The 112,942-nt window shown below is 69.8% G+C and carries 108 protein-coding genes and 1 pseudogene (2 of these 109 cut by a window edge); 65 read left to right on the top strand and 44 right to left on the bottom strand.

The genetic code is table 11. The annotated features are described in order from the left end of the window. Positions 1–544: the 5' portion of a hypothetical protein gene (locus H4Q84_RS09385; RefSeq protein WP_248583127.1), read on the bottom strand. Its footprint begins 35 nt before the window's first position; the window shows 544 of its 579 coding nt (coding positions 1–544); the start codon lies at positions 542–544; the stop codon falls past the left edge of the window. 86 nt (positions 545–630) lie between these two features. On the opposite strand from H4Q84_RS09385, the gene H4Q84_RS09380 reads away from it, so the two are divergent. After that, on the top strand, positions 631–2,211 hold the full coding sequence (locus H4Q84_RS09380) for a long-chain-fatty-acid--CoA ligase (RefSeq protein WP_248583126.1): 1,581 nt from the start codon (positions 631–633) through the stop codon (positions 2,209–2,211). Between the two features lie 2 nt (positions 2,212–2,213). Here H4Q84_RS09380 and H4Q84_RS09375 read toward each other — a convergent pair whose 3' ends face one another. Next, complete coding sequence (locus H4Q84_RS09375) at positions 2,214–2,987, bottom strand: cyclase family protein (protein ID WP_248583125.1); 774 nt, start codon at positions 2,985–2,987, stop codon at positions 2,214–2,216. A 62-nt stretch (positions 2,988–3,049) separates the two neighbouring features. Here H4Q84_RS09375 and H4Q84_RS09370 point away from each other — a divergent pair, with 62 nt between their 5' ends. After that, complete coding sequence (locus H4Q84_RS09370) at positions 3,050–4,021, top strand: YihY/virulence factor BrkB family protein (RefSeq protein ID WP_248583124.1); 972 nt, start codon at positions 3,050–3,052, stop codon at positions 4,019–4,021. A 1-nt stretch (position 4,022) separates the two neighbouring features. Here H4Q84_RS09370 and H4Q84_RS09365 read toward each other — a convergent pair whose 3' ends face one another. After that, complete coding sequence (locus H4Q84_RS09365) at positions 4,023–4,523, bottom strand: MarR family transcriptional regulator (RefSeq protein WP_248583123.1); 501 nt, start codon at positions 4,521–4,523, stop codon at positions 4,023–4,025. 64 nt (positions 4,524–4,587) lie between these two features. Here H4Q84_RS09365 and H4Q84_RS09360 point away from each other — a divergent pair, with 64 nt between their 5' ends. From H4Q84_RS09360 to H4Q84_RS09350, 3 genes are all read left to right on the top strand, one after another. Then, positions 4,588–5,817 (top strand): MFS transporter, encoded by a 1,230-nt coding sequence (locus H4Q84_RS09360; RefSeq protein WP_248583122.1) that lies wholly within the window; start codon positions 4,588–4,590, stop codon positions 5,815–5,817. Between the two features lie 9 nt (positions 5,818–5,826). After that, positions 5,827–6,405: a hypothetical protein gene (locus H4Q84_RS09355; RefSeq protein WP_248583121.1), complete on the top strand. Its 579-nt coding sequence runs from the start codon at positions 5,827–5,829 to the stop codon at positions 6,403–6,405. Positions 6,406–6,534: 129 nt separating this feature from the next. Continuing rightward, positions 6,535–7,809: an HNH endonuclease signature motif containing protein gene (locus H4Q84_RS09350; protein WP_248583120.1), complete on the top strand. Its 1,275-nt coding sequence runs from the start codon at positions 6,535–6,537 to the stop codon at positions 7,807–7,809. 53 nt (positions 7,810–7,862) lie between these two features. Here the strand turns inward: H4Q84_RS09350 and H4Q84_RS09345 are convergent, their stop codons facing one another. Together H4Q84_RS09345 and H4Q84_RS09340 are read right to left on the bottom strand one after the other, a co-directional pair. After that, positions 7,863–9,098 carry a HEAT repeat domain-containing protein gene (locus tag H4Q84_RS09345; RefSeq protein ID WP_248583119.1) on the bottom strand — a complete coding sequence of 412 codons (1,236 nt, stop codon included), beginning with the start codon at positions 9,096–9,098 and terminating at the stop codon, positions 7,863–7,865. A 547-nt stretch (positions 9,099–9,645) separates the two neighbouring features. Next, positions 9,646–10,980 (bottom strand): citrate synthase, encoded by a 1,335-nt coding sequence (locus tag H4Q84_RS09340; protein ID WP_248583118.1) that lies wholly within the window; start codon positions 10,978–10,980, stop codon positions 9,646–9,648. Between the two features lie 310 nt (positions 10,981–11,290). Here H4Q84_RS09340 and rplM point away from each other — a divergent pair, with 310 nt between their 5' ends. From rplM to H4Q84_RS09320, 4 genes are all read left to right on the top strand, one after another. After that, on the top strand, positions 11,291–11,734 hold the full coding sequence (rplM, locus tag H4Q84_RS09335; protein WP_248583117.1) for a 50S ribosomal protein L13: 444 nt from the start codon (positions 11,291–11,293) through the stop codon (positions 11,732–11,734). A 26-nt stretch (positions 11,735–11,760) separates the two neighbouring features. Beyond that, positions 11,761–12,294 carry a 30S ribosomal protein S9 gene (gene rpsI / locus H4Q84_RS09330; protein ID WP_248583116.1) on the top strand — a complete coding sequence of 178 codons (534 nt, stop codon included), beginning with the start codon at positions 11,761–11,763 and terminating at the stop codon, positions 12,292–12,294. Between the two features lie 17 nt (positions 12,295–12,311). Next, positions 12,312–13,658, top strand: a complete 1,347-nt coding sequence (gene glmM, locus H4Q84_RS09325) for a phosphoglucosamine mutase (RefSeq protein ID WP_248583115.1) — start codon at positions 12,312–12,314, stop codon at positions 13,656–13,658. A gap of 468 nt (positions 13,659–14,126) precedes the next feature. Continuing rightward, positions 14,127–14,315, top strand: a complete 189-nt coding sequence (locus tag H4Q84_RS09320) for a hypothetical protein (RefSeq protein WP_248583114.1) — start codon at positions 14,127–14,129, stop codon at positions 14,313–14,315. A 46-nt stretch (positions 14,316–14,361) separates the two neighbouring features. On the opposite strand, the gene coaA is transcribed toward H4Q84_RS09320, so the two are convergent. Beyond that, a complete protein-coding gene (coaA, locus tag H4Q84_RS09315; protein WP_248583113.1) occupies positions 14,362–15,339 on the bottom strand; it encodes a type I pantothenate kinase in 978 nt (325 codons plus the stop codon). A 91-nt stretch (positions 15,340–15,430) separates the two neighbouring features. Between coaA and glmS the strand changes: the two genes are divergently transcribed. The 9 genes from glmS to H4Q84_RS09270 all read left to right on the top strand — a co-directional run bounded on the left by glmS (position 15,431) and on the right by H4Q84_RS09270 (position 23,561). After that, complete coding sequence (gene glmS / locus H4Q84_RS09310) at positions 15,431–17,275, top strand: glutamine--fructose-6-phosphate transaminase (isomerizing) (protein ID WP_248583112.1); 1,845 nt, start codon at positions 15,431–15,433, stop codon at positions 17,273–17,275. Next, positions 17,275–17,628: a holo-ACP synthase gene (locus H4Q84_RS09305; protein WP_248583111.1), complete on the top strand. Its 354-nt coding sequence runs from the start codon at positions 17,275–17,277 to the stop codon at positions 17,626–17,628. Before glmS ends, H4Q84_RS09305 begins: the two co-directional genes overlap by 1 nt. A gap of 71 nt (positions 17,629–17,699) precedes the next feature. Then, positions 17,700–17,975, top strand: coding sequence for a LysM domain-containing protein (locus H4Q84_RS09300; protein ID WP_248583110.1), 276 nt, complete (start codon positions 17,700–17,702; stop codon positions 17,973–17,975). Between the two features lie 9 nt (positions 17,976–17,984). Further along, entirely contained in the window at positions 17,985–19,361 is a 1,377-nt protein-coding gene (locus H4Q84_RS09295; RefSeq protein ID WP_248583109.1) for an NAD(P)H-hydrate dehydratase, read from the top strand. Positions 19,362–19,378: 17 nt separating this feature from the next. Further along, the gene (gene alr, locus H4Q84_RS09290; protein WP_248583108.1) at positions 19,379–20,515 is read left to right on the top strand and encodes an alanine racemase; all 1,137 of its coding nucleotides are present in this window, start codon (positions 19,379–19,381) and stop codon (positions 20,513–20,515) included. Continuing rightward, positions 20,512–21,600 carry an alpha/beta hydrolase gene (locus tag H4Q84_RS09285; RefSeq protein WP_248583107.1) on the top strand — a complete coding sequence of 363 codons (1,089 nt, stop codon included), beginning with the start codon at positions 20,512–20,514 and terminating at the stop codon, positions 21,598–21,600. The genes alr and H4Q84_RS09285 overlap by 4 nt, the downstream gene beginning before the upstream one ends. Next, the gene (gene tsaE, locus H4Q84_RS09280; RefSeq protein WP_248583106.1) at positions 21,597–22,478 is read left to right on the top strand and encodes a tRNA (adenosine(37)-N6)-threonylcarbamoyltransferase complex ATPase subunit type 1 TsaE; all 882 of its coding nucleotides are present in this window, start codon (positions 21,597–21,599) and stop codon (positions 22,476–22,478) included. The genes H4Q84_RS09285 and tsaE overlap by 4 nt, the downstream gene beginning before the upstream one ends. Positions 22,479–22,500: 22 nt before the next feature. Beyond that, positions 22,501–23,139 carry a tRNA (adenosine(37)-N6)-threonylcarbamoyltransferase complex dimerization subunit type 1 TsaB gene (gene tsaB / locus H4Q84_RS09275; protein WP_248583105.1) on the top strand — a complete coding sequence of 213 codons (639 nt, stop codon included), beginning with the start codon at positions 22,501–22,503 and terminating at the stop codon, positions 23,137–23,139. Next, positions 23,136–23,561, top strand: a complete 426-nt coding sequence (locus tag H4Q84_RS09270; protein WP_248583104.1) for a GNAT family N-acetyltransferase — start codon at positions 23,136–23,138, stop codon at positions 23,559–23,561. The genes tsaB and H4Q84_RS09270 overlap by 4 nt, the downstream gene beginning before the upstream one ends. Here H4Q84_RS09270 and H4Q84_RS09265 read toward each other — a convergent pair. After that, a complete protein-coding gene (locus H4Q84_RS09265) occupies positions 23,542–24,273 on the bottom strand; it encodes a GNAT family N-acetyltransferase (protein WP_248583103.1) in 732 nt (243 codons plus the stop codon). The genes H4Q84_RS09270 and H4Q84_RS09265 overlap by 20 nt on opposite strands. 33 nt (positions 24,274–24,306) lie before the next feature. Between H4Q84_RS09265 and tsaD the strand changes: the two genes are divergently transcribed. Then, positions 24,307–25,353 (top strand): tRNA (adenosine(37)-N6)-threonylcarbamoyltransferase complex transferase subunit TsaD, encoded by a 1,047-nt coding sequence (gene tsaD, locus H4Q84_RS09260; RefSeq protein WP_248583102.1) that lies wholly within the window; start codon positions 24,307–24,309, stop codon positions 25,351–25,353. Positions 25,354–25,401: 48 nt separating this feature from the next. On the opposite strand, the gene H4Q84_RS09255 is transcribed toward tsaD, so the two are convergent. Further along, positions 25,402–26,772: a hypothetical protein gene (locus H4Q84_RS09255; protein ID WP_248583101.1), complete on the bottom strand. Its 1,371-nt coding sequence runs from the start codon at positions 26,770–26,772 to the stop codon at positions 25,402–25,404. Next, entirely contained in the window at positions 26,772–27,164 is a 393-nt protein-coding gene (locus H4Q84_RS09250) for a hypothetical protein (RefSeq protein ID WP_248583100.1), read from the bottom strand. The genes H4Q84_RS09255 and H4Q84_RS09250 overlap by 1 nt, the downstream gene beginning before the upstream one ends. A gap of 148 nt (positions 27,165–27,312) precedes the next feature. Here H4Q84_RS09250 and H4Q84_RS09245 point away from each other — a divergent pair, with 148 nt between their 5' ends. Next, complete coding sequence (locus H4Q84_RS09245) at positions 27,313–27,912, top strand: hypothetical protein (RefSeq protein ID WP_248583099.1); 600 nt, start codon at positions 27,313–27,315, stop codon at positions 27,910–27,912. Positions 27,913–27,961: 49 nt separating this feature from the next. Further along, positions 27,962–28,126, top strand: coding sequence for a hypothetical protein (locus H4Q84_RS09240; protein WP_248583098.1), 165 nt, complete (start codon positions 27,962–27,964; stop codon positions 28,124–28,126). Between the two features lie 3 nt (positions 28,127–28,129). On the opposite strand, the gene H4Q84_RS09235 is transcribed toward H4Q84_RS09240, so the two are convergent. Genes H4Q84_RS09235 through H4Q84_RS09225 form a run of 3 tightly spaced genes read right to left on the bottom strand, consistent with a single transcriptional unit; the run spans position 28,130 to position 30,932 of the window. Beyond that, positions 28,130–29,215 carry a hypothetical protein gene (locus H4Q84_RS09235; RefSeq protein ID WP_248583097.1) on the bottom strand — a complete coding sequence of 362 codons (1,086 nt, stop codon included), beginning with the start codon at positions 29,213–29,215 and terminating at the stop codon, positions 28,130–28,132. Positions 29,216–29,232: 17 nt separating this feature from the next. Further along, a complete protein-coding gene (locus tag H4Q84_RS09230; RefSeq protein WP_248583096.1) occupies positions 29,233–30,384 on the bottom strand; it encodes a hypothetical protein in 1,152 nt (383 codons plus the stop codon). Beyond that, entirely contained in the window at positions 30,381–30,932 is a 552-nt protein-coding gene (locus H4Q84_RS09225; protein WP_248583095.1) for a SigE family RNA polymerase sigma factor, read from the bottom strand. The genes H4Q84_RS09230 and H4Q84_RS09225 overlap by 4 nt, the downstream gene beginning before the upstream one ends. Before the next feature lie 102 nt (positions 30,933–31,034). Here H4Q84_RS09225 and H4Q84_RS09220 point away from each other — a divergent pair, with 102 nt between their 5' ends. Genes H4Q84_RS09220 through H4Q84_RS09210 form a run of 3 tightly spaced genes read left to right on the top strand, consistent with a single transcriptional unit; the run spans position 31,035 to position 34,489 of the window. After that, positions 31,035–32,132, top strand: coding sequence for an S-(hydroxymethyl)mycothiol dehydrogenase (locus H4Q84_RS09220; protein ID WP_248583094.1), 1,098 nt, complete (start codon positions 31,035–31,037; stop codon positions 32,130–32,132). Beyond that, complete coding sequence (locus H4Q84_RS09215) at positions 32,129–32,767, top strand: MBL fold metallo-hydrolase (protein WP_248583093.1); 639 nt, start codon at positions 32,129–32,131, stop codon at positions 32,765–32,767. Before H4Q84_RS09220 ends, H4Q84_RS09215 begins: the two co-directional genes overlap by 4 nt. A 21-nt stretch (positions 32,768–32,788) precedes the next feature. Then, complete coding sequence (locus H4Q84_RS09210; protein WP_248583092.1) at positions 32,789–34,489, top strand: glycoside hydrolase family 3 N-terminal domain-containing protein; 1,701 nt, start codon at positions 32,789–32,791, stop codon at positions 34,487–34,489. 1 nt (position 34,490) lies between these two features. On the opposite strand, the gene H4Q84_RS09205 is transcribed toward H4Q84_RS09210, so the two are convergent. Both H4Q84_RS09205 and H4Q84_RS09200 read right to left on the bottom strand, forming a co-directional pair. After that, the gene (locus H4Q84_RS09205) at positions 34,491–35,684 is read right to left on the bottom strand and encodes a glycoside hydrolase family 6 protein (RefSeq protein WP_248583091.1); all 1,194 of its coding nucleotides are present in this window, start codon (positions 35,682–35,684) and stop codon (positions 34,491–34,493) included. A gap of 53 nt (positions 35,685–35,737) precedes the next feature. Next, positions 35,738–36,922, bottom strand: a complete 1,185-nt coding sequence (locus H4Q84_RS09200) for a class I SAM-dependent methyltransferase (protein WP_248583090.1) — start codon at positions 36,920–36,922, stop codon at positions 35,738–35,740. A gap of 209 nt (positions 36,923–37,131) precedes the next feature. On the opposite strand from H4Q84_RS09200, the gene groES reads away from it, so the two are divergent. Together groES and groL are read left to right on the top strand one after the other, a co-directional pair. Then, positions 37,132–37,425, top strand: a complete 294-nt coding sequence (gene groES / locus H4Q84_RS09195) for a co-chaperone GroES (protein WP_166317299.1) — start codon at positions 37,132–37,134, stop codon at positions 37,423–37,425. A gap of 91 nt (positions 37,426–37,516) precedes the next feature. Continuing rightward, entirely contained in the window at positions 37,517–39,145 is a 1,629-nt protein-coding gene (gene groL / locus H4Q84_RS09190; RefSeq protein ID WP_282580326.1) for a chaperonin GroEL, read from the top strand. A gap of 303 nt (positions 39,146–39,448) precedes the next feature. Here groL and H4Q84_RS09185 read toward each other — a convergent pair whose 3' ends face one another. Next, complete coding sequence (locus H4Q84_RS09185) at positions 39,449–40,483, bottom strand: YihY/virulence factor BrkB family protein (protein ID WP_248583087.1); 1,035 nt, start codon at positions 40,481–40,483, stop codon at positions 39,449–39,451. A gap of 460 nt (positions 40,484–40,943) precedes the next feature. Here H4Q84_RS09185 and H4Q84_RS09180 point away from each other — a divergent pair, with 460 nt between their 5' ends. The 3 genes from H4Q84_RS09180 to guaB all read left to right on the top strand — a co-directional run bounded on the left by H4Q84_RS09180 (position 40,944) and on the right by guaB (position 44,387). After that, positions 40,944–41,489, top strand: coding sequence for a GNAT family N-acetyltransferase (locus H4Q84_RS09180; protein WP_248583086.1), 546 nt, complete (start codon positions 40,944–40,946; stop codon positions 41,487–41,489). A gap of 28 nt (positions 41,490–41,517) precedes the next feature. Then, positions 41,518–42,801: a multidrug effflux MFS transporter gene (locus H4Q84_RS09175; protein WP_248583085.1), complete on the top strand. Its 1,284-nt coding sequence runs from the start codon at positions 41,518–41,520 to the stop codon at positions 42,799–42,801. A 62-nt stretch (positions 42,802–42,863) separates the two neighbouring features. Then, positions 42,864–44,387, top strand: a complete 1,524-nt coding sequence (guaB, locus tag H4Q84_RS09170) for an IMP dehydrogenase (RefSeq protein ID WP_248583084.1) — start codon at positions 42,864–42,866, stop codon at positions 44,385–44,387. 10 nt (positions 44,388–44,397) lie between these two features. On the opposite strand, the gene H4Q84_RS09165 is transcribed toward guaB, so the two are convergent. Next, entirely contained in the window at positions 44,398–44,889 is a 492-nt protein-coding gene (locus H4Q84_RS09165; RefSeq protein ID WP_248583083.1) for a cupin domain-containing protein, read from the bottom strand. 71 nt (positions 44,890–44,960) lie between these two features. Between H4Q84_RS09165 and H4Q84_RS09160 the strand changes: the two genes are divergently transcribed. Together H4Q84_RS09160 and H4Q84_RS09155 are read left to right on the top strand one after the other, a co-directional pair. Then, entirely contained in the window at positions 44,961–45,599 is a 639-nt protein-coding gene (locus tag H4Q84_RS09160; protein WP_248583082.1) for a TetR/AcrR family transcriptional regulator, read from the top strand. Continuing rightward, positions 45,596–46,702 (top strand): GuaB3 family IMP dehydrogenase-related protein, encoded by a 1,107-nt coding sequence (locus H4Q84_RS09155; protein WP_248583081.1) that lies wholly within the window; start codon positions 45,596–45,598, stop codon positions 46,700–46,702. The genes H4Q84_RS09160 and H4Q84_RS09155 overlap by 4 nt, the downstream gene beginning before the upstream one ends. 9 nt (positions 46,703–46,711) lie before the next feature. Here the strand turns inward: H4Q84_RS09155 and lhgO are convergent, their stop codons facing one another. Beyond that, positions 46,712–47,938, bottom strand: a complete 1,227-nt coding sequence (lhgO, locus tag H4Q84_RS09150; RefSeq protein WP_248583080.1) for an L-2-hydroxyglutarate oxidase — start codon at positions 47,936–47,938, stop codon at positions 46,712–46,714. Positions 47,939–48,179: 241 nt separating this feature from the next. Here lhgO and H4Q84_RS09145 point away from each other — a divergent pair, with 241 nt between their 5' ends. The 4 genes from H4Q84_RS09145 to H4Q84_RS09130 all read left to right on the top strand — a co-directional run bounded on the left by H4Q84_RS09145 (position 48,180) and on the right by H4Q84_RS09130 (position 53,679). Beyond that, the gene (locus tag H4Q84_RS09145) at positions 48,180–49,799 is read left to right on the top strand and encodes a succinic semialdehyde dehydrogenase (RefSeq protein ID WP_248583079.1); all 1,620 of its coding nucleotides are present in this window, start codon (positions 48,180–48,182) and stop codon (positions 49,797–49,799) included. Further along, the gene (locus tag H4Q84_RS09140; RefSeq protein WP_248583078.1) at positions 49,796–51,499 is read left to right on the top strand and encodes a GMC family oxidoreductase; all 1,704 of its coding nucleotides are present in this window, start codon (positions 49,796–49,798) and stop codon (positions 51,497–51,499) included. Before H4Q84_RS09145 ends, H4Q84_RS09140 begins: the two co-directional genes overlap by 4 nt. A 204-nt stretch (positions 51,500–51,703) precedes the next feature. Beyond that, positions 51,704–53,296 carry a glutamine-hydrolyzing GMP synthase gene (gene guaA / locus H4Q84_RS09135; protein ID WP_248583077.1) on the top strand — a complete coding sequence of 531 codons (1,593 nt, stop codon included), beginning with the start codon at positions 51,704–51,706 and terminating at the stop codon, positions 53,294–53,296. Then, on the top strand, positions 53,293–53,679 hold the full coding sequence (locus H4Q84_RS09130) for a VOC family protein (RefSeq protein ID WP_248583076.1): 387 nt from the start codon (positions 53,293–53,295) through the stop codon (positions 53,677–53,679). The genes guaA and H4Q84_RS09130 overlap by 4 nt, the downstream gene beginning before the upstream one ends. 75 nt (positions 53,680–53,754) lie before the next feature. Here the strand turns inward: H4Q84_RS09130 and H4Q84_RS09125 are convergent, their stop codons facing one another. Beyond that, positions 53,755–54,939 carry an ROK family transcriptional regulator gene (locus H4Q84_RS09125; RefSeq protein WP_248583075.1) on the bottom strand — a complete coding sequence of 395 codons (1,185 nt, stop codon included), beginning with the start codon at positions 54,937–54,939 and terminating at the stop codon, positions 53,755–53,757. A 178-nt stretch (positions 54,940–55,117) separates the two neighbouring features. Between H4Q84_RS09125 and H4Q84_RS09120 the strand changes: the two genes are divergently transcribed. The 4 genes from H4Q84_RS09120 (at position 55,118) to H4Q84_RS09105 (ending at position 58,544) form a co-directional block, all read left to right on the top strand. Beyond that, the gene (locus H4Q84_RS09120) at positions 55,118–56,203 is read left to right on the top strand and encodes a substrate-binding domain-containing protein (protein WP_248583074.1); all 1,086 of its coding nucleotides are present in this window, start codon (positions 55,118–55,120) and stop codon (positions 56,201–56,203) included. Next, on the top strand, positions 56,203–57,024 hold the full coding sequence (locus H4Q84_RS09115) for an ATP-binding cassette domain-containing protein (RefSeq protein WP_248583073.1): 822 nt from the start codon (positions 56,203–56,205) through the stop codon (positions 57,022–57,024). The genes H4Q84_RS09120 and H4Q84_RS09115 overlap by 1 nt, the downstream gene beginning before the upstream one ends. Then, positions 57,021–58,286 carry a sugar ABC transporter permease gene (locus H4Q84_RS09110; RefSeq protein WP_248583072.1) on the top strand — a complete coding sequence of 422 codons (1,266 nt, stop codon included), beginning with the start codon at positions 57,021–57,023 and terminating at the stop codon, positions 58,284–58,286. Before H4Q84_RS09115 ends, H4Q84_RS09110 begins: the two co-directional genes overlap by 4 nt. A 63-nt stretch (positions 58,287–58,349) precedes the next feature. Continuing rightward, entirely contained in the window at positions 58,350–58,544 is a 195-nt protein-coding gene (locus H4Q84_RS09105) for a hypothetical protein (protein WP_248583071.1), read from the top strand. Positions 58,545–58,552: 8 nt separating this feature from the next. Here the strand turns inward: H4Q84_RS09105 and H4Q84_RS09100 are convergent, their stop codons facing one another. The 6 genes from H4Q84_RS09100 to H4Q84_RS09075 all read right to left on the bottom strand — a co-directional run bounded on the left by H4Q84_RS09100 (position 58,553) and on the right by H4Q84_RS09075 (position 67,439). Then, positions 58,553–60,697, bottom strand: coding sequence for an MMPL family transporter (locus H4Q84_RS09100; RefSeq protein ID WP_248583070.1), 2,145 nt, complete (start codon positions 60,695–60,697; stop codon positions 58,553–58,555). A gap of 64 nt (positions 60,698–60,761) precedes the next feature. Continuing rightward, positions 60,762–61,691 carry a glycerophosphodiester phosphodiesterase family protein gene (locus tag H4Q84_RS09095; protein ID WP_248583069.1) on the bottom strand — a complete coding sequence of 310 codons (930 nt, stop codon included), beginning with the start codon at positions 61,689–61,691 and terminating at the stop codon, positions 60,762–60,764. Between the two features lie 29 nt (positions 61,692–61,720). Then, positions 61,721–62,863, bottom strand: coding sequence for an acyl-CoA dehydrogenase family protein (locus tag H4Q84_RS09090; RefSeq protein WP_248583068.1), 1,143 nt, complete (start codon positions 62,861–62,863; stop codon positions 61,721–61,723). Continuing rightward, the gene (locus H4Q84_RS09085) at positions 62,860–63,894 is read right to left on the bottom strand and encodes an LLM class F420-dependent oxidoreductase (protein ID WP_248583067.1); all 1,035 of its coding nucleotides are present in this window, start codon (positions 63,892–63,894) and stop codon (positions 62,860–62,862) included. Before H4Q84_RS09085 ends, H4Q84_RS09090 begins: the two co-directional genes overlap by 4 nt. A gap of 69 nt (positions 63,895–63,963) precedes the next feature. Next, complete coding sequence (locus tag H4Q84_RS09080; RefSeq protein WP_248583066.1) at positions 63,964–65,709, bottom strand: ABC transporter ATP-binding protein; 1,746 nt, start codon at positions 65,707–65,709, stop codon at positions 63,964–63,966. Further along, entirely contained in the window at positions 65,706–67,439 is a 1,734-nt protein-coding gene (locus tag H4Q84_RS09075; protein WP_248583065.1) for an ABC transporter ATP-binding protein, read from the bottom strand. Before H4Q84_RS09075 ends, H4Q84_RS09080 begins: the two co-directional genes overlap by 4 nt. 125 nt (positions 67,440–67,564) lie before the next feature. Between H4Q84_RS09075 and H4Q84_RS09070 the strand changes: the two genes are divergently transcribed. Further along, positions 67,565–67,756, top strand: a complete 192-nt coding sequence (locus H4Q84_RS09070; RefSeq protein WP_248583064.1) for a hypothetical protein — start codon at positions 67,565–67,567, stop codon at positions 67,754–67,756. Between the two features lie 18 nt (positions 67,757–67,774). Here H4Q84_RS09070 and galK read toward each other — a convergent pair whose 3' ends face one another. After that, positions 67,775–68,872: a galactokinase gene (gene galK / locus H4Q84_RS09065; protein WP_248583063.1), complete on the bottom strand. Its 1,098-nt coding sequence runs from the start codon at positions 68,870–68,872 to the stop codon at positions 67,775–67,777. 36 nt (positions 68,873–68,908) lie between these two features. On the opposite strand from galK, the gene H4Q84_RS09060 reads away from it, so the two are divergent. After that, on the top strand, positions 68,909–69,808 hold the full coding sequence (locus tag H4Q84_RS09060) for a phosphotransferase (protein ID WP_248583062.1): 900 nt from the start codon (positions 68,909–68,911) through the stop codon (positions 69,806–69,808). Here H4Q84_RS09060 and H4Q84_RS09055 read toward each other — a convergent pair. Continuing rightward, on the bottom strand, positions 69,805–70,353 hold the full coding sequence (locus H4Q84_RS09055; RefSeq protein ID WP_248583061.1) for a YbaK/EbsC family protein: 549 nt from the start codon (positions 70,351–70,353) through the stop codon (positions 69,805–69,807). The genes H4Q84_RS09060 and H4Q84_RS09055 overlap by 4 nt on opposite strands. Before the next feature lie 66 nt (positions 70,354–70,419). Here H4Q84_RS09055 and H4Q84_RS09050 point away from each other — a divergent pair, with 66 nt between their 5' ends. After that, positions 70,420–71,469, top strand: a complete 1,050-nt coding sequence (locus tag H4Q84_RS09050) for a glycerophosphodiester phosphodiesterase family protein (RefSeq protein ID WP_248583060.1) — start codon at positions 70,420–70,422, stop codon at positions 71,467–71,469. Positions 71,470–71,544: 75 nt separating this feature from the next. After that, a complete protein-coding gene (locus H4Q84_RS09045) occupies positions 71,545–72,645 on the top strand; it encodes a glycerophosphodiester phosphodiesterase (protein ID WP_248583059.1) in 1,101 nt (366 codons plus the stop codon). 91 nt (positions 72,646–72,736) lie between these two features. Here H4Q84_RS09045 and H4Q84_RS09040 read toward each other — a convergent pair whose 3' ends face one another. The 3 genes from H4Q84_RS09040 to H4Q84_RS09030 are packed head-to-tail and all read right to left on the bottom strand — an operon-like array spanning position 72,737 to position 74,531. Further along, entirely contained in the window at positions 72,737–72,946 is a 210-nt protein-coding gene (locus H4Q84_RS09040) for a PspC domain-containing protein (RefSeq protein WP_248583058.1), read from the bottom strand. Continuing rightward, on the bottom strand, positions 72,943–73,278 hold the full coding sequence (locus H4Q84_RS09035; RefSeq protein ID WP_248583057.1) for a hypothetical protein: 336 nt from the start codon (positions 73,276–73,278) through the stop codon (positions 72,943–72,945). Before H4Q84_RS09035 ends, H4Q84_RS09040 begins: the two co-directional genes overlap by 4 nt. 11 nt (positions 73,279–73,289) lie before the next feature. Then, on the bottom strand, positions 73,290–74,531 hold the full coding sequence (locus H4Q84_RS09030; RefSeq protein WP_248583056.1) for a PspC domain-containing protein: 1,242 nt from the start codon (positions 74,529–74,531) through the stop codon (positions 73,290–73,292). 144 nt (positions 74,532–74,675) lie between these two features. On the opposite strand from H4Q84_RS09030, the gene H4Q84_RS09025 reads away from it, so the two are divergent. Both H4Q84_RS09025 and H4Q84_RS09020 read left to right on the top strand, forming a co-directional pair. Continuing rightward, complete coding sequence (locus H4Q84_RS09025; RefSeq protein ID WP_248583055.1) at positions 74,676–75,956, top strand: ATP-binding protein; 1,281 nt, start codon at positions 74,676–74,678, stop codon at positions 75,954–75,956. Continuing rightward, complete coding sequence (locus H4Q84_RS09020; RefSeq protein WP_248583054.1) at positions 75,949–76,608, top strand: response regulator transcription factor; 660 nt, start codon at positions 75,949–75,951, stop codon at positions 76,606–76,608. The genes H4Q84_RS09025 and H4Q84_RS09020 overlap by 8 nt, the downstream gene beginning before the upstream one ends. Positions 76,609–76,785: 177 nt before the next feature. Here H4Q84_RS09020 and H4Q84_RS09015 read toward each other — a convergent pair. After that, a pseudogene (locus tag H4Q84_RS09015) lies at positions 76,786–78,195 on the bottom strand (IS1380 family transposase); the annotation flags it as partial. A gap of 158 nt (positions 78,196–78,353) precedes the next feature. Between H4Q84_RS09015 and H4Q84_RS09010 the strand changes: the two are divergent. Further along, positions 78,354–79,226, top strand: coding sequence for a hypothetical protein (locus H4Q84_RS09010; RefSeq protein WP_248583053.1), 873 nt, complete (start codon positions 78,354–78,356; stop codon positions 79,224–79,226). Between the two features lie 69 nt (positions 79,227–79,295). Here H4Q84_RS09010 and H4Q84_RS09005 read toward each other — a convergent pair whose 3' ends face one another. The 5 genes from H4Q84_RS09005 to H4Q84_RS08985 form a co-directional block, all read right to left on the bottom strand. Next, the gene (locus tag H4Q84_RS09005; protein ID WP_248583052.1) at positions 79,296–80,006 is read right to left on the bottom strand and encodes a hypothetical protein; all 711 of its coding nucleotides are present in this window, start codon (positions 80,004–80,006) and stop codon (positions 79,296–79,298) included. A gap of 208 nt (positions 80,007–80,214) precedes the next feature. Then, on the bottom strand, positions 80,215–80,928 hold the full coding sequence (locus H4Q84_RS09000) for an ABC transporter permease (protein WP_248583051.1): 714 nt from the start codon (positions 80,926–80,928) through the stop codon (positions 80,215–80,217). 10 nt (positions 80,929–80,938) lie between these two features. Next, positions 80,939–81,853 (bottom strand): ABC transporter ATP-binding protein, encoded by a 915-nt coding sequence (locus tag H4Q84_RS08995; RefSeq protein ID WP_248583050.1) that lies wholly within the window; start codon positions 81,851–81,853, stop codon positions 80,939–80,941. Continuing rightward, on the bottom strand, positions 81,850–82,752 hold the full coding sequence (locus H4Q84_RS08990; RefSeq protein WP_248583049.1) for a hypothetical protein: 903 nt from the start codon (positions 82,750–82,752) through the stop codon (positions 81,850–81,852). The genes H4Q84_RS08995 and H4Q84_RS08990 overlap by 4 nt, the downstream gene beginning before the upstream one ends. Further along, entirely contained in the window at positions 82,733–83,701 is a 969-nt protein-coding gene (locus H4Q84_RS08985) for an ABC transporter ATP-binding protein (RefSeq protein ID WP_248583048.1), read from the bottom strand. Before H4Q84_RS08985 ends, H4Q84_RS08990 begins: the two co-directional genes overlap by 20 nt. A 403-nt stretch (positions 83,702–84,104) precedes the next feature. On the opposite strand from H4Q84_RS08985, the gene H4Q84_RS08980 reads away from it, so the two are divergent. The 3 genes from H4Q84_RS08980 (at position 84,105) to H4Q84_RS08970 (ending at position 86,008) form a co-directional block, all read left to right on the top strand. Then, complete coding sequence (locus H4Q84_RS08980) at positions 84,105–85,166, top strand: HNH endonuclease (RefSeq protein WP_349238424.1); 1,062 nt, start codon at positions 84,105–84,107, stop codon at positions 85,164–85,166. A 79-nt stretch (positions 85,167–85,245) separates the two neighbouring features. Further along, positions 85,246–85,578, top strand: a complete 333-nt coding sequence (locus H4Q84_RS08975) for a phosphotransferase (protein WP_248583046.1) — start codon at positions 85,246–85,248, stop codon at positions 85,576–85,578. 73 nt (positions 85,579–85,651) lie between these two features. Next, positions 85,652–86,008: a hypothetical protein gene (locus H4Q84_RS08970; RefSeq protein WP_248583045.1), complete on the top strand. Its 357-nt coding sequence runs from the start codon at positions 85,652–85,654 to the stop codon at positions 86,006–86,008. A 13-nt stretch (positions 86,009–86,021) separates the two neighbouring features. Here the strand turns inward: H4Q84_RS08970 and H4Q84_RS08965 are convergent, their stop codons facing one another. Both H4Q84_RS08965 and H4Q84_RS08960 read right to left on the bottom strand, forming a co-directional pair. Continuing rightward, positions 86,022–86,702 carry a hypothetical protein gene (locus H4Q84_RS08965; protein ID WP_248583044.1) on the bottom strand — a complete coding sequence of 227 codons (681 nt, stop codon included), beginning with the start codon at positions 86,700–86,702 and terminating at the stop codon, positions 86,022–86,024. Positions 86,703–86,854: 152 nt separating this feature from the next. Then, on the bottom strand, positions 86,855–87,388 hold the full coding sequence (locus H4Q84_RS08960; RefSeq protein WP_248583043.1) for a DUF6318 family protein: 534 nt from the start codon (positions 87,386–87,388) through the stop codon (positions 86,855–86,857). A gap of 141 nt (positions 87,389–87,529) precedes the next feature. Here H4Q84_RS08960 and pcrA point away from each other — a divergent pair, with 141 nt between their 5' ends. Together pcrA and H4Q84_RS08950 are read left to right on the top strand one after the other, a co-directional pair. Then, positions 87,530–89,935, top strand: coding sequence for a DNA helicase PcrA (pcrA, locus tag H4Q84_RS08955; RefSeq protein WP_248583042.1), 2,406 nt, complete (start codon positions 87,530–87,532; stop codon positions 89,933–89,935). A gap of 60 nt (positions 89,936–89,995) precedes the next feature. Then, positions 89,996–90,628, top strand: coding sequence for a LysE family translocator (locus H4Q84_RS08950; RefSeq protein ID WP_248583041.1), 633 nt, complete (start codon positions 89,996–89,998; stop codon positions 90,626–90,628). Positions 90,629–90,633: 5 nt separating this feature from the next. Here the strand turns inward: H4Q84_RS08950 and H4Q84_RS08945 are convergent, their stop codons facing one another. Further along, positions 90,634–91,422 carry a M23 family metallopeptidase gene (locus H4Q84_RS08945; protein WP_248583040.1) on the bottom strand — a complete coding sequence of 263 codons (789 nt, stop codon included), beginning with the start codon at positions 91,420–91,422 and terminating at the stop codon, positions 90,634–90,636. Positions 91,423–91,825: 403 nt separating this feature from the next. Here H4Q84_RS08945 and H4Q84_RS08940 point away from each other — a divergent pair, with 403 nt between their 5' ends. Beyond that, entirely contained in the window at positions 91,826–92,242 is a 417-nt protein-coding gene (locus tag H4Q84_RS08940; protein ID WP_248583039.1) for a cobalamin B12-binding domain-containing protein, read from the top strand. On the opposite strand, the gene H4Q84_RS08935 is transcribed toward H4Q84_RS08940, so the two are convergent. Further along, positions 92,239–92,820 carry a dihydrofolate reductase family protein gene (locus H4Q84_RS08935; protein ID WP_248583038.1) on the bottom strand — a complete coding sequence of 194 codons (582 nt, stop codon included), beginning with the start codon at positions 92,818–92,820 and terminating at the stop codon, positions 92,239–92,241. The two genes, H4Q84_RS08940 and H4Q84_RS08935, sit on opposite strands and share 4 nt — an antisense overlap. 174 nt (positions 92,821–92,994) lie before the next feature. On the opposite strand from H4Q84_RS08935, the gene sucC reads away from it, so the two are divergent. The 4 genes from sucC to H4Q84_RS08915 all read left to right on the top strand — a co-directional run bounded on the left by sucC (position 92,995) and on the right by H4Q84_RS08915 (position 98,205). Beyond that, positions 92,995–94,164 (top strand): ADP-forming succinate--CoA ligase subunit beta, encoded by a 1,170-nt coding sequence (sucC, locus tag H4Q84_RS08930; RefSeq protein WP_248583037.1) that lies wholly within the window; start codon positions 92,995–92,997, stop codon positions 94,162–94,164. Between the two features lies 1 nt (position 94,165). Beyond that, a complete protein-coding gene (gene sucD, locus H4Q84_RS08925; RefSeq protein WP_248583036.1) occupies positions 94,166–95,059 on the top strand; it encodes a succinate--CoA ligase subunit alpha in 894 nt (297 codons plus the stop codon). A 194-nt stretch (positions 95,060–95,253) separates the two neighbouring features. Then, positions 95,254–95,505: a hypothetical protein gene (locus H4Q84_RS08920; RefSeq protein WP_248583035.1), complete on the top strand. Its 252-nt coding sequence runs from the start codon at positions 95,254–95,256 to the stop codon at positions 95,503–95,505. 6 nt (positions 95,506–95,511) lie between these two features. Then, positions 95,512–98,205: a DNA methyltransferase gene (locus H4Q84_RS08915; protein WP_248583034.1), complete on the top strand. Its 2,694-nt coding sequence runs from the start codon at positions 95,512–95,514 to the stop codon at positions 98,203–98,205. On the opposite strand, the gene H4Q84_RS08910 is transcribed toward H4Q84_RS08915, so the two are convergent. Next, complete coding sequence (locus H4Q84_RS08910) at positions 98,206–98,868, bottom strand: hypothetical protein (RefSeq protein WP_248583033.1); 663 nt, start codon at positions 98,866–98,868, stop codon at positions 98,206–98,208. Positions 98,869–98,930: 62 nt separating this feature from the next. Further along, complete coding sequence (locus tag H4Q84_RS08905) at positions 98,931–100,802, bottom strand: sigma-70 family RNA polymerase sigma factor (protein ID WP_248583032.1); 1,872 nt, start codon at positions 100,800–100,802, stop codon at positions 98,931–98,933. Positions 100,803–100,935: 133 nt separating this feature from the next. On the opposite strand from H4Q84_RS08905, the gene H4Q84_RS08900 reads away from it, so the two are divergent. From H4Q84_RS08900 to H4Q84_RS08880, 5 genes are all read left to right on the top strand, one after another. Next, entirely contained in the window at positions 100,936–102,189 is a 1,254-nt protein-coding gene (locus H4Q84_RS08900) for a DUF6350 family protein (RefSeq protein ID WP_248583031.1), read from the top strand. Between the two features lie 26 nt (positions 102,190–102,215). Beyond that, entirely contained in the window at positions 102,216–102,827 is a 612-nt protein-coding gene (purN, locus tag H4Q84_RS08895) for a phosphoribosylglycinamide formyltransferase (RefSeq protein ID WP_248583030.1), read from the top strand. Between the two features lie 99 nt (positions 102,828–102,926). Then, a complete protein-coding gene (purH, locus tag H4Q84_RS08890; RefSeq protein WP_248583029.1) occupies positions 102,927–104,495 on the top strand; it encodes a bifunctional phosphoribosylaminoimidazolecarboxamide formyltransferase/IMP cyclohydrolase in 1,569 nt (522 codons plus the stop codon). Positions 104,496–104,548: 53 nt separating this feature from the next. Continuing rightward, the gene (locus H4Q84_RS08885; RefSeq protein ID WP_248583028.1) at positions 104,549–105,397 is read left to right on the top strand and encodes a bifunctional methylenetetrahydrofolate dehydrogenase/methenyltetrahydrofolate cyclohydrolase; all 849 of its coding nucleotides are present in this window, start codon (positions 104,549–104,551) and stop codon (positions 105,395–105,397) included. Next, positions 105,394–105,768 (top strand): DUF3017 domain-containing protein, encoded by a 375-nt coding sequence (locus H4Q84_RS08880; protein ID WP_248583027.1) that lies wholly within the window; start codon positions 105,394–105,396, stop codon positions 105,766–105,768. Before H4Q84_RS08885 ends, H4Q84_RS08880 begins: the two co-directional genes overlap by 4 nt. 65 nt (positions 105,769–105,833) lie before the next feature. Here H4Q84_RS08880 and H4Q84_RS08875 read toward each other — a convergent pair whose 3' ends face one another. Further along, positions 105,834–106,823 carry a malate dehydrogenase gene (locus H4Q84_RS08875; RefSeq protein ID WP_248583026.1) on the bottom strand — a complete coding sequence of 330 codons (990 nt, stop codon included), beginning with the start codon at positions 106,821–106,823 and terminating at the stop codon, positions 105,834–105,836. Between the two features lie 96 nt (positions 106,824–106,919). On the opposite strand from H4Q84_RS08875, the gene H4Q84_RS08870 reads away from it, so the two are divergent. Continuing rightward, positions 106,920–107,636 (top strand): hypothetical protein, encoded by a 717-nt coding sequence (locus H4Q84_RS08870; RefSeq protein WP_248583025.1) that lies wholly within the window; start codon positions 106,920–106,922, stop codon positions 107,634–107,636. A 15-nt stretch (positions 107,637–107,651) separates the two neighbouring features. Here H4Q84_RS08870 and H4Q84_RS08865 read toward each other — a convergent pair whose 3' ends face one another. Beyond that, the gene (locus H4Q84_RS08865; RefSeq protein WP_248583024.1) at positions 107,652–108,746 is read right to left on the bottom strand and encodes an MIP family channel protein; all 1,095 of its coding nucleotides are present in this window, start codon (positions 108,744–108,746) and stop codon (positions 107,652–107,654) included. Positions 108,747–108,916: 170 nt separating this feature from the next. Here H4Q84_RS08865 and H4Q84_RS08860 point away from each other — a divergent pair, with 170 nt between their 5' ends. Together H4Q84_RS08860 and H4Q84_RS08855 are read left to right on the top strand one after the other, a co-directional pair. Beyond that, positions 108,917–111,145 carry an NADP-dependent isocitrate dehydrogenase gene (locus H4Q84_RS08860; RefSeq protein ID WP_248583023.1) on the top strand — a complete coding sequence of 743 codons (2,229 nt, stop codon included), beginning with the start codon at positions 108,917–108,919 and terminating at the stop codon, positions 111,143–111,145. Between the two features lie 110 nt (positions 111,146–111,255). Beyond that, a complete protein-coding gene (locus tag H4Q84_RS08855) occupies positions 111,256–111,510 on the top strand; it encodes a hypothetical protein (protein ID WP_248583022.1) in 255 nt (84 codons plus the stop codon). Between the two features lie 108 nt (positions 111,511–111,618). On the opposite strand, the gene H4Q84_RS08850 is transcribed toward H4Q84_RS08855, so the two are convergent. Next, on the bottom strand, positions 111,619–111,855 hold the full coding sequence (locus H4Q84_RS08850; protein ID WP_248583021.1) for a hypothetical protein: 237 nt from the start codon (positions 111,853–111,855) through the stop codon (positions 111,619–111,621). Positions 111,856–112,195: 340 nt separating this feature from the next. Here H4Q84_RS08850 and H4Q84_RS08845 point away from each other — a divergent pair, with 340 nt between their 5' ends. Continuing rightward, a protein-coding gene (locus H4Q84_RS08845) for an MFS transporter (protein ID WP_248583020.1) crosses the window boundary here: on the top strand, positions 112,196–112,942 show its 5' portion. Its footprint extends 468 nt past the window's final position; the window shows 747 of its 1,215 coding nt (coding positions 1–747); its start codon is at positions 112,196–112,198; its stop codon lies off the right edge, out of view.

The following is a 112,942-nucleotide window of genomic DNA, read 5'->3' as shown; positions in this document are numbered from 1 at the left end:
CGCCGCGGCGTACGACGCCCGCCGAGACGACGCGCGCGTTGAAGCCACGTAGCCGCAGCTCCTTGCCCTCAGCGGAGTTGACGAAGCGCTCCGCCTCCCGCCCGAAGTAGCGCACGAACTTCTTGCAGCCGTTGTGCGGCTTGGCCGTCACCTCGATGATCGCGCCGCCGTCTTCGGGGTCGCCGATGGCCAGTCGCGAGCCGACCGGAAGGTTGGCGTGTGAGATGTCGAGGTCGACGTACAGCTGGTCGCCGGCCATCGCTCGCGTGTCGTCGTCGGCGGCGAGCAGGCCGACCATGCGCGAGCTCGTCACGTTGACCTGGGCATCGAGGTGGCGGCCGGTCGCGATGGCGCGAGAGGTCGCCCGCTCGAGCCAGTTGTCGCCGACCATGCCCAGCTCGAGGTCGAGGATGCCTTCCGGCATCACCTCGCGCTTCCCGTTCGCAGGCCGGCGGGCCACCATGTCGAGCGTGCCGATGCCGCTAGGCGCAGCCCTGAGATGCGCCATCTGTTCGGCGAGCCGAGCGGTGGACGGGAGCGGCATGGGCAGATTCTCGCATCCGGGCCGACGCCCTTGTCCGGGTGTGTGCGCTGGGCCACAATCAGCGCACGCCAATCTGGGAGGACCCCGTGTCTGCACCGTCCGTACCCGCACCCACGTTCATGAACGATGGCCTTGCCTTCTGGGCCGAGACCAACCCCGACGGCGAGTGCATGACCTACGGCGGGCGCACCTGGACCTGGTCGCAGTGGGATGAGCGCGTACGTCGGCTCACCGGCGGACTGTCCGCCCTGGGCATCGGCCGCGGCGACGTGGTCGCCTTCCTCGACAAGAACCACCCGGCGTGCGTCGAGCTGAGCATGGCCGCCGGCTCGCTGGGAGCCGCCAACGCCATCGTCAACTGGCGTTCCGCCGGTGACGAGGTCGACTACGCCGTCAACGACTCGGGTGCGCGGCTGCTGATCGTCGGCACCGAGCTGATGCCGGTGATCGACAAGATCCGCGACCGGCTCCCGAAGGTCGAGAAGATCATCGAGGTGACGGCAGACGGAGCCGAGGGTGACGAGTACGAAGCGTTCCTCGCAGCGCACGAGCCGATGTCACGCGCCCCCGACGCGAGCCCCGAGGACCCGTGCCTGGTGATGTACTCCTCCGGGACGACGGGCCGCCCCAAGGGCATCATGCTGACGCACACCAACATGGTGGCCCACACCGTGAACTCGCTCGACGGCATGGAGTTCGACGACGGCGACAAGATCATGGTGGCGATGCCGCTCTTCCACGTCGGCGGCTCGTCGTACGTCCTGAGCGGACTGCACTTCGGCCTCCCGTCGATCATGACGCGCGACCCCGACGGCGCCTCGCTCGCCGGCGCGATCATGCAGGGCGCCAACCGCACGTTCCTCGTGCCCGCCGTGCTCGCGCAGGTGCTGCAGTCCGGGCCCGAGGCGGTCGCGGTCTTCGGCAAGCTGAAGAGCTACACGTACGGCGCGGCGCCGATGCCGCTTCCCCTGCTGCGCGCGGCGATGGCTGCCTGGCCCGACACCGACTTCATCCAGGTCTACGGGCTGACCGAGGTCGGGGGCGTCGCCACGCACCTGATGCCGGAGGCGCACCGCGACGAGTCGCACCCCGAGCGGCTCGTGTCGGCCGGCCAGCCCATCCCTGGGTGCGAGGTCCGGATCGTCGACCCGGCGACGCTGGAGGACCTGCCGGTTGGTGAGCACGGCGAGATCTGGCTGCGCACGCCGCAGCTGATGAAGGGGTTCCTCGGTCGTGAGAAGGAGACCCGCGAGGTGGTCACCGACGACGGCTGGTTCCGCACGGGTGACATGGGCCGCGTCGACGACGAGAACTTCGTGTTCGTGCAGGACCGGCTCAAGGACATGATCATCAGCGGCGGCGAGAACATCTACTCGCCCGAGGTCGAGCGGGTGCTCGCCGAGCACCCGTCGGTGATGGAGGTCGCCGTGATCGGCGTACCCGACGACCGCTGGGGAGAGACCGTGAAGGCGGTGGTGTCGCTCAAGCCAGAGACGACGGCCACCGAGGACGAGCTGATCGCCTGGTGTCGCGAGCGGATCGCGACGTTCAAGTGCCCGAAGTCGGTCGACCTCATCGAGCTGCTGCCGCGCAACCCGACCGGCAAGATCCTCAAGCGCGAGCTGCGCAAGCCCTACTGGGCGGACCGCGACTCGGCCATCGGCTGAGGTCAGTCCCGGTCGACCAGAGCGAAGACGCGTGCCGGGAAGCCCGATCCCTCGCGGGGCTTGGGCCAGGCGGCGACGACCAGCGCGCCGGTCGGGGGCACCCGGTCGAGGCCGGTGAGCAGCTCGATCTGCCACTTGTCGGCGGACAGGATGTAGGTCTCCGCGGGTGCCGAACCGCCCGCGACGACGGTGCCGGGGTCGGTGTCCGTGGTGTCGTGACCGACGGCAATGACGCCGCGCTGCTCGACGAGGAACGTCAGGGCCCCGACTCCCCAGCCGGGGTAGTGCGCGGTGCCGTCGGCGTCACGGTTGGCCATGGCGTCGTTGTCGGGCCAGCGCTCGGACCACCCGGTCAGCAGGGCGACGAAGGCGCCTTCAGGGATCCGGCCGTGCTGCTGCTCGTGGGCCTCGATGTCGGCAGTGGTGACAGCGTGGTCGACGTCCGCGGCGACCTGTTCGCGTACGTCGACCACCACCAACGGCAGCATCATGTCGGTCACCGGGATCTCGTCCAGGAAGCGACCGCCGCGCGCGAAGTGCGCTGGCGGGTCGACGTGCGTGCCCCACTGTCCGATGTGGCTGTAGCGGTGGGCGAGGAAACCCGTGCCCGCCGAGCCGACGCCTTCGTCGAAGTGGAAGAGGGTCTCGCGCTCCTCGTCGGGGAACGCGAAGTAGTGCGGGATGCCGGGCCCGAACGCGTGCGTCAGGTCGATCCACTCGCACGTGCGGAGGCGAGCGAGGACGTCGGCAAGGGGTGCGCGTGCGTTGTCGGCCATCCGTCGGATGTTAGCCGGGCGGCCGACATCGAGTGCCTGCTGGCCGCGCATAGGGTGCGCTCATGACCACGGCCCGCACCGTACCGGTGACCACCGAGATGGACGGTGACGAGCTCGATGCCGAGGACGCCTGGCACCTCGCCCGGCGACACGGACTGCGCACGATCCTGGTCGGTTCCTTCGTGCGCTTCCGCTACGGAGACGGCTTCACCAACAGTCGCGCCCTCGCGTTGCAGGCGTGCCTCGCGGTGGTGCCGTTCATGCTCGCCGCCACCGGTCTGGCCGCCGACATCGACGACGACCGACCAGCCCGCGTGGTGGCGGCCACCATCAACGCCGTGTCGCCCGCCTCCGGTGATGACGACGCAATCGTCGATGCACTCACGACCGGCTCCGAAGGTGCGGGTGAGCTGGCGCTGGCACTCGGCCTGCTCTTCGCGATCGTCTCGATGACGACCGCGATGGCCCAGATCGAGCGCGGGGCCAACCGCATCTACGGGATCCGGCGCGACCGGCGGGCGCCGTACAAGTACGGGCGGGCGGCGATCTTCACCGCGCTGCTGGCCGTGCCAGTCGGGTTGGGCTTCTTGATGCTGGTCGCCGGTGGTGCGTTCGGCGACGCGATGGTGAGCGAGTACGGCTGGTCCAGCGGGTTGCGCACCGCCTGGAACTTCGTGCGCTGGCCGGTTGGTCTGCTGATGCTCGTGGTCACGATCGCGGTGATCTTCGACCACGCGCCGCGACGACGTCAGCCCGCCCTGTCGTGGTTGGCGCTGGGGGCCGCGATCTCTGTGGTGCTGAGCATGGGCGCAGCGGCCGGACTGGCGGCGTACGTCAATCTCAGTGCGTCCTTCAGCAGCACGTACGGACCGCTTGCGGGCGTCTTCGCGCTGCTGGTGTGGAGCCTGCTCTCGTCGATCGCGGTGTTCTACGGCATTGCGGTGTGCGCACAGCTCGAAGCCCTGCGCGTGGGCGAGCCCGAGCCGGCGTACGACGACCCGGGGCGCCCGCACCGGCAGCAGATCGCCGGCTGAGTCACTCGGGTTCGAGGGTCAGGGTCAGCTTCTTCAGCAGCCGGTTGAGCTGGGCCTGCTCCTTCGCCGTGAGTACGCCGACCAGCGCGTTCTCCGCGTCGCCCCGGCGGCCCATTGCGCGGCGCCAGGTGTCGGCTCCGGAGCGGGTGACCTCGACCCCGATGCGGCGGCGGTCCTCCGCGGACGCGCGGCGCTGGATCCAGCCGGCCTTCTCCAGGCCGTCGAGACGGCCGGTGATGCCGGCGGGGGAGACCCCGAGGTCGTGGGCCAGGGCGGTCGGGCTGGCGTGGCCGGGGGTGTCGCGGATCATCAGCATGTGCAGGGTGTCGTACTCGAAGTCCTGCAGGCCGGTGTCGGCCAGCGCGGCCTTCTTCGTCGACTTGAGATAGCGCGCGATGGCGCCGATGCGTTCGACGACGCCCTCGACCTCGTCGTCGAAGTGGATGTCGATCCAGTGGTCGCGCCAGCGCGCGACGTGGCGGTCCACGCAGTCCTCTGCCATGCGACGAGAATATCCGAAAGAACTTCATTGACGAATAATTCGCTGGCGAAGTAATCTCTCGCGCATGTCTGTCTCGACCCCTATTCGTCCGTCTCGGCTGCGCGGTCCGCTGGCGTTCGCGCCGTACCGCTTCCTGGTCGCGGGCACGACCATCAACTCGCTGGGCAACTCCATCACTCCGGTGGCGCTGGCCTTCGGTGTGCTCGAGCTGGGCGGCACTGCCTCGGAGCTGGGCCTCGTGGTTGCGGCGTACGCGCTGGCCGAGGTCGTGACGCTGATGTTCGGCGGTGTGCTGGGCGACCGGCTGCCGCGCCAGGTGCTCATGCAAGGTGCGGCCGCCGGCGCCGCGGTGACCCAGGCCGTCATCGCGGCCGCGCTGATCGGCGGGTGGGCGACGGTGACGCTGCTCGGGGTCATCGGGCTCGCCAACGGCTGCTTGTCGGCTCTGAGCGGGCCGTCGTCACAGGCGATGACCCGGCAGACCGTCCCGGTCGAGCACCTCTCCACCGCCGTGGCGCTGCGCCGGCTCGCGCAGAACACCGCCGGCGTCATCGGCTTCGCTAGCGCGGGCGTGCTGGTCGCCGTGTTCGGGTCGGGCTGGGCCATTGCGATCGACGCGCTCACCTTTGCCCTTGCTGCCGGCTGCTTCGCGCTGATCAAGGTGCCGGCGGTGGTCGCTTCGGGAGACCGGCAGAGTCTGATCGGTGACCTGTGGGCCGGCGCGGCGGAGGTCTTCAGGCACACCTGGCTGTGGCTGCTGATCGGGCAGGCGCTGCTCTACCACCTGTTCTACGGCGGTGTGCAGGGCGTGCTCGGCCCGATCGTGGTCGGTGACGCCTACGGCACCGCAGCGTGGGGCTGGGCGCTGGCGCTGCTGATGGCCGGGTTCATGGCCGGGGCGCTGGTGTGCCTGCGTTGGAAGCCGCGCAAGGGCCTCGCGATCGGCACCGTGTTCCTCGCGATGACCGCCTGCTTCCCGGCGGCGATGGCGCTCACCGATGCGCTGCCGCTGCTGCTGCTCGGCGCCTTCCTGCACGGCTTCGGTCTCGAGATCTTCAGCGTCAACTGGGACCTCTCGATCCAGACCGAGATCCCTGAGGACAAGCTCGCCCGGGTCTACGCCTTCGACGTCGTCGGCTCGTTCGTGGCCCGTCCGCTCGGCCTGGTGCTCGTCGGCCCGGTCACCGCCCTCACCGGCATCGGGCCCTGGCTGGTCGTCGTCGCCATGATCATGGCCGGCAGCTCGCTGCTGGCGGCCGCCGTACCTTCCGTGCGGAGGCTTGAGCGGCAGTAGGATCCGACGATGGGACGCTCCGGGATCGAGGAAGCGAACGAGCACGACGATGCCAGCGCGAGCATGGACACCGGCATCCACGGCCAGAGCCTGAACATCAGCGGCTGGTTCGCGAGCCACGCCGACACCGGCCGGCCCGGTCCGCACGTGCGCCTGGGTGCCTACCGCAGCACGATGAGGGACGCGGTCCTCAAGACCAGCCAGATCCCCGAGCTGATCGATTGTCTCAACCTCGTCGCCGAGCGCATCGACCGGCAGTGGGAGCGGGACCGGGACGAGTTTCTCAAGACGTTCCCGTCGGACGCCCCGGATCCCAACGACCCGGCCGTAATCCGTCGGCGGCGCATCGAGCACCTGGAGCTCAACGAGCTGGTGGCAGCGCACATCACCGAGGTCGTCGAGCTCGTCGTCGGGGCTGCAGACATCCACGAGGCCTCCGACTCCGTCGCCGCACTGCTCGACGTCGACCCGATGGCCATCCAGGTGCACCTGCTCAACCACTCGCTCTTCGGCCTCACCCGTGACTCTCGCGCAGCGCAGGACAGGAAGCTGGGGGAGCTGCGGGACGAGGGCCCCATCGCTGGGTGAGGTGCGAGGAGCGCCAGCGACGAGCCTCGAAACCGAGACCAGTCGGTGGACGACGAGTGTTTCGATCAGTTGTCCACAATCTGGCCGATCGGGCCCTGAAGTGTCGGTGGTCACTGATTGGCTTCTCGTATGGCGATCACGACGAGCGAGCTCCCCGACACCGCATCCGCGGTGCTCGCGTTCGCGCGTTCTTCGCGTGCCACAGCCGATCGTGCCGAGGCCGAGTTGCTGGTGGCGGCGTGTGAGTGGGCCGATCTGCACCCGGCTTCGTCGGTGCTTGATGCGGCGGCGTTCCTGCTCGGCGGTGGCTCGGAGCATGAGGAGCCGGTCGCTGGTCCGGGTGCGCCGTTGGTGGCGGAGTTCTGCATCGCGGAGTTCGGTGCCGTGCTCGGCATCTCCACGGTGTCGGCGAAGCACCTGATCGGTCAGGCGATCGAGCTGCGGCACCGGCTCCCACGGTTGTGGCGACTGGTCCAAGCCGGCGACCTGCCCGCCTGGCGAGCCAGGCGGATCGCCGAGACCACCATCCACGCCGGGCTCTCCCGTGAAGCAGCGTCGTACGTCGACGCCCAGCTCGCCCCGTTCGCGCACCGCACCTCGACCTCGGCGGTGGACCGGTTGGTGGATGCGGCGATCGCCCGGTTCGACCCCGCCCGCGCCGCCGCGGAAGCCCGGCTCGCGGCCGACGGGCGGCATGTGACGATCGAGGAGGAGCAGGTGTCGTTCGCCGGCACCATGCGCGTGACCGCGGAGCTCGACCTGGCCGACGCCCTCGACTTCGGCGCCGCCGTCGCCCACGGTGCAGACGTCTTGAAGAGCCTGGGGTCCGAGGAGTCGCTGGATGCGCGTCGGGCGTCCGCGGTGGGGCAGATGGCGCGGTCCCAGCTCGCCCTGCCGTTGGTTGGTGAGGTTGCGCAGCAACCGTCTCGAAACCAAGGCTCACCGGGACGGCAGCTCGTCCTGCACGTCCACCTGACCGACGGCGACCCGATCGCCCGCCTCGAACGCGGCAACCTCGCCACGATTGAGCAGATCCAGCAGTGGTGCGGCCAGTCCTCCACCGAGGTGGTGGTGAAGCCGGTCATCGACCTCAACGAGCACATCGTCTGCGACGGCTACCACCCCTCGGCCCGGCTCCGCGAGCAAGTCATCCTCCGCGACCGGACCTGCGTCTTCCCGTGGTGCAACAGACCATCACGGGCTTGCGACCTCGACCACATCATCCCGTGGGAGTCCGGCGGCGAGACCTCGTCGCACAACCTCGCCGCGCTCTGTCGGCGACATCATCGCCTGAAGACCCACGGCGCCTGGTCCTACCGGCGCACCGGCCCCGCGACGTACACCTGGACCAGCCCCCACGGCCACACCTTCGTCAGGGACGACGCCGGGACCAAGCCCGGTTGACCACCACGCCCCACACCCCGCCGACACCACCGCCGGCGGGGCTTCACGGCTGCCTAACGACGGCGCAGGATGCTGAACCACCGACGTGCCTTGCCGACGGAGGGCGGCCGGTCATTGGGCTCGGGCGCTGTCAGCCGAGGAGTGCTTGGCAGCGGACGGATGCCGGCGTGGAAGGCGACGGCCCGACGTTCCTGGTCTGGGCTCGACCAGCCCGAGAGCAGCACACCGATCCTGTCGCGCTGGTCTCCGGCCAGGGGTTGCCAGGTGGTAGCAGCTGCTGACGCTAGCCAGCTTCGGATGCCTTCACTGCCCTCTCCAGCCAGATGCGGGTCACCGTCGGCTGCCGCCCGGAGGTCAGCCTCGACCCGGTCCCAGCCCCCGCATCCGCGCATCAGCCGCCATCCGGCGCGGCGCGACCATGCCTGCCGAGAAGCCCAGGCTTCTCGTGAGTGATCGGCTCCCACGCCCGCACGAGACAGCACCCGGGCGGCTCGGGAGGCGACCCGGGGACTGGGGTCGAGAAGCAATGGCAGGAGCGCGGCGGGCGCCTCGTCTGGCGACGTGGCGGCGAGGCCACCCACAGCCGCGGCGCGCACACGGGGCGCGGGGTCGGAGATGCCCTCGAGGAACAAGCCGAGGTCGTCGACGCCACCCAAGCTCGCAAGGCCGTCCAGGCAGGCCGCCCGCATGATCACGGAGCCATCGCCTGCTGAGAGCTCGCCGCGATACCAGGCGGCGACATCGAGGTTGCGCCGGCGAGCGCGCCATCGGGCTGCCTCGCGTAGCCGGGGCGCGCGGTCGGCGGTCAGGGCGAGCAATGCGTCATCCGGCAGGTCAGCGTCGGGGACCTTGGTGATCGCCGTCAGCCGGACGTTGACTGACCGGGCCGTGAGCAGCTCGGCGAAGTCCTCAGGTCGAGCCACGTCCATCAGCCATTCAGCACACCAGGCCAGGAGCAGTTGGTCCTTCTCGGACGCCACCGCGGTCAGGAGATTCTCGCGGGTGAGCAGGTCGCGACCGTGCGCGAACTCGAACGCCCAGCGCCGCACGTCGCGATCGCTGCTGGTCATCAGGTGACCAGCGACGGCCGAAGGGGAACCGCACTCCAGCAGCATCGTGGTCACCGCAGTCAGAGCGGCCGGACCGAAGTGCCGATGTCGGCCCGCCAGGATCACCTTGAGTGCGTCCGGTGCTACCTCCACATCCATGACGTTCCGCAGGCCGTCCAGAGCCGCATCCCTCACCTCGGGCACGTGGTCCAGCGCGCGAACGGCGAGGGCAGCAGTCACCAGAGGACCGGAGCCCAGCCCTAGAACACGCACGGATCGTTGCCGAATCCGGCCGTCGACATGAAAGGCCGTTACGGCGGCGACAAACCAGCTCGTTTCCTTGAGCGCGGGACCGAGCCAGCCGCGCACTCCGCTGCCGGGCATGCCGTGCGCCGTCCGGCACCGACGCGCCGCGGCGTCCACAAGGAGCCACTCTCGTCCCGACAGGGACTCCAACCGCTGAGCTCCCTGGACCCAATCCGCCGAGGCGCCCTCCACAGCCGCTCGCGACAGTGACAAGGCAAGGTCATGGGCCTCGACAGCAGTCAGCACGCCAACATGATGTCCCGAAAGCCCCGACCGGGCGACCGCAATCCGCGAAGGTTGCGCACGCACGACGCCCCGGCAACCAACGGGCTGCCGGGGCGTCGTACGCGATCAGGTGGGGCTCAGGCTCAGCGCCCCTTGGTCTCGACACGCCGGTCGCGAGCTCGCGGGCTCGGTCGCGCGGCTCGCTCGACCACCATTGAGCGATCCCCGCGCCGGAGCCGCTCGCTGCGCTCGCGACTCAGGCCCAGCGCTCGCTCGCCGGCACGAAGTCGAGCGTGCGGTCGCCGGTGTAGATCTGCTTGGGGCGAGCGATCTTCTGGTCCTTGTCCTGCACGAGCTCGAGCCACTGGGCGAGCCAGCCGGGGGTGCGGCCGATCGCGAAGAGCACGGTGAACATCTCGGGCGGGAACGCGAAGGCCTCGTAGATCAGGCCGGAGTAGAAGTCGACGTTGGGGTAGAGCTTGCGCTTGATGAAGTACTCGTCCTCGAGCGCGATCTTCTCCAGCTCCTTGGCGATCTCGAGGAGCGGGTTGACCCCGGTGACCTCGAAGACGTCGTCGCAGGCCTTCTTGATGATCGTCGCGCGTGGGTCGAAGTTCTTGTAGACGCGGTGCCCGAAGCCCATCAGCTTCTCGTTGCCGTTCTTGACGCCCTCGATGAAGGCGGGGATGTTCTCCTTCGAACCGATCCGTCGCAGCATCCGCAGCACGGCCTCGTTGGCGCCACCGTGGAGCGGGCCGTAGAGAGCAGCGACACCCGCGGCGACCGCGGAGTAGGGGTCGACCTGAGACGAGCCGACGGAGCGGACCGCGTTGGTCGAACAGTTCTGCTCATGGTCGGCGTGCAGGATGAACAGCACGTCGAGGGCCTTGACCAGGCGCTCGTCGGCCTCGAACCTCTGCTCGCTCATCTTGAAGAGCATCGAGAGGAAGTTGGCGGTGTAGCTCAGGTCGTTGTCGGGGTAGACGAACGGCTTGCCCTGCGCGTGCCGGAACGACCAGGCGCCGAGCGTCGGCATCTTGGCGATCATCCGCACGATCTGGAGGTGCCGGTTCTCGTCGTCGTGGATGTTGCGGGCGTCGGGATAGAACGTCGACAGCGCGCCGACCGAGGCCATCAGCATGCCCATCGGGTGGGCGTCGTAGCGGAAGCCCTCCATGAAGGACTTGACGTTCTCGTGGACGAACGTGTGGTAGGTGATCTCGTGCACCCAGGCGTCGTACTCGGCCTTGGTCGGCAGCTTGCCGTGGATGAGCAGGTAGTTGACCTCGAGGAAGTTCGACTTCTCCGCGAGCTGCTCGATCGGGTAGCCGCGGTACTCGAGGATGCCCTTGTCGCCGTCGATGTAGGTGACGGCACTGCGGCACGAGGCGGTGTTGACGAAGCCGGGGTCGTACGTCGCGAGACCCGGGGTCTCGTCACCGAGCCTGATCTGGCCGAGGTCGGCGGCCTTGATCGTGTTGTCGGTGATGGCCAGGTCGTAGGACTGACCCGTGCGGTTGTCGCGGACGGTCAGCGAATCGGTGGATGCGGCGGCGGTGGCCGGGGCATCGGTGGCCGTTACGTCGGTCACGTCGGCTCCTGTCGTGAAAGTCGTCATTGACTCAGATGGGTGAACCCCCAACGTATTCCTTCACCCGCGACGACCTCAAAGCAGGTACCCACCCACCGGACGCCCACGACCGCCGTACCGCGTTTTGACCGGTGGGCCGGCGCCCGCGTATCTTTGCTGGTCGCGACTCCTGCCGCGCCTCGACCCCGCACGGTCGAGGTGCAGACCCGGACGATCTGGAACCGGGCAGTGTTCGTCAGAAGCCGCGCACATCGCATCACCCGGCGTGAGCTCCTCTCGCCGGGACCGACGAACAAGAAGGTAATCAGCCGTGCGCACGTACAGCCCCAAGCCCGCTGACATCCAGCGTGAGTGGCTCGTCATCGACGCCACCGACGTGGTCCTCGGACGTCTCGCCGTCCAGGCCGCCAACCTCCTGCGTGGCAAGCACAAGCCGACGTTCGCCCCACACATGGACATGGGCGACTTCGTCATCATCATCAACGCGGAGAAGGTTGCCCTGTCGGGCAACAAGAAGGTGACCAAGCTGGCCTACCGCCACTCGGGTTACCCCGGTGGTCTCTCCGCCACGCCGTACGGCGAGCTGCTGGAGAAGGACGCCCGCAAGGCGATCGAGAACTCGGTGTGGGGCATGCTCCCCAAGAACCGCCTCGGCCGTCAGATCATCAAGAAGCTCAAGGTCTACACCGGCCCGGAGCACCCGCACGCGGCACAGAAGGCCACGGCGTTCGAGATCACCCAGGTCTCCCAGTAACTTCCCAAGGACGAGTGAGGATTACCGTGGCTGAGACCACCGAGAACACCGAGACCGAGACCAAGGCCCCCGAGGCCGAGGTCGAAGAGACCTTCACGACCGACGAGTCGGGCGTTGCCTACTCTTCCGAGAGCGCCCCGTCGGCCGACGCCCCGCTGCGTCCCGCGACGATCGCTCCCGCAGCGGCCACCGGCCGTCGCAAGGAGGCCGTCGCCCGCGTGCGGATCGTGCCAGGCACCGGAGTGTGGACCGTCAACGGCCGCACCCTTGACTCCTACTTCCCGAACAAGCTGCACCAGCAGGTCGTCAACGAGCCGTTCGCCGAGCTTCAGCTCGTCGACCGCTTCGACGTCATCGCCCGCATCCACGGTGGCGGCATCACCGGTCAGGCCGGCGCGCTGCGCCTCGGCGTGGCCCGGTGCCTCAACTCCATCGATGAGGACGCCAACCGCCCCTCGCTCAAGAAGGCCGGTCTGCTGACCCGCGACGCTCGTGTCATCGAGCGCAAGAAGGCTGGTCTCAAGAAGGCCCGCAAGGCGCCGCAGTTCAGCAAGCGCTGATCGCGGCTGCCGCACAGATGGCGCGTATTTTCGGCACGGACGGGGTCCGGGGCCTGGCCAACGGTCAACTGACCGCTGAGCTGGCCCTGGACCTTTCCGTTTCCGCCGCCCACGTGCTGGCCGACCTGGGGGAGTTCTCCGGGCACCGGCCGCTCGCGGTCGTCGGCCGCGACACCCGCATCTCCGGGCAGTTCCTGGAGGCCGCGGTGGTCTCCGGGCTCGCCTCCGCGGGGGTCGACGTACTCCTGTTGGGAGTGCTGCCGACGCCCGGCGTCGCGTTCCTGACCGGTTCGCTCGGCGCCGACCTGGGCGTCATGCTGTCTGCCTCGCACAACCCGATGCCCGACAACGGCATCAAGTTCTTGGCCCGTGGCGGCGTCAAGCTCGACGACGCCATCGAGGTCGCCATCGAGAAGCGGATGGGCGAGCCCTGGCAGCGCCCCACCGGTGGTGCCGTCGGCCGCGTCTCGGTGCACCCGACCGCCGTCGACGAGTACGCCGCCCACCTCGTCAGCACGATCGGCCATCCTCTCGACGGACTCACGATCGTGCTCGACTGCGCCGAGGGTGCCGCCCACGCCGCCGGCCCGCAGGCACTGCGCGGCGCCGGCGCGGAGGTCATCGCCATCCATGCCGACCCCGACGGCCTCAACATCAACGACGGCTGCGGCTCCACGCACCTCGAGCCGCTGCGCGCCGCCGTGCTCCAGCACGGTGCCGACGCCGGTTTCGCCCTCGACGGCGACTCCGACCGCTGCCTGGCCGTCGATCACGAGGGCAACGTCGTCGACGGCGACCAGATCCTGGCCGTGCTCTCGCTCTCGCTGCGCGACCAGGGCCGGCTCGCCAAGGACACCGTCGTGGTCACCGTCATGAGCAACCTCGGCTTCGTGCAGGCGATGAAGGCCCATCAGGTCGGCGTGCGCCAGACCAAGGTCGGCGACCGCTACGTGCTCGAGGCCATGCGCGTCGGCGGCTACACGCTCGGTGGCGAGCAGTCCGGCCACGTGATCATGAGCGAGTACGCCACCACCGGTGACGGCATCCTCACAGCGCTGCACGTCATGCAGCGGATGGCTGCGACCGGCAAGAGCCTTCAGGCCCTCGCCGGCGTCGTGGTCCGGCTGCCGCAGGTGCTCGTCAACGTGCGTGACGTCGACAAGGCGCGCGCCGACGAGGACGCCGTACTCGCTGCCGCCGTCGCGGAAGAAGAGGCCGCTCTCGACGATCGTGGCCGAGTGCTGCTGCGCCCGTCCGGCACCGAGGAGATGGTGCGCGTGATGGTTGAGGCGCCCACCCTCGACGAGGCCGAGGCGGTCGCCGGCCGGCTCGCCGACGTGGTCAAGGCCCAGCTCTCCCTCTAGGTCGAAACCGGTCGCTTTCGCCGCGCTCCGCCCCTAGTTCGCTCCTCGTGGGCATCGAACCAGGCACATCGACCCCCACGACGAGTCCGCGCCGCGGGCGTGGTGGGAAGTGGGCGCCGCGACCAACGCGGACCGGCCGTTGGACGCGTGGCCGACGTGGGAGATGTCCTGCGCGAACTACCGCACGCCGCGCACCGACGCCACGTCGACGCTGGTCGTTGAGGTGGACGGCGAGCTCGCGGTCGGTGTGGGGCGGCTGTCGGTGTTCGAGACCGACAACCCGCGGCTCGCCGAGGTGGACGCGTACGTCGCGCCGGAGCGCCGTCGCCGGGGGGGGGGGGGGCCGCATCGTTCTCGCGGACATCGAGGCGCGCGGCCGCGGTAGGGCGCTCCTCTCCAATCGCCAGCGCCTTCACTCCCGTCGGCGCCGAGGTCGCGCCGGCGACCAGGGGCCGGCTGGACGTCGAGGTGGCGCGGGCACTGGGCGCCTACCGCGTCGAGGTCTTCGAGGGTCACACCCCCGAGCACTGGGTCGACGACGTCTGTCAGCTGCCGTTGCTGGCCCTGCGGGTAGCCCCGGGCGAGTTCTTCGACCAGATCGAGCGGGCGTTGACGGCGGGCGGCTGGAGCTCGATCCGTGCCTCCGCAGCGTCATGATTTCTGGTCGTCCCAGCAGCCGGGGTCCATGACGTTGCGATGAGTCTCAGAGCTTGCGCAGCCGCACGTAGCGCACCGAGTGGTCGGCGTCCTTGCGCAGCACGAGCGCGGCGCGGCTGCGGGTGGGCAGCACGTTCTGGTTGAGGTTGGGGCCGTTGATGGTGTCCCAGATGCGGCCGGCCTCGGCGATCGCCTCGTCGGAGGTGAGGCTCGCGTACTTCGCGAAGTACGACGACGGGTCGCGGAACGAGGTCTCGCGCAGCTTCTGGAACCGGTCGACGTACCACTTGCGGATGTCGCTGGTCGCGGCATCGACGTACACGCTGAAGTCGAAGAAGTCGCTCACCGCGAGGCCGGTGCGGCCGTCGTCTCGGGTCCGGGCGGGCTGGAGGACGTTGAGGCCCTCGATGATCACGATGTCGGGGCTCTTCACCACGACCCGCTCGTCGGACACGACGTCGTAGACGAGGTGGGAGTAGATCGGGGCCTCGACCTCGTCCTTGCCCGACTTGATGTCGATGACGAACCGCAGTAGCGCCTTGCGGTCGTAGGACTCCGGGAAGCCCTTGCGGTGCAGGATGCCGCGCCGCTCGAGCTCGGCGTTCGGCAGCAGGAAGCCGTCGGTGGTGACCAGGGCGACGTTGGGGTGCTCGGGCCAGTGGGCGAGCATCTGCTGCAGCACGCGCGCGGTCGTCGACTTGCCGACGGCGACCGACCCGGCCAAGCCGATCACGAACGGCGTCCGCGGCGGCGTCTGGCGGTGCAGGAAGTCCTCCTGCTCGCGGTGCAGCCGCCCCGCGCCGGCGACGTACAGGCTGAGCAGTCGCGAGAGCGGCAGGTAGACCTGCTCCACCTCATAGAGGTCGAGGGAGTCGCCCAGGCCACGCAGGCTGCGGACCTCGTCGGGCGTCAGGGGGTTCGTCGTCTCGCGAGCCAGCGCGGCCCAGGCGGCCCGGTCGAGCTCGACGTACGGCGACGCCTCGTGGGAGCCGATGCTCCCGGCGGCGTCAGACATGGGTTGCATTGTTGCAGTCGCGGGCCGGCGGGATGCGGGGAGCCTAGGAGAGCCTCGCCGGTGGCGTCGGCTGGGACTGCGCCGAATAGACTTCGTCACCATGTGCGGAATCGTGGGCTACGTCGGTGACAAGCAGGCCAGGAACGTCGTCATCGAGGGCCTGCGACGCCTCGAGTACCGCGGCTACGACTCTGCCGGCATCGCCCTGGCGCACAAGGGACGGGTGGCGTCCGACAAGCGGGCCGGCAAGCTCGCCAACCTCGAGAAGGCCATCGACGAGACCCCGCTGCCGGAGTCCACGACCGGCATCGGGCACACCCGCTGGGCCACCCACGGTGCGCCCAACGACGTCAACGCCCACCCGCACCTTGGCCGCACCGGCCGGCTGGCCGTCGTACACAACGGCATCATCGAGAACTTCGCGAGCCTGCGCACCGAGCTCGAGCGCGACGGCCACGAGATGCTGTCGGAGACCGACACCGAGGTCGCCGCGCACCTGCTCGAGGCCGAGGTCGCCGGCGGGATCGACCTCACCACCGCCATGCAGAATGTCTGCCGCCGCCTCGAGGGCGCCTTCACGCTAGTCGCCCTCGACGCCGAGGACCCGTCGTGTGTGGTCGCCGCCCGACGCAACTCCCCGCTCGTGGTCGGCATCGGCGAGGGCGAGAACTTCCTCGGCTCCGACGTGTCTGCGTTCATCGAGCACACCCGCGAGGCGCTGGAGCTCGGCCAGGACCAGGTCGTCACCATCACCCGTGACGGCGTCAGCGTCAGCGGCTTCGACGGTACGCCGGCCGAGGGCCGCCGCTACCACGTCGACTGGGACCTCACGGCCGCGGAGAAGGACGGCCACGACTGGTTCATGCGCAAGGAGATCTTCGAGCAGCCGCGCGCCGTGGCCGACTCGCTGCTGGGCCGGCGCAACGAAGAGGGCCTGCTGCACCTCGACGAGATGCGCCTCTCCGACGAGGACCTGCGCGACATCGACAAGGTCATCATCATCGCGGCGGGCACCTCGTTCTACGCCGGCATGGTCGCGAAGTACGCCATCGAGCACTGGACCCGGATCTCGGTCGAGGTCGAGCTGGCCAGCGAGTTCCGCTACCGCGACCCGATCCTCACCCACTCGACGCTGGTGGTCGCGATCAGCCAGTCCGGCGAGACCGCCGACACCCTCCAGGCGATCCGGCACGCCCGCGTTCAGCGCTCGAAGGTGCTCGCGATCTGCAACACCAACGGCTCGACGATCCCGCGCGAGTCCGACGGCGTGATCTACACCCACGCCGGTCCCGAGATCGGCGTCGCCTCAACCAAGGGCTTCCTGACCCAGCTGGTCGCCTGCTACCTCCTCGCGCTCTACCTGGCCCAGGTCAAGGGCACCCGCTACGGCGACGAGATCTCGCAGGTCATGGACCAGCTCGACGAGATGCCGGCCCACGTCCAGACGGTGCTCGACTCCCACGAGACGATCTACGCCTTGGCCCGCGAGTACGCCGGCGCGAGGTCGGTGCTGTTCCTCGGCCGGCACGCGGGCTACCCCGTTGCCCTCGAGGGCGCGCTCAAGCTCAAGGAGATCGCCTACCTCCACGCCGAGGGCTTCGCCGCCGGAGAGCTCAAGCACGGCCCGATTGCGCTGGTCGAGCCCGGCCTGCCGGTGTTCTGCATCGTGCCGCCCCAGGGCCGCGACCAGCTGCACGAGAAGATGGTCAGCGGCATCCAGGAGGTGCGCGCCCGCGGCGCCCGCACGCTCTGCATCGCCGAACAGGGCGACGAGTCGATCGCGCCGTACGCCGACGTGCTCATCCCCGTGCCAGCCGTGCCCGTGCTGCTCCAGCCGCTCGTGTCGGTGATCCCGCTGCAGCTGTTCGCGTGCGAGCTCGCCACGCAGCTCGGCCACGACGTCGACCAACCGCGCAATCTCGCCAAGTCCGTCACGGTCGAGTAGTGGCCATCGTCGGGATCGGCATCGACGTCGTGGACATCGAGCGCTTCGGGGTCTCGCTGGACCGCACGGCGGGCCTGCGTGCCCGGCTGTTCACGCCCGACGAGTCGACGCGGGCCCTTGCCTCGCTTGCGGCGCGCTTCGCTGCCAAGGAGGCCATCGCGAAGGCACTCGGCGCACCCGTCGGCCTGGCCTGGCATGACGCCGAGATCGTCTCGGAGGAGACCGGCCGGCCGCGGTTCGAGCTGCGCGGCACTGTCGCCGCCCGTGCCACCGAGCTCGGGGTTGCCTCGGTTCACGTCTCGCTGTCGCACGACGCCGGCATTGCCTCCGCCGTGGTCGTGCTCGAGGCTTGAGCGGCCTTCCCCCTGCCCGGCCAGCGGGACTAGCGTTGCTGTTGCCGGTTCGAATGGGAGAGGACACCGCGATGGGTTTCATGGACAACGTGAAGGGTGTCCTGAAGAAGGACGCCGTCTCCACGCCGCCGCCGACCGACGAGGGTGCCGCTGCCGAGTCGGTCGTGCCCGTCGTCGAGGACCCCGCCCCGCAGCAGCAGCGCACGCACACCGTGAAGTCGGGGGAGGCGCTCGGCGACATCGCCCAGCGCTACGGCGTCGACTACCTGGAGATCGCCCGCGTCAACGCGATCGACAACCCTGACCTGATCTTCCCAGGCCAGGTGTTCAAGATCCCGCACGGCTAGTTTGGGCGGATGCGCCACGCCCACACCGTCGATCAGATCCGGTCCGCCGAGGCCGCGCTGATGGCCACGCTGCCCGACGGAGCCCTGATGGCTCGCGCAGCGGCGGGCCTCGCCGCTGCGCTCGTCGACCATCTCGGCGGCACCTACGGGCGACGCGTGCTGCTGGTGGTGGGCTCGGGCGATAACGGCGGAGATGCGCTGTACGCCGGAGCCCGGCTCGCGCGTCGTGGCGCGCAGGTCAGCGCGGTGATGGTGTCCGACCACGCGCACCCCGAAGGGCTGGCCGCCCTGACGGCAGCGGGGGGACGGGTCGTCGACGTGGTGCCGTCGGACCTCGACGTGGTCGTCGACGCGATCGTCGGCATCGGTGGCCGGCCCGGCCTCAGCCAGGCTGCGCATCATGCTCTCGAGGCGGTGGCGGGCGTCCCGGTCGTCGCCGTCGACGTGCCGTCGGGAGTCGACGTCGACACGGGCGAGACGCCCGGGCCTCATGTCAGCGCCGACCTGACCATCACCTTCGGCACCCACAAGGTCGCCCACCTGGTCGAGCCCGCGGCCTCGGCGTGCGGCGCCGTCCACCTCGTCGATCTCGACCTCGACCTCCCCGCCGCGACGGTCACCGCCCTGCAGCCCGACGACGTACGCCGCCTGCTCCCGCTGCCAGCAGCCGACGCGCACAAGTACACCCGCGGTGTCGTCGGCGTCCGCGCCGGCTCTGCCGCCTACCCCGGCGCCGCCCTGCTCTGTGTCTCGGGTGCGGCCAGCGGACTCGTCGGCATGGTCAGGTACGTCGGCCCCGACGAGACCGCCGCCCGCGTGAGCGCCACGCATCCCGAGGTGGTGGGCGACGGACGCGTGCAGGCCTGGGTGGTCGGTCCGGGCACCGACTTCGACGCAGCGGCTGCACTGCAGGCGGCCCTGGCCGACGGCGTACCCACCGTTGTCGACGCCGACGCGCTTGCCCATGTCACCGGACCGGTCGCCTCGCCGCTCGTGCTCACTCCGCACGCCGGCGAGCTCTCGAAGATGATCGGCGTCGACCGCGACGAGATCGAGGCGTCGCCGCTGCGCCACGTCCGAGCCGCCGCCCAGCAGTACGACGCCGTCGTCCTGCTCAAGGGCCGGCACACGCTCGTCGCGGCACCCGACGGGCAGGTGCGCGTGACCACCACCGGGGTCCCGTGGCTGGCGACGGCCGGGGCCGGTGACGTGCTCGCCGGCCTGGTCGGCGCACTGCTCGCAGCGGGCCTCGATCCGTTCGACGCGGCCTCGGTCGGCTCGTGGCTGCACGGCGCCGCCGCGACCCTGGCCAGTGGTGGCGGCCCGATCGTGGCCGGCGACGTGGCCGCCGCGCTCCCGGACGTCGTGCGCCTGCTGATGACGTGAATGAAAGGATCCAGTGCATGACCCGCCCGCGTGCCCGCATCAGCGTCGAGCTCGTCGCGATCCGGCACAACGTCGAGACGCTGGCGCGGCTGGTCGCGCCGAGCGCTCTGATGGTGGTGGTCAAGGCCGACGGCTACGGCCACGGCATGCTCCCCGTTGCCCGGGCTGCCCGCGAGGCCGGCGCTCCCTGGCTCGGCGTCGCCACGATCGACGAGGCGTTGCAGCTGCGGCGCGAAGGCGACACCGGCCGGCTCTTGTGCTGGCTGACCGTGCCGGGCGAGGACTACGACACCGCCCTCCGCGACGACGTCGACGTCACGGCGTACGCCCTCGCTGAGCTGGCCGAGATCGCCGCCGCGGCCGAGCGCACAGGTGTCATGGCCCGGGTGCAGCTCAAGGTCGACACGGGTCTTTCGCGCGGCGGCGCCCCGACGGCCATCTGGCCCGACGTCGTCGAGGAGGCCCGCCGCCTCGAGATCGCGGGTCTGCTGAGCATCACCGGCATCTGGTCGCACTTCGCGGCCAGCGACGAGCCCGACCACCCGGCCAACGACGCGCAGCAGAAGGTCTTCGACGAAGCCCTCGACATCGCCCACGACGCAGGCCTGCGTCCCGAGGTCCGCCACCTCGCCAACTCGGCCGCCGCGATCCTGCGCCCCGGAGCCCGCTACGACCTGGTGCGCTGCGGCATCGCGGCGTACGGCCTCGACCCGGCCCCCGGCCGCACCCCCGACCTGGGCCTGGTCCCCGCGATGACGGTGCGGGCCCAACTGGCGATGGTCAAGCCGCTGCGTGCCGGTGAGAGCGTCTCCTACGGACACACCTGGACCGCCGACCGGGACACCACCGTCGGCCTCGTGCCCATCGGGTACGGCGACGGCATCCCGCGCCACGCCAGCAACCGCGCCCACGTCGAGGTCGCCGGCAGGCTCCGCCCCGTGCGCGGCCGGGTCTGCATGGACCAGTTCGTGGTCGACCTCGACGGCGACCTGCCCGAGGCCGGCGACGACGTCATCGTCTTCGGCCCCGGCACGATGAGCGAGCCGACGGCGCAGGACTGGGCCGAGGCCGCGGACACCATCAACTACGAGATCGTCACGCGCGTCGGCGGCCGGATGCCGCGGGTGTACGTCGACGAAGGAGGCACGTCGTGAGCATCAGGGGCAAGCTCCTCGGAGCCGCCGCCGGTGCGGCCGGCATTGCCGTCGCGGGCAGCGCCGTACGCGTGGCGCACCGGCACCGCATCATCGCCGGCCGGGGCGCGGGGGAGGACACCCCGTTCGGCTCGTTGCGCTCGGCGCCGCTCAGCGTGGTCGCCGACGACGGCACCGACCTCTACGTCGAAGTGGACGAGGTGCCGGTCCGTGGGAAGCGGGCGGCCAGCCGGTCCTCCGATGACCAGCTCACCGTCGTCTTCGTCCACGGCTACGCCCTCAACATGGACTGCTGGCACTACCAGCGCGCGGCCTACCGCGGCCAGGTGCGCAGCGTCTTCTACGACCAGCGCTCGCACGGCCGCTCGGCGCGCTCACCCGAGGACAACTGCACCATCGAGCAGCTCGGCGACGACCTCCTGCGCGTCATCGAGGCCACCGCGCCCGGCCCCGTGGTCGTGGTCGGACACTCGATGGGCGGCATGGCCACGATCTCGTTGGCCCAGCACCACCCCCAGCTGTTCGGCGACAAGGTCGTCGGCGTCGCGCTGATCTCGACCACAGCCGGCGGTCTCGACAGCGGCCGCGTCCTCTTCCCGATGCTGCCGCTGCCCCTGGGCCTGGGCGGCCGGGTCATCGGTCGCGCCGTCTCGACGCTCGACCGCGGTCACAAGGTCATCGACTTCCTCCGCAGCCGCGGGCGCGACGTCGCCGAAGTGGTCACCGACGACCTCGCGTTCGGCAAGGACGCTCCGCGCGACCACGTGGAGTTCGTGCTCGACATGCTCGACAGGACGCCTTTCGCGGTGGTCGCAGACTTCTGGCCGGCCTTCGCGAGCCTCGACTCCTTCGACCACCTCGGCGCGCTTGCCCGGGTGCCGACGTCGGTGATCAGCGGCACCGACGACAAGATCGTCCGTCTGAGCCACAGCCGCAAGCTGCACGCACGCATCCACGGGTCGAGCCTGCTCGAGTGCGAGGGCGCCGGCCACATGGTGATCATCGAGCGACCCGACGAGGTCGACGCAGAGCTCGACGACCTGCTCGACGCCGCGGCGCAGCAGATTGCGGGACGCACCGCGTGAGCCTTCAAGTCCGCCGCGTCGGAGCCGACGCCGCCGAGATCGTGCATGCCGTGGTGCATGCGGCCTTCGTCGCCCGCCCGGTGCTGGACCCGCCGGCAGACGCGCTGTCCGAGGACCCCGAGGTCTTCCGCGCGGCGCTCGCGTCATCCCGTGGCCTGCTCGCCGAGATCGACGGCCACCCCGTCGGCGCCGGCCTGCTCAGCCCGGTCGGGCCCACGCTCTACCTGCGCCGCGTCGGCGTGCTCCCCGACCTCCAGGACCACGGCATCGCCCACGCGCTGGTCGCTGCCGCGCACGAGGCCGGCGTCGGTTTCACCGAGCTGGCCGTGGTCGCTCGCGAGGAGCTGCCGGCCACGATCGGGTTCTGGGAGTCGCAAGGCTTCACGGAGGTCTCGCGCAGCACGCCGTACGTCGAGCTGCGGCGCCCGCTGCCCACGTCGTACGACGTCCCGGACGCCGACGCCATGCGCGCGCTCGGCGAGCGACTGGGCGGCCTGCTGGTGCCAGGCGACCTCGTCGTGCTGACCGGCGAGCTGGGTGCGGGCAAGACGACCTTCACCCAAGGCCTCGGCACCGGGCTCAGCGTGCGCGGCCAGGTCACGTCGCCCACGTTCGTCATCGCGCGGGTGCACCCGTCGCTGGTCGGCGGAGCCGACCTCGTGCACGTCGACGCCTACCGTCTCGGCGGCATCGACGAGCTCGACGACCTCGACCTGGACACGTCCCTCGACGACGCGGTGACGGTCGTCGAGTGGGGCGCCGCGATGGCCGAGGTGCTGGCCGACCACCGGCTCGACGTGGAGATCAGCCGGGCCGTAGGGGCACCGATCGAGGCCGACGACATCGATCCCCGTGTCGTCACCCTGATCCGTCGTTGAGGGCCGCCGGTAGGGTCTCCCCGTGCTGCTCGCCTTCGACACCGCCACCCCGCTGGTGACCGTCGCACTCCACGACGGTGACGTCGTGATCGCCGAGCGTTCGGGTGACCGGCCGATGAAGCACGGCGAGCAGCTGGCTCCTCTCATCGAGGCCGTGATGAACGACGCCGGCATCGTCCGGCAGGACCTCACCGCCATCGCGGTCGGCGCCGGGCCGGGGCCCTTCACCGGCCTCCGTGTCGGCCTGGTGACGGCCCGCACCCTTGCTTACGTGCTCGAGATCCCGGTCTACGCCGTCTGCTCGCTCGACGTGCTCGCCGTCGAGGCTGCCGACACCGGTGTGGTCACCACCGACTTCCTGGTGGCCACCGACGCCCGTCGCAAGGAGGTCTACATCGCCTCCTATGACGCCGACGGCGTGCGGCTCGCAGGCCCGGAGGTGCGCAAGCCCGTTGATGTCGCCAGCGAGGTGCCCGTGGTCGGCGAGGGTGCGCTGCTCTACCCCGACGCGTTCCCGCACCCCGTCGGCCCCTTCCGGCCGAGCGCCGGCTGGCTGGCGCGCGTGGTCAACGACGAGCGCGCCGAGCTGCTCGATCCCGACCCGCTCTACCTGCGTCGCCCGGACGCCGTCGCGGGCGCACCCCGAAAGGCGGTCTCATGATCCGGGAGGCCACCCCCGACGACGTCCCTGCACTGCTCGCACTAGAGCGCGCGCTGTTCGGCGCCGACGCCTGGAGCGAGGCGCTGATCGCCTCCGCCCTCACCTCCGACCATGAGCACGTGTGGGTGTCCGACGACCTCACGGCGTACGTCGTCACGATGGTCGCCGGCGACCTGGCCGACCTCCTGCGCATCGGCGTCGCCCCGGCGCACCGCCGCCGTGGTCTGGCCGGCGAGCTGTTCGCCATGGCCACCGGCCACGCCCGCTCGGCCGGCGCCGTACGCATGCTGCTCGAGGTGAGCGAGGCCAACGAGGCGGCGCTGGGCCTCTACGCCGCCGAGGGGTTCAGCCGCATCGACGAGCGCCCGGGCTACTACGGCGACGGGTCCGACGCGCTGGTGCTCAGCCGCGCGCTGGGCTGACCGGACCCGAACGGAAGGTCGTCGGGTTCACGAACCCGAGCGAGAGGTACGTCGCGACGGCGGCGGTGTTGTCGGCGTAAGCGCCCAGCGTGGCGACGCCCGGCGGCACCGACTGCGCGAGCCGGCTGAGGCCCGCGCTGACATCGCGGCCGTAGCCCCGGCCACGTGCCTCCGCGGTCACGGTGATCGCCTGCAACAGGCCGGCGCCGGACGGCTGCCGGGTAACCGCGCCGACAGCGACGAGCCGGCCGGACTCGCGGATGCCCAACCAGTCCACACCGGGCTGCCCGGGTCGCGCCCAGGCATCCGGGTTGCCCGCATCGAGCACGGCATCGATCTCCGCCGCGTCGGTCACCTCGACCACGGGCACCCGGGGCTCGGGCACGGGCCCGTCGGCGTACATCCAGCGCCATTGCCACGACTCGGCGTGCCGCCAGGGCGCCTCGTCGGCCAGCTCGACCGGCAAGGTGAGTCGCTGGGGCGCGTCGACCACCGCCGCCACCGCGTGCATCAACGGAACGAGTGACGTGGCATCGCCGAGGCAGGTGAAGACCCGCCGTCCGGGCGGGAGGCTCGCGCGTTCCCCGACGGCCTCGACCACGGTGGCACCGTCGCTCACCCAGGCCCGCTTGAGGGCCTCCGGCTTCATCTGCCAGCGCACGAACCGCTCGTCACTGGTGGCCCTCAGCTCGTCCCCGTCGATCTCACGCACGGGACCATCATGACGGTCCGACACAATGGGGGCATGCGAGACGTTCCGTTGGTGCTGGGCATCGAGACCTCCTGTGACGAGACCGGCGTGGGCATCGTGCGCGGCCACACCCTCCTCGCGGACGCCGTGGCCAGCAGCGTCGAGGAGCACGCGCGCTTCGGGGGCGTGGTGCCCGAAGTCGCCAGCCGTGCCCACCTCGAGGCGATGGTGCCCACGATCGAGCGGGCCTGCGAGACCGCCGGCATCTCGCTGCACGACATCGACGCGATCGCGGTCACCAGCGGGCCAGGTCTCGCCGGGGCGCTGCTGGTCGGGGTCGCCAGCGCGAAGGCGCTGGCACTGGGGCTCGGGAAGCCGATCTACGGCGTCAACCACCTGGCTGCCCACGTGGCCGTCGACCAGCTCGAGCACGGCCCGCTGCCCGAGCCCTGCCTGGCGATGCTGGTCTCCGGCGGCCACTCGTCGCTGCTGCGGGTCGACGACGTGACGGTCGGCGTCGACCCCCTCGGCGCCACCATCGACGACGCGGCCGGCGAGGCCTTCGACAAGGTGGCGCGCTTGCTGGGGCTCCCCTTCCCGGGCGGTCCGCACATCGACGCCGCGGCCGCGAGCGGCAACGCGACGTACGTCGACTTCCCGCGCGGCCTGTCCGCGCGCAAGGACCTCGAGCGGCACCGTTTCGACTTCTCGTTCTCGGGTCTCAAGACCTCGGTGGCCCGTTGGGTCGAGGCCAAGCAGCGGGCGGGGGAGCCGATCAACATCAACGACGTCGCCGCGTCGTTCCAGGAAGCCGTCTGCGACGTGCTGACCCGCAAGGCCGTCGACGCCGCGGTCACCCACGGCATCGAGGACATCCTGATCGGCGGCGGGGTGGCCGCCAACAGCAGGCTGCGCGCGATGGCCGAGGAACGGGCAGCGGCCCGCGGCATCCGGGTGCGGGTGCCGCGTCCGGGTCTGTGCACCGACAACGGCGCCATGGTCGCCGCCCTCGGCGCGGAGCTAGTCAGCCGCGGACGGGCGCCGTCGGCCCTCGACCTGCCGGCCGACTCGTCACAGCCGATAACCAGAGTGGTCGCCTGACCCACGCCCCCCGGCACGGATCAGGCGACCACTGTCTGTGGTTGCCGGTCAGTCCAGCAGGCCGGACTCGGCACCCTCGTCGTCGATCCAGTCCTGCTCGAACTCCATGCCATCGGCCGAGACGGCTCCGGACTTGTCCTTGTCCTTGCCCTTGCCCTTGCCTTGGGCGCCGCCGGCTCCTGCAGCACCGCCGCGTCCGCCGGCAGTGCCGCGGCTGCCGGCAGTGCCCGCTGCTCCGGCACGCCCAGCCGCGCCGCTGCGCCCGGCTGCGCCGCTGCGGCCGGCGCCTGCGCCCCCGCGGGTGGACGTACCGCCTGCACCGACGGTGCCACGGGCCGCGCCTGCCGCACCGGTCTTGCCGAGTGCGCTGCTGGAGCCGCTGCGGGTGCTGCTGCCGATGGGCTTCACGGAGCCGGCCTTGCTGACCGAGGAGCCGCCGGGCGACATGCTGCCGCCGCGCAGGGAACCGGCCATGCCGCCCGCCAGACCACCGCCGGCACCGACAGCCACGCCCGCGCCGACAGAGCCACCGCTGAGACCGCCGCCCGTGCCGCCGCTGAGACCGCCGCCGGTCCCGCCGGACGTCGTACCGAAGCCGCCGCCGGTGCCGGACTGGGTGCCGCCACCGATGGTGGTGGTGCCACCTCCGCCACCACCGCCGGTTCCGCCGCCGCCTGTCCCGCCGCCGGTTCCGCCGCCGCCTGTCCCGCCACCGGTTCCGCCGCCACCGGCTCCGCCGCCGCCGGTTCCGCCGCCGCCGGTTCCGCCGCCGCTGGTTCCGCCGCCGCCGGCACCGCCGCCGCCTGTCCCGCCGCCGCCGCCCGGAGTGCTGGGCGTCACCGGGTTGCCGGCTCCACCCGACGGGACGTCGTCGTCGTCATCATCAATGTCATCCGGCGGCTCGTAGCCGCTGATCGCCCGCATGGCCGGGATGGCGCCCTGGTACGTCGTGTTCATCGCGTTGGCCCACTTCTCCGCCTGGCTCTCCTGGGCGTTGAAGCTGGTCGTGTAGGTCGCGTGGTCGGTGTCGTACTGCTGCTGCGCTGCTTCCTCCTCCGGGGTGCTGGGACCCGGAGTGCGCATCGGCTTCGTGGGCTCGCTGAGGTCGGCCATGTTGTCCTTGGCCTTGCGGGCATTGACGATCACCTGGTGGGCGTTGTCGAGCTGGGTCGCGCCGTCCTTGAGGAGCTTGGCCCGGTCGCTCATGGCCGTGGATGCCATCGAGAACTGCTCGTTGACAGCGGGGCCGGTTTGGCCGCCGATGCGAGTGCGCATCGTCGGCGAAGCGGCATCGAGCGCCGCGCTGATGATGGTGAGGATGTCGGCGCACTTGTTCCAGTCGGTCGCCGCGTTGTCGACGGCCTTCTCGCGGGCCCCGGTCAGGTAGCTCTCGAGTCGTGCTCGCTGCGGGCCGGGCATCAGGCTTCTCCTTCGGGGGCGGGCGTGCTGCGGGCGTGCAGTGTGAGCGCTGGTGTGTCGACGTGCTGGGTCGACAGCTCGAGTGCCTTGAGAGTGGCTGCGTTGGACTCGTCGGTGTCCTTGACGTCGTCGACGAACGTCTTGAGGCCATCGTGGTAGCCACGGAGGCCCGCCACCATCTCGACTACCGCCTTTGCCACGACGTCCTGGGCGAGACCGGCGTCGAAGCCGAGCTGAGAGCCCCAGCTGGACGAGCCGAAGACGTCTTCCGAGATCGGGTGGACGTTGCGCTTCTCCAGTGCATCGGCGTTCTCGTCGAGCATCTTCATGACCTCGTCGATGACGTCCTCTGGGAGGTTCAGGTCCTTCAGAGTGCCGTAAACCTCTGCCATGATCATGATGCGCTATCCCCTTTGGCTCAACTGGAACGTGTGCTGTACGGGGGCACCTTCCCCCGCCGCCACCGTCTCAAACCTTCCCGCCAATGTCAGTTGGCGCCGGTTCCGTACGCTTGCGGCCATCCGACTCGGAGGAGGGTTCATGAGAGCACGAACAGGCGTCGCGGCGACGATCGCGGCCTTCACGCTGGCACAGGTGCTGACGGGTTGCGGTGATGACGACCCGGCAGCACGAACCCAGCCATCGGAGTCGCCCTCGACGTCCAGCGGGTCACCCTCAGCCGCAGCCTCGGAGCCCCCGACGGAGGCGCCCTCGGTGACCCCTGCCGCGGGGCCGGTGCTGAAGATGGACGTGGCGGAGGTCAACGCACCGACCGGGTGGGAGCACGAGGAGCAGCTGGTCCCGTTGGAGGACGGCGCTCGGAAGTCGGGGCAGCGCATGTCCCTGAGCGAGACGCCGTCGTTCGGCAGCACCGTCGAGAAGATCGCCAAGATCCAGTCGAAGGGTTACGGCGACGAGAAGCTGAAGCGGCTCGATGACACCGAGATCGCCGGGATCCCGGTCTTCCACCTCGTCGACCCTGGTCCGCGGGGCTACTACAAGTTCACGACCCAGGAGTCATTCACCGCCGTCTACCGCGACAAGGTGATCAGGGTGCTGTTCCAGCTGGACCGCGACGTGTCCGAGGAGAAGCGCCAGCGGCTCGTCGCGGAGGTCCTGGCGTCTCTCGTGTGGAAGTGACGATGGCCGTCACGGGCTACTCGCCCGCGCTATTCGGTGCGGGGTGCTGATGGCGGCACCCGCCGACACCGTGAGCCCCTGGCGTCTCGACGAGTACGGCGCGGCGTACGACGACCACATCGTGCAGCTCAGCTCGAACCTCGTGAAGGGCCTCAGCGAGTCGGAACGCGAGCAGATCCAGCCCGAGGTGCTGGCCTCGATCGTGTGGAGGTGACCCTCAGTGCGCCCCGGCCACCGCGAACGGCCGGTTGAGCTCGTCGCTGCTCGAGTCGGGTGCGATCGCAGCTTCGACCGAGCCGTCGATGCCGGCACGCAACAGGTTCCACCGGCCGGCGTCGTACGTCGTCACGAGCAGGTGGCGGTCGTCCTCCCACAGCCACGAGCCGATGAAGCCGCGGCCGGTGCGGAACGACACGACCGTCGTCCCGTCCTTGGCGTCAAGCACCGTCAGGCTGCGTGGGCCGATGCCGTCGAGATAGGCGTCGGAGGCGAGCAGGAGGCTGGCGTCGGGGGAGAAGTCGAGCAGCGTGTTGGCGCACGTGCGCCACTGCTGCTTCCAGCCGCGCAGCACCTCCCAGCAGGAGCCGTCGTCGCTCACCCCGGTCTGTACGGCGACCAGGCCGCCGCTTGCATCCGCCACCTGTAGCGATGACGGTCCGACGATGTCGGTGATGCCGTGCGACGAGGTGTACTGCGGGCCGGCCCCGTTGTCGTTGTTGAAGAAGACCACGCAACCGCGGTCGTGCTCGGTCTCCAGGCAGCTGCCGTCGGCGGCCCCGGGGCCGGTGATCGTGACCGGCCGCACCCGCGCCGGCTGCTTCGCCATGTCGGCATCCCCGGCTGCCCAGACGGTGTGGATGTGGCCGCGGCCCGAGGTCCAGACCAGGTTGGTGCGGTCGGCGTTGACGGCCATGCCGTACGTCGCGTTGCTGGCCGTCACAGTGCCCGAGGCGTCGATCTCGTCGAGCGTCATGCGGCCCTGGTCGTCGGACCGCACGGCGAAGACGCGGTCCCCGAGCGTCGCGAACTGGTCGTAGGCACGGGGCAGCTCGAGTGTCGAGCCGTCGCGGTGCAGGGTCCGGCCGATCAGCCAGGGCGCTGCGGGTTCGGCGCCGCGCGGTGCGGCGGGGTCGAGGCGGACCGCGTGCCGGCCGCCGGGCGTGGGAGTCGGCGTCGGCGGCTCGGTGGGAGTCGGGCTCGGCGTCGCCGTGGTGGAGGGTGTCGCCGATCGGGACGGGGTCGATGAGGGCGGGCTGTCGTCGGTGCAACCGCCGAGAGCCAGTGCGCCGAGCGTCGCCAGCACGGTCCACCGGCACGCTCTCAACGGTTGCCCTCCAGGCTGTAGGGCCGCTCGTCCTCCGAGGCGCTGACCGGCTCGGCCGACCGCTGGCTTGTGCCGTCGAGGTCTGCCCGGACGATGTCCCATGAACCCGAACCATACGAGAACCGGACGAACAGCAGGTGGCCGTCGTCCTCCCACTCCTGCGCGCCAATGAACCCGTCCTCGACGCGGTAGGTGGCCACCGGGTCGCCGGTCGTGGCGCGGAGCACCGAGATGGAGGTGAGGCCGATCCCGTCGGCGTCCGAGTTCGTCGCCATCAGGTAGCGCCCGTCGGGGGAGAAGCGCAGGAGTGCGTAGTCGCAGGTCTCCCACCGGCGCTCGCCGAGCGACAGGTCGTAGAGCTCGCTGCACGCCCGTCCGTCGTGGTACGACGTCTGGGTGGCGGCCAGGGAGTCGGAGATGTCGTTGACCTTGATGGCGTCGGGCGTGACGGTGCCGGTCCGGCCGTCGGAGGCGACGAAGCTGGGCGTACCCTCGCCGGCGGGATTGAGGTAGACAGTGCAACTGTCGCTCTCCGACGACCCGCAGTTGCCGTCGCCGACGACCGCGGCCGGGGTCACTCCGGCGGCCTGCTGGTCGAGCTCGAGCCTGCCGCCTTCCCAGGCGGTCCACACCGAGCCGTCGGGCTCGGTCCAGGCGGCGGTGGTGCCGTCGGGGCTGACCACGACCTGGTCGACGCCGGTATGGGTCACGCTGGACTCTCCAGGGCCGTCGACGATGTCGAGCACCCGGTTGCCGTCCTTGGTGCCCACGCCCAGGAACAGGACGCCGCCGATGCGGACGAAGTGCTGGTAGTCCCTGCCGTCCAACACCTCGACGCGGGGCTGGTCGCCGACCGGTGGCTCGGCCGGCACGGTCACGTCGACCGGGCCGGGCGCCGCCGGGCTGGGAGATTTGCTCGCCACCGGCCCGGGACCGTTGTCGCCGGAAGGCGAGGACACGAACAGCGCCGTGGGTACGACGACGGCCGCCACCGCTGCGGCCGCCACGACGGTCACGATCCGACGGGTGCGACGGATGCGCCCGGCGCGCTGCTGGACGTCGTACAGGCCCACGTGCTCGCCCGCGAGGCGGTCGACGTGGTCGTGGAGACTGCCGGACAGGCGCGTGCCGAGGTCGTCGTTGCTCATCGCTCCCCCTCCCGGAGGCTCTGGGGTGCGCGTTCGCGGAGGGCCGCGAGGGCGCGACTGGTCTGGGACTTGACGGTGCCGACGGTGACGCCGAGCACGTCGGCCGTCTCGGCCTCCGATAGCTCCTCGTAGTAGCGCAGCACGACGACGGCGCGCTGGCGCCGCGGCAGGGTCTGCACGAAGCTCCACAACCGCGCGGAGTCGCCGTCGTCGAGATGGTCGACGACCGCTTGCTCGGGCAGGTCGTCGCTGGTGTGCTCGCGGCGTTTCCACGCGCGACGCCACAGCGAGGTGTGCTCGTTGACCATGATCCGGCGTACGTAGCCGTCGAGCGACTCCCGATCGCGCACGCTGTCCCACGCCAGGTAGAGCTTGGCCAGGGCGTTCTGCACGAGATCCTGCGCGTCGTGGACGTTGCCGGTCAGCGCGTACGCCGTGCGCAGGAGCGCCTGCTCGCGGGCGGCGAGGTACGACGCGAAGTCGGCGTCACGCGAGCGATTGGCCACGCCGATCCCCGTTTCATTTCCGGCCGTTGCGGTGGTGCGCATTCCCGCCTCCCATCTTGGTCTGTGTCGGGTGCTGTCACAGGGAAGACGCGGGCCTGTCAGTGTGGGTTGCAGAAAACTTCGGTATCTGGAGAGGGTCCACGCATGCAGCAGGTCAGGGGAGTCATCGCCCGCGCCAAGGGCGCACCGGTCGAGGTCGTCACCATCAACGTCCCCGATCCCGGTCCGGGTGAGGCGCTGGTGAAGGTGCAGGCGTGCGGCGTCTGCCACACCGACCTGCACTACCGCGAGGGCGGCATCAACGACGAGTTTCCGTTCCTGCTGGGCCACGAGGCTGCCGGTGTCGTCGAGGCGGTCGGCCCCGATGTCACCGACGTCGCCCCGGGCGACTTCGTGATCCTCAACTGGCGCGCGGTCTGCGGCAGCTGCCGGGCCTGCAACCGCGGCGAGCCGTGGTATTGCTTCAGCACCCACAACGCGACCCAGAAGATGACGCTCGCTGAAGGAGAAGGAGTCGGCACGGAGCTGAGCCCCGCGCTCGGCATCGGGTCCTTCGCAGAGAAGACCCTGGTGGCGTCCGGCCAGTGCACCAAGGTCGACCCCTCGGCCCGCGCTGCTGCCGTCGGCCTCCTGGGCTGTGGCGTGATGGCCGGACTGGGCGCCGCCATCAACACCGGCAACGTCGGCCGCGGCAGCTCGGTCGCCGTCATCGGCTGCGGTGGTGTCGGGGCCGCGGCGATCGCCGGCTCCGTGCTCGCTGGAGCCAGCAAGGTCATCGCCGTCGACATCGACGACCGCAAGCTCGAGGGCGCGCGCAAGATGGGCGCGACGCACACGATCAACAGCACGGACGGCGACCCCGTCGAGGCCATCCAGGCACTCACCGACGGCAACGGCGCCGACGTCGTCATCGACGCGGTGGGCCGGCCCGAGACGTGGAAGCAGGCGTTCTACGCCCGCGACCTCGCCGGCACCGTCGTACTCGTCGGCGTCCCGAGGCCCGACATGATGCTGCCCGACATCCCGCTGATCGACGTGTTCGGCCGTGGTGGTGCGCTGAAGTCCAGCTGGTACGGCGACTGCCTGCCGTCGCGCGACTTCCCGATGCTCGTCGATCTCTACCAACAGGGGCGGCTCGACCTCGACGCCTTCGTGAGCGAGGAGATCGCCCTCGACGAGGTCGAAGCGGCCTTCGAGAAGATGCATCATGGAGACGTGCTCCGGTCGGTCGTGATCTTGTGAAGAACGAGCCGCGCATCGACCACGCAGTCGTCTCCGGCACTTTCTCCCTCGACGGCGAAACCTTCGACGTCGACAACAACATCTGGGTCCTCGGTGACGACACCGAGTGCGTGCTGATCGACGCCCCCCACGACGTCGACGCGATCATCGAGGTGGTGGGGGAGCGGCTGATCAAGGCGGTCATCTGCACGCACGCGCACGACGACCACGTGGGCGTGGCGCCGGCACTGCGGCAGCGCACGAAGACCCCGATCCTGCTGCACCCCGACGACCGCCCACTGTGGGAGCAGATCCACCCCGACGAGCTGTGGGACGCCGACCTCTCCGACGGCCAGACGATCACCATCGCCGGCACCGAGCTCACGATCATGCACACGCCCGGGCACGCGCCCGGGGCGGTCTGCGTCTACGCGCCGGCCCTGGGCTGCGTGTTCACCGGCGACACGTTGTTCCACGGCGGCCCCGGCGCCACCGGGCGCAGCTTCAGCGACCGCCCCACGATCGAGTCGTCGATCCGTGCGGTGCTCTTCGAGCTGCCCGACGAGACCGTCGTACACACCGGTCACGGTGACGACACCACGATCGGTGCGGAGCGGGAGCGTTCTGCCGAGTGGCAGGCCGAGCCGGCGCGCTGATCGGGGTGGCACGATGTGCCGATGCGTGACCGTCGTGCCCTGACCTGTCTGGTGGCCTCACTGGGCCTCCTGGTCGGCGCGCTCGGCGGTTGCACGTCCGATGAGGGCGACAAGCCGTCCAGAGCAGAGCGGGCAGCGGCCGTGGAGCCGCCACCAACTCCCGTCGAGCGGATGGATCTGGTGCCCGGCTGGGGGCCGACCCAGCAGGAGCTCGAGGAGGCTGCCGGGATCGTCGACGGCCTGCCCCTGCGAGACCTCGCCGGTCAGGTGATCGTGGCCCGCTGGCAGGGCACCGGCGCCCCGGCCGGACTGGTCGAGCGGCTGCACCTCGGCGGCGTCATCGCGTTCTCCGACAACGTCACGTCCACCGACCAGATCCGCCGCGTCAACGCCGCGCTGCGCCGCACCGTCGACCGGCCGTGGCCGCTGTTCCTCGCGGTCGACCAGGAGGGCGGCGCCGTCGAGCGGGTGAAGGGCGCGGCGACCAGGTTCCCGGCGTTCATGTCGACCGGTGCTGCCCGCAACGAGGCGCTCACCGAGGCGACGTACGCCGCGAGTGGCGCGGAGCTGCGCGGCCTCGGCTTCAACGTCGACCTCGGCCCGGACGCCGACGTCACCATCGGCCGCGCCGACCCGACCATCGGTGCCAGGTCGGTCGGCTCGGAGCCGGGCCTCGTCGCCGCGCAGACCGCCGCCGCCGTGCGGGGTTTCGTCGCAGGCGGGATCGTTCCGGTGCTCAAGCACTTCCCGGGCCACGGCTCGGTGCTCGCCGACAGCCACCGCACGCTGCCGGTGCAGGGCCGGTCGATGAAGGAGCTGCGCAGCATCGACCTGGTGCCGTTCGTCAGCGCCGTGGGCGCCGGCACATCGGCGGTCATGGTCGGCCACCTCGACGTGCGCGCGGTCGATCCGCGGGTGCCGAGCTCGCTGTCGCGCAAGGTGGTCACCGGGCTGCTGCGCGACGAGCTCGGCTTTCAAGGACTCGCCGTCACCGACGCACTCGACATGGCCGGCGTCGCGGCCGGCCGTACGCCCGGAGAGGTCGCGGTCAAGGCGCTCAAGGCGGGCAACGACGTGCTGCTCATGCCGAGCGACCCGGCCGTCGCGCGGGCCGCCATCGTGCGCGCCGTACGCGAGGGTCGGGTGCCGCGGCCCCGCCTCGAGCAGGCCGCCGCGCGGCAGATCGCGCTGCTGATCCACCAGGACGCCACCGCGCCGAAGGGCGCGAAGCCGGGCTCCGGACTGGCGGCGTCACGGGCCCTCTCGGCTGCCGCCGTCACGTCGGTCGCCGGGCCGTGCGTCGGGCCCCTTGTCGCCGGACCGGTCGTGCCGCTCGGCAGTCCGGTGGCGGTCGCCAACTTCCGCACCGCTGCTGCAGCGGCGGGCATGGCACTGGGAAGGATCACCTACGAGAAGCCGCCCAAGCCGCCGAAGCGCAAGAAGAAGAAGCTCCGCAAGTGGCGCAAGCTCGAGCCCACGCCGGTGTTCCACGGCACGCCACTGGGTTTCACCGGCTACCGCGGGGGAGTGACCACCACCCCGATCGTGGTCGCCACCGACGCGCCGTACGTGCTCGGACAGGTCGGAGCCGGCGTCCGGATCGCGACGTACGGCGAGACGCCCGGCGCCATGGCCGCACTGGTCGACGTGCTGATGGGCGCGGCGCCCGCCCCCGGTCGGCTGCCCGTCGAGGTCAGTGGAGTCGAGCGCCGCGGCTGTTGACCTAGTACGACGTGCTGCGGGCCAGGTCGAGCGCGCGGTTGAGCTGGAACGGCTGGTTCTGCATGAACAGCCACGGCCGCCCGAACCAGACGTAGCCGTCGACGTACTGCTGTGCCAGGGCGTTGGCCTTGGCCGTGAGTCCCCAGGCCGGGTTGGCGACGTCCGTGGTTGGCGGGATGCCGAGCGTGACGCACACGCGCTGGGTCGGCGACGTGCAGACCGGTGCGTGGTCGTAGCAGGAGCCGGTGGCCTTGGCGAGGTTGCAGGTGTCCTTCTTGTACTTGTTCTGGAAGTCGCCGGCCCGGAACCCGCGCCCGTTCTGGGTGGTGTTGACGACCACGGTCTTGCCCGGCATGCCCTGCTTGGCGAGCTGCTGGGCGACCTGAGCGCCGAAGATGACCTGGCGCTCGGTGGTGTCGTAGTGGGTGCCGTTGAGGGCGATGCCCCGGGCATACCTGACACCACCCAGCTTGGCGATCCTGGCGGCCTTCTTCGGGTCGTCCATCGGCCAGTCGGCGGCGCCGACCTCGACGTAGACGCTCGTGTTGGGCAGCGCGCTGAGCACCTGGGTGCCGTAGCTGATCAGCTCCGCGTGCGCCTTCGACTTGCGAGGTGCACACAGCACGAAGGGGCCGTCGGGCTGCTGGACGATCGCGACGTGGGCGCTGCCGATCGCTGCGGCGAGGGTGTTGAACCAGGCCTTGTAGTCCTGCTGCTCCTGGATCGTCGACACCCGGTTGCACGACTCCTGCTCCCAGGGTTCCATCCGGAAGGTCGCCAATTGGACCAGCGCCTCGGAGTCACCGGCCTGGGCCGTGGCGATGTAACGGCTGACGACCTTGCCGAGCTTGTCGGTGGACCACCACGAGCCCAGCCAGGCGGCCTTGGGCTGCAACGCCAGCTTGGCCAGCAGTGCCTGGTCGGGCGCGGATCCGGATGCGGCGTTGAAGGCGTCGAGGGTCGGGTCGAGGTCTCCGTGACCCCAGGTGCGGCCGGCGAGCGGGTTGGCCGTGGTGCGGCTGGCGTAACGCGAGGTGTCGCTGGCCGGCGCCTGCGCGGACGTCGCAGCAGTCAGCGACGGGGTGGTGGTCAGCGCATACGTCACGGCGGGCACGGCGACCACGAGAGCGGCGCAGGCGGCCAGCGTCGCGCGGGCCGCGGTGCGTCCGCGTGAGGCCCGGGGAAGAAAGGTCATGCGGGCGACTGTAAGAGGCATTCCGCGCCCCCGCAGGCGGTTGGCAAGAGTTCTCAGAAGGGCCGCACGAGCAGAACCGTGCCGTGACCACTCACGCGCGTCAGCACGATGGTGGCTGTCTCATCACCCTTGAGCGCCAGCCGCTTGCGCAATTGCTCGGGCACGATGTCGACGCCGCGCTTCTTGATGGTGAGGACCCCGATGTTGCGCTCACGCAGAGCGGCCTTCAGCGGCTTCTCGCGATAGGGCAGCTCTTCCAGCACCTGGTACGACGTGGCGAAGGGAGTCCTGAACGAGGCATCGGACGTCACGTAGGCGATCTTCTCGTCCAGCAGTCCGCCGTTGACCCCCGCTGCGACGGCCGTGACGAGGCCGGCGCGGATGACTGCCCCGTCGGGTTCGTAGAGGAACTCACCCACGGCGCGCACGGGCCTCGGCAGGTCGGCGTACGGATCGTCCTCGGCGGTGATCGAGGCGAGACCGCCGGTGCCGATGACCGTCGCACGACGGCTCGTCGTGGCCAGGGGCGGCGACCAGAGAGCGGCTTCCTTGACCTCGCCGCGTTCGCTGACCCACTCGGCCTCGACGCCGTCGGGCACGAGGTCGTGGGGGATGCCGGGGGCGACCTTGACGACCGCCCGGCCACGCAGGAGGTCGGTGACGAACGGCCAGGGCGGAGTCCAGCCGTCGGCGTCGAACACCCGGCCGCGCGCACCCCGGCGAGCGGGGTCGGCGAAGACCGCACCGAAGCCGGCGACGTCTATCGTCGTCGCGTCGGCGACCTGTACGGCGCCACCGAGACCCAGGGCGGCGAGGTTGGCAACGGCAACGGCGACGCGCACCGGGTCGAGGTCGATGCCTGCGGACGTGAGGCCGGCGCGGGCGAAAGCGATCAGGTCGCCGCCGATGCCGCACCCGAGGTCGACGACGGTGCCGACCTCGGCCGCGACGAGCCGGGCTGCCCGGTGGTCGGCAACCCGGGGGCGGGTGGCCTGCTCGAGCGCGTCGGGGGTGAAGTACATCCGCACGGCGTCGTCGCCGAACTTGGCGACCGCCCGGGAGCGGAGCTGCACCTGGGTGAGCGTCGCGCTGGACCGCTCGGGGTCGGGCTCGATCCTGCGGATCGCGGCGGCGGCGCGCACCGGGTCGGCGCCGGCGTCGACGTACGCATCCGTCGCACGTGTCAGCACCTGCTGCCCGGGCTCGGTCAGCAGCCAGGCAAAGGTCTCGGGGTCCACGGGCCCATCCTCGCAGGCACCCCTCTGGCACTCAGATGGGCCGAGTGCTAACGTCTGATCTGGCACTCTCACCCCGAGGGTGCCAGCGCTTGCGACGACGTACGACCCCCGCGACGGCGTCCGTCATCCCGCAGGCTCGAACGTCCCGGGGGCCTCGGCCCCCGTCCGTCCCCAAAGCCATGTGGCACAAGAAAGTGGAGGTCGACATCGTGTCGGTCAACATCAAGCCCCTCGAGGACCGCATCGTCGTCAAGCCCCTCGACGCCGAGCAGACCACGGCTTCCGGCCTGGTCATCCCGGACACCGCCAAGGAGAAGCCCCAGGAGGGCGAAGTCCTGGCGATCGGTCCGGGTCGCATCGACGACAACGGCAATCGCGTCCCGCTCGACGTCGCCGTCGGCGACAAGGTCATCTACAGCAAGTACGGCGGCACCGAGGTCAAGTACGCCGGTGGCGAGTACCTCATTCTCTCCGCCCGCGACGTTCTCGCTGTCGTTTCCTGATTTCCTCATCGCCCGGGACGTCATACGGATGGAGCCAACGGTTCCACGCTCCGTATGACGTCACCCGGGCGATGACTCTTTCCAAGGAGCATTGATGCCCAAGATTCTGGAGTTCGACGAGAGTGCCCGCCGCGCCCTCGAGCGCGGCGTCGACGCGCTCGCCAACGCCGTCAAGGTGACGCTCGGCCCCAAGGGCCGATACGTCGTCCTGGACAAGAAGTGGGGTGCCCCCACGATCACCAACGACGGTGTGACGGTGGCCCGCGAGATCGAGCTGGACGACCCGTTCGAGAACCTCGGCGCCCAGTTGACGAAGGAGGTCGCCACCAAGACCAACGACGTCGCCGGTGACGGCACCACGACGGCGACCGTGCTGGCCCAGGCGATGGTCCACGAGGGCCTGCGCGCCGTGGCCGCCGGTGCCAACCCGATGGGCCTCAAGCGCGGCATGGACGCTGCTGCCGAGGCCGTCGGCGACGCGCTGCGCGAGGCCGCCCGGGAAGTGGACTCGAAAGAGGACATGGCCTCGGTCGCCACCATCTCGAGCCGCGACGCCATCATCGGGGAGCTGCTCGCCGAGGCCTTCGACAAGGTCGGCAAGGACGGCGTGATCACCGTCGAGGAGTCCAACACCATGGGCACCGAGCTGGAGTTCACCGAGGGGATGCAGTTCGACAAGGGCTACATCTCGGCGTACTTCGTCTCCGACCCGGAGCGCATGGAGGCCGTCCTCGACGACCCCTACATCCTTCTGCACCAGGGCAAGATCTCGGCGATCGCCGACCTCCTGCCGCTGCTCGAGAAGGTCGTCGCCGCCGGCAAGCCGCTCTTCATCCTCGCCGAGGACGTCGACGGCGAGGCCCTGTCGACGCTGGTCGTCAACAAGATCCGCGGCTCGTTCAACGCCGTCGCGGTCAAGAGCCCCGCGTTCGGTGACCGTCGCAAGGCCATGGTCGAGGACATCGCGACCCTGACCGGCGCGCAGGTCGTCGCTCCCGAGATCGGCCTCAAGCTCGACCAGGTCGGTCTCGAGGTGCTGGGTCAGGCCCGTCGCATCGTCATCACCAAGGACGACACCACGATCGTCGACGGCGCCGGTGACCCTGCTGCTGTCGAGGGCCGGGTCAACCAGATCAAGGCCGAGATCGAGAACACCGACTCCGACTGGGACCGCGAGAAGCTCATGGAGCGCCTCGCCAAGCTGGCCGGCGGCGTCTGTGTGATCAAGGTCGGCGCTGCCACCGAGGTGGAGCTCAAGGAGAAGAAGCACCGCATCGAGGACGCTGTCTCCGCGACGCGTGCCGCGATCGAGGAGGGCATCGTCGCCGGCGGTGGCTCCGCGCTCATCCACGCCGTCTCCGTGCTCGACGGCGAGCTCGGCCTCACCGGTGACGAGGCTGCCGGCGTGCGCATCGTCCGCAAGGCTGCCGACGAGCCGCTGCGCTGGATCGCCGAGAACGGTGGTGTCAACGGCTACGTTGTGACGAGCAAGGTTCGCGAGCTCGGCGTCGGCAACGGCTACAACGCTGCCACCGAGGAGTACGGCGACCTGGTCGCCCAGGGTGTCCTCGATCCCGTCAAGGTCACCCGCTCGGCGCTCGTCAACGCCACCTCGATCGCGGGCATGCTGCTCACGACCGAGACGTTGATCGTCGAGAAGCCCGAGGAGGACGACGCGTCTCCCGCGGGCGCCGGCCACGGGCACGGCCACGGTCACTGATCGTCGCTCATCGATCCGGCCCGTCACCCCCTGTGGGTGGCGGGCCGGTTTCCGTTTCCGCCGGGTCGTGACAACCCGGTCGGGAGCCTCGGCGTCTCGCCCGCCGGGTGGGTCGTCGTACCCGCCTCGAACCTCAGCCAAGCGTACTCCAGTCTCGCCTGGGAGGACGACTAGCACCTCCTCTCCACGTGGACGGAGGTACGGCGCCAGGCCATCGTCCGCAAGGACCTCGACGGGACCATCACCCGGGCAAGTGAGTGGGGGGAGTCTGGGCTCGCGGGCTTCGCTTTCCTCGACTGAGGCTCAGGGTTCCTCTGGCCCGGGGTCCGGTCCCTCGTGCGGGCCGCGCTCGTCGGGCTCGGCCGTGCGATCGGCGAAGACGACCTCCACACGCTCGAAACCCTTGTGCCGCTGCATCTGCGCGTAGCCGGTGTAGGCGCGTCGGTCGGCCCGGGTCAGGTGCACGTTGTCGGTGAACGGCGCCAGCAGTGCCCGCGGGTAGAGCTGGCGTGCGATCACCACGTTGACCTCCATCGCCAGCACAGCCATCACGGAGGCGATGAAGATGAAGCCGACCAGCCCCAGCACCAGGCCGAAGGTCTTGGTCATCGAGGTGGTGCCGACCAGCACCGCCGCGACGTACGCCGCGCCGACGTACTGGAGCCCCTGCCACAAGATCGCGAGCGTGAAGCCGCCCGGCGCCGCTCGCCGGAAGCTGTGCTGCCCGGTGGCCGCGAAGCGGAACAGTGCAGTGAGCCCGCAGCCGACCACGATGACCGTGATCACCGGCAGCAACCACCGCAGCGAGGCGTCGAGCCATTGGCTGAACGTGTCGGTCGTGCTCGCCACGGCGGAGACGATGGTGACGGCGAGCAGCGACGTACCGGCGGTGAGGATCAGCAGCAGGCTCTTGACGCGGGAGTAGATCGGGTTGGGCCGGCTGTTGCGCGGCACCGACCAGACGGCGTGCATGGTGTTCTGCAACGCCTGGCCGAGCCCGAGCGCGCCGTACAGCGCAGCGAGCGAGCCGACCAGGACGCCGCTGACCGACCCGCTGAGCCCCTGCGGGCGGCCGAGCTCGTCGCCGATGATCGGGAACTGGCTGAGCGCCGAGTCGAGGATGTCCTCCTGCCACGCGGGCCGGCCATCGAGCACGAAGCCCAGGATCGAGGTGCCCAGCAGCATCAGCGGGAAGATCGCGACGAACGCGTAGTAGGTCAGGGTCGCGGCGAGGTAGTTGCCCTGGTCGTCGAAGAACTTGTAGACGACGGCAAGCGGGAACGACACCACCGGATGCCGTTCCTGGAAACGGTCGATCCTGTCGACCACGCCGCTCATGTTGCGAGGCTACCCAGCCGCAGACGCAGCACTCCCGAAACACGCACGTCCTCGTCGCGCAACGCCGCCGGGAGACGCTGTGGCTCCACGCACCCGAACACGCAGGAGGGGCCATGCTCTGGCGCGTCCGCACCACACTGCCCGACCGGCCCGGCTCCCTGGCCACGCTCGCGATGCGTTGCGGCGAGGCCGGCGTCAACATCCTCGGACTGCAGATCTTCCCGGGAGTCGAGCGGGTGACCGACGAGCTCGTGCTGCGCACCCCCGACGACTGGAGCCTGCCCGAGCTCGCGGCCCTCGTCGAGGCGTCCGGTGGGCGCGGGGTCAGCGCGGTGCCCTGCACGGAGTCGGCCCTGGTCGACCAGCCGACCCGCTACGTGCAGGCCGCGCGCACGATTCTGGCCCAGCCCGCGAGCTTTCCCGAGGTGGTGGCCACGCTCTTCGACGCGGAGGCCGACCGGTGCCGGGAGAGTTCGCGCCGGTGCAGGACGTCATGGACATGGCGGTCGGTGAGGTCTCCGTGCAGGTACGACGCACCGCGCCGTTCACGGCCACCGAGTATGCGCGGGCGGCGTCGATGGCCGACCTGGTCAGTGACGTCCTGGCCCGGCTCAAGCTCGACGCCCAGCCGCCAGGTCGCCGGATCGGCGGCGGCCAGGTGCCGTCGTACGACGTGGTGGGTCACGCGGTCGAGGCGGTCGTCGAGGGCACGGTCGTGGGCATCGGCACCCTCCTGGCGGAGGGCGACGAGCCCGCGGTGCGGGCGCTCCGTCTCCGGGTCGACCCGGCCTGGCGACGCCGCGGCATCGGCACCCGGTTGCTGGTCGATGCGGCCAGGCTGGCCGGCTCGCTGGGCGTCGACGAGGTCGTGCTCACCACCGACGCCGACAACCGGGCGGTGCTGCCGATGGTGCTGGCGGCTGGCTTGCGGGGACGGATCCGGATGGCCGCCGATGTCCTGACGGTGCGGGTCCCGGTACGCGACCTGAAGCCGCTGCCCCGCTGACCCAGCCGGGGGTCTGAAAGGGTGGGGTGTGCCTTTGTCAGCGCCCGCGTCCTTCGCGGGCAAGTCCCGGATGTCCCCGCAGACCGCCATGATCGTGGTGCCGCTGTTGCTCGCTGGGCTCTCGATGCTCGGCCCGTTCAGCATCGACACCCCGTTCCCGGCGTTCAAGAAGATGGGCGCCGACCTCGACGTCGGCACCGACCAGATGCAGCTCGTGGTGAGTGCCTACCTGCTGTCGTTCGGCCTGATGAGTCCGTTCCACGGCCCGCTTTCCGATGCGATCGGGCGTCGTCCGGTGATCCTCGGCGGGTGTGCCGTGTTCGCCGTCGCGTCGATCGGCTGCGCGTTCTCAACGTCGTTGCCGATGCTGCTGTGCTTCCGGGTGCTCCAGGGCCTCAGCGCCGGTGGGGGCGTGATCGTCAGCCGCACCGTGATCCGCGACGTGTTCGAGGGTCCGCAGGCCCAGCGGCTGATGAGCCGCGTAATGATGATCTTCGGTGTCGCGCCGGCGGTCGCCCCGATCATCGGCGGCTTCCTGCTGCAGGTCGGCCCGTGGCCGGTGATCTTCTGGTTCCTCGCCGGGGTCGGCCTGCTCCTGGTGGCGCTGGTGGCCGTCGCGCTGCCCGAGACCCACCCGGTCGAGCGTCGTACGCCGCTGGCCGTCGGGCCGCTGCTCGGCAGCCTCGGCGAAGTCTCCCGCAGCGTGCGGTTCCACCGGGTGGCGTGGGCGGCGGCGCTCAGCTTCGGTGGCCAGTTCCTCTACATCGGCTCCGCGCCGATCTTCGTCATCGACCTGCTGGGGATGGGCGAGCTCGACTTCTGGGTGTTCTTCATCCCGATGATCGCAGGCGTCATGATCGGCGCGTTCATCAGTGGCCGGGCGGCCGGCCGGGTGTCGGGGCGCAGCCTGGTGACGTGGTCGCTGTTGTTCGCGTTCGGTGCCGCAGTGCTCAACGTCGTGCTCGCCCTGCTGCCCACCGCGGCCGAGCTGCCGTACGCCGTCATCGGGCCGGGTCTGATCGCCGTCGGCACGGCCGCGGCGTACCCGACTCTTCAGCTGGTGCTGCTCGACATGTTCCCGCGGTCGCGTGGTGCGTCGGTGTCGATGTTCACGTTCTTCGCGCTGTTGCTCAACGGCATCACCGCCGCGGTCGTGGCGCCGTGGGTCACCCACTCCGTGTTCACCCTTGCCCTGGGCTCCGCGGTGCTGGTGCTCGGCGGCCTGCTCTCCTGGGTCTGGCACCTGCGCCGGGTGCCGGTGCCCGTCCCGGTGGGCGCCCCCGAGCCGATCGAGCCGACCGAGTCGCTGTGATCGGTCGACCGCCCCGTAGGATGGTGTCTCGATCCCCGCTTGCGAAAGGTCGTCGCTGACCCATGAACAACGGTGTCAACCACGAGGGTGTGCCCGACAAGTTCGCAGCCCTCGGCCTGACCTACGACGACGTGCTGCTGCTCCCCGGCATGTCGGACCTCAACCCCACCGAGATCGACACCACGTCGCGGCTGACGCGCGAGATCAGCCTGCGCGTGCCGCTGGTGAGTGCGGCGATGGACACCGTCACCGAGTCGCGGATGGCGATCGCCATGGCCCGGCAGGGTGGGCTGGGCGTGCTGCACCGCAACCTCTCGCTCGAGGACCAGGCCTACCAGGTCGACCTCGTCAAGCGCACCCAGACCGGCATCATCTCCAACCCCGTCACGATCGGGCCCGACGCGACGCTCGAGGAGCTCGACCGGATCTGCGGCGAGTACCGCGTCTCCGGCCTCCCCGTCGTCGACACCGACAACCGGCTGCTCGGCATCATCACCAACCGCGACCTGAGGTTCACCCCGGTCGCCGAGTGGGCGACCACCAAGGTGGACGAGATGATGACGCCGATGCCGCTGATCACCGGTGAGGTCGGCATCTCCCGCGCCGACGCCACCCTTCTCCTGCGCAAGCACAAGCGCGAGCGCCTCCCACTGGTCGAGGCCGACGGCCGCCTGGGTGGCCTGATCACGGTCAAGGACTTCGTGAAGTCCGAGCAGTTCCCGCACGCGTCCCAGGACGCCGACGGTCGGCTGATGGTGGGCGCCGCGATCGGCTACTTCGGCGACGCCTGGGAGCGCGCCACCACCCTCATCGAGGCCGGCGTCGACGTACTCGTCGCCGACACCGCCCACGGCCACGTGCGGATGCTCCTCGACATGGTGTCCCGGCTCAAGAACGACCCGGCGACCCGGCACGTCCAGGTCATCGGCGGCAACGTCGCCACCCGCGACGGCGCACAGGCGTTCGTCGACGCCGGTGCCGACGCCATCAAGGTGGGCTTCGGCCCCGGCTCCATCTGTACGACGCGCGTCGTGACCGGCTGCGGCGTACCCCAGATCACGGCGGTCTACGAAGCCTCGCTCGCGGCCGGGCCGGCCGGGATCCCGGTGATCGCCGACGGCGGGCTGCAGCAGTCCGGCGACATAGCCAAGGCGATCGTGGCCGGCGCCGAGTCGGTGATGATCGGCTCGATGCTGGCCGGTTGCGAGGAGTCGCCCGGAGAGGTGGTCTTCGTCAGCGGCAAGCAGTACAAGGCCTACCGCGGCATGGGTTCGCTGGGCGCCATGAGCAGCCGCGGCAAGAAGTCCTACTCCAAGGACCGCTACTTCCAGGCCGAGGTCACCAGCGACGACAAGATCGTGCCCGAGGGCATCGAGGGCCAGGTCGCCTACCGCGGTCCGCTCGCGGCGGTCGCCCACCAGCTGATCGGCGGGCTCAACCAGTCGATGTTCTATGTCGGTGCGCGCACCATCCCCGAGCTGCAGGACAGGGGCCGGTTCGTGCGCATCACGTCCGCGTCGCTCAAGGAGAGCCACCCCCACGACGTACAGATGACGGTCGAGGCGCCGAACTACTCCGGCCGCTGATCACTCCTGGTCAGTCGGACGTGAAAGGCGGAGGACCGAGAAGCTGGATCCCGCCGTTGCGCTGGCCCGAAGCGGCGATGCTCTCGAAGTCGACCGGACCCGAGACGGTCTCGTCGTCGATCGGATAGCTGGCCGACATGTAGAAGGCCTCGCAGGTGCCGGGGGTGTGCAGGCAGAGCACCCGCGCACTCGGGGAGACGACCTTGAAGGCGTGCGGCACGTCCCTGGGCGCCAGGATGAGTCCGCCGGCGGACACCGGGAACTCCGAACCGTCCAGGTGCACGAGTAACTCACCCTCGAGGACGTAGAGCGTCTCGTCCGTCGGGTGGGTGTGCAGCGGGGTGACCTTGCCCTGCTCCATCTCGTCCACGAAGAGCAGGAACGTGCCTGCGGTGTCGGCTGCGGTGGCGAGCCACGTGTGGACTCCGCCGCCGTGGAACCAGCGTCGTTCGGCCTCCGCAGCGTTGCGAACGAGCGGGGCTGGGGTCGTGGTTGCGCTCATGGTGCTTCCTCCTCCGGTTCGGTCGGCGTGGGATCGTCGTACCAAAATGAGACTCGCGTACCATTATGGGTATGTCAATGGCGAAGGACGGTCTGTCCAACACCCAGCGCCGCACGCGTGACGCGTTGATCTCGGCGGCGCGGGACCTCGTCACGGCGGGTGAGGCGCCCACCGTGGAGGGCGCGGCACGCGCCGCTGCGGTGTCGCGCACGACCGCCTACCGGTACTTCCCGAACCGGACGGCCCTGCTCGTCGCCGCACACCCCGAGGTGGCGATGACGAGCATGCTGGCCGACGATGCACCCGCTGACCCGATCGCTCGCCTGGACGCGGTGGTCGACCAATTCATCACCCTCATCCTTGAGACCGAGGCGCAACAGCGCACCATGTTGCGGCTCTCGCTCGAGTCCGACCCGCAGTCCGGTCCGGGGCTACCGCTGAGGCAGGGGCGCGCGATCGCCTGGATCGCCGAGGCGCTGGAGCCGCTGCAAGGACAGTTCACCGCGGCCGAGCTGCGGCGGCTCGCCCTCGCCATCCGCAGTGTCGCGGGCATCGAGGCGCTCGTGTGGCTGTGCGACGTCCCGGGTCTGGCACGCGACGACGCCGCCGTACTCATGCGCTGGTCGGCGCGGTCGGTCCTGCGCGCGGCCATGACCTGGGGCCCACCGACACCGGGATCGGCGCGAAGCGCCGATAGGCTGACCCGGTGACCGAGATCGAGATCGGCAAGGCCAAGCGCGCTCGCCACGCATACTCCTTCGACGACATCGCGATCGTGCCCTCACGGCGCACGCGCGATCCCGAGGAGGTCAGCGTCGCGTGGCAGATCGACGCCTACCGGTTCGAGCTGCCGGTGCTGGCCGCGCCGATGGACTCCGTGATGTCGCCCTCCACGGCGATCGCCTTCGGCAAGCTCGGCGGCCTCGGCGTACTCAACCTCGAAGGCCTCTGGACCAGGTACGACGACCCCTCGGACCTGCTCGAGGAAGTTGCCGGGCTACAGGGCAGTGACGCCACCCGGCGCATGCAGGAGATGTACGCCGAGTCGATCAAGCCCGAGCTGATCACCGCCCGGCTCAGGCAGATGCGCGAGGCCGGCGTCACCGTCGCCGGGTCACTCTCGCCGCAGCGCACCAAGGAGTTCGCCAAGGCCGTGGTCGACGCTGGCGTCGACATGTTCGTCATCCGTGGCACGACGGTGTCGGCCGAGCACGTCTCCAGCCAGTCCGAGCCGCTGAACCTCAAGGAGTTCATCTACGAGCTCGACGTGCCGGTCATCGTCGGTGGCTGCGCGACCTACCAGGCCGCCCTGCACCTGATGCGCACCGGCGCGGCCGGCGTGCTCGTCGGGTTCGGCGGTGGAGCGGCGCACACGACCCGCACGGTGCTCGGCGTCGCCGTACCCATGGCCAGTGCTGTGGCCGATGTCGCGGCTGCACGTCGCGACTACCTCGACGAGTCGGGTGGCCGCTATGTCCACGTCATCGCCGACGGCTCCATCGGTCGCTCGGGCGACATCGCCAAGGCCGTCGCCTGCGGTGCCGACGCGGTCATGGTCGGCTCACCGCTGGCCCGCGCCGCCGACGCGCCGGGCCGTGGCTTCCACTGGGGTGCCGAGGCCCACCACGCCGAGCTGCCGCGCGGCGAGCGCGTGGAGTTCGGCCCGATCGGGTCGCTCGAGGAGATCCTCTTCGGCCCCTCGCGCGTGGCCGACGGCACGATGAACCTCATCGGCGCGCTGCGTCGTTCGATGGCCACCACTGGCTACACCGAGCTCAAGGAGTTCCAGCGGGTCGAGGTCGTCGTCGGCTGAGTCGGCAGGTCAGGCGTCGCTGGTGCGCCCCAGCGCCACGTCGACGAGGTGCTCGGCGATGGCGAGGCTGGACGTGGCGGCAGGTGAAGGCGCGTTGCGCAGCGCCACGACCGGCCCGCGCACGCTGATCCGGAAGTCGTCCACGAGGTTGCCCGACGAGTCCATGGCCTGGGCCCGGATCCCGCTCGGTCCCGGGACCACGTCGTCGACCCGGAGCTCGGGCACGTAGCGGCGGGCTGCAGCCACGAAGCGGCGGCGGCTCAGCGAGCCCGCCATCTCCGCCACCCCGGTGCGCCAGTGCTTGCGTGCGAATCGCCGGAACCCGGGCGATCCGGCGATCTCGCGCAGGTCGCGCATCGAGACGTCTCCCCAGCGGTAGCCCTCGCGGGCGAGCGCGAGCACGGCGTTCGGGCCGACCATCACCTCACCGTCCACCCGGGGCGTCAGGTGCACGCCGAGGAACGGGTAGCGGGGGTCGGGCACCGGGTAGACCAACCCGTTGACGAGCGAGCGCTTCTCGGGCCGGAGCAGGAGGTACTCGCCCCGGAAGGGCACGATCCGCGGGTCTGCCTCGTCCCCGGCGCGCTCGGCCAGCCGGTCGCTGAACAGCCCGACGCAGAGCACGACCTTGTCGAAGCGCCCGTCACGACTGGTGCCGTCGCGGTCGGTGCCATGCAGCACCACTCCGCCGGTGGAGTCGAGGTCTATGTCGGTTGCCGTGATGCCGCAGTGCACCTCGCCGCCACGCAGCTCGACCTGCCTGGCCAGCTCACGGGTGACACCGGGGAAGTCGACGATGGCGGTCGTGGGGGAGTGCAGGCCGGCCACCCCGGCGACGTGGGGCTCGATCTCGAGCAGCTCCGCGCGGTCGATCCGACGGACGCCGGGTACGCCGTTGGCCAGCGCGCGCTCCTCGATCGCGCCGAGACGGGACCGGTCCTGCTCGTCGAGCGCGACCAGCACCTTGCCGATCTCGTCGTAGGCAATGTCGTGCTCCTGGCAGAACTCGCGCAGCATCCCGACGCCGCGTCGGCACAGGCGGGCCTTGAGCGACCCGGGCTCGTAGTAGAGGCCGGCGTGGGCCACCCCGGAGTTGCGACCGGTCTGGTGACTGGCGAGCGTGTCTTCCTTCTCCCACACGGTCACCGACGCGTCCGGGTCCACCTCCTGGAGTCGCGCCGCGACGGCCAGCCCGATGATCCCGCCGCCCATGACGGCGTAGGACTGGGCGCTCATCGGTCGGCGAGCGGAGGGTGAGTTCCCATACCAGCACCGTATCTGCCCGGCGGCCGGTCTCGGAGGCGCTGGTTGCATGAACCGCATGACCACGCCGATCGCCCTGAACCCCCGCCTACAGGCTCTGGACATCGTCTGACCCGCCGTCCCGCGCGCTTGACACATGCTGCCGGCGTGTAAAGGGGCACATTCTGTTACCGGGGGGTAGATAGCGCGACGCGGACCACCTACGCTCGCGAACATGAGCGCTTCGAACCCGCACCCCGGCCTGCACGTCGGCGACGGCCCGGCCGACCCCGAGCACGACCCGCGCGCGTCGTACGCCCTCGAGCCGGCGTACGTCGACAACCTCACCCGTCGCGTCGTCAGCAGCACCGGACAGACCTCGGCGGTGCGCTCGCCGCTGGCCGACCAGCCGCTCGCGCACATCCCGCAGTCGAGCACGGCCGACGTCGCCACGGCGTACGAGAAGGCCCGGGTGGCGCAGGCTGCCTGGGCACGGACGTCGCTCGACGATCGGGCGGCCTGCATGCTGCGGCTGCACGACCTGGTGCTCGACCGCCAGGAGGAGATCCTCGACCTGATCGTGCTGGAGTCGGGCAAGGCCCGCAAGCACGCCTTCGACGAGCCGCTGCACATCGCGCTGACCGCGCGCTACTACGCCCGCACCGCCCACCAGCACCTCGACACCCAGCGCAAGCTGGGCGTCATCCCAGCCCTCACGCGCGTCGAGGTCAACCGGGTGCCCAAGGGCGTCGTCGGCATCATCTCGCCGTGGAACTACCCGTTCACGATGGCGCTGTGCGACGGCCTGCCCGCGCTGATGGCCGGCAACGCCGTCGTGGCCAAGCCCGACGCGCAGACCATGCTGTCGGCGCTGCTCGGCGCGCAGCTGCTGGAGGAGGCCGGCTTCCCGGCCGACCTGTGGCAGGTCGTCGCCGGCCCGGGCCGCGAGCTCGGCGGGCCGATGATCGAGCGGTCCGACTACGTCTGCTTCACCGGCTCGACCGCGACCGGCAAGCTGATCGCGGCGCAGTGCGCGGAGCGGCTGATCGGCTGCTCGCTCGAGCTGGGTGGCAAGAACCCGATCCTGGTGCTGCGCGACGCCGACCTCGAGAAGGCGGCCGAGGGTGCGGTGCGCGCGTCGTTCTCCAACGCCGGGCAGCTCTGCGTCTCGATGGAGCGGATGTTCGTCGCCGACCAGGTCTACGACCGGTTCGTCGAGCGGTTCGTGGCGCGCACCGAGGCGATGAGCCTGGGTGCCAGCCTCGACTGGGGCGTCGACATGGGCACGCTCATCTCGGCCGACCAGCTCGAGACCGTGCAGGCGCACGTCGACGACGCTGTCGCCAAGGGTGCCCGGGTGCTCACCGGCGGCAGGGCGCGTCCCGACCTGGGGCCGTACTTCTTCGAGCCGACCATCCTCGAGGGCGTCACGCCCGACATGACCTGCTTCGGCCACGAGACATTCGGCCCCGTCATCTCGCTCTACCGCTTCCACGACGAGGCCGACGCCGTCGCGCGGGCCAACGAAGGCGAGTACGGCCTCAATGCGTCGATCTACACCCAAGACGGCACCCGCGGCCGAGCGATGGCGCGCCGGATCAAGTGCGGCACGGTCAACATCAACGAGGCCTTCGGCGCGACGTTCGCCTCCGTCGACTCCCCGATGGGCGGCATGCGCGAGTCCGGCATGGGCCGCCGTCAGGGCAGCGAGGGCATCCACCGCTACACCGAGAGCCAGTCGGTGGCCACCCAGCGGCTGGTGCGGTTCGCGCCGATGCTCGGGATGTCCGACCAGGCCTACGCCAAGATGATGACCGCCAACCTGCGGCTGATGAAGAAGCTGGGTCGCGCATGACGGAGTACGACTACGACGTCCTGGTCGTGGGCTCCGGCTTCGGCGGATCGGTCACCGCGCTGCGCCTGACCGAGAAGGGCTACCGCGTCGGCGTGATCGAGGCGGGCGCGAGGTTCGAGGACTCCGACTTCCCCGACACGTCGTGGGACGTCAAGCGCTATCTCTTCCGGCCCGAGATCGGTTGCTACGGCATCCAGCGCATCGACGCGCTCAACGACTGCCTGATCCTGTCGGGGGCCGGCGTCGGTGGCGGCTCGCTGGTCTACGCCAACACGCTCTACGAGCCGCTCGACGCGTTCTACCGCGACCCGTCGTGGGCGCACATCACCGACTGGAAGTCGGAGCTCGCGCCCTACTACGACCAGGCCAAGCGGATGCTCGGCGTCGTCGAGAACCCGCTCCGCACCGCCGCTGACGACGTGATGGAGAAGGTCGCCCAGGACATGGGTGTCGGCGACACCTTCCACCCGACACCCGTCGGCGTCTTCTTCGGCGGCCCGGGGGAGTCCCACCACTCGGCCGTGGCCGACCCGTACTTCGGGGGTGCCGGCCCCGACCGGGTGCCGTGCCGCGCGTGCGGCGAGTGCATGACCGGCTGCCGCCACAACTCCAAGAACACGCTGGCCAAGAACTACCTCTACCTGGCCGAGTCCCTCGGCGCGGTGGTGATGCCGCTGACGACGGTGACCCGGGTCGCGCCCCGCACCAGTGGTGGCTACGACGTCGACGTGCGCTTCACGAAGGCCAGGCGCGCGCGTCGTACTCTCACGGCCGAGCAGGTCGTCTTCGCCGCCTCGGCGCTCGGCACCCAGAAGCTGTTGCACAAGATGAAGGACGAGGGCCACCTGCCCGGCCTCTCCGACCGCATGGGTCACCTGTCGCGCACCAACTCCGAGTCGATCCTGGGCGCGATCGCTCCCGACACCAGCGTGGACTACTCGCGCGGCATTGCGATCACCTCGTCCTTCCACCCCGACGAGGACACCCACGTCGAGCCGGTGCGCTACGGCAAGGGCAGCAACCTGATGTCGTTCCTGCAGACCGTCCTCACCGACGGCGACGGGCCGGCGCCGCGCTGGCAGACGTGGGTCCGGGAGATGTGGAAGGAACGCCGCAACATCCGCGACCTGTACGACGTCAAGCACTGGTCCGAGCGCACCGTGATCGCCCTGGTCATGCAGAGCATCGACAACTCGATCACGACCTACACCAAGCAGGTGCCGGGCACGAAGCGCCGCTACCTCACCTCGAAGCAGGGCCACGGCATCCCGAACCCCACGTGGATCCCGGCTGCCAACCAGGTCGTGCGCAAGATGGCCGACCTCATCGGTGGCAAGCCCGGCGGGTCGATCGGCGAGCCCTTCAACCGGCCGCTGACCGCACACTTCATCGGCGGCTGCACCATCGGTGACTCCGTCGAGACCGGCGTGATCGACGCCTACCAGCGGGTCTACGGCCACCCAGGGCTGCACATCTCCGACGGCTCGGCGATCAGCGCCAACCTGGGGGTCAACCCGTCGCTGACGATCACCGCCCAGGCCGAGCGGGCGATGGCGTTGTGGCCCAACAAGGGCGAGCCCGACCAGCGCCCCGCCCTGGGTGACCGCTACGAGCCGATCACGGCTGTGGCGCCCGCACACCCCGCCGTACCCGTGTCGGCGCCGGGCGCACTGCGGCTGCCGATCGTCTCGGTCAGCTAGATCGCAGCGAACTGGCTCGGGTGGCCCATAACCCAGCCCGAAGGGGGTCGTTGGGACCCTATAGCGCCCGGCGAGCGAGCTCCCTCCCAGCTACCGGGCGCACGTCTAGGCACTGCTCAGCAGTCGCTCTGGCGGTCAGGGCCCGGCGCCTCCCTCCCTGCCGGGCCCTGACGGGGGGCCACTCGTTCTCGGTAGGCTGCGGTCATGGAGCACCCTGAACACGATCTGGTCCTGGTGGTCGACTTCGGGGCGCAGTACGCCCAGCTGATCGCCCGCCGCGTGCGCGAGGCGCGCGTCTACTCCGAGATAGTGCCGCACTCGATGCCCGTCGCCGAGATGCTGGAGCGCAAGCCGGCGGCGATCATCCTGTCCGGCGGCCCGTCCAGCGTGTACGCCGACGGCGCGCCCGCGATCGACACCGGCATCTTCACCGCGGGCGTCCCGGTGTTCGGCATGTGCTACGGATTCCAGCTGATGGCGCAGGGCCTCGGCGGCACCGTCGCCCACTCCGGCGCACGCGAGTACGGCCGCACCCCGGTCACCGTCACCGCGCCCGGCACGCTGCTGGCCGAGATCCCCGAGCACCACACCGTGTGGATGTCGCACGGCGACTCCGTGCAGGCTGCGCCGGAGGGCTTCGACGTGCTGGCGTCGACCGACACGACGCCGGTCGCGGCCTTCGAGGACATCGGCCGCCGGCTCGCAGGGGTGCAATGGCACCCCGAGGTGCTGCACACCGAGCACGGCCAGAAGGTGCTCGAGCACTTCCTCCACTCCATCGCCGGCTGCCGCCAGACCTGGACGATGGTCAACATCGTCGAGGAGCAGATCGAGCGGATCCGCGCGCAGATGGGCACTGATGGGCGGGCGATCTGCGGGCTCTCCGGCGGCGTCGACTCGGCGGTCGCGGCGGCCGTCGTACAACGTGCCATCGGTGACCGGCTCGACTGTGTGTTCGTCGACCACGGCCTGCTGCGCAAGGGCGAGGCCGAGCAGGTCGAGCGCGACTTCGTCGCTGCGACCGGTGTGAAGCTGCACGTCGTCGACGCCGAGAAGCAGTTCCTCGAAGCACTGGCCGGGGTAAGTGATCCCGAGCAGAAGCGCAAGATCATCGGCCGCGAGTTCATCCGCACGTTCGAGGCCGCAGAGGCCGACGTACTCGCTGGGGCCGACCTCGGCAGCTCCACAGACGGGCAGGGTCATAAGGTCGCGTTCCTGGTGCAGGGCACGCTCTATCCCGACGTCGTCGAGTCGGGAGGCGGCACCGGCACCTCCACCATCAAGTCGCACCACAACGTCGGCGGCCTGCCCGACGACCTCGAGTTCGAGCTCGTCGAGCCGCTGCGCACGCTCTTCAAGGACGAGGTCCGGCTGGTCGGGGAGCAGCTCGGCCTCCCCTCCGAGATCGTCTGGCGGCATCCGTTCCCCGGACCGGGGCTGGCGATCCGCATCATCGGCGAGGTCACCCGCGAGCGGCTCGACATCCTGCGCGAGGCCGACGCCATCGCCCGCGAGGAGCTCACCCACGCCGGCCTCGACCGCGACATCTGGCAGTTCCCGGTGGTGCTGCTGGCCGACGTCCGCTCGGTGGGCGTCCAGGGCGACGGCCGCACCTACGGTCACCCGATCGTGCTGCGCCCGGTGACCTCCGAGGACGCCATGACCGCCGACTGGGCGCGGCTGCCGTACGACGTGCTCGAGCGGATCTCGACCCGCATCACCAACGAGGTGGCCGAGGTCAACCGGGTTGCCGTCGACATCACCTCCAAGCCCCCCGGGACCATCGAATGGGAATGAGGGCGGTCCATCACCTCGACCTCTGGGTCAGTGATGCCGCCACCGCCGAGGGTGAGTGGGGCTGGCTGCTGGGGGAGCTCGGCTGGGAGGCAGACAGTACGACGACGTCGTGGCTGCATGCCGACGGCACCTACCTGTTCATGGAACGCTCCGCCGACCTGGTCGACGAGCCGCACGACCGGCTTCGTCCCGGTGTCAACCACGTCGCGTTGACGTGTGAGGACCGAGCGCTGCTCGACCGGATGCGTGCGGAGTCGTCGTCGCACGGCTGGCACGAGCTCTTCGCCGACCGCTACCCCCATGCCGGCGGAGACGCGCACACGGCCCTGTTCTTGGAGAGCTCCGAGGGGTTCGAGGTCGAGGTCGTCGTCTCGTCCGACTGAGGGGTAGTCCGGGGCAAAATGTGCCTCGGATCGCCGGTACGGGTGCATTTTGCCCCGGAGTATCCCGGCGATGGGTCAGCTGGCGAGCAGCTCGGTGCGCTCCGCTGCCAGGAGTACGGCGCCCGTCAGCGAGGCTCGCTCGGCGAGCTGGCTGGCGACCACCGGGGTGGCGGCCACCGCGTCGAGGGCGTGACGGCGGAGCCCGATGCGAGCCGGCTCCAGCAGGAACTCGCCGGCCCGGGCCATGTCGCCGCCGACGACGACGAGGCCTGGGTTGAGCAGGTTGACCACGCTCGCGAGGCCCCAGCCCAGGTGCAGCCCGGCGTCCTCGAGGGTGCGGACCGCCGCGACGTTGCCGGCCTCGGCCGCCTCGACGATGTCGTCGAGGGTGGCACCGGGCAGCTGCCCGGCCATCATCGCGATCACCGCGCTGGTCGATGCATAGGCCTCGAGACAGCCGCGGCTGCCGCACCTGCACATCGGGCCCTGCTCGTCGAGCGTGAGGTGCCCGACCTCGCCGGCAGCGCCGAGGCTGCCGTGGTAGACCGAATCGTTGATGATGATGCCGGCGCCGACGCCCGACGAGATCTTGAGGAACACCGAGCACGTGTGGCCGCGCGCGACTCCGACGCGGTGCTCGGCGAGAGCACCCAGGTTGGCGTCGTTCTCGACGTGCACCGGCATCCCGAGCCGCTCCTGCGCCGCATCCTGCGCGTGTACGCCGACCCAGCCGGGCAGGATCGAGGACGACCGGACCACGCCGTCGGTGATCGGTGCGGGGATGCCCATCGTGATGCTGCGCAGGCCGGTTGGCGCGGCGCCGGCGGCCGCCAGCAGCTCGGCCAGCAGTGTCGACGCCAGGTCGAGCCCGTCGGCGTACCCGTGACCGGCGTCGAGGGGCCGACGCTCGTCGGCGATCAGCGCGCCGGTCATGTCGCCCAGGGCGACCGCGATGTGGCTGTGACCGAAGTCGATGCCCGCCACGAGCCCGGCGGTGCGCGCCAGCTGGACCGTCGTACCCCTGCGGCCACTGCCGGGCTCGGTGTCGACGAGCCCGTGCGCGGACAGGTCGCGGACGATGTTGGAGACCGTGGCGGGGGCCAGTCCGGTGAGCCTGGCCAGGTCGGCCTGGGTGACCGGAGCGAGCGCGACACCGTCGTCGGGAACGGGTACGCCGCGCCGCAGCACGTCGAGGACACGCTGCTGGTTGGCGGTGCGGAGCGAGGCTGTGGAGCCCGGCGCGCTCTCCCGTTGAGACATGGCTGACACTGTGGACGAGGTGGCACCTAGTCGTCAAGAGAAAGGCGCAAGAGTTCGTGAATACCCAGAATGAAAGAGTTTGCGTTCACCTCTTGACGACTAGGGCTGTGACTCAGCACACTCTTCCCAGACCAGGGGCTGATTTGACGATCAGCCCAGCTCACCGAGGAGGGACCTTATGTCCACCACCCTGCACCGCTACGCAGCCTTCGGCGCTGCCCTGTTCATCGGCGCCGCCGGCCTTTCGGCCTGCGGGGCCAACGACGACCAGTCCGGCGACGGTGGCGACTCCGCCAGCGGCGGCGACAAGACCATCGCGCTCCTTCTTCCTGAGTCGAAGACCACCCGCTACGAGGCCTTCGACCGGCCACTGTTCGAGGCCAAGGTCAAGGAACTGTGCAGCGACTGTGGCGACGTCTTGTACTACAACGCCGACCAGGACGAGGCCAAGCAGTCCCAGCAGGTCGACACAGCCATCTCCGAGGGTGCTTCGGTGCTCGTGCTCGACCCAGTCAACGGTGCCGGCGCCGGCGGCATGGTGCAGACGGCGCAGGACGCCGGCGCCGAGGTGATCGCCTACGACCGGCTGATCAAGGAAGCCGACTACTACATGTCGTTCGACAACGAGACGGTCGGCAAGATGCAGGCCCAGGCGCTCGTCGACGCGATGGGTGACAAGGGCGGCATCCTGATGCTCAACGGCTCGCCCGACGACCCCAACGCCGCGCAGTTCAAGGCCGGTGCGCACAGTGTCCTCGACGCCAGCGGTGTCGAGATCCTCGAGGAGTACGACAACCCCGACTGGAGCCCCGAGAACGCGCAGAAGTTCGTCACTGACATGCTCAGCAAGTACGACCCCGAGCAGATCAACGGGGTCTACGCCGCCAACGACGGCCAGGCCGGCGGCGTGGTTGCCGCGCTCACCGGTGGCGGGTTCGCCGCCGACGCGCTGCCCCCGATCACAGGTCAGGACGCCGAGCTGGCCGCGATCCAGCGGATCATCGCCGGCGAGCAGTCGATGACTATCTACAAGCCGATCCCGATCGAGGCCGAGAAGGCCGCCGAGGTCGCGGTCGCGCTCGCCAACAGTGAGGACGTCGGCGACACCACCGACTACGAGGGCGTCCCGTCGTTCATCTTCGACCCGATCGTGGTGACCTCCGACAACGTCGCTGACACCGTCGTGGCCGACGAGTTCTACTCCGCTGCGGACATCTGCACCGACGAGTACGCCGACGCGTGTACGGCGGCTGGCCTCTCCTGATGTCCGAAACAGCGACGCAGGCGCCGGTCGGGGACGCAGTTCTGTCCCTGACCGGCGTCACCAAGCGGTTCGGCGCGGTGCAGGCCCTCTCCGACGTGCACCTGCGGGTGCGCGCCGGTGAGGTCGTCGCCCTCGTCGGCGACAACGGCGCCGGCAAGTCCACGCTGGTCAAGGTGATCTCGGGGGTCTACACCCCCGACGAGGGGGAGATCACCTTCGCCGGCCGCAAGATCGCCGTGAGTGGTCCGTCCGAGGCACAGGCCCTCGGCATCGCCACGGTCTTCCAGGACCTCGCCCTGTGCGACAACCTCGACGTGGTCGCCAACCTGTTCCTCGGGCAGGAGAAGGCACTCGGGCCGATGCTCGACGAGGTCGCCATGGAGAAGGAGGCGTGGCGGTTGCTGCGCACCCTCTCGGCCAAGATCCCGTCGGTGCGGATCCCGATCGCCTCCCTGTCGGGCGGCCAGCGGCAGACCGTCGCCATCGCGCGCAGTCTGGTCGGCAGTCCGAAGGTGGTCATGCTCGACGAGCCGACCGCCGCCCTGGGCGTGGCCCAGACGGCGGAGGTCCTCAACCTCATCGAGCGGCTCCGTGAGACTGGCCTCGGCGTCATCCTGATCAGCCACAACATGGCTGACGTGCAGGCCGTGGCCGACCGCATCGTCGTACTCCGTCTCGGCAAGAACGCGGCGGAGTTCCAGGTCGAGGACGCCACCACCGAAGAGCTGGTGGCCGCCATCACCGGCGCCTCCGACAACGTCGTCGCCAGTCGCGCCAGCCGGCGTGCGGGTGAGGCACCGAGCGAAGGGGACCCGGCATGAGTGGCGCGGATCCGAGCACCGAGACAGCCGCATCGACCGTCGCGGCCGACCTGGCCGACGAGCGGCTGGTCACCGCGCAGGGCCTCTCGGGTTACGGGCACTTCATGTGGAACCGACTGCGGTCGGGTGAGCTCGGCAGCCTGCCTGTCGTGGTCGGCCTGCTGATCATCTGCATCGGGTTCTACAGCGCAGAGCCGCGGTTCCTCTCGTCGCGCAGCGTCGTTTCGATCACGCAGTTCGCTGCCCCGATCGGCATCATCGCGCTCGGGATCGTGCTCGTGCTGCTGCTGGGCGAGATCGACCTGTCGGTCGGATCGGTGAGCGGGTTCGCGTCGGCCGTCATGGCCGTCACCCTCATCGACAAGGGGCAGTCGATGATCGTCGCGCTCATCGCTGGCATCCTGGTCGGCGTCGCGATCGGTGCGTTGTACGCCGTGCTGTACGTCAAGCTCGGCGTGCCATCGTTCGTCTTCTCGCTCGCCGGCCTGCTCGGGTTCCAGGGCGCGCTGCTCTACGTGCTCGGCGACAACGGCACGCGCAACCTGCCGTCCGACTCGTTCCTGGTCCAGTTCACCCGGTTCGAGTTCGTCGGCCACACGATGTCGTACGTCCTGGTGGTTGCCATCGCCGCGGTCTACGTGCTCTCGCAGCTCCTGGTGATCCGGCAACGCACCTCCGCCGGGCTCAGCGCGTCGTCGTTGACGACGGTCGGCATCAAGGCGGGGGCGTTCGTCGTCGGGCTCGGGTTCTTGACCTACTACGTCAACATCGACCGTGGCTGGACCTATCTCTGGGTCTTCTTCGCGGTGCTCGTGGTGATCATGGACCTCGTGCTGCGGCGCAGCCGATGGGGACGGCACGTGTATGCAGTGGGTGGCAACGAGGAAGCGGCACGACGCTCGGGCATCAAGGTCGACCGGATCTACTTCTCGGTGTTCGCCCTGTGCTCGACGCTCGCTGCCCTGGGTGGTCTGCTTGCCGCGGGTCTCCAGACCTCGGTCTCGCAGGCCAGCGGCACCAACGACACCAACCTGCAGGCCATCGCGGCCGCGGTGATCGGCGGTACGTCGCTCTTCGGCGGCCGCGGGTCGGCGTACTCCGCGATGCTCGGCATCATCGTGCTGCAGGCGATCCAGTCCGGCCTCAACCTGGTCGGGGTCGACTCATCGGTGCGTTTCATGGTGACCGGAGGAGTGCTGCTCCTCGCTGTCGCCATCGACTCGGTCTCACGACGGGCCCGCTCCTCGAGCGGCCGCGGATAGCGCCGACCCCGCGATCCGCAGAACCCCGGGCGAGCCGGGGTTCTGCGGATTACGCTTGTCCGTATGCCCACGTTGACCGCCGCCGGCCTGCTCGCGGACGAGGAGGGTCGGCTGAACCCGCTCCTCCCGCACCCGATGGAGATCGTCTTCATCGTCGCGGTGCTGATGCTGCTGCTCGTCGTCGGGGTGAGCGCGTTCCTCGTCGTACGGTCGAACCGTCGTGAGCAGAGCAGGGCCGGAGTGCGCGAGCAGCAGTAGCCGCCCGCTCAGTGCACGATCTCGAGCGCCTCCGGGTCGTCGACCGCCGCCGGCTTGTCGTCCTGGTCGAGCTTGCTCGGCCACCAGATCTTCGGGCCCAGGTCGAGGTTGAGCGCGGTGACCAGCACCGATCGCACGATCATGGTGTCCAAGATGACGCCGAGAGCGACCGCCAGGCCGAGCTCGGCGAGAAACACCACCGGGATGGTGCCGAGCACGAGGAACGTGCCCGCGAGGACCAGGCCGGCCGACGTGATCACGCCACCTGTCGACGTCAGCGCCACCAGCGCGCCCGTGCGGGTGCCACGAGCCTGCGTCTCCTCGCGCACCCGGGTCATCAGGAAGATGTTGTAGTCGATGCCCAGCGCGACCAGGAAGACGAAGGCGAACAGGGGGAACGAGGGGTCGGACCCGGCGAAGCCCAGGACGTACTCGAAGAGCACCGCCGAGATGCCCATGGCTGCCCCGAACGAGAGCACCACCGTGGCCGTCAGGATCAGCGGCGCCAGCAGCGCCCGCAGCAGCATCACCAGGATCAGGAACACCAGGATCAGGATGGCCGGGATGATCACGATGTTGTCCCTGCTCGCCGCCTCCTTGGTGTCGAGGTAGAACGCCGAACCGCCGCCGACCAGCGCGTCGGCCCCGTCGACCGCGTGCGCGGCGGTCCGCACGGCGTTGACCACGTCGAACGCCTTGGGTGAGGACACGTCGGCGTCGATCACCGCCTGGACGAAGGCGATATCACCTGCGATGACCGGCTCGCTGGGCTCCTCGAGCCCGTCGATGCCCGACATCGAGTCGCGTACGGCGTCGGCCTGGTCGGCGTTGGCGACGACCTGGACGGTGTTGGACGTGTCGACGAGACCATGCTCGACCAGAGCCTTCTGACCGGTGATCGACTGGAACTCCTTGGTGTAGGAATCCTCGGTCGACAGGCCACCCGCGTCGAGCCGGAACAGGCCGAGGCAGGCAATGGCCAGCAGGGCGGTGGTGACGACCCAGACGGCACGGGGCCGGACCGCGATCCGGCGGCCGACCTTCGCCCAGAAGCCCGACTGGGTCGGCTCGGGGGAGCCGAAGGCGGGGCGCTTGGGCCAGAAGACCCAGCGGCCGCAGACCACCAGGAGGGCCGGCAGCAGGGTCACCATCACCAGGAACGTGACGGCGATGCCGATCGCGGCGACCGGGCCGAGGCCAGCCGTCGAGTTCATCTCGGCCAGCAGCAGGCACAGCATCCCGAGGACCACGGTGGCGGCGCTGGCGAAGATCGCCGGCGCCGCGCGATGCAGCGCGAAGGCCATCGCCTCGTGCCGGTCCTCGTGACGGCGCAGCTCCTCGCGGTAGCGCGCCACCAGCAACAGGGCGTAGTCGGTGCCGGCGCCGATGACCAGGATCGTCAAGATGGCGTAGCTCTGCCCGTTGACCGTCAGGTCGGCGTACTTGGCGAGGAAGTAGATCAACGCCTGGGAGGCGAAGAGCGCCACGCCTGCACAGAAGATCGGGAGCACCCACAGGATCGGGCTGCGGTAGGTGAACAGCAGGATCATGATCACGACGCCGAGGGTCGAGAAAAGCAGTGTCGTGTCGATCCCGCCGAAGGCCTCGGCGGAGTCGGCCGCCTGCCCGCCCATGCCCGCGATGTAGACGTCGGCACCCTCGATGTCGGCGATGCCGCGCAGGTCGTCAGCGGCGTCGGGCAAGGATTTCCAACCGTTGGCGCCGAAGTTGAAGACGACCTGGGTCTGGGCCAGCTGACCGTCGGCGGACACGCCGGCCATGCCGAACTGCTCGGCCGACTGCGGGCTGAGCACGGGCGGCATCCGCCCCTCGACGGGCTTCTCGACGCCCTTCAGGCCGGCGAACTCGGTCGCCTGCTCCTCGATGGCGGCGAGATCCGCATCGGTGAGGCCAGAGGACTTGTCGTAGACGACGAGGGTGGGGATGGCGTTCTGGTCCTGGAACGCGGACAGCTTCTCGAGGGCGCGGGTCGACTCGGCGCTCGAGGGCAGCCAGGAGGAGGCCTCGTTGTTCTGCTCGCCGGCGAGCTTGGCAGCGAAGACCGAGGAGGCAACCACGGTGACTATCCAGAAGACGACGACGATCCACTTGGTGACGGGGCCGGTGAGTCGGCCGGCAATTTGACGATGCATGGAGGTAGTCCACCAGAGACCACCGACATCGCGCATCAGGGATTTCCCGTGTATCGCGCAGCTGTCACCCAGGCGGATAGGCGGTGGGCAGCGCCTCACCCCGCTCCGCGAGTACGTCGCGCAGCCGGTCGGGGTAGTCCGTGATCAGGCCGTCCACCCCGAGGTCGACGAAGTGGCCCATCGTGGCGGCGTCGTCGACGACGTACGGCACGACCCTGAGCCCGAGATCGTGCGCGTGGTCGACGAGCTCGCGGGTGACCAGCGGACGGTAGGCGGGGTCGCCGATGCCGGAGGCGTAGGGGCTGCCGTGGATGGGGGAGACGGCGTTGAACCCCAGCTCCGCCGCGGTCGTGAGCGGGTCGTCGCCGAAGTCGGCCAGCCGCACGTCGTCCAGCCAGGGCGACGGCTCGGTCCCGACGCCCTTGAGGTACTTCGGGTTGAACAGCAGGTTGAGCCGCATCTCCGGGTCGGCCTGACGCACAGTCTTCAGCGCGCCCCAGTCGAAGCTCTGGATCGACGCACGCTCCATCAGCCCGGCCTCGCGCAGGGCGCCGACGAGCAGCTCCACGAAGACGTCGCGGGGAGCCCCGGCTTCGGGCGCGGACGCGTCGTACTTGATCTCGACGTTGAGCCCGACCTCCACCGCGGCGCGCTCGTCGAGCAGCGCGAGCACGTCGGCGAACGTCGGCATAAGCAGCCCCGTGGCCACCGGCCGGTCGGGGAAGTCGCTGGCGCGCAGGCCCGCCACGTCGACCGTGTGCAGCTCGTCGTGGGTGAGCTGGTGGATGAGCTGCCCGGTGTGCGGGCCGGACACGATCTCGCGATCGTGCGAGACGACGAGCACGTCGTCACTGCTCACGTGTACGTCGCACTCGAGTGTGGAGACGCCGAGAGCGAGTGCGGCGCCGAACGCCGCGAGGGTGTTCTCGGACGTCAGCCCGCTGCCCCCGCGGTGCGCCTGGACGTCGAAGTGCTCGATCAGCCGGGTGGTCACGGCGTGCACGCTAGCGAAGGCGGGCCAGTTCAGATACCGAGGCTTCGACCGATGATCTCCTTCTGGATCTCGGTCGTGCCTCCGTAGATCGTCTGGACGCGGCTGTTCACGTAGGCGCGGGCGATGGGGTACTCCATCATGTAGCCGTAGCCGCCGTGCAGCTGCACGCCCTGGTCGACGAGCTTCTTCTGCAGCTCGGTGGTCCACCACTTCGCCATCGACGCGGTCTTGGCGTCGAGCTCGCCCTTGGCGTGCAGGGCGAGGCAGTCGTCGACGAAGACGCGGGCGATGTGGGCCTCGGTGGCCATCTCCGCCAGCACGAAACGGTTGTGCTGGAACGACCCGATCGGCTTGCCGAACGCGTTGCGCTGCTTGGCGTAGGTCAGAGACTCGTCGAAGACGAACTCGCACGCGGCGGCTGCGGAGACGGCGATGGAGAGGCGTTCCTGCGACAGGTTGGTCATCAGGTAGACGAAGCCCTCGCCCTCCTTGCCCAGCAGGTTCTCCTTCGGCACGCGCACGTTGTCGAAGAAGAGCTCGGCGGTGTCCTGGGCGTGCTGGCCGATCTTGTCGAGGTTGCGGCCGCGCTCGAAGCCTTCCATGCCGCGCTCGACGACGAGCAGCGAGATGCCCTGATAGCCGGCCTCGGGATCGGTGCGGGCGACCACGATGACGAGGTCGGCGAGGATGCCGTTGGAGATGAAGGTCTTCGAGCCGTTCAGAACGTAGTGGTCACCGGCGTCGACCGCCGACGTACGGATGCCCTGCAGGTCGGAGCCGGCGCCCGGCTCACTCATGGCGATGGCCGCGATCAGCTCGCCGGAGCAGAGTCCGGGGTACCACCGCTCCTTCTGCTCGTCGTTCGCGCTCGCGACGAAGTAGGGCACGATCATGTCGTTGAGGAGCGGGTACGCCGCGCCGTACACACCGCGTCGGGTCATCTCCTCGCCGATCACCGCGTTGTAGCGGAAGTCGGGCGTGCCGCCGCCGCCGTACTTCTCGTCGAGCTGGAGCCCCAGCAGGCCCCGTGCGCCAGCCTTGGTCCAGGCCTCGCGGGAGACGACGCCGTCGGCCTCCCACTGCTCGTGGTGGGGCACGATCTCCTTGTCTAGGAACGTGCCGACCGTGTCGCGGAACGACTCGTGCTCGGCGTCGAAGACAGCGCGGGTCATGCGATCCACTCCTTGATCTGGGCGACGGTCGCGGCCGGGTCGTCGGACGCCGGGCTCACTTGCAGGTTGGTGACGCCGGCTTCCTTGAAGGCGGCGATGCGCTCCTTGACGTACGACGCGGGGCCGACGAGGTTGCCCGCCTCGAGCCACTCCAACGGCACCACGGCCTCCGCATCGCGCTTGTTGCCGCCGAGGTAGAGGTCCTGGATCTCCTTGGCCTCCTTCTCGTAGCCGTACTGGCAGGCGAGGTCGTTGTAGAAGTTCTTGCCGCGCGCGCCCATACCGCCGACGTACAGCGCGTACATCGGTCGGGCGAAGTCGAGGAGTGCCTTCGTCTCGGGGCCTTCGCCGATCGCGACCATGCCCCCGGCCGCGATCTCGAGCGGCGCCAGGCCCTCGTCCCGCTTGGCGGTGCCCTTGGCGAGCGCGTCGCCCCACACGTCGCCTGCCTTCTCGGGGAGGAACAGGAACGGCAGCCAGCCGTCGGCGTACTCGGCGGCACCCTCGACGCTCTTGGGGCCGAGGGCGGCGATGTAGATGGGCACACTTGGGCGCTCGGGACGGGTGAGCAGCTTGAGCGGCTTGCCGAGGCCGGTGCCCTGGCCCTCGGGCAGCGGAAGCTTGAAGATGCCGTCGTGCACGAGCGTCTCTCGGCGCAGGCCGCGGCGGACGAGGTCGACGATCTCGCGGGTGCGCCCGAGCGGCTTGTCATAGGGGATGCCGTGGAATCCCTCGATCACCTGCGGCCCGGACGCGCCGAGACCGAGGATCGCGCGGCTGCCGGACACGTTGTCGAGGCCGGCCGCGGTCTGCAGGATCGCGCTGGGCGTGCGGGAGAAGACGTTGAGGATCGCCGCGCCGATCTCGACCGTCTCGGTGCGGGCGGCGAGGTAGCCCATCAGGGTCGGCGAGTCGAAGCCGTAGGCCTCCGCCACCCACACGGTGTCGAGGCCGGCCTGCTCCAGCGCCGCCACCTGATCGGCCGCTTCGCGGGGGTTGCCGGAGTACATCAGGGGCATGGAGAGCTTCATGCTCCGGATCGTGACATCTTTACTGTCACAATCGCAAGGGATCCTCAGGGCACGGTCGGCCCGAAGGAGTCAGTGGCCGCCGTTCCACGAGTCCCAGAGCGCGGCGTACGAGCCACCGGCGGCGACCAGCTCGTCGTGCGAGCCGAACTCCGCGATCACGCCGTCCTCGACCACCGCCACGCGGTCGGCGTCGTGGGCGGAGAAGAGCCGGTGGGCGATGGCGATGACGGTTCGGCCGTGGAGTACGGCGGCCAGGGAGCGCTCGAGGTGCCGCGCGGACCTCGGGTCGATGAGGGAGGTGGCCTCGTCGAGCACCAGCGTGTGCGGGTCGGCCAGCACCAGGCGGGCCAGTGCGATCTGCTGCGCCTGCGCCGCACTCACGGGCCGTCCGCCGGAGCCCACGATGGTGTCGAGTCCATCGGGCAGGGCCTCGACCCATTCGAGCGCGTCGACGGCGTCGAGGGCCGCCCGGATCTGGTCGTCGCTCGCACCCGGAGGTGCCGCGAGGGCGAGGTTCTCGCGCAGCGAGCCGACGAACACGTGGTGCTCCTGGGTGACCAGCGCGACGTGACCGCGCAGGTCGCCGAGCGGCAGCTCGACCAGGCCGACACCTCCGACGGTGACCGAGCCGGTGCGCGGCGGATGGATGCCCGCGAGCAACCGGCCCAGCGTCGACTTGCCGGCGCCGGACGGGCCGACCATGGCGATGCGCTCACCGACGCCGACGTCGAGCGAGACGCCGTGCAGCACGTCGCGCCCGGCGACGTACGAGAACCGCACGTCACTGGCGTCGAGCTTCTCGTCGGCGGGCTGCGCGCCGGTGGCCACGCGGTCATCGGGCACCTGCGCGACACCGAGCAGCCGCGCGAGCGACGCGGCGCCCATCTGCAGCTCGTCGAGGATCGACACGATCCGGTCGACGGGGTCGATGAGCATCTGCACGTAGAGCGTGGCCGTGGTGACCTCGCCCAGGGACACCGAGCCCTTCGTGTAGAGCCAGCCGCCGAACAGCAGTGTCGCGACGGTCGGGAGCAGGTAGGAGATATCCATGTTGGGGAAGAAGACCGTGCGCAGGAACAGCGTGTAGCGCTCCGCGCCGTACGACGCCCTGCAGTCGGCGTCGATCTGCCGCACCCGCTCGTCCTCGAGCCCGAGCGCCTCGACGGTGCGGGCGCCCTCGACGGTCTCGGTGAGCGTCGCGTTGATCTCGGAGTACGACGCGCTCTCACGGAGATAGCCGTCCTTGGCGCGGGCGAGGTACCACCGCAGGCCGATGACGAGCGGGGGCACGCCGACCACGCAGGGCAGCACAACCCACCAGCCGACACTCAGAGCGGCGGCAAAGGTGAGCGCCGCGGTGACGACCGCGATCGTCCACTCGGGCAGCGCCCAGCGCACCGACCAGCCGAGCTGGTCGACGTCGCGGCTGGTGCGGGTCAGCAGGTCACCGGAGCCGGCCGACTCGACGACCCCGACCGGCAGCTGGAGAGCGTTGTCGACGAAGTCCTCGCGCAGCTCGGCCAGCACGCTCTCACCCAACACCTGGCTGATCAGCCGGGCGTAGCGCGTGATGACCGTCTGGAGCACCAGGAACCCCGCCAGCAGGACGATGACCCGGTTGACGTGACCGAGCGTCGTGCCCTCGTCGACGGCCTGGACGAGGTCGCCGATGAGCCGCGGTGCCGCCAGCGCAGCGAGCGCCGCGAAGACGTGCAGCGAAAGGGCGCCCCACAGCATCTTCGGGTGCCGGCGGGCGATGTCGACCGCGTAGCGGCGGACCGCGGGGCCGTCGGCGACGGGGAGCTTGGTGCTCACCGGGCCACCTCCTCGGCGTTGCCGGCGACGCGGGTCACGGTGGCGCGGTAGTCGGGGTGGTCTCGCAGCAGGTCGGCGTGCGTGCCGACGGCGGTGATCTGGCCGTCGTCGAGGAAAGCGACCTCGTCCACGGCGTCGAGCAGCAGCGGACTGCTGGTGGTGACCACGGTGGTGCGGCCGGCGCGGAAGTCGCGCAGCCGGGATGCGATGCGTGCCTCGGTGTGCGCGTCGACGGCCGACGTGGGCTCGACGAGCACGAGCACCTCCGGGTCGCTGGTGAGCACGCGGGCCAGCACCAGGCGCTGCTGCTGGCCGCCCGAGAACGACCGGCCGCGCTCGGTGACGACGGTGTCGAGACCGTCGGGCAGCGCGTCCACGATGTCGTCGCCGCTGGCGGTCGCAAGTGCACGGCGTACCCGCTCCTCGCCACCGGTGCCGGTGACGTCGAGGCGGTCACCGAGCCGCCCGGAGAAGAGCGCGGTGCCGGTGTCGGACACCACGATCCGGCGGCGTACCTCCTGGCGGGCCAGGTGGGTGAGCGGCACGTCGCCGAGGGTGACGTCGTCGTCGACGTCTGCGTGTGTCATGCCCAGCCGGTCGGCGAGTACGGCGGCCGCGTCGGGCTGCTCCGAGACGATCGCGGTGATCCGGCCGGCGCGCACCAGCAGGCCGGTGCGGGCGTCGTACAGGTCGGAGTCGGTGGGCGGTGAGGTGGCCAGGACATCGGGGTCGGTGAAGTCGGACGTCAGCGCGAGCACATGGCAGACACGGCGCGCGGAGACGCGGGCGCGGATGAACTTGTTGGCGTACTCGGTGACGGTGCGCAGCGGGATCATCAGGAACGCGGCGTAACCGTAGAACGCGACCAGCTCGCCGGGCGAGATCGTGCCCTGGACGGCATAGCGCGCGCCGAGCCAGACGACGAGCACCACGAAGACGCCCGGGAGGAACACCTGGAGCCCGTCGAGAACCGACTGCACGCGTGCGACCTCGACCCCGGCCTTGCGGGTCGTCTGCGACTGGCGGCGGTAGCGACCGAGGAAGACCTGCTCGCCGCCGATGCCGCGCAGCACCCGAAGGCCGCTGACGATGTCGCTCGCAGTGTTCGAGAGCTCGCCCATCAGCTGGCGCTGGTGGGCGCTGCGCGCCTGCAACGGACTGAGCAGTGGGCCGACCGCCAGCATCAGCAGCGGCACCCCGACGAGTACGACGAGGCCCAGCGTGACCGACGTGCTCAGCAGGATGACCGAGACCAGCAGGAACGACACGATGGCGCCGGCGAAACGGGCCGTGACGTCCATGACCTGACCCAGGTGCGAGAGGTCGGAGGTGCCGATCGCGACGACCTCACCCGTCGAGACCTTGCGCGGCAGGGTGCCACCGAGGTGAACGGCGTGGCGGCCGACGAGCTGCACGGTGCGGTAGGCCGCGATCATCCAGTTGGTGACGGCGAAGCGGTGCCGCATGATGCCGCTGACCGCCTGCACGAGGCCGATCGCGAACATGATCAGCGCCCACTTCACCAGGGCGCCGGAGTCCTTGGCGGCGACTCCCTCGTCGATCGCGCGGCCGAGCGCTGCCGGCATGACAGCTTGCGCGCCCATCCACACGATGCCGAAGGCCATGCCGCCGAGCAGGGTCTGCCACTGACCCTTCGCCATCCACCAGAGGAACTTGTTCGGGGTCCGATGGTCGGCGACGCCGGGGTCGGCGAGTGGGAGTTGGCGCACCCCCGAACGTTACGTAGTGCCGGGGTGGGCTGCCACCGGTTTTACGGTGGCCGATGTCTCAGATCGCCGGCCCGGACGGCGCGGGAACCGTCGCATTCGCCCGGCGAACCAGGCAGGATGGCGGCGTGGACGTCGTGGCCGTGATCGCCCTCTCGTACCTGCTGGGCAGTGTGTGGTTCACGTGCGCGTTCCTCACCGGCGTGGCGGCGTACCGACGCGGGATCGCTGTCCTTCCGGCCCTGCTCGCCGGTGTGTGCTTCCCGGTGGCGTGGACCGTCTGGTACCTCCGGGCCGAGCGCCGGCTCCGCGTGGCCTGACCGCCGGCTGACCGCGCCTCAGGCGTCGCGGCCGGCTCCGGGGGAGGGCACCACCGGGAGGTAGGACGGCGCCGTGAGGCCCGCGCCGAGGGCGGCCGTGGTGACGGCGCGCTCGACTGCCACGCGTCGTACGACGGGCACGAGCGCGATCACCGCGCCACCGAAGCCACCACCGGTCATCCGGGCACCGAGGGCACCGCCCTCGATCGCGGTCTCCACGATCAGGTCGACGGCGGGCACGGTGTTCTCGAAGTCGTCGCGCATCGAGACGTGTGAGGCGGTCAGCAGCGGGCCGATCTCGGCCAGCCGACCGCCGCGAACCAGCGCCACAGCGTCGAGCACCCGGTGGTTCTCGGTGAGCACGTGCCGAGCACGCCGCTGGGTCTCGGGGTCGTCGGCGAGTGCGACCAGTGCGGCGTCGACGTCCTCGACCTCACGCAAGGTCTCGACACCGAGCCGCCTCGCCGCGGCTTCACACGCGTGCCGTCGGGAGGCGTACGCGCCGTCGACGAGCTGGTGGGGCGCGTTCGAGTCGATGACCAGCAGCTCGAGCCCGGACGCGGCAGGGTCGCACGCGACGGGTTCGACCGTGAGGGCCCGGGCGTCGAAGAAGCTCAGGTGCCGTGCGCGCGAGTGCAGGATCGTCATCTGGTCGAGGAGCCCGGTCGGCGAGCCGGCGTACTCGTTCTCGGCACGCTGCACGATTTTCGCCAGCTCGGTCGGGTCGAGCTCGACCCCGGCCAGCCCGGTGAGGGCGAGGGCGACGGAGCACTCCAGTGAGTGCGACGACGAGAGCCCGGCACCCAGCGGCACCTCGCTCGCGATCTCGAGGTCGGCTCCGGGTACGTCGACCCCGGCCTCGGCCAGTGCCCAGGCCGCGCCCGCGACGTACGCACCCCAACCGGTCACCTCGCCGGGCGTGCCGGGTACCTCGAACTCGATCGCCGCGTGCCCACCCGAGCGGGCGACGACGGTGCGGTCGTCGCGACGGGTCGCGGTGACGGTCGTGCGCAGGGGCAGCGCGAAGGGCAGGGCGAAGCCGCCGTTGTAGTCGGTGTGGTCGCCGATGAGGTTGACCCGGCCGGGAGCTGACCAGGTGCCGCGGGATTCGCTCACGGTCGCTCAATCTAGGGCAGCGCCTACGATCCGGTGGTGCGTGGACCACTGACCGACATGAGTCTCGCGGCCGCGCTTCCGCCGTTGCTCGCCGACGGCTGGGGCATCAGAGGCGCGTCCGTCGAGCCGCTCGGCGGCGGGATGAACTCCGCCACGGCGACGGTTGCGACCCCTGGCGGCGTGTACGTCGCGAAGTGGGTGCCGGCTCGCGAGGTCGACCGGCTGGCGCGCGGCTGTGCGGTCGCGGCCACCCTGGCGGCGGCCGGGATGAGCACCGGGGCGCCCCTTCCCGCGCTCGAAGGTGCGCTGACCTGGCCTCTTGCCGGGGGCACGGTCGCTCTCGGTGTGTGGGCGCCCGGCGATCCGCTCACGGGCGACGACGAGGCCGAGCAGACGCTGATGGGCCACACCCTGGCCCGCGCTCACCTGATCACCCGGACCGGCCGAGCCGCCGGCCGCTTCGCGAGCTGGCTCGACGTCGAGCGCGACAGTCTCGGGGTCGAGTCCTGGCTGCGGCCGGCGTACACGATGGTCATGGAGGAGTACGCCGCGCTGCCGCCGCTCACCTGGGCGACGCTGCACACCGACCCGTCTCCCGAGGCCTTCCGCTTCGACGCCGCGAACGGCACCACCTCGCTCATCGACTGGACGGGTGCCGAGCCCGGACCCGTGCTGTACGACGTGGCGTCGGCGGTGATGTATCTCGGTGGTCCGGAGCACGCGGGTGCGTTCGTCGACGCGTTCCGCTGTGAGGACGTCATGCCGGCCGACGAGTGGGTGCACCTCGACACGCTGCGGCGCGGTCGTTGGCTGGTGCAGGCGGCCTACTTCGCCGAGCGTCTGGCCGCCGACGACCTGACCGGCACCGACGCCGCGGGATATCGAGAGGGCTTCGACCGGGCCCGGCGCGGTCTGCGCGATCTCGGTGTCGGCTAGCGGCCGAGCCCCTCGACGACCTCCGCGCCGGGCAGCCTCCCGACCAGCCGGCCGGGCAGCAGCAGCTTCGAACGTCGTACTCCCGAGCCGATGACCGCGACGTCGAGGTCGAGGACCGCGGCGTCGACCAGGACGCGCCAAGTGGCAGGCAGGCCGATCGGCGTGATGCCGCCGTACTCCATCGCCGACTCGGCGACCGCGCGGCCCATGTCGAGGAAGGACGCCTTGCGTACGTCGAGGGTGCGCTTGACCAGGTTGTTCACGTCGGCGCGGGTGTCGGCCCGGACGATGCAGGCGGCCACCCGCTCCTCGCCGTCGCGTCGGCCTGAGACGACGACGCAGTTGGCGCCCGCGGTCAGCGGCAGGTCGTAGGCCTCGCTGCACGCAGCGGTGTCGGCGAGCTCCGGGTCGATCTCGAAGACACCGACACCAGCGGCTGATGGCCACCCGGCCAGCGCTGCTGCCACCGCCGGCGCGAGCAGGTCGGGCCGCTCGAGGGCGGGCACGGTGGTCACCGAGCCGAGGGCCGGGGTCGTCGACGTCATCGCGTCATCATCACCCATTCATGTCGGTGTCATCGTCCGGTGGTGCGGGCCTCCCACGCTGGAGCGGTGACCCTCATCCAGCTCGCGCCCCCGCGAGCCCGCGAGTCCAGCCTGGTCGTGACCCCCGCCGTCGTCGCCCACCGTGGCGCGTCGGGACACCGGCCCGAGCACACCCTCGAGGCCTACCGCACCGCGATCCGGATGGGCGTCGACGACATCGAGCTCGATGTGGTCGCCACCCGCGACGGAGTGCTCGTCGCCCGCCACGAGAACGAGATCAGCGGCACCACCGACGTCGCCGATCACAAGCGTTTCGCCGACCGCCGCACCACCAAGATGGTCGACGGCGAGATCCTCACCGGCTGGTTCACCGAGGACTTCACGCTGGCCGAGCTCAAGCGGCTCACCGCCCGCGAACGGCTGCCGAGGCTGCGTGCCGCCAACACGGCGTACGACGGGTCTGAAAGCGTGCCGACCCTGACCGAGGTGTTGGCGATGGTGCAGGTCGAGTCCGTACGACGCGGCAGTGGCGTGGGCGTCATGGTCGAGCTCAAGCACGCGGCGTACTTCGACTCGATCGGCGTGCCGCTCGACCGCCCGCTGCTCGCCGACCTCGCGCACCACGGCCTCGACCACCCGCGGTCGCGGGTCAGCATCATGGCGTTCGAAACCACGATCCTGCGACGGCTGGCAACGGAGTGCCGGCTGCCGCTGATCCAGCTGATCGGAGCCCGGCGCGAGCGGCCGGCCGACCTGGTCGCGGCCGGCGATGGCCGAGCCTACGGAGACCTGGTCACGCCGGAGGGGCTCGCCTGGATCGATGAGTACGCCGACGGGCTGGGCGTCACGAAGGGCCTGGTCCTGCCTCGGGACACGACGGGCCGCACCGGCCGGCCCTCGTCACTGGTGCGCGACGCGCACCGGCAGTGGCTGACCGTGCACGTGTGGACCCTGCGTGCCGAGAACACCTACCTGCCCGCCAACTTCCGCGGCCCCGGTCGACCGCGCGACCACGGCGACCTGGCCGCCGAGGCGGCCGCCCATCTCGCGGCTGGCGTCGACGGCCTGATCACCGACCATCCCGACCTCGTGCTGCCGGTGGTCGCCGCCTCCTGATCAGTTCGCGCGGCTGCCGTGCGACGTTCACCTGAGGCGCCGCCACCCGTCACCCGCGATCGGTGAGGTGGCCGCATGAGACCTCAGACCCCCCTCCTCGCTCTCTCCGCCCTCGTCTCCGGCGCCGTCCTGGCCACCTCGGTGGGCGTCACCGCACCGGCGCAGGCCGCCCCCAAGCACGACAAGACCACCATCACCACGGTGATCGGTCACCGCGGCGCCTCCGGCTACCGCCCCGAGCACACCCTGGAGTCCTACCGGCTGGCCATCGCGCTCGGCGCCGACTACGTCGAGCCCGACCTCGTCTCGACCAAGGACGGGGTCCTCGTCGCCCGCCACGAGAACGAGATCGGCGGCACGACCGACGTGGGCAGTCATCCGGAGTTCGCCGCCCGCCGCACCACCAAGACGATCGACGGTCGCTCGGTCACCGGCTGGTTCACCGAGGACTTCACCCTGGCCGAGCTGAAGACGCTGCGTGCCAAGGAGCGGCTGCCGCTCGTGCGGCCCGGCAACACCAGGTTCGACGGCCAGTTCGAGGTGCCCACCCTGGACGAGGTGCTCGACCTGGTCGCGACCGAATCGAAGCGCACCAAGCGCCGGATCGGTGTCTACCCCGAGACCAAGCACCCGACCTACTTCGACTCCATCGGGCTCTCGATGGAGGAGCCGCTGGTGGCCACGCTCAAGCGGCATCACCTGGACCGCGGGAACGCCGAGGTGTTCCTGCAGTCGTTCGAGACGGGCAACCTGCGCGATCTCGACGCGATGACCAAGGCCCCGATCGTGCAGCTCATCGACGCCTCCGGGGCGCCGTACGACCTGGTCGCGGCCGGCGACCCCACGACGTACCGAGACCTCACCACGCCGGCCGGCCTCGCGAGGATCGCGGAGTACGCCGACGGCGTCGGCGCCAACAAGGAGCTCGTGCTGCCGCGCGATGCGGCAGGTGCGGCGACGGTGCCGAGCGCATTGGTGGCCGACGCGCACGCCGGCGATCTGTTCGTGCACGTCTGGACGCTGCGGGCGGAGAACCAGTTCATGGCGACCAACTTCCGCCGGGGCACCGACCCCTACGCCCCGGGTGACCTCGGGGCCGAGACCCGTGCGTTCGTGGCTGCCGGCGTCGACGGGATCTTCACCGACAACCCGGACATCGTGGTCGCCGCTCGCTGAACGCACATGTAACGCGCCGTTACTCACAGTTCCGCGCCCACCAGTGGGCGCAGGAGACGGAGTAGCGGCGCGTTACAAGGGGAGGGCCGGGTCAGTCCTGCGGCAGGACCACCCAGGCCACCAGGTAGGCGATCGCCACCGAGCCGAAGCCGAAGATCACGCCGAGGACGGTCAGCAGGCGCACCAGTGTCGGGTCGACGCCGAGGTGCCGGGCCAGCCCGGCGCAGACACCGGCGACCATCTTGTCGTCGCTGCTGCGGGAGATCCGGCGTACGGCTGGGGCGGTCTGGGTCTGGTTCATCGGTCCTGCTCCTTGTTCTCGGTGGGGTTGACTCCTGTGGCTGCTTCCTCGCCATACGGCGTGGAGTACGGCGCGGCGTATGGCTGGTAGTCGGCCTGCGCAACGGCCTTGGCCCGGCGTCCCCCGCCGAAGGCCACCGCGATCAGCCCGGCGAGACCGGCCAGGACCCACGGCACCGGCAGCAGCCAGCGGATGTCGGAGCCTTCGATGACGTCGGCCGAGATGGCGGCCCAGACCCCGACCAGGCCGAGGAAGGCGACGCCCATGACGAGGTTGCCGACGTTGATCGGGTGTCGTCCGGAGGTGTCGGTGGTGGTGATGATGTTGGTCATGGTCTCGTTCCTCACTGGGTGATGACGATCTCGCCGACGCCGAGCTCGGCGTCCACGTCGATTGTGGGCTGTCCGGTGCCGCCGCTGCGGCTGCCGCTGGCCATGACGTCGATGCCGCCGGACTCCTGGCCGAAGACCTCGACCGAGCCGGGGCCGTTGACGGTGCCTTCGGCGTTCACGGTGACTCCGGCGGGCACGATGACCTCGATCCGGCCGACGCCGCCCTCGACGACGATGGTGCGTCCGTCGAGTGCCTCGGGGTCGGTCACGTCGGACAGGTCGACGGTCATCTCACCGGCCGCGTTCCAGTAGCGGGCCTGCACCTCGGCGGCGGTCTCGGGGCTGTGCACGACGTCGCGTCCGTCGACGTTGGAGGCGATCGAGGCGATGACGAGCGGGATCGTGAGTAGTACGCCGAGCGGGATCAGCCCGCCACCGCGGCCCCAGAAGGCGCTCAGCACCAGCATCGTGCCGGTGATGCCCATCGCGAGGGCCGGGTAGGCGCCGCCCGCGACGGCGACCCCGGAGACGTCGACGATGCCGAGCGTGCCCAGGCCCAGCGCGATCAGCGCGAGGGTGAACCAGAAGAGGATCGGTCCCCGCTTGCGGGGGTCACGCGGCCGCGGCGGCGGCGTGTAGGCGTACTGCTGCTGCGGGTACGACGCGGCATATGACTGGGCATACGGGTTCTCGACCGGCTGCCCGCTCTCGTCGGTGGCCACCGGCGCCACCCAGCCCGACTGGCTGGTGCCGTAGCGCTGCATGCGACGCTCGTGGCGCCGGTTGAGCACGAACCACGCCAGCAACCCCACGAGGGCGAGGGGCCATGGGAACCAGTTGCCGCCCCACGTGCCGCCGACCAGCGCGATCGCGGCGAGCACGCCGATGACGATCAGCGCGACACCGCGTGCCTTCTCGTCCAGGTTGACCGGCGCGTGGTCCTCGCCTTCCTCGGGCACGAGCAGCCACAGGGCGCCGTACGCGAAGAGGCCGGCACCGCCGAAGAAGGCGGTGACCACGAAGATCACCCGCACGATGATCGGGTCGATGTCGAGGTGGCGAGCGACGCCGCCGGCGACACCGGCGACGTGTCGGTCGATGCGCGAGCGGCGCAGGCGGCCGAGGTCGGTGATGTCGTCGCGGGTGACCCGTGGGCCGTCCTCGGTGGCGGTCGGACCCGGCTCAGCGTGCTGCGTCCCGGGCGGGGGACCCTGCTGCGGGTCGCCCTGCGAAGGAGCGTCTGGAGAAGTCATGACCACAGCCTGCGCCGTCGGGAGCCCCGAAACCATCGGGGACGACCCTGATTCGCACGCCCCGCCCCGGGTCCACCCTCAGGGTCGGCTCGGGGTCAAGCCTCATGGTCGGGGCCTCGACCCTCTGCGACGATGGAGGTCGACATGAGCAACGCAACCGAACTCCCGCGCGCAGTCCGCCGGGCCACCCGCGACTCGGCCGAGCCCTTCGTGGGTGGTGTCGCCTCGGGTGTCGCCCGGCACCTCGGCCTGCCCGCGCTGTGGGTGCGGGCGGCGTTCGTGCTGATGGCGACGATGGGCGGCATGGGCATCGCCCTGTACGCCGCGTTGTGGGTGTTCCTCCCTTCGGATGCGTCCTTCGAGAACTCCACGCCGGGTCTCGAGAGCGCCTCGCGCACCGGCAAGCGGCCGCGTCGCGTCTCCCGGCTCGCCGACGTCGGCCCGGCGATCGCCCTCGGCGCTCTGGGTTTCGGCGTGATCCTCGTGGTCGAGGCGTTCTTCGGCCGTGGAGCCTTCTTCTGGCCGGTCGTCATCGGGCTGGCCGGCATCGCCCTCCTGTGGCGCCAGGCCGACGAGGTGCAGCGCGAGCGCTGGCTCGACACCACCGGCCGCGTCAACTGGTACCGCGCCATCTTCGGCGCCGGCGGCTGGGCGTCGTACGTCAGGATCGCGGCCGGCCTCGCGCTCGTCGTCACGGCGTTCGTCGCGTTCGCCCTCACGAGTGGGCAGCTCGGCGCCGCTCGTGACGTCGTGGTTGCGGGCCTGCTCGGCATCGTCGGCCTCGCACTGGTGATCGGGCCGTGGATGATGCGTCTCATCGGCGACCTGGGCGCCGAGCGGGCCGAACGCGTCCGCACGCAGGAGCGCGCCGACATGGCCGCCCACCTCCACGACTCCGTGCTGCAGACGCTGGCGCTGATCCAGAAGAACGCCGATGACGGCCCGACCGTCGCGCGGCTGGCCCGCGCGCAGGAGCGCGACCTGCGGTCGTGGTTGTACGTCGGCGAGTCGACCGACGACACCACCCTGGGCGGGGCGCTGCGCGAGCTGGCCGCCCGGGTGGAGGACGAGTACTCCATCGTCGTCGACGTGGTCGCCGTGGGGGACCTGCCCATGCACGAGTCGATCAGGCCGCTGGTGCACGCGACGCGCGAGGCGGTCGTCAATGCCGCCAAGCACGCCGGCACCGGCCACGTCGACATCTATGCAGAGGTGCTCGACGACGCAATCGAGGTGTTCGTCCGCGACCGCGGCGCGGGCTTCGACGTGGCCGGCGTGCCCGATGACAGGCTCGGCGTGCGCAACAGCATCATCGACCGGATGGTCCGTCACGGTGGCACCGCCGCCGTCGACTCGTCGCCCGGTGACGGCACCAACGTGCGGTTGCGGATGCCCCGCACCGCGAGAGGAGACAACGATGTCTGAGGCTGCTGCCCCCGTGCGGGTGGTCATCGTCGACGACCACGCGATGTTCCGCGCCGGAGTCCGGTCCGAGCTGGTGAGCATCGGTGCGGCCAAGGTCGAGATCCTGGCCGAGGCCGCCGACGTCGACGAGGCGGTGGCCGCGATCCGCGAGCACCGGCCCGACGTCGTACTCCTCGATGTGCACCTGCCCGGCGGCGGTGGTGCCGAGGTCATGCGGAGGCACCCGGCGGCCGAGACCCGCTACCTTGCGCTCAGCGTCAGCGACGCTGCCGAGGACGTCATCGGCACCATCCGCGGCGGCGCGCGCGGCTACGTCACCAAGACGATCACCGGCCCCGAGCTGGTGGCCGCGATCGGCCGCGTCTCCGAAGGCGATGCGGTGTTCTCCCCGCGGCTGGCGGGCTTCGTGCTCGACGCGTTCGCCGGGTCCATCGACCTCGCGCACATCGACGAGGACCTCGACCGGCTCACCGAGCGCGAGCGCGAGGTGATGCGCCTGATCGCCCGTGGCTACGCCTACAAGGAGGTCGCGAAGGAGCTGTTCATCTCCATCAAGACAGTCGAGACCCACATGTCGGCCGTGCTGCGGAAGCTCCAGCTCTCCTCGCGGCACGAGCTCACGCGGTGGGCGAACGACCGCCGGCTGCTATAAGCCTCGATCCACCGATGGGCAGGGGCTGAGCGTCCGCGGTCGCTGAGGCGGGGTCTTCGAGTGTGTGGGCGTGGCCGACCGTCTGGCCTCGCTGCCAGGTTGTTCCGGGTTGGTCGTTGTGCCGGTGTCGGCTGGGGGTGGTCTGGTCGTCGGTGCCGGTGGTGGTCCGCAGGCCCGGGTGAACAGGTCGCTCCAGGCGGTCTCCCAGGGCCATCCGGTCGGGAGGTGCAGAGTCACTCTTCGTGCCGAGGAGGCGACCCGGGCGGGCACGGCGATCAGCTTGCGGCGGATGGTCGCGGTGGTGGCCTTGGCGAGTCCCGGGCCGGTGATGGTCGCGGCTGCTCTGGTCAGGTTGAACGCTATGACGGCCAGCACGAGCCAGGCGGCGTTCGCGGCGAACTTTCCCGATGGCAGATGCGCGAGGGCGGAGCCCTTGAGGTCGGAGTGGACCTGTTCGATGATCGCGTGGCCGCGGTGGGTCTTGTCCGCGGCCACCGTGCCGGCCACGGCCGGGTCTGTGGTGGTGAAGAAGGCGTGGAAGCGCCAGGTGTCGAACAACGTCTCCTGACCATTCTTGGCGGACGTGTTGAGGTCGGGGATCCGGCGGACCACGAGCCGTCCGGTGACTTGGTCGGCTTTCTTCTTGGAAGTGAACGCGGTGAACGGAATCTCGGCGACCTCGGCGCGGGAGACCCACGTGTTGGTGGGTTCATCGAAGACGGCGTCGGTGTACTCGATGGTGGTCCAGGCATCGTCACCGATGGTGGCGATCGCCGCCTTGACCTTGGGATCCATTCGCACGGTGACCGAGATGTCGGCGCCACCGCGCAACGCCGCGTTGACCACCTCGGCGCCGTAGAACGCGGAGTCGGCTCGCAGCATCGGGCGCAGATCGGACTTGGCGGGCAGTTTGCTGGTGGTCTTCAACGCGTCGGCGACCAGGCGTTTCGCGCCCCGCGGTGAACCACATGATCCCTTCCGGAGCCGGTGGGCCACGATCACCGGCGCGGACTGGCTCGTGGACACGACAGCGAGCAGCGCGTTGAGCCCACGCACGCCGGAGTAGCCGTAGCCAGAGCCCTGCTTGGCGTGCCCGTGGACCTCGACGATGGTGTCGTCGATGTCGATCATCACCCGCTCGCTGGTGTCAGGTGAGGTCACGATCATCACCCGCTCGCTGGTGTCAGGTGAGGTCACGATCAGCGGTGCCTGCTCGGCCAGCCCGGCCAAGAACCTCGAGGCGACAGCGTCGAGCTGGCGGACGTGGCCGAAGCTGAACGTGCGCAGGAACGAACCCAGCGTCGAGGGCGCGTAGGCGTTCGTGAACACCCGGCCCATCCCGCCGTGACGGAGCAGCGCCATGTCATCGATGCTGTCCGCGCCGGCGACCATCCCGGCGACCAGCGAGGACACCTTCAACCCCGCGTTCGCGCCCTTGTCGGTCGGCACAGTGAGGTGGGCTTGGGCCAGTTCCTGGAGTCCCGCGGATCGGGCCAGCGCGAGGACCGGGACCAGCCCGGCCGACGACACGAGATTGGGATCATCGAACACTGCCGACGTGGCACGGGGCGTGTGGCAAAGTTGCATCTACGAGATGCCCTTCGTCTTGGTGAGAATTGGGACCCTGAAGAAGTCCGATTTTCCCAGCACGTAAGGGCATTCTCACTTCACGACGCGCTCACAACCTCAAGCTCATCGGTGGATCGAGGATAAGGGAGCGAGCGTCATTGCGCCCAGTACGACGCGTGGTCGAAGTAGTCGTCGGCCATGTGCGCATTGTGGGTGCCGGTCTGGCGCGCCGATGCTCAAATGAACTTATGCACGGGCAGACTTCGGACGGCCGACCAATCCTCGGCGCTGACGCGCTAGCACATCTGAAGGAACCGTCGTCCGGTCTTTGCTGGTGGTGTCGGGACCAGCCAGCGACCACAGGCGAGCACAAGTTCAAACGCGCCGACCTCGTTCGGCTCATGGCCGGCGATGGTCTCCTGCTGTGGGGAGACGGATCAGACTTGCGGGAGATACGCGGCAAGAGTGGGATCACGAGAGACCGCTATGAGGTGGTCAAGTTCCCGAAGTCTCTCTGCGAGTCCTGCAACAACAAACGGTCCAAACCCTTCGACAACGCGTACGACGTCTACTCGGCGTATGTAGCCCGCACGCCGCTGCACACGGCGCCGGGCGTTGACCTCAAAGTCGTCTTTGGCAGTGAGTGGAAGGCGCGGACTCTGGACCTGGCCCGGTACTACGGCAAGCATTTCGGCTGCCGCATGGTTCGAACTGGCACGCCCATACCTGCCTCCCTACGGCTCTTCCTTGACGGCGCCATCGACATGCCGGACGCCCACATGGCGCTGATCACGACGGATTCGATCGGCAAGGGCTACGAGCCGGGACTCGCGATCAGTCCGGACTTCGTGGAGACCGACAAGACCCGCAGTCGTTTCGAGCGCTACGTGCTGGCCGCGTACGTGGGCCCGATAGGTGTTCGCTACGAGTGGTGTGCGGACGGGATCGCGGATGAGCAGCGGTCTCAGTTCTTCCACCACCCGTACCCCATCATCAACTGCTTTGAGGACCAGCTCGCCGTTGCCGAAGGGAGAACGCGACCATCCTGACGTGGTGTGCTCGTCGGTAGCGGCCCTGGTTAAGCACGACCGGGCCTACTGTCCCGACTGTCACGTCGTCTACCTAGCGAGTTCGCCCACTCGGCGCACAAGCGCTTGGCCAAGGCGATAGAACTTCAGTGCGTCGCCGCGTACCCCGTCTGGGTTTGGGCCTGCCTCGGGGATCGGCCAGAGGCCGGAGTTTTCGATCGTCACCCCAAAAGAGTCCACATACCCAGGGGACGACGGGTCACAGCTGGTGTAGCGCACGGTGATCGTGCCGTCTTTCCCAAGTCCCGCTACGGTCGTCCCGTCATCGAAGTTTCCTTCGAGACGCCAGAGGGACCGAATGCTGCACGCGGGCGGCAACGTCCTCGGCGTGGCGAAGAGGTCTCTGATGGCCCGTGAGACGTCGTCCATCTCACCCGGCCACGAGTCGTAGGAGATCGTTAGCTCCCGTGCGGCCGACCGCCCTGAGTTGGTGATCCGTACGTCATATGTCGTCTGACCCGAGAGTCCCGGCAGAATCTCCACATATACATAAGGACGCGTCTGCTCAATGCTGTCGAGACGTGCCTGCTCGTTTGCAGCCTTGGCGGCCTCGGCAGAAGCGGTCGCCGCCTCACTAGCCCGGCGCGACGCATCCAGCGTGTGCTTGGCCGTGCGCCAAGCAGCGACGGCCATCAACACAAGGACAAGGGTAAGTACGGCGGTCGCGAGAGCCGACCACGCAGCAACTTGGTCGGTCCAGGCTGGATCATTCGTCACGGCATGAAGGTTCTCATCCGCCACCGACATACGCGGGTAGCGGCGCCCACGCGGCCACGTCGGCGGTTCGCACTACGGCTCGGTCATGGCCAAGACGCGCGAGAGGATCGCGACGAGGCTCGGGATGCGCTGATCTTCTGCGCCCGCGTCTTTCCGCCGCTTAGGCCGCGGCGGACAATCGTGCGGTGCCATGGGCTGTTCAGTTGGCACCGTCAAATTCAGGTAGTGCCGCTCACGTCTCCCCGGTCAGCGAGAACGTCGAGAGTCGCCAACCGGCGAAGGCGATCCCGCCGGCGGCCACGAGGATCGCCGCGACCAGCGCGTACGTCGTGCCGACAGGCGCGGCTTCGTCGATGCTGTCCGACAGGGCAGCCGCGATGTCGCGCGCCCACGCGCTGACGCTCAGCCAGCGCACCCCGTCGAGCAGGTTGCCGATGGTGCCCTCCCACAGGAAGACGAACAGCAGCCCGGCCACCACGGCGTGCCGGGTGAAGGCACACAGCGCCAGGAACAGCCCGGAGTAGGTGAACGCCGCCACGACGGCGCCGGCCAGCATCGCGAACGACATGCCCGGGTTGCCGGAGTCGTTGACCAGCCCGGCCAGCAGCACCGGCAGGGCGCCGAAGCCGAGCGCGGCGACCAGTGCGACGACGTACTTGCTGACGGCGACGGAGTAGCGGTTCACGGGCTTCGCGAGCAGGTAGACGATCGAGCCGTCATCGATCTCGGGGCCGAGCACGGCCGTGGCGGCGAGCAGCGCGACCAGCGGCAGCGCGAGGTCGCGGCCGAGCTCGCCGACGATCTCGGTGTAGGCGGTGCCGGGCTCGGTGAGCAGGCGTACGACGAGGGTCAGCACCAGCAGGATCAGCGGGATGACCAGCATCATCAGCCCGCGCCGACGCCCGAAGAGGGCCTGCGCGGACAGCCGCAGGATCGTGGCGTTCATAGTTGCTCCGTCATGACGACACCAGGTAGGCGAAGACGCTCTCGAGCGACTCGTCGGTGGGGGAGACCTCGATGAGGCGTACGCCGAGGTCGCGGGCGAGGCGCGGCAACGCGACGGCGAAGCTGCCGAAGTCGCCGACCTCGACCTCGAGCCCACCGCCACGGCGGAGCACGACGCCGACGACCGACTGCTCGCCGATCAGGGCAGCGGCGAGGGCCCGGTCGTCACTGGTGTGTACGACGTAGCGGTTGGGCCGGTCGGTCATCAAGCGCCGGATCGCGCCGAAGTCGCCGGAGGCCGCATGTCGCCCGGAGACGACGACCTCGACATGGCGGGCGACCTGTTCGACCTCTTCGAGGATGTGCGAGCTGAACAGCACGGTGCGGCCCTCCGTGCCGAAGAGGGTGAGCAGGCTCATCAGGTGCATGCGCTGGCGGGGGTCGACGCCGTTGAACGGTTCGTCGAGGAGCAGTACGCCGGGGTCGTGCACGAGTGCCGACGCGAGCTTGACCCGCTGCCGCATGCCCTTGGAGTAGGTGCCGATGCGGCGGGCCGCGGCGTCGGACATCTCGACGACGTCGAGCGCCCGCTCACACGCGGCGCCCGGGTCGGCGAGGCCGTGCAGCTCGGCGTTGGCCTGCACGAACTGGCGGCCGGTGAGGTAGCCGAACGCCACCTCGCGCTCGGGCACCAGCCCGATCTGCCGGAAGATCTCGGTGTTGCGCCAGGCCGGTGCGCCGTCGAGGTGGACGGTGCCGGCCGACGGCGCCAGGAAGCCCGCCATCAGCGCGATGATCGTCGACTTGCCGGCGCCGTTGGGGCCGAGCAGACCGGTGACGCCCGGCCCGATCTCCATCGAGACGTCGTTGACGGCGACGACGTTGCCGTACCAGCGCGAGACCTTGTCGAAGGTGATGGTCGTCATCGCGTCGCCAGCCTTCGGTAGCGCCAGAGCAGCAGGCCGAGCCCGCCGAGCGCCAGCAGCAGGGAGACGACGACGTACAGCGCTTCCATGCCGGTGCCGGTCGGGGGAGTGATGGCGGTGTCGGCGTCGGTGAGTACGGCGACGTCGCCGGCGTAGAGGGTCATCGGGTGGAAGAGCCCGGCAATCTCGCCGACCCGCTTCTGGTCCTGGTCGAACGAGATGCCCTGGATGACCGCGACCACGCCGTAGCCGAACAGGATCGTGCCGATCGTGCCGACGATCGCGAAGCCACGACGAAGCGCGATCGCGCTGAACAGGCCAGACACGCTCGCGAGCATCCCGGCCAGCAGCACCGTCACCAGCGTCGCGGCGAGGAAGTCGCGGGTCTGCTCACCGGCGTCCATCGACGCCAGCAACGCGCCGGCGTACATCACGACGATCGGCGCCATCACGAACAGGAAGATGCCGGTGACCAGCGCTCCCCAGCGGGCCAGCGCGTACGCCGTGGCGGAGAGCGGTCGTGCGAGATACAGGGAGATCGTGCCGTGCCGGAGGTCGCGGCTGAAGAGGATCGGACCCTGCGCCGCGGCGAACGTGCCGAGCAGGATCGTGGTGGTGGCGGCGTACTCGGGATAGGCCAGGGGGAGGGAGTTCAGGCCGATGAACGTGGCGACGCCGACGATGATGACAGCGGGCAGGAGGTTCAGCGCGAGCAGGGCGAACGGCAGGATCTTGGACCTGCCCGAGCGGCCGAGCCCGAAGACGTTGCGCAGGCCGGTGACGTAGAGCGACCACGCGATCGCGCCGTGGCCTCCGCGCGGGCCGGAGTAGGGCCGGTAGCCGATGTCGTGGATGACACCGGAGGGCCTGCCGGTGGGTTCAGTGGGGCTGGACGGCACCGGCCACCTCCTCCCGGAAGATGTCCTCGATGCGGCGGTGGTCGGGCTGGATGCGCACCAGTCCGAGGCCGAGGTCGACCGCGGTGTCGCGGATCGTGTCGAGCACGTTGCGGTTCTCGTCGGCCGCCGGCGGGTCGACCGCGACCACGTTGCCGCGCGGCTGGCACGCGAACCCCGCGTCGTACAAGGCCTTGCCGAGTCGGTCGCGCTCGGTCGCGCCGCCCAGCACCTCGACCAGCAGCGTGCCGGTGTTGTCGAGGAACTCGCTGGTGGCCGACGATCGCAGCAGCCGGCCGCCGTCGAGTACGACGACGTGCTCGCTGACCCGCTCGAGCTCGCCCAGCAGGTGGGAGGTGACGAGCACCGCGATGCCGAAGTCGTGCCCGATGCGACGGACGAGCTCGAGCATGTCGTCGCGCGCGGCCGGGTCGAGGCCGTTGGTGGGTTCGTCGAGCAGGACGAGCTGCGGGTCGTGGGCGAGGGCCTGCGCGAGCTTGGCACGCTGCTTCATGCCGGTGGAGTAGCCGCCCATCGGCCGGTAGCGCTCCTCTGCCAGCCCGACATGACGGAGTACGTCGGCCGCCCGCTCGCGCGCCGCTGCGTGCGGCAGCCCCGACATCTGCGCCATGTGCACCACGAAGTCACTCGCACTCACGTCGGGAGGCAGGCACTCGTGCTCGGGCATGTAGCCGACCCGGGCCCGGATCGCCGCTCCCTCGGCTGCGATGTCGTGGCCGAGCACCCGCGCCGTGCCGCCGGTCGGGTCGAGGAGGCCCAGCAGGATCTTGATGAGCGTCGACTTGCCGGCGCCGTTGGCCCCGACCAGACCGGTGACGCCCTGTCCGACGACGACATCGAGGGAGTCGAGCGCGAGGACCTGGCCGTAGTCCTTGGTCAATCCGCTGGTCTCGATCACCGGCATCGAGTCTTGAGCGGAGGACAACACCATGGCGCCGAGACTAGCGGCGTGCTCCACGAGCTGCTGATCTCGGCCGGGCCGCCGTCTTGGCTCCTCCGTGCGGGGAGGGGCGACAGACACACCGTCGGAAGGCGCATGAAAAGTGCTCGACCAGTTGTCCACAAGGTGGCCTATCGGGCGTGATCCGGGCCAGAAATGTCGGTGGTCCCTGATTGAGTTCTCGTATGGCGATCACGACGAGCGAGCTTCCCGACACCGCGTCCGCGGTGCTGGCGTTCGCGCGCTCAAGCCGCGCTGCGGCCGATCGCGAGGAAGCCAACCTCCTGGTCGCGGCGTGCGAGTGGGCCGACCTGCACCCGGCTTCCTCGGTGCTTGATGCGGCCGCGTTCTTGCTGCCTGGTGGTTCGGAGCATGAGGAGCCGGTCGCTGGGCGCTGTTGGTGGCGGAGTTCTGCATCGCCGAGTTCGGTGCCGTGCTCGGCATTTCCACGGTGTCGGCGAAGCACCTGATCGGTCAGGCGATCGAGCTGCGGCACCGGCTACCCAGGTTGTGGCGACGCGTCCAGTCCGGTGACCTGCCCGCCTGGCGGGCCAGGCGGATCGCCGAGACCACCATCCACGCCGGGCTCTCTCGTGAAGCAGCGTCGTACGTCGACGCGCAGCTCGCCCCGTTCGCGCACCGCACCTCGACCTCGGCGGTGGACCGGTTGGTGGATGCGGCGATCGCCCGGTTCGACCCCACCCGCGCCGCTCTGGAAGCAGCCCGGGCCGCGGATGGTCGACATGTGACGATCGAGGAGGAGCAAGTCTCGTTCGCCGGCACCATGCGGGTGACCGCCGAGCTGGATCTGGCCGACGCCCTCGACTTCGGCGCCGCCGTCACCCACGGTGCAGACGTCTTGAAGAGCCTCGGGTCTGAGGAGTCGCTCGATGCCCGCCGGGCCTCGGCGGTCGGGGAGATGGCACGGTCCCAGCTCGCCCTGCCGTTGGTTGGTGAGGTTGCGCAGCAACCGTCTCGAAACCAAGCCTCCACTGCGGCTCGGCAAGTCGTCCTCCATGTCCACCTCACCGAGGACGACCCGGTCGCCCGGCTCGAGCGCGGCAACCTCGCCACCGTCGACCAGATCTACCAGTGGTGCACTCAGTCCCGCACCGAGGTGACGGTGAAGCCGGTCCTCGATCTCAACGAGCACATCGTCTGTGCCGGCTACCACCCCTCGGCCCGGCTTCGAGAGCAGGTGATCCTGCGCGACCAGACCTGTGTCTTCCCGTGGTGCACCAAGACTTCCCGGGCCTGCGACCTCGACCACATCGTCCCATGGGAGCAAGCCGGCGAGACCTCCACCCATAACCTCGCCGCGCTCTGTCGGCGACACCACCGCCTGAAGACCCACTCCGCCTGGTCCTACCGGCGCACCGGCCCCGCGACGTACACCTGGACCAGCCCGCATGGCCACACCTTCGTCCGCGGCCCCGCGGGCACCGATCCCGGTTGACCACCAAGCCCCACACCCCGCCCAGCACGACCACGGGCGGGGACACCGGCCTGCGCCGGCCGGGACGCGTATCTCCGCGGTGGCCGGCGAGGAGGTGGTCTGCTGTCAGGGCGACCCCGGACCGTGGAACTTCATCTGGCACGACAACTCGGCCGTGGCACCGATCGACTGGGACTACCTCCACCCGGCTCCGCGCCTGGACGACGCCGCCTACGCACTGCACTGGTTCGTTCCCTTGCGCAGCGATGCCCTCGCTCTCGCGTGGCATCACTTCCCGGACGTCCCTGATCGCCGGGAGCGGGTCCAGGTGTTCCTCCGTGCGTACGGCGACTTCCCGACGTTCGATGTCGTCGACGCCGTGACCGCAACGCACGTGGGTCGCCGACGGCAGCGTGGAGCGCCGGTCCGCTGAGATCACGTGGATCCGCACCCATCGGGATCTCTTCGGTTGAGCCAGGTGGAGCGCGCGTCACTAGGCTCCTGCCATGGAAACCCTGCGCCTCGTGCTCCTGCTGATCCACATCCTCGGCTTCGCGGCGCTGTTCGGCGGGCTCGTGGTCCAGGCCCGCGAGCCACAGAAGACGGTCAACGCCGCAATGCGCGACGGTGCCGGTACGGCGTTCCTCGCCGGTCTGCTGCTCGTCGGCGTGCTCGAGGCGGGCGACGGCGAGGTCAACCACGCCAAGATCGGCGTGAAGTTCGCGATCGGCCTGGTCATCCTGGTGCTGGTGATGGCCAACACCCGCAAGCCCAGCATCCCGAACGGTCTCTACCTCGGCCTGCTGGCGCTGACCGTGGTCAACATCGGTGTCGCTGTCTTCTGGTCTCCCGCACACACCTGATTGGCGCCAGTGGTCAGTTCACCAGGGTGGGCTTGGCCTCCAGCACGTCGAGCTCCTGGTCGGGCGTCCCGATCACCGTGTGCGTCACGGGCAGGTCCTTCCAGCGCCTGCCGTTGATGCGGTACCGGCCCGAGTACGTGATGTCGATGCTCGGGTGAACCGTTTGGTGCGCATCGATGTACTGCCACGTGATCGTCTGGTGGGGGTACGGCGCACCGTGGTCGCTGGTCACGAAGGGCTCGGCGTCGGCAGCAACGGTGGCGTACTTGGCCTGGTCCCAGTGCCACGTGTACTCCGACGGTGTCGCCAGAATCTCTACTCGTGACCCCAGGAGCTGGACCGACTGTGAGACCGGCTGGGTGCTCGTCGTGTAGAAGATCGTGTCGAAGTTGACGAGCGTCTCGCCCTCGGGTGGCTGGATCACCAGGGTTGCCTGCGGCCACGTGAGCCTCTTGAACTCGGCGGCGACTTCTTTCGGCCCGGGACCCTTGTCGCCGTCCTTGGGGTCGAGGCAGACCGTGGCGACGAGGGTCCAGTTGTCCCTGCCGGCGTCGGCCCGATAGATGTTGTAGAGACCGAGGGGTGGGTCCGTGTCGCAGTTCTTGGGATTGGAGCAGATGTCACCGACGTTCTCGGAACCGCAGGCTCGCTCGAGGTCGTACTGGTAGCTCTGGACGGCGGCCGTGTTCTGCATGTCCTGCCAGCCTTCGGCGGAAACGATGCAGACAGTCTGTGCAACATCCCATCCAGCGTCCGTTTGGCAGGTTCCATCGCCGGCGTAGGCGACCGGCCAGGGCGTGACGACGACCGCCGTGAGCGTTGCCACAAGTGCCACGAACCGGGCGATCATGGGATCACCACTATTTCTCGGATGACCAGAGCCTCGTGCTCGCGGACGACGTCAATGTCGTAGGTGACTCGGCCTCCGCTGTACTCCTTCCAGTCGTCTTCTGGAGACTGCCGAACCCGACTCGGTTCGAGATCGACCTTGGCCTCGTAGACGCCGCTACCCTTGATGCGCGGCGACTTGCGCACAGAGACCACGCGCTGGGCCTGGAGATCTACCTGCCCACCCCCCGCGTAAAGCTTGCCGACCATGCGGACCAAGCGCCGACACGTCTCACACTCGTCCGCGGTAATCGCCTCGTAGGCACTCGTCTCGCCGGTCGCCTGCATCTGGACGTTGAGCTCCGCCCACTGCCTGATCAGCGCTTCCGCCTCCTCCGCCTCCGACTGCGGAGTCGGTGAAGCCGTGGGCGACGGAGTCGGCGCTGCCGCCGACGTCTTCGGCATCTTCGGGACGGGATCGTCCTCGGAGCAACCGGCGAACAACGTCAGGCCGGCGAGGAGCAGAGCGATGAGCATCCCCCGATTACGCATGCGACGTGTCCTTTCCCGAGTAATACGTCGCCCCCGAGATTAACGAACGCATCGTTCCGGGGGAACCCGCCGCCGGCCGCCTGTGGAGAACCCGAGCGAGGCGAAGGAGCGTCGGCGCCGGCACGTAGGGTTGGCACCGACATGAGCGACCTCCTCCCCGGCTTCGACCACCTCCAGCCCGAGCCCCGCACGACCCGCCGTGGGCCGAGCCGCGAGGAGCTCCTGGCCGGGCTCAACGAGCCCCAGCGCGCCGCCGTACAACACGCGGGCGCGCCGCTGCTCGTCGTCGCCGGAGCGGGGTCGGGCAAGACCCGCGTGCTCACCCGTCGCATCGCCTGGCTGATCACCGAGCGCAAGGCCCACCCGGGCTCGATCCTGGCCATCACCTTCACCAACAAGGCCGCGGCCGAGATGAAGGAGCGCGTCGAGGACCTCGTCGGCAAACGCGCCCGCATCATGTGGGTCTCGACGTTCCACTCGGCGTGCGTGCGCATCCTGCGCAAGGAGATCGACAAGTTCGGCTACAAGTCGAGCTTCTCGATCTACGACTCCGCCGACTCCAAGCGGCTGATGACGCTGGTGCTGCGTGACCTCGACCTCGACCCCAAGCGCTACCAGCCGAACGCCGTCCTGCACTGGGTGTCCAACCACAAGAACGACCTGCGCGACGCAGACGAGGCAGCCAAGGACACCAAGAACAACTTCGAAGAGGCGTACGCCGCGGCGTACTCCGCCTATCAGCGGCGGCTGCGCGAGGCCAACGCCCTCGACTTCGACGACATCATCATGCTGACCGTGCATCTCTTCCAGACGTTCCCCGAGGTGCGCGAGACCTACCGGCGCCGGTTCAGGCACGTGCTCGTCGACGAGTACCAGGACACCAACCACGCGCAGTACGCCCTGATCCACGCGCTGTGCGCCGACAACCCCGAGCTCACCGAGGCGGGTGGCGAGCGGATCGAGCCGGCCGAGCTGATGGTGGTGGGTGACGCCGACCAGTCGATCTACGCGTTCCGCGGCGCCAACATCCGCAACATCCTCGACTTCGAGCAGGACTTCCCCGACGCGAGCTCGATCCTGCTCGAGCAGAACTACCGCTCGACGCAGACGATCCTCAACGCCGCCAACTCGGTGATCGGCAACAACTCGGGCCGCAAGCCCAAGCGGCTGTGGTCGGAGGCAGGGGCGGGGGAGCGGATCGTCGGCTACGTCGCCGACGACGAGCACGACGAGGCCCGGTTCGTCTCCCAGGAGATCGACACCCTCGCCGACGGCGGTGTCCGGCCGGCCGACGTCGCGGTGTTCTACCGCACCAACGCCCAGTCGCGAGTCTTCGAGGAGGTGTTCATCCGCACCGGCCAGCCCTACAAGGTGGTCGGCGGCGTGCGCTTCTACGAGCGCCGCGAGGTGCGTGACGCACTCGCCTACCTGCGGATGCTCGCCAACCCCGACGACGAGATCTCGCTGCGCCGCATCCTCAACACTCCCAAACGGGGCATCGGCGACCGGGCCGAGGCCTGCGTCGCGGCGCTCGCCGAGCGCGACCGCCTCACGTTCTGGCAGGCGCTCACGCGCGCCGGCGAGGCGCCCGGCGTGGCCACCCGGTCGCTGAAGAACATCGAGGCGTTCGTGGCGATGATCCAGGAGCTCCAGTCGATGGTGGCCGCCGACGAGCGGGCCGACGTGATCCTCGAGTCGGTGCTGGAGCGGTCCGGCTACCTCGTCGAGCTCGAGGCCTCCGACGACCCGCAGGACCACACTCGGGTCGAGAACCTTGCCGAGCTCGTCGCAGTGGCCCGCGAGTTCTCCGACGACCCGGTGGCGGGTCCGTCCGCCGACCCCGCCGACGTCGACGCGGGCACGGTCGCGCCGGGCCTGGGCGACTTCCTCGAGCGCGTCGCCCTGGTGGCCGACACCGACCAGATCCCCGACACCCCCGAAGGTGACGACTCCGGAGTGGTCACGCTGATGACGCTGCACACCGCCAAGGGGCTGGAGTTCCCGGTGGTCTTCCTGACCGGCCTCGAGGACGGCATCTTCCCGCACCAGCGCTCGCTCGGCGACCAGCCCGAGCTGGAGGAGGAGCGCCGCCTCGCCTACGTCGGCGTCACCCGCGCCCAGGAGCGGCTCTACCTCTCCCGGGCGGTAGTGCGCTCTGCCTGGGGCGCGCCGTCGCACAACCCGGCTTCGCGCTTCCTCGACGAGATGCCGGTCGACCTCGTCGACTGGCGGCGCACCGAGGCGTCCCAGACGAGCTGGGGCCGGCCCGACCTCTCGACCGGCCCGGCCCGGCTCGGCCAGCCGACCGCCGCCGGACGCCGCAACTTCTCCTCCGCCGCCGCCCGCGCAGACGTCATGGCCAAGGCCAAACCGGCCCGCGAGATCCCGTCGCTCGAGCCCGGTGACCGGGTGCTCCACGACTCCTTCGGGCTCGGCACCGTCGTCTCGATGGAGGGTGCGGCAGAGAAGTCCGTCGCCTCGATCGACTTCGGCTCCGAAGGTGTCAAGCGGTTGCTGCTGCGATACGCCCCCGTCGAGAAGCTGTAGGCCTGTCCACCGTCTGAAAACACCGGGCGCTCACCCGGCCACGGATGCCACACTCGACGCATGCCCACCTCGAGCCAGTGGCTGGCCTTCCTGGTTGCCTCGATCCTGTTCATCCAGGTCCCCGGCCCGAGCCTGCTCTTCACCATCGGGCGGGCGCTCTCGGTCGGACGACGTGAAGCACTGCTGTCGGTGTGCGGCAACGCGCTAGGCATCGCCTGCCAGACCGTGTTCGTGGCTCTCGGGCTCGGCGCGATCGTGGCGGCCAGCGCGACGGCGTACTCCGCGCTGAAGCTCTGTGGAGCGGCGTACGTCGTCTACCTCGGCATCCAGGCGATCCGGCACCGCAGTGACGCGCGACTGATCCTCGAGGGCATGCGGCCGTCGGCGACGCGGCAGTCGCGACCGGTACGAATGGGCTTCGTCGTCGGCGTCACCAACCCGAAGACGCTTGTCTACTTCGCGGCTTTCCTGCCGCAGTTCGTCAACGAGGGCGCCGGCTCGACCGGGCCGCAGATCGCGCTGCTCGGTGCGGTGTTCGCGTTGATGGCGGTGATGTCTGACTCGGTGTGGGCACTGGCGGCGTCACGCGCTCGCGACTGGTTTGCGCGGCGGCCAAGCCGGCTCGACTCGCTCGGCCTGGTGGGCGGACTGTCCATGGTCGGGCTCGGCGCGACGATGGCCGCGACCGACTGACCGGGTTACGGCTGGACGTCGTGGCTGACGAGCGCGGTGTACGGGTCGATCGGAGTGTCGGGGTCGGGCCGGACCTCGAGGTGCAGGTGCGGTCCGGTGACGTTGCCGGTCGAGCCGATGGAGCCGATGACCTCGCCCGGAGCGACCGAGTCGCCGGTGTTGACGAGGTAGGAGGTCTGGTGGCAGTACCAGATCTCGGTGCCGTCCTCGAGGGTGATGACGGTCTTGTTGCCGTAGGCGCCGTCGTAACCGGTGGACGTCACGACGCCGCCGGCGACGGCGTGGATGGGGGTGCCGCTCGGAGCGGCGAAGTCGAGGCCGGTGTGACTGCTCGACCACAGGCCGCTCGACATGCCGAATGTCGCGGTGATGCGGTAGCCGTCGACCGGCAGCACCCACTGGTTCTTCTCGAGCTTGATCGACTGCTGGGCGGCCTTTTCGGCGTAGGCCTCTAGCGCGGTGTTGCGCTGGCGAGCGCGAGCCTCGGCCTCGGCGACGAGCTCGGGGTCGGCCGCGGTGACCGGGGTCCGGCGCGCGGCACGGCTGACCGTGGCGCCGCGGCTGAGCAGCCCGGCGTCGGTGGCGCCGGCGAAGGCGCTCGCCGCGGTGACGGTGTTGCTGTCGAGGTCGCCGGTGAGCTGGCCGGGGTCGGCCGCGCTGATGGCGCCGCCGGCAGAGACGGACAGGGCAGCCACGCCGATCAGCACCGGAACCGAGGGCAGGCGGCTGAAGAGAGGGGTGCTGGGGGCGGAGCGCCGGGAGGCCTTGCGCTTGCCGGCACTGGCCGGGCTCACGGCGACAGGCTTGGTCCTGGTGACTGACTTCGACACGGCGCGGGAGGCCATCCGGGTGCCGGCCGCGGGGGCTGCATCACGTGCGCCGATGTGGGTACCGGGTGTGGAGGACTGGGTCCCCGAGGGGTCGCGGCGGTGACCGCGTTCTGCTCGGTGCTGACCCATAAAAGGTTTACCTCGACTGCGTCCGGGGGAAAGGCAACGCGGCCGACTGTAACGGATAGGTCACGGCCGCTGAAATCCTGCTCGCCATCGATTGTGGATGACCACGTCGGCGAAGCAGGAGTTTGGCGCATTCCCCGCCTTCTGGCAAGGCCGGGTCGAGGTGGTTCGGGCCTCCAGGCATTGCTCCCCCTCGGGACGGACCACGCGTCGCGAGCCGGGTTCGGCTAGCGTGCCGGGCATGAGCGCGACAGCCCCCGTACGCCGCATCCGGATCGTCGTCGGCAAGCCCGGTCTCGACGGGCACGACCGGGGCGCCAAGATCGTCGCGCGCGCCCTGCGCGACGCCGGCCACGAGGTCATCTACACCGGCCTGCACCAGACTCCCGAGCAGATCGTGGAGACCGCGATCCAAGAGGACGCCGACATCATCGGCCTCTCCGTGCTCTCGGGCGCGCACATGACCCTGTTCCGCAAGCTCGTCGAGCTGCTCGCCGAGCGCGACGCCTCCGACATCGTCATCTTCGGCGGCGGGATCATCCCCGAGGAGGACATCCCGGTGCTCGAGGAGCTCGGGGTCGCCAAGGTCTTCACCCCCGGCGCCACCACCGGTGAGATCACCGGCTGGGTGGCCCAGCACTTCGCCGAACCGTCCTAGACCTCCTTCTTCTTCACGTCGAGCACGACATTGAGCCGCTGACCGACGAGGCAGCCCTCGCGAAACGACAGCCGCGACGAGGTGATTCGTCGCGGCAGCAGCGGCGCACCGGCGCCCAGCACGACCGGAGTGACGTGCACGTGGATCTCGTCGAGCAGCCCTGCGTCGTCGAACTGGCCGACCAGGTTGCCTCCACCGACGACCCAGATGTTGCGGTCGGGCACGGCCACAACCATCTCGTCGTACGCCGCTCGCACGGGACCCTGCACGAACCTGATGTCGATGCCGGGGATCTGCGGCAGCTCACGGTGGGTGAAGACCCACGCCGGGCGATCGCCGTAGAACTCGTGCCACCGGTCGGGGCTGGTGCGCATCTCGGGATGATGCCCGAGCACCCACTCGTAGGTGGTGGCACCCATGGTCAGCACGCCCACCCCGGCGATGAAGGTGTCCCACGAGCTCGCGCCCTCCTCCTCGTCGGAGTGCGGCACCTCGAAGAGCCAGTCGAGGGAATGGTGCTCGTCGGCGATGAATCCGTCGAGGGTGGCGGCCGTGTAGTACTGCACCTTGGTGCTCATGCCGAAGACGCTAGCGCCGGGCGCCGACGTACGGCTGGATCGAGCTTGCCGTGACCGAGATCGCACCTCCCGAGCGTCGACCCGCGTGGCCCGGGGGGTCCCAGCGGGTCTAGGGTGCCAGTGGATTTGAGCCCGTGGAATCTCCGGACTGTCGACTTGAAATAAGGACTGATCGTGGACCTGATGGAATACCAGGCAAAGGAACTCTTTGCCAAGCATGGAGTGGCCGGAGCGCTCGGCAAGACCGTCGAGACCCCTGAGGACGCACGCGCGGCCGCGGAGGAGATCGGTGGCGTCGTCGTCGTCAAGGCGCAGGTCAAGGCCGGAGGTCGCGGCAAGGCCGGCGGCGTCAAGGTGGCCAAGACGCCCGAGGAGGCCGAAGAGGCCGCCCGCGCGATCCTCGCACTCGAGATCAAGGGACTGCCGGTCAACCGCGTCCTGGTGGTCCCGGGCGCGTCGATCGAGGAGGAGTACTACTTCTCCTTCCTGCTCGACCGGTCGAACCGCTCCTACCTGTGCATCGCGAGTGTCGAGGGTGGTGTGGAGATCGAGGAGGTCGCCAAGACCAACCCCGACGCCGTCAAGAAGATCGCCATCAACGCCGGCAGCGGCGTGGACGCCGAGAAGGCCGCGGCCATCGCGGACGAGGCCGGCTTCCCGGCCGAGCTGCGCGACCAGGCGATCACGATGATCCAGCAGCTCTGGACCGTCTTCACCGAGGAGGACGCCACCCTCGTGGAGGTCAACCCCCTCGCCCGCCTGACCGGTGACAAGCTCGAGGCGCTCGACGGCAAGGTCTCGCTCGACGAGAACGCCGAGTTCCGCCACGAGGACCACAAGGCGTTCGAGATCCGCGAGGAGGCCGACCCGCTCGAGGCGAAGGCCAAGGACAAGGGCCTCAACTACGTGAAGCTCGACGGTGCCGTCGGCATCATCGGCAACGGCGCGGGCCTGGTCATGTCGACCCTCGACGTCGTCGCCTACGCCGGCGAGAAGCACGGCGGGGTCACCCCGGCCAACTTCCTCGACATCGGCGGCGGCGCCAACGCGCAGGTGATGGCCGACGGCCTCGACGTGATCCTCAACGACGAGCAGGTCAAGTCGGTGTTCGTCAACGTCTTCGGTGGCATCACCGCGTGCGACGAGGTCGCCAACGGCATCGTCGGCGCGCTGGAGATCCTCGGCGACGAGGCGACCAAGCCGCTCGTCGTACGTCTCGACGGCAACAACGTCGAGGAGGGTCGCCGCATCCTCAACGAGGCCAACCACCCGCTGGTGACCCTCGTCGACACCATGGACGGCGCGGCCGACAAGGCCGCCGAGCTGGCGAACGGGAGCAATTGAGATGTCCATCTACCTCAACAAGGACTCCAAGATCATCGTCCAGGGCATGACGGGCGGCATGGGCTCCAAGCACACCACCCTGATGGTCGAGGCCGGCTCCAACATCGTGGGCGGCGTCAACGCCCGCAAGGCCGGCACGACGGTCGAGCTCGCAGGCAAGGAGCTCCCCGTCTTCGGCAACGTCAAGGAGGCGATGACCGAGACGGGTGCCGACGTGTCGGTCGTCTTCGTGCCGCCGGCGTTCACCAAGGACGCCTGCATCGAGGCCATCGACGCGGGCATCGGCCTGCTGGTGGTCATCACCGAGGGCGTGCCTGTGCAGGACTCCGCCGAAGTGTTCGCCTACCTCGAAGGGCCCAGCAACCATGGGGCCACGCGGATGATCGGCCCCAACTGCCCGGGCATCATCACGCCCGGCGAGTCGCTGGCCGGCATCACACCGCACACCATCGCGGGCAAGGGCCCGGTCGGTCTGGTGTCGAAGTCGGGCACGCTGACCTACCAGATGATGTACGAGCTGCGGGACTTCGGTTTCACCACCGCCATCGGCATCGGTGGTGACCCGATCGTCGGCACCACCCACATCGACGCGCTCGAGGCCTTCGAGAACGACCCGGAGACCAAGGCGATCGTGATGATCGGCGAGATCGGCGGCGACGCCGAGGAGCGGGCAGCCGACTACATCAAGGACCACGTCGCCAAGCCGGTCGTCGGCTATGTCGCGGGCTTCACCGCCCCCGAGGGCAAGACGATGGGCCACGCCGGCGCGATCGTGTCGGGTTCCTCCGGCACCGCGCAGGCCAAGAAGGACGCCCTCGAGGCGGTTGGCGTCAAGGTCGGCAAGACGCCGTCCGAGACGGCGGCGCTGATGCGGGAGATCCTGAACGCGCTCTGATCCTGACTCGCGTCGACGCCCCTGGGAGCCCGTTCCGGGGGCGTCGTGCTTGTCCACAGGCAACGATCTCCCTGTGGAATCTGTGCACGGCCCCCCGGCGCTCTCCACAGGCCCGAAATGGCGGGTGCGAGGGCACGTCGGATGCTGGCAGGCTGGCCTAATCTCAGGCGTCAACAGGACTCGGAAGGGTGAGGATGAGCCAGCCCGGCTATGACCGCAGCGAGGAACAGATCCTCAAGGAACGCGCGGCGACGCAGGTCTCCGATGTCCTGCTCAACCTCGAATACACCCTGGAGGCCGCTCGCAAGGGCCGCAAGGTTGTCGAGAAGGACGGCGTCGACGTCAACGCGGCGCTGGCCCTGGGCGACCTGATCAAGGACCTCGAACGACTCCGCAAGAGATTCACCCAGGACACCTACTACGCCGTCGACACCCGTCTCATCTGACCGGGCATGCCGAGCGGTGAGGAGATCCAGCGTGCCCTCGCGGGCTTTGTCGACACGTGGCGCGGTTACGCCGGCACCGAGAAGTCCGAGGCGCAGACCTTTCTGAACGAGTTGTTCGCCTGCTACGGGAGCGAACGGCGCGAGTTGGGCGCCCGCTTCGAGCACTTCGAGCAGCATGCCGGCTTCATGGATCTCTTCTGGCCCGGGATCTGCATTGTCGAGATGAAGGCGCCGACCGTTCCCGTAGCCACGGCCCGCGCGCAGATCCAGCGCTACTGGACCGAGTCGGCCGACTTCGACGCAGACGTCGGTGCGGCGCGGTGGATCGTCATCTGCAACTTCCGCGAGTTCGAGATCTGGGAGCCGGGCAGGTTTCCGACCCGGGCGGTGACGACCTTCTCCTTGTCAGATCTCCCCGACCGCTACGACGCCCTGGCGTTCCTCTCCGGACCGACTGTGGAGCCCAACTTCACCGAGCACTACCGCGAGCTCACCAAGGAGGCGGCCAAGACCGTCGCGGAGACCTATCAGGCCCTCGTCGGCCGGGCGGCCGCCCCCGGACCGGTGCTGCAGCGATTCATCCTGCAGTCGGTCTGGTGCATGTTCGCCGAGGACCTCGGCATGCTCGACGGATTCCCGTTCCAGTCCACCCTGAACGAACTTCGTCGCGAGCCCGACCGGTCGGCTGCCGAGCTCGGGCTCCTCTTCCGGGTGCTCAACCAGAAGGGCGACCACAACCGCGTCGGGCGGCTGGCCGGCACCCGCTATGTCAATGGCGACCTCTTCGCGAAGCCGGCCGAGGTGCGGCTGGAGCGAGCCGAGATCGATCTCCTGCTGACCGCCACCGGTTTCGATTGGCGCAAGGTCGACCCCACGATTTTCGGCTCCCTGATGGAAGGCGTGCTCGGTCGCGACCAGCGCTGGGAACGAGGTGCGCACTACACCCACGAGGTCGACATCATGAAGATCGTCACTCCGACGATCATTCGCCCGTGGCGTGAGCGGATGGCGGCGGCCTCCACGCCGCACGAGGCGCGCGACGTGCTGGACGAACTGTGCGGATTCCGGGTACTGGACCCGTCGTGCGGGTGCGGCAACTTCCTCTACGTCGCCTACCGCGAGCTGCGTGGCCTGGAGCACGAGCTCAAGGAACGCATTCGCAGCCTGGCCCGCGAGCAAGGGCTGCCGATCCCGCCCGGACCGTGGCCCTTCTACCCGCTCCAGAACCTGCAGGGCATCGACATCGAGCCGGCCGCCGTCCAGATCGCCCGCGTCACCTTGTGGATGGCGCATCGGCAGATGATCGACCGGTACGGCGACGCCGAGCCGCCGCTGCCGCTTCAGGACCTGTCATCGATCAGGCGTGCCGACGCGCTACGGACACCGTGGCCCGAGACGGATTGCATTGTCGGAAATCCGCCCTTCCAGGGCGCGCAACACGTTCGTCGTGCCTTAGGGGATGACTACGTGGATTGGCTCAAGAGAGAGTTCGGAGTCGGGGTCAAAGACCTATGCACGTATTGGTTTCGACGGGCAGTGGATCACCTCTCGCCCAATCAGCGTTCGGGCCTCGTCGGTACGAACTCGATCTCGCAAAATCGCGCTCGCTCGGCGTCCCTCGATTACGTGCATGAACGCGGTGGTGTAATTACGGACGCCGTCTCGTCACAGCGCTGGCCGGGTGACGCAAAGGTGCATGTCAGCATCGTGAATTGGATTCAACAACCTACCGAGTCCCCAGCACTACGCACTCTTGACGGGGTCGTAGTCGAGGCCATCGGCACCAGTCTGACGTCGATCACATCATCGGATGTCTGGAAGCCCAAACCGCTGCGTACAAACGCGGGTCTCTGCTTTCAAGGTCCCATCCCTGGCAACAAGTACTTCATCGTTGACTCGGCCATCGCAACAGGGCTCATCGCTGAAGGCGATGCCGACTACGCATCTGTCGTTCGTCCATATCTGGACGGTGACGACATCACCTCCGAGCCGACGCAGTCAGCCATGCGGTGGACGGTCGACTTTGGAGTGCTGCCACTTGAGAAGGCGTCGGCGTTTCCGAGAGCGCTGGCGATAGTTCGAGATCGGGCAAAGGAGTCATCATCGGGCTTGAAGGGTTTGTGGTGGCGCTTTCACCGCCCTCGGCCAGCGATGCGCGCGGCGCTCGCCGATCTTCCGCGCTTTCCGGCCACGGCACGACACAGCAAGCGTTACGTCTTGACGTGGTGCACCCCGGAAGTGATGGCAACCGACGCTACGAATGTGTTCGCGTTCGACGACGATCACTCGATGGGCGTGCTGCTCTCGAAGGCGCACGAGGCGTGGGCTTGGTCCCGGTCCTCGACGCTGGAGACAAGGCTGCGCTACACGCCCACGTCCGTGTTCATGACCTTCCCGTTTCCAGACCCTGTGACCGACGAGCAACGGGAGCGAGTCGCCGAGGCGTCCCGCGCGCTGCTGTCGCGGCGGACCGAGATCTGCGCCGGCGAGCAGATCGGTCTCACGAAGCTCTACAACGCGGTCGACGAGGGCGCCTGGGCCGACCTCAAGGCGTTGCACCGCGAGCTCGACGAGGCGGTGACCGATTGCTACGGGTGGCCCAGTGCGGTGGCCCAGGACACGGACGAGCTGGTGCGTCGCCTGACCGACCTCAACCGCGAGATCAGCGAGGGCGGTCGCCCTTACTCACCGTTCGCCTGATCAGGCGCCGGCGCGCCCCAGTGCGGCGATGGTGAGCGCCTCCATCGTCGAGTCGAGCCCCTCGGGCTGGAGCGGCCCACCGACCTCGGCCAGCGAGACCAGCAGCAGGCGGGATCCGACGACGCCGACTCCCATCCGGTGGAAGCGGACGGCGTCGCAGTCGGTGCACAGGTCGGAGGCGAGGAAGTCGCGCTGCATCCACACGACCCTGCCGTCGCCGGCGAGCACCTCGCGGCTGTCCGGGACCAACTTCGCCTCGCCGATGTCGTCGAGGGTGGGGGAGCACACCTCGATCTGGTCGGCCACGGTCTGGCGGGCGGTCTCGGCGGCCGCTACGTCGGCGTACTGCAGGAGGGCGAGGTCGACGCTTGCCGAGGGGTCGCCCTCGGGCGCCTGGGCGATGTTGGCGACGAAGCGGCGGCGCGCGACGGTCTCGGCACCGAGCGCGTCCAGCGGCCCGGACTGACAGGCGAGCGCGGCCTCCGAGGCCGGGTCCGCGTCGCGCCAGGCGGTCAACCGGTCGCGGGCGGGCACCTCGTCGGCCGTGAGCAGCGCGGCATCGGTCAGTGGCTCGGCCGTGGTGAGGGTCGTTGCATCGTCCTCGGTCGCGCAGCCGGTCAACGCCAGCAGCGCAGCGGCAGCGACGAGCAGTCCTCGGAGCATTCCATGTCCTTCGTCGGTCCGGTCCACACGTCAGACGCATCGGGACCGGGAGAAGGTTGCTCTCAGCGTGCCCGGAGCTGGGGAAGTCGCGACACGGCGCGGTCGACGACGTCGAGGAAGTCCTCGCGATCCATCGACATCGCCTGCGACGGCACGAAGCCGACCTGCGCGACGGTGCCCTCACTGCGGACGATCGCCATCAGGAACTGCACGGAGTCCTTGTCGGAGATCTCCATGCTGATGTTCCACGCCGTCACGTCGGTGTTCTCGTCTGCGACGTTGCGGAGCTGTCGGACCTCGGTGCCGAAGGCGTTCTCGGCGCACTCGTCGACGCGCCTGCGGACGTCCTTGACGAAGGTGCGCGCATTGCCCGGTGACCAGATGCCGACGGTCTCGGTGAGGCCGAACTCGTTTGCCTTGTCGACGGCGGGGAAGAGGAAGGTGCGGGTCAGGTTGCGGCGCACGCTCTTCCCGGTGAACTCGGTGCGGTCGCACCGGGTGGAGGCCACGTTGACCTTCGCCTTGACGGGTTCGGTGCCGATCCACGGGCCCGGTGCGCGCGCGATCGGCGGCAGGTCGAACTCGCTCAGCATGCCCGGCACCAGGCCCGCGACCGGTGCGTCGATCTCCTTGAGCGCGGGCTCACCGGCACATGCGTTGCCGCCAGGTGCCGAGCACACGCGATTGACTGCCGCGGCCAGCAGGGCGGCCGGCTTGCTCGGGTTGAGCTGGAGACCGTCGACCCGCGAGACGGTGGTGACTGTCAGCTGGCCGCTGCGGGCGACTCCCACACGCAGGGTGCGCGGCGATCCCCTCCAGCTGCGGAGGGTGAACACCCGTGCGTCGTCGCCGACCTGGCCGACCCGGTGCACCGACAGCAGCTGGGTGCGCTCGGCGAGGCAGCCGGCGTACCAGCTGTTGACGTTGGAGTACGCCGCCTGCGCGGCCTTCTCGGTGCCGGACAGCTCGACGAGCTCCCAGGCCGCTGACTTCGCCGGCGGAACGGCCTTGGCGTTCTTCTTGGCCTTCGTCTTGACGGGCTTGGGCTTCGGCCCGGTGCCCTCGAACGTGCGCACGAACGCGCCGGAGCCTTCGGGGTCGGCGTACCGCTGGATCTGACAGGGGAGGGCGAGGCCGTTGCCGGCGGCGTTGTCGTCAGTCCTGGCCTCGACCCACGACATCTTCGAGTCGACGAGGTCGAGGTCGGCAGTCGCCAGGAGTACGTCGTCCTTCAGTGTCGGCCCGTCATCGGCCTTGATGACGGCCGCCGACGGGCTGTCGAAGTTCTCGTCGTCGAGGCTGGCCGTGCTGGTGTTGCCCTGCGAGACGAAGGTGCCGCCGGCGATCAGCACCAGCGCGGTCCCGGCCACGCCGACCAGCGTGTGGGTGCGGCGGCGGGCAGCGCCGGCCCTACGGACGATGCTGACGCGCGGCCACTGGGCGGTGTCGGTGACGGTGCGGAGGTGTTCGAGGTGGCCGCGGATCTCGGTGGTGCCGGTGTCGCGCGAGATCGCGAACTGGGCCGTCGCGGTCTGCAGCTCTCGCTCGACGTCGGTCTGCGGGAGGCCGACCGCGCGGGAGATGGCCAGCAGCGACAGCGGTGAGAGGTTGGTCAGGATCAGCGCCTTGCGCTGCGGCACCGACAGCTTCGCCAAGGCGTCGAGCGTGGTCTTCGCGGCGTCGTCGAGGTCCTTCTCGCGGTGCCAGATGCGGGCGGTGTGCCGGCGCTGGGCGCGGCCCCAGGCCAGCGGGCGCAGCCAGGCCTCGGGATCGTCGAGCCGGGAGACCTTGCGCCAGTGGTGCCACGCGACGGCGAAAGCGTCACGGACCGCTGCCCGAGAGACCGGGAGATCGCCCGTGAGGGCATAGGTCTCCAGCAGCACACGATCGCGCACGTTCTTGTAGAACGCGTCGAACTCCTCGGGATCCCTCATGACCATCCAACGTTACGGTGCGCACCCCAGATCACGCACATCTACCCGTCAGGTCGCCGGCGACCGGCCGGGATCCCCACTCGCGGCGTGGCAGCGCCGACGGGCGATGGCCGCGGGCGATGATGGCGAGGCCATGACTTCGCTGCTACCTGTCCGCCCGAGCGCCCGCACCCGGCCGCCCGGACCCGCGCCCCGGCACCGGCCCGTCGCCCTGCTGGGCGCGCTCGCCGGGACCGTCGCGGCTGCGTCGACCCTGATGGTGTGTCTCGCCGTCGGCGTCATCGGCTGGTTCCTCAGCGACGCCGGTGTGCACGGAGCACCTCGCGACGGGATGCGAGCCGGTGCCTTGGGCTGGCTGGCCGCTCACGGGTCGGGCCTGCAGGTGCGCGGCGTGCCGGTCGACGTCGTACCCCTCGGGCTGACGGCGATCTGCGCCTGGGCGGTCTGGCGGCTCGCGCTGCGACTCGGCGAGGGCGTGTCGGCGCACGGTCCCGACGCTCACAGCATCTCCGACGGTGAGCGCGACTGGACCGTGCCGGCCGCCGTCGGAACCTTCTTCACCGGCTACGCCGTGGTCGCCGTCGTCACCTCCTCACTCGCCGGAGGCGAGATCGCCCCGTCGGTGGCGCCGGTGCTCGGCTGGACGCTGCTCTTCACCCTCTTCCTGGCAGCTCCCGCTGTGGCGATCGGGTCGGGTCGTGCCGCGATCTGGGCGTCGTACCTACCGCCCGTCCTGCGCTACGGCGTGCGTACGGCGCTCGGCGTGCTCGGCACGTTCCTGGTCGTGAGCGCGGTCGTGCTGGCCATGGGGTTCGTCGTCGACCTGACTGCCGCGCTCAACATGGCGTCGCGATTGCACGCCGGCGCCGGCGAGGCCACGCTGCTCACCCTGGTCAACACAGCGTTCGTGCCCAACGCCACGCTGTTCAGCGGCTCCTACCTGCTCGGCCCCGGCTTCGAGGTGGGCGCCAACACACTCGTCTCGCCCGGCGCCGTCGTGCTCGGGCCGCTCCCGCTCTTCCCGTTGCTGGCCGCGCTGCCCGCCGCCGGCGCGGTGCCGGCGTGGGCGGGTGCCGTGGTCGCCGTACCCCTGCTCGTCGCGGCGATGGCCACCGCGCGCGTGCAGCGTCGCTTCCCGACGCTGCGCTGGGACGAAGGCGCGATGCGCGGCTGCGGTGGCGGCATCATCGCCGGCCTGCTCTTCGCGTTGCTCGCCTCGTTGTCGGGCGGGGCAGCCGGGCCGGGCCGGATGCGGTTCATCGGCCCGTTCGGCTTCGACGTGCTCGTGCACGCCGTCACTGCGTTCGGTCTGGGTGGCCTGGTCGGCGGGCTGCTGATGACGTGGTGGCAGGGGCGGACGTCGATCCCCGTCGACGCTGCTGCTTGATCTGGGAGACGGCCTAGACTCCGCGGGTGCCCGCACCCGCCCGTCTCGTCGTCCTCGTCTCCGGCTCCGGCACCAACCTCCAGGCCCTTCTCGATGCCTGCGCCGACCCCGGGTACGGCGCCCGCGTGGCCGCCGTGGGAGCCGACCGTGACGACATCGAGGGTCTCGCCCGGGCCGAAGGGGCCGGCGTACCCACGTTCGTGCGCAAGGTGCGCGACTACGTCTCGCGCGAGCACTGGGACCGGGCGCTCACCGACGCGGTCGCCGCGTTCGACCCCGACCTGGTCGTCTCGGCCGGGTTCATGAAGCTGGTGGGGGAGGACTTCCTGTCTCGCTTCGAGGGCCGGATGCTCAACACCCACCCGGCCCTGTGCCCGGCGTTCCCGGGCATGCACGGCGCCGCCGAGGCGCTCGAGTACGGCGTCAAGGTGACCGGAGCGACCCTGTTCGTGGTCGACGGGGGAGTCGACACCGGGCCGATCGTCGCGCAGGTGCCGGTCGTGGTCGAGGACGCCGACGACGAGGCCTCGCTGCACGAGCGCATCAAGGTCGCCGAACGCACCATGCTGGTGGAGAGCGTCGGGCGGATGGCACGCGAGGGTTGGTCGGTCGAAGGCCGCCGGGTTCGTCTAGGCTGAGGCCACACGACTGGCGCAGGTGGGCAACCACCAGGGAGTGACTGATGAGCATCGAACGCCTGGGTGCTCTCCTCCGATACCGATCCCAGGAGCTGTCCCGTGTCCGATCTCCAGATCCCGATCAGGCGTGCCCTGGTCTCCGTCTATGACAAGGCCGGTCTCGACGACCTGGTCCGCGGCCTGCACGAGGCCGGCGTCGCACTCGTCTCGACCGGCGGCTCCGCCGCCATGATCGAGGGGCTGGGCCTTCCGGTCACCCGGGTCGAGGATCTCACCGGCTTCCCCGAGTGCCTCGACGGCCGGGTCAAGACGCTGCACCCACGGGTGCACGCCGGCATCCTCGCCGACCGCCGTCTCGAGTCCCACGTCGCGCAGCTGGCCGAGCTCGAGGTCGAGCCGTTCGACCTGGTCGTGTGCAACCTCTACCCGTTCAGTCAGACGGTCGATTCCGGGGCCTCGCCCGACGAGTGCGTCGAGCAGATCGACATCGGCGGGCCGTCGATGGTCCGGGCAGCCGCCAAGAACCACCCGTCGGTCGCCATCGTGACCTCGCCCGCGTCGTACGACGACGTGCTGGGCGCCGTCGCGGCCGGTGGCTTCACGTTCGATCAGCGCAAGGCGCTGGCTGCGGAGGCGTTCGCGCACACCGCGGCGTACGACGTCGCCGTCGCCAACTGGTTCGCCGGCACCTACGTCGGGGCCGACGACCGCTGGCCGGCCTTCACGGGTGACACCTGGACCAAGTCGTCGGTGCTGCGCTACGGCGAGAACCCGCACCAGGACGCCGCGCTGTACGTCGACGGCACGGGCGGGTTGGCTGCCGCCGAGCAGCTGCACGGCAAGGAGATGTCCTACAACAACTTCGTCGACACCGACGCCGCCCGCCGCGCGGCCCACGACTTCGACGAGCCGGCCGTGGCGATAATCAAGCACGCGAACCCGTGTGGCATCGCAATTTGTTCGGACGACGTCCCAGATCCGATTTCTGTGGCCCACCGTCGTGCCCACGAGTGCGACCCCACGTCCGCCTTCGGCGGCGTCATCGCCGTCAACCGTGCGGTGTCGGTCGAGCTGGCCGCCCAGGTCGCGGAGATCTTCACCGAGGTGATCGTCGCGCCGTCGTACGACGAGGGCGCGGTCGAGATCCTGCAGGGCAAGAAGAACATCCGGATCCTCCGATGTGACCCGCCCACCGACGACCGGCCGGCGGAGATGCGCCCGGTGAGCGGCGGCATCCTCGTGCAGATGCGTGACCACGTCGACGCCCCCGGTGACGACCCCGCGTCCTGGACGCTGGCCACCGGCGAGGCCGCCTCGCCCGAGGTGCTCGCCGACCTCGCCTTCGCCTGGAAGGCCTGCCGCGCAGCGAAGTCCAACGCGATCCTGCTCGCCAAGGACGGCGCCTCGGTGGGCATCGGCATGGGTCAGGTCAACCGCGTCGACTCGTGCCGACTCGCGGTCACCCGGGCAGGGGAGCGGGCCGCTGGCTCGGTCGCCGCGTCGGATGCGTTCTTCCCGTTCGAGGACGGTCCGCAGATCCTCATCGACGCCCAGGTGAGCGCCATCGTCCAGCCGGGTGGCTCGAAGCGCGACGAGCTCACCATCAAGGCGTGCGAAGCCGCCGGCGTCACGATGTACTTCACCGGCACCCGCCACTTTGCCCACTGAGCCGAGAAGCAGCCGCAATCATCGCAGCACAACGACGATGACAGGATGACGACGTGACCGCAGAGACACTGGACGGCAGTGCCACCCTCGCCACCATCAAGGCCGAGCTGACCGTGCGCGTGGCGGCTCTCAAGGAGCGCGGCGTCGTGCCCGGCCTGGGCACGGTGCTGGTCGGTGACGACCCCGGCTCCCACTGGTACGTCGGCGCCAAGCACAAGGACTGTGCCGCGATCGGCATCACGTCGTTGCGCCACGACCTGCCCGCGACTGCCACCCAGGCCGAGGTCGAGGCGGTCATCGACGAGCTCAACGCCGACCCGGCGTGCACGGGCTTCCTGGTGCAGCAGCCGACGGGGCTCGACGAGTTCGCGCTGCTGTCGCGGGTCGACCCCGACAAGGACGTCGACGGCCTCCACCCGACCAACCTCGGCAAGCTGGTCCTGGGCGAGTCCGGGCCGCTGCCCTGCACACCGGTCGGCGCCATCGAGCTGCTCCGGCGCCACGAGGTGAACATCGCCGGCGCCGAGGTCGTGGTCGTGGGCCGTGGTCTGACCGTCGGTCGGCCGCTCGGCCTCCTGTTGACGCGCCGCTCCGAGAACGCCACCGTCACGCTCTGCCACACCGGCACCGTCGACCTGGCCGCGCACGTACGCCGCGCCGACATCGTGGTGGCCGCGGCTGGCGTGCCCGGCATCATCTCCGGCGACATGGTCAAGCCAGGTGCGGCCGTGCTCGACATCGGCGTCTCGCGCGTCGACGGCAAGATCGCCGGCGATGTGGCCGACGACGTCTGGGACGTCGCCGCCTGGGTCTCGCCGAACCCGAAGGGCGTCGGGCCGATGACCCGCGCGATGCTGCTCAGCAACATCGTCGACATCGCCGAGAGGTCTGCGCGCCCGTGACCGAAAGCGAGCTGCCCACGCCCGAGGACGTCCCCGCCGTCTCGGCTGAGTCGCTCGTCGACGGTGAGCTGGCAGCGCCCGAGGACGTCGAGGAACGCCGCTACCCGAGCACGATCGGCGGCATGTTCTACCTCGGCGTACTCCTCGTCGCGGTCATCTCCCTCGGTGTCGTGATCGGCGGCAACTGGCGCCTGGGCATCCGCTGGCTCGGCGGGGCGCTCATCTTCGCGGCCGCCGTGCGGGTCGTGCTCAAGGGCCGCGACGCCGGCATGCTCGCCGTACGTTCGAAGTGGATCGACGCTGTGCTGCTCTCCGGCATGGGGGCGGCGCTGATCTTCCTGGCCAGCTCGATCCCCGACCAGCCGGGCTGAGGCACCGCTCCGTAGACGCACACGAGCCCGGCCCCGCGCGGGGACCGGGCTCGTGGTGTGTCGGGTCAGATAAGGCCGAGCTCGGTGACCGCGTCGCGCTCTTCGGCCAGCTCGGCCGTCGAGGCGTCGATGCGGCCGCGGGAGAACTCGTTGACGTCGAGGCCCTGGACGATCTCCCAGTTGCCGTCCCTGGTCGTGACCGGGAACGACGAGACGAGGCCCTCAGGCACGCCGTACGAGCCGTCGGAGACGACAGCCATCGACACCCAGTCGCCCTCGGCGCTGCCGAGCAGCCAGTCGCGGGCAGCGTCGACGGTGGCGGAGGCCGCGGAGGCAGCCGAGGAGGATCCACGCGCCTCGATGATCGCGGCGCCGCGCTTGGCGACGGTGGGGATGAAGGTGCTCTCGAGCCACTCCTGGTCGCCCACGGCCTCGGCTGCGTTCTTGCCGGCGACCTGCGCATTGAAGAGGTCGGGGTACTGCGTCGCCGAGTGGTTGCCCCAGATCGTCATGTGCGTGATGTCGGTGACCGGGGCGCCGGTCTTGGCCGCGAGCTGCGAGATGGCGCGGTTGTGGTCGAGGCGGGTCAGCGCGGAGAAGCGCTCGGCCGGGATGTCCGGGGCGTTCTTCATCGCGATCAGCGCGTTGGTGTTGGCGGGGTTGCCGGTGACACCGATGCGTACGTCGTCGGCGGCGACCGCGTTGAGCGCCTTGCCCTGGGCGGTGAAGATCGCGCCGTTGGCCGAGAGCAGGTCACCGCGCTCCATGCCGGGGCCGCGCGGGCGGGCGCCGACGAGCAGGGCGAGGTTGACGCCATCGAAGATCTGCTCGGGGTCGTGGCCGATCTCGACACCGGCGAGCGTGGGGAAGGCGCAGTCGTCGAGCTCCATCACGACGCCCTCGAGCGTCTTGAGAGCCGGCTCGATCTCCAGGAGCTGCAGCTGGATCGGTCGGTCGGGGCCGAGCAGCGAGCCGCTCGCGAGACGGAACAGCAGGCTGTAGCCGATCTGACCGGCGGCACCGGTGACGGCGACCTTGAGGGGGGCGTTGCTCACGAGGACTCCTCGGTGGACGTAAGGGGGCAGATCCGACGCTAGCAGCGGCCCCGGGCGGCACGGATCGCGGGTTGGGCGGGTGGCATGCTGGCCGCCATGTCGAGTTCGAGGGCCCGTCGCGGGCTCGCCGCGGCCGTGTTCGCCCTGACCGTCCTGGCCTCCGCCTGTGGAGCGTCGGCACCGCCGGTGAGCGGCCCGTCTGGTGTCGACGAGCTGGAGATCCCCACGCCCTCACCCGCTCCCGGTGACTTCGTGGCCGGCGTCGACAACCCGTGGCTGCCGCTGGCCACCGGCTCCGTCCGGGAGTACGCCGTCTCCGGCGATGGCGCAGGCACGCGCACCGTGACAGTTGTCGAGGGAAACACCGAGATCGCAGGCGTGCCGGTGACCGCCGTACGTGAGGCCACGGTGTCTGCCGACGGCGCGACGGTCGCGTCCTGCGTCGATTACGTGGCCCAGGACCGCGCCGGCAACGTGTGGCTGTTCGGTCACGACCAGGCTGTGCCGGAGGGAGACGGCTCCTGGCGCGCCGGCGTGGGCGGCTCCGAAGCCGGGCTCCTGATGCCGGCCAGGCCGCGACTGGGCGACGGGTTCCGCCAGGAGCTGGCTCCTGGCATCGCCGAGGACGTCGCCCGGGTGGAGTCGACCGATGCCGCGCGCTCGACCCCGGCAGGTGACTTCGACAGCCTCGTGCACGTCGTCGTCACGACCAGCCTCTCGGGTGACGAGGTCGATCGCTACTACGCGCGCGGCGTCGGCCTCGTGCAGGAGGACACGCCGACCGCCTCGGTGTCGCTCACCGAGGCGCCGTAGGCGGGTCGGGTCGGATCAGTCCTGCGGACGGATCTGGGTGCGGCCGTCTTCGTCGGCGTCGGGCGTGCCCCACTGCTGGGGAGTGCCGGGCTGCTGGCCGGGAGCCGGCTGGCCCCACGACTGACCCTGCTGGCCGGGCTGGGCCTGCGGGTACTGCTGACCTGGCTGCTGGGGGGGCGGCTGCTGGGCGGGAGCGGCGGGCTGCTGGACCCACTGCTGCTGCTGCGGCGGCGGCGCGGCCTGCTGGCCCCACTGCTGCGGCGTGCCCGGCTGCCCCCACTGCTGGGGAGCGCCCGGCTGGCCCCACTGCTGCTGGCCGTATCCGGGGTACTGCTGCACCTGATGCTTGTTGCGGCCACCGCCGAGGCGCAGGCCCGAGCCGGCCACGGGGTCGTCGCCGTGGGCGAAGATCAGCGGGTAGGTGAGTCCGGCGATCGCGGCGCCGACGAGCGGTGCGACGATGAACAGCCACAGCTGGATGATCGCGTCGGTGCCGGCGAAGACGCCCACGCCGATCGAGCGGGCCGGGTTGACCGACGTGCCGGTGAAGCCGATCGAGGCCAGGTGGATCATCGTCAGCGCGAGGCCGATGGCCAGCGGAGCCGCCCCCGCGTTGAGCGCGTTGCGGGCATCGGTGACGGCCAGGATGACCCAGACGAAGATGGCGGTGAGCAGGAGCTCGAGGATGAGCGCGGCCCACCAGGCGTAGCCGGTGCCGTCGTCGCCGAAGGAGTTCTGAGCCATGTTGCCCTCGGCGTCGAAGCCCTCGATACCGTGGAACAGCCCGAAGAGGATCGCGCCGGCGAGCAGACCGCCGAGCAGCTGTGCACCGACGTAGACACCGACCTCACGCCACGCCAGCCGGCCGCCGAGGGCGGCGCCGAGCGTGACGGCGGGGTTGAAGTGGCCACCGGAGATGCGGCCGACGGCGTAGGCCATCACGAGCACGGCGAGCCCGAATGCCAGGGCGGTGCCGACGTAGCTGAACTGATCCAGCTCGGTCGTGAGCATCGCCGTGCCGCAGCCGAAGAAGACGAGACCGAAGGTGCCGAAGACCTCGGCAGCGAACTTCTGCCCCGTGGTGGGAGTTTCGGTGGTCGTGGTTGTCATCTTGCAGGCCCCCTGTGCGCTCATACCGTCTGCGCCCCCGTCGAAGCGCTCGGCCTAGCCTCCCATGAGCCCGGATGTCACGCTAGGAGCGACCCGGAGTACTCGGATCGGCGTCAGGTATCTTGACGTCAAGCAATTACGTCGCTCACGGATCAGGAGTCCCCGACCCCATGGCCAAGATCATCTACACCCACACCGACGAGGCGCCGCTGCTCGCGACGTACTCCTTCCTGCCCATCGTCGAGGCCTATGCCCGCACCGCCGGAGTCGGCGTGGAGACCCGTGACATCTCGCTGGCCGGCCGCATCATCGCGCTGTTCCCCGAGCGGCTGACCGCCGAGCAGCGCATCGACGACGCGCTCGCCGAGCTCGGCCAGCTGGCGACCACGCCCGAGGCCAACATCATCAAGCTGCCCAACATCTCCGCGTCGATCCCGCAGCTCAAGGCAGCGATCGCCGAGCTGCAGGGTCAGGGCTATGACCTGCCGGCGTACCCCGAGAACCCGCAGTCCGACGACGAGAAGGCCACCCGCGCGACGTACGACAAGGTCAAGGGCAGCGCGGTCAACCCGGTGCTGCGCGAGGGCAACTCCGACCGCCGCGCCCCGGCCTCGGTCAAGAACTACGCGAAGCAGCACCCGCACTCGATGGGCGCCTGGTCCGCAGAGTCGAAGACCAACGTCGCGACCATGGGCCACGACGACTTCCGCACCAACGAGCGCTCCGTCGTGCTCGAGGCTGACGACACGCTGCGCATCGAGCACGTCACCGCAGACGGCACTGTCACGGTGCTCAAGGAGTCGATCCCGGTGCTGGCCGGCGAGGTCGTCGACGGCACGTTCATGAACGTCGCCGCTCTCGACACCTTCCTGGCGGAGCAGGTCCAGCGGGCCAAGGACGAGGGTGTGCTCTTCTCGGTGCACCTCAAGGCCACGATGATGAAGGTCTCCGACCCGATCATCTTCGGCCACGTCGTGAAGGTCTTCTTCCCCGTTGTCTTCGAGCAGTACGGCGACCAGCTGGCCGCCGCCGGCATCAGCGCCAATGACGGCCTCGGTGCCGTGCTCTCCGCCGTCGACGCGCTGCCAGACGGCGCGGCCATCCGCTCGGCGATCGAGCGGGGCATCGCCGACGGACCGGCGCTGGCGATGGTCGACTCCGACAAGGGCATCACCAACCTGCACGTGCCGTCCGACGTCATCGTCGACGCGTCGATGCCCGCGATGATCCGTTCGTCGGGCCACATGTGGAACGCGGCCGGCGAGGAGCAGGACACCCTCGCGGTGATCCCCGACTCGTCGTACGCGTCGGTCTACCAGACCGTCCTCGACGACTGCCGCGCCAACGGCGCGTTCGACCCGGCCACGATGGGCTCGGTGCCCAACGTCGGGTTGATGGCCAAGGCGGCCGAGGAGTACGGCTCCCACGACAAGACGTTCGAGATCGCCGAGGCCGGCGCGGTCCGCGTCGTCAACGCGGCCGGTGACGTGCTGATCGAGCACCAGGTCGGTGCCGGTGACATCTGGCGCGCCTGCCAGACGAAGGACGAGCCGATCCGTGACTGGGTCAAGCTGGCCGTCACCCGTGCCCGCGCCTCGGGCGTGCCGGCGATCTTCTGGCTCGACGAGACCCGTGCCCACGACGCCAACCTGATCGCGAAGGTGGAGAAGTACCTGCCGGAGTACGACGCCGCGCTCGGCGGGGGGGATCTGACCATCGAGATCATGAACCCGGCCGACGCCACGGCGTACTCCCTGGAGCGGATCCGCAAGGGCGAGGACACCATCTCGGTCACCGGCAACGTGCTGCGCGACTACAACACAGACCTGTTCCCGATCCTCGAGCTCGGCACCAGCGCCAAGATGCTGTCGATCGTGCCGCTGATGAACGGTGGGGGCCTCTTCGAGACCGGCGCCGGCGGCTCGGCGCCCAAGCACGTGCAGCAGCTCGTCAAGGAGAACTACCTGCGCTGGGACAGCCTTGGCGAGTTCTTCGCGCTGGCCGCCAGCTTCGAGCACCTCGGTGACTCGACCGACAACCCGCGGGCCAGGATCCTTGCCGACACCCTCGACCGCGCCACCGGCACTTTCCTGGCCGAGAACCGCTCGCCGGGCCGCAAGCTCGGCACGATCGACAACCGCGGCAGCCACTTCTACCTGGCCCTCTACTGGGCCGAGGAGCTGGCCAAGCAGACCGAGGACGCCGCGCTGGGTGAGGCGTTCGCGGCACTGGCCGCCCGCCTCCGCGAGGACGAGCAGACGATCGTCGACGAGCTGCTCGCCGTACAGGGGTCACCGGTCGACCTTGGCGGCTACTTCCGCCCCGACCCTGCGAAGGCGAGTGCCGTGATGCGCCCGTCGACCACGCTCAACGAGGCTCTGGAAGGGCTCGACGTCTGAGCCACCGTCGGGGCCTGTCTGGTCCACCTCGATGATTTCGGTCATCAATATGCGGTACGCCGATCCGGGTCCGCCACGGGCCCGGCCCGGCCGAGTCGATACTTCCTGACATGTTCACCCTCAAGCGACTCGTGCTGGTCGCCTTCGTCTGCGTCGGCCTCTCGGTCGTCGGCTCTCCGGCCGGCGCCGCCGACACCACCGACGCGGCGACGACCGCCACGGCGACCACCGAGGCAACTGCCGCTGCTGGCATCCAGAGCGCCGGCATGGCATCGAGGGCGCCCGGCGCCCGGTGTGGCAAGAAGCACTCGCAGCACCGCGCGACCGCCAAGCGGTCCTGCGCACAGCGGCCCGGGAGCCGCTGAGCCTCACACCTCGTCGTTGACGGGATGCCGGGCCGCCGTGACCAGCTCGCCGAGGAGTCGGACCGCCAGGACGGGGAGGGCCGGCAGCTCGGCGGGCCTCACGTCGACCTACACGAAGGTCGCCATGCCGGCGGCCAGCGCCCCCGCCTCCCACCAGACGGAGGCGTAGCCCTGCGGGAACAACGAGCCGTGTTTCACGGAGTTGCGCCACAGCCGGGCGAACGCGTAGATCACCGCGAAGCCGAGCCCGTACCACGCGGTCCAGTGCCAACTCCCGGTGATGGCCAGCCCCAACGAGGCCGCGATGGTCGCGTGGGCGACGATCCCCAGCAGCGTCCCGTGCACCTTCTGCTCCGGCGCCTGGTCGGTCGGCAGGGTGCTGCTGAACCCGCGTTGAGGGCGGCAAAGGTGGAGACCAGGGCGAACGGCACGGCCAGGCCGAGGATCAGCAAGGGCGCGGGCAGGATGCCGGTCACGACGAGAGCACCGAGCACGGCTGTGTCGATCAGCACCGGCTTCGCCCGCTCGAAACTCACGCACGTCACCCTAGATGCGCTGCCGCCGTGAATAGCCACGCGCAGCTTCCGGGTTGCATCATGTGGGGGTCGGTCGCGTCTTGCGGCCACCCGAGCTGCGTACGCCGTCAGCACGCCCTGTCCAGCACCACACGGGAAGTCCCAGCCCCATGACGACGACCGCTTCCGATCTGACCACCGACAGCAAGACGCCGGCTCCTTGCGCCCACTACGGCTGGGCCGTCCTGGCCCTGGCCATGGGCGGGTTCGCCATCGGCACCACCGAGTTCGTCTCGATGGGCCTGCTGCCCGACCTCGCCCAGGGTGTCTCGGTGTCGATCCCGACGGCCGGCCACGCCATCTCCGCCTACGCGCTCGGCGTCGTCGTCGGTGCCCCGGCGATCGCGCTGCTCGGTGCCCGACTCCCGCGCCGCGCCCTCCTCATCGTGCTGATGGCCGCCTTCGCGCTGGGCAACGCGGCCAGCGCCCTCGTCACGTCGTACGACGGACTCCTCGTCGCCCGCTTCCTCGCCGGCCTGCCGCACGGTGCCTACTTCGGAGTCGCGTCGCTCGTCGCGGCAAGCCTCGCGAAGCCCGGTCGCCAGGGTCGTGCCGTCGCCCAGGTCATGCTCGGCCTCTCGGTCGCCAATGTCGTCGGTGTGCCCGCCGCCACCTGGCTCGGCCAGCTGCTCGGCTGGCGGTCGGCGTACTGGCTGGTGGCCGTCCTCGGCCTAGCCACCATCGCCCTCGTCGCGGCCTTCGTGCCCTCGATGATCGGCGACCCGCACGCCACCTGGCGTCGCGAGATCAGCGCGCTGCGGCGGCCGCAGGTGCTGCTGACGCTCCTGACGGGTGCGATCGGCTTCGGTGGCATGTTCGCCGTCTACACCTACATCGTGCCGACGGTCACGGAGGTC

Origin of the sequence: Nocardioides sp. InS609-2, assembly GCF_023208195.1 — a bacterium.
Classification (GTDB): domain Bacteria; phylum Actinomycetota; class Actinomycetes; order Propionibacteriales; family Nocardioidaceae; genus Nocardioides.
Note: the sequence above shows the minus strand (reverse complement) of the source record. Positions and strands in the feature narration are given on the sequence as shown.

Excerpts from the sequence above, each read along its gene's own strand:
- H4Q84_RS08935 (WP_248583038.1), bottom strand. The coding sequence starts at position 92,820 with ATGAGCACCAAGGTGCAGTACTACACGGCCGCCACCCTCGACGGATTC.
- H4Q84_RS09360 (WP_248583122.1), top strand. The coding sequence starts at position 4,588 with ATGTCTGTCTCGACCCCTATTCGTCCGTCTCGGCTGCGCGGTCCGCTG.
- H4Q84_RS09105 (WP_248583071.1), top strand. The coding sequence starts at position 58,350 with ATGCCCACGTTGACCGCCGCCGGCCTGCTCGCGGACGAGGAGGGTCGG.
- H4Q84_RS09040 (WP_248583058.1), bottom strand. The coding sequence starts at position 72,946 with ATGAACCAGACCCAGACCGCCCCAGCCGTACGCCGGATCTCCCGCAGC.
- H4Q84_RS09125 (WP_248583075.1), bottom strand. The coding sequence starts at position 54,939 with ATGTCTCAACGGGAGAGCGCGCCGGGCTCCACAGCCTCGCTCCGCACC.
- alr (WP_248583108.1), top strand. The coding sequence starts at position 19,379 with ATGACCCGCCCGCGTGCCCGCATCAGCGTCGAGCTCGTCGCGATCCGG.
- glmS (WP_248583112.1), top strand. The coding sequence starts at position 15,431 with ATGTGCGGAATCGTGGGCTACGTCGGTGACAAGCAGGCCAGGAACGTC.
- H4Q84_RS09045 (WP_248583059.1), top strand. The coding sequence starts at position 71,545 with ATGAGACCTCAGACCCCCCTCCTCGCTCTCTCCGCCCTCGTCTCCGGC.
- H4Q84_RS08960 (WP_248583043.1), bottom strand. The coding sequence starts at position 87,388 with ATGCGTAATCGGGGGATGCTCATCGCTCTGCTCCTCGCCGGCCTGACG.
- H4Q84_RS08905 (WP_248583032.1), bottom strand. The coding sequence starts at position 100,802 with ATGAGGGATCCCGAGGAGTTCGACGCGTTCTACAAGAACGTGCGCGAT.
- H4Q84_RS09255 (WP_248583101.1), bottom strand. The coding sequence starts at position 26,772 with ATGCCCGGCCCGCAGCGAGCACGACTCGAGAGCTACCTGACCGGGGCC.
- H4Q84_RS08985 (WP_248583048.1), bottom strand. The coding sequence starts at position 83,701 with ATGGTGTTGTCCTCCGCTCAAGACTCGATGCCGGTGATCGAGACCAGC.
- H4Q84_RS08995 (WP_248583050.1), bottom strand. The coding sequence starts at position 81,853 with ATGACGACCATCACCTTCGACAAGGTCTCGCGCTGGTACGGCAACGTC.
- H4Q84_RS09295 (WP_248583109.1), top strand. The coding sequence starts at position 17,985 with ATGCGCCACGCCCACACCGTCGATCAGATCCGGTCCGCCGAGGCCGCG.
- H4Q84_RS09240 (WP_248583098.1), top strand. The coding sequence starts at position 27,962 with ATGGCGGCACCCGCCGACACCGTGAGCCCCTGGCGTCTCGACGAGTAC.
- guaB (WP_248583084.1), top strand. The coding sequence starts at position 42,864 with ATGAACAACGGTGTCAACCACGAGGGTGTGCCCGACAAGTTCGCAGCC.
- H4Q84_RS09270 (WP_248583104.1), top strand. The coding sequence starts at position 23,136 with ATGATCCGGGAGGCCACCCCCGACGACGTCCCTGCACTGCTCGCACTA.
- H4Q84_RS09120 (WP_248583074.1), top strand. The coding sequence starts at position 55,118 with ATGTCCACCACCCTGCACCGCTACGCAGCCTTCGGCGCTGCCCTGTTC.
- H4Q84_RS09030 (WP_248583056.1), bottom strand. The coding sequence starts at position 74,531 with ATGACTTCTCCAGACGCTCCTTCGCAGGGCGACCCGCAGCAGGGTCCC.
- H4Q84_RS09300 (WP_248583110.1), top strand. The coding sequence starts at position 17,700 with ATGGGTTTCATGGACAACGTGAAGGGTGTCCTGAAGAAGGACGCCGTC.
- H4Q84_RS08920 (WP_248583035.1), top strand. The coding sequence starts at position 95,254 with ATGAGCCAGCCCGGCTATGACCGCAGCGAGGAACAGATCCTCAAGGAA.
- H4Q84_RS08865 (WP_248583024.1), bottom strand. The coding sequence starts at position 108,746 with ATGACAACCACGACCACCGAAACTCCCACCACGGGGCAGAAGTTCGCT.
- H4Q84_RS09230 (WP_248583096.1), bottom strand. The coding sequence starts at position 30,384 with ATGAGCAACGACGACCTCGGCACGCGCCTGTCCGGCAGTCTCCACGAC.
- H4Q84_RS09210 (WP_248583092.1), top strand. The coding sequence starts at position 32,789 with ATGCGTGACCGTCGTGCCCTGACCTGTCTGGTGGCCTCACTGGGCCTC.
- tsaD (WP_248583102.1), top strand. The coding sequence starts at position 24,307 with ATGCGAGACGTTCCGTTGGTGCTGGGCATCGAGACCTCCTGTGACGAG.
- H4Q84_RS08950 (WP_248583041.1), top strand. The coding sequence starts at position 89,996 with ATGCCCACCTCGAGCCAGTGGCTGGCCTTCCTGGTTGCCTCGATCCTG.
- H4Q84_RS09100 (WP_248583070.1), bottom strand. The coding sequence starts at position 60,697 with ATGCATCGTCAAATTGCCGGCCGACTCACCGGCCCCGTCACCAAGTGG.
- H4Q84_RS08860 (WP_248583023.1), top strand. The coding sequence starts at position 108,917 with ATGGCCAAGATCATCTACACCCACACCGACGAGGCGCCGCTGCTCGCG.
- H4Q84_RS09090 (WP_248583068.1), bottom strand. The coding sequence starts at position 62,863 with ATGACCCGCGCTGTCTTCGACGCCGAGCACGAGTCGTTCCGCGACACG.
- H4Q84_RS08900 (WP_248583031.1), top strand. The coding sequence starts at position 100,936 with ATGACTTCGCTGCTACCTGTCCGCCCGAGCGCCCGCACCCGGCCGCCC.
- H4Q84_RS09020 (WP_248583054.1), top strand. The coding sequence starts at position 75,949 with ATGTCTGAGGCTGCTGCCCCCGTGCGGGTGGTCATCGTCGACGACCAC.
- H4Q84_RS09355 (WP_248583121.1), top strand. The coding sequence starts at position 5,827 with ATGGGACGCTCCGGGATCGAGGAAGCGAACGAGCACGACGATGCCAGC.
- H4Q84_RS08970 (WP_248583045.1), top strand. The coding sequence starts at position 85,652 with ATGGAAACCCTGCGCCTCGTGCTCCTGCTGATCCACATCCTCGGCTTC.
- guaA (WP_248583077.1), top strand. The coding sequence starts at position 51,704 with ATGGAGCACCCTGAACACGATCTGGTCCTGGTGGTCGACTTCGGGGCG.
- H4Q84_RS09220 (WP_248583094.1), top strand. The coding sequence starts at position 31,035 with ATGCAGCAGGTCAGGGGAGTCATCGCCCGCGCCAAGGGCGCACCGGTC.
- H4Q84_RS09160 (WP_248583082.1), top strand. The coding sequence starts at position 44,961 with ATGTCAATGGCGAAGGACGGTCTGTCCAACACCCAGCGCCGCACGCGT.
- H4Q84_RS08940 (WP_248583039.1), top strand. The coding sequence starts at position 91,826 with ATGAGCGCGACAGCCCCCGTACGCCGCATCCGGATCGTCGTCGGCAAG.
- H4Q84_RS08965 (WP_248583044.1), bottom strand. The coding sequence starts at position 86,702 with ATGCAGAACACGGCCGCCGTCCAGAGCTACCAGTACGACCTCGAGCGA.
- H4Q84_RS09225 (WP_248583095.1), bottom strand. The coding sequence starts at position 30,932 with ATGCGCACCACCGCAACGGCCGGAAATGAAACGGGGATCGGCGTGGCC.
- H4Q84_RS09250 (WP_248583100.1), bottom strand. The coding sequence starts at position 27,164 with ATGGCAGAGGTTTACGGCACTCTGAAGGACCTGAACCTCCCAGAGGAC.
- glmM (WP_248583115.1), top strand. The coding sequence starts at position 12,312 with ATGGCGCGTATTTTCGGCACGGACGGGGTCCGGGGCCTGGCCAACGGT.
- H4Q84_RS09370 (WP_248583124.1), top strand. The coding sequence starts at position 3,050 with ATGACCACGGCCCGCACCGTACCGGTGACCACCGAGATGGACGGTGAC.
- H4Q84_RS09145 (WP_248583079.1), top strand. The coding sequence starts at position 48,180 with ATGAGCGCTTCGAACCCGCACCCCGGCCTGCACGTCGGCGACGGCCCG.
- H4Q84_RS09025 (WP_248583055.1), top strand. The coding sequence starts at position 74,676 with ATGAGCAACGCAACCGAACTCCCGCGCGCAGTCCGCCGGGCCACCCGC.
- H4Q84_RS08915 (WP_248583034.1), top strand. The coding sequence starts at position 95,512 with ATGCCGAGCGGTGAGGAGATCCAGCGTGCCCTCGCGGGCTTTGTCGAC.
- pcrA (WP_248583042.1), top strand. The coding sequence starts at position 87,530 with ATGAGCGACCTCCTCCCCGGCTTCGACCACCTCCAGCCCGAGCCCCGC.
- H4Q84_RS09365 (WP_248583123.1), bottom strand. The coding sequence starts at position 4,523 with ATGGCAGAGGACTGCGTGGACCGCCACGTCGCGCGCTGGCGCGACCAC.
- H4Q84_RS09245 (WP_248583099.1), top strand. The coding sequence starts at position 27,313 with ATGAGAGCACGAACAGGCGTCGCGGCGACGATCGCGGCCTTCACGCTG.
- H4Q84_RS09165 (WP_248583083.1), bottom strand. The coding sequence starts at position 44,889 with ATGAGCGCAACCACGACCCCAGCCCCGCTCGTTCGCAACGCTGCGGAG.
- H4Q84_RS09035 (WP_248583057.1), bottom strand. The coding sequence starts at position 73,278 with ATGACCAACATCATCACCACCACCGACACCTCCGGACGACACCCGATC.
- H4Q84_RS09055 (WP_248583061.1), bottom strand. The coding sequence starts at position 70,353 with ATGACGTCGACGACCCCGGCCCTCGGCTCGGTGACCACCGTGCCCGCC.
- lhgO (WP_248583080.1), bottom strand. The coding sequence starts at position 47,938 with ATGAGCGCCCAGTCCTACGCCGTCATGGGCGGCGGGATCATCGGGCTG.
- H4Q84_RS09130 (WP_248583076.1), top strand. The coding sequence starts at position 53,293 with ATGAGGGCGGTCCATCACCTCGACCTCTGGGTCAGTGATGCCGCCACC.
- H4Q84_RS09350 (WP_248583120.1), top strand. The coding sequence starts at position 6,535 with ATGGCGATCACGACGAGCGAGCTCCCCGACACCGCATCCGCGGTGCTC.
- H4Q84_RS09375 (WP_248583125.1), bottom strand. The coding sequence starts at position 2,987 with ATGGCCGACAACGCACGCGCACCCCTTGCCGACGTCCTCGCTCGCCTC.
- H4Q84_RS09205 (WP_248583091.1), bottom strand. The coding sequence starts at position 35,684 with ATGACCTTTCTTCCCCGGGCCTCACGCGGACGCACCGCGGCCCGCGCG.
- H4Q84_RS08910 (WP_248583033.1), bottom strand. The coding sequence starts at position 98,868 with ATGCTCCGAGGACTGCTCGTCGCTGCCGCTGCGCTGCTGGCGTTGACC.
- H4Q84_RS09085 (WP_248583067.1), bottom strand. The coding sequence starts at position 63,894 with ATGAAGCTCTCCATGCCCCTGATGTACTCCGGCAACCCCCGCGAAGCG.
- H4Q84_RS09000 (WP_248583051.1), bottom strand. The coding sequence starts at position 80,928 with ATGAACGCCACGATCCTGCGGCTGTCCGCGCAGGCCCTCTTCGGGCGT.
- H4Q84_RS09140 (WP_248583078.1), top strand. The coding sequence starts at position 49,796 with ATGACGGAGTACGACTACGACGTCCTGGTCGTGGGCTCCGGCTTCGGC.
- coaA (WP_248583113.1), bottom strand. The coding sequence starts at position 15,339 with ATGCAACCCATGTCTGACGCCGCCGGGAGCATCGGCTCCCACGAGGCG.
- sucD (WP_248583036.1), top strand. The coding sequence starts at position 94,166 with ATGTCCATCTACCTCAACAAGGACTCCAAGATCATCGTCCAGGGCATG.
- H4Q84_RS08855 (WP_248583022.1), top strand. The coding sequence starts at position 111,256 with ATGTTCACCCTCAAGCGACTCGTGCTGGTCGCCTTCGTCTGCGTCGGC.
- H4Q84_RS09110 (WP_248583072.1), top strand. The coding sequence starts at position 57,021 with ATGAGTGGCGCGGATCCGAGCACCGAGACAGCCGCATCGACCGTCGCG.
- H4Q84_RS09185 (WP_248583087.1), bottom strand. The coding sequence starts at position 40,483 with ATGAGCGGCGTGGTCGACAGGATCGACCGTTTCCAGGAACGGCATCCG.
- H4Q84_RS09115 (WP_248583073.1), top strand. The coding sequence starts at position 56,203 with ATGTCCGAAACAGCGACGCAGGCGCCGGTCGGGGACGCAGTTCTGTCC.
- H4Q84_RS08870 (WP_248583025.1), top strand. The coding sequence starts at position 106,920 with ATGTCGAGTTCGAGGGCCCGTCGCGGGCTCGCCGCGGCCGTGTTCGCC.